The sequence below is a fragment of the Aeromicrobium sp. P2_G6 genome (genome assembly GCF_056403535.1).
The window spans coordinates 163,887-277,938 of record NZ_JBFUFH010000004.1 but is presented as its reverse complement, the minus strand read 5'-3'; the positions used below and the strand labels follow the sequence as shown (position 1 = coordinate 277,938).

At 67.4% G+C, this 114,052-nt stretch carries 110 protein-coding genes and 4 tRNA genes (1 of these 114 running past the window's edge); 83 read left to right on the top strand and 31 right to left on the bottom strand.

Going from position 1 to position 114,052, the window contains the following annotated elements; translation table 11 throughout:
- Positions 1-38: 38 nt before the first annotated feature.
- Entirely contained in the window at positions 39-446 is a 408-nt protein-coding gene (gene msrB / locus AC1DVU_RS14770; protein WP_476923205.1) for a peptide-methionine (R)-S-oxide reductase MsrB, read from the bottom strand.
- Between the two features lie 27 nt (positions 447-473).
- The gene (locus AC1DVU_RS14765) at positions 474-965 is read right to left on the bottom strand and encodes a hypothetical protein (protein ID WP_476923204.1); all 492 of its coding nucleotides are present in this window, start codon (positions 963-965) and stop codon (positions 474-476) included.
- An 84-nt stretch (positions 966-1,049) separates the two neighbouring features.
- Here AC1DVU_RS14765 and AC1DVU_RS14760 point away from each other — a divergent pair, with 84 nt between their 5' ends.
- Positions 1,050-1,889 (top strand): PPK2 family polyphosphate kinase, encoded by an 840-nt coding sequence (locus AC1DVU_RS14760; RefSeq protein ID WP_476923203.1) that lies wholly within the window; start codon positions 1,050-1,052, stop codon positions 1,887-1,889.
- 56 nt (positions 1,890-1,945) lie between these two features.
- On the opposite strand, the gene AC1DVU_RS14755 is transcribed toward AC1DVU_RS14760, so the two are convergent.
- The 5 genes from AC1DVU_RS14755 to AC1DVU_RS14735 all read right to left on the bottom strand — a co-directional run bounded on the left by AC1DVU_RS14755 (position 1,946) and on the right by AC1DVU_RS14735 (position 7,170).
- Positions 1,946-2,704 carry a sirohydrochlorin chelatase gene (locus tag AC1DVU_RS14755; protein ID WP_476923202.1) on the bottom strand — a complete coding sequence of 253 codons (759 nt, stop codon included), beginning with the start codon at positions 2,702-2,704 and terminating at the stop codon, positions 1,946-1,948.
- Positions 2,701-2,901, bottom strand: a complete 201-nt coding sequence (locus tag AC1DVU_RS14750) for a hypothetical protein (RefSeq protein WP_476923201.1) — start codon at positions 2,899-2,901, stop codon at positions 2,701-2,703. The genes AC1DVU_RS14755 and AC1DVU_RS14750 overlap by 4 nt, the downstream gene beginning before the upstream one ends.
- The gene (locus tag AC1DVU_RS14745) at positions 2,898-4,583 is read right to left on the bottom strand and encodes a nitrite/sulfite reductase (protein WP_476923200.1); all 1,686 of its coding nucleotides are present in this window, start codon (positions 4,581-4,583) and stop codon (positions 2,898-2,900) included. Before AC1DVU_RS14745 ends, AC1DVU_RS14750 begins: the two co-directional genes overlap by 4 nt.
- A 313-nt stretch (positions 4,584-4,896) precedes the next feature.
- On the bottom strand, positions 4,897-5,520 hold the full coding sequence (locus AC1DVU_RS14740; RefSeq protein ID WP_476923199.1) for a hypothetical protein: 624 nt from the start codon (positions 5,518-5,520) through the stop codon (positions 4,897-4,899).
- Complete coding sequence (locus AC1DVU_RS14735; protein WP_476923198.1) at positions 5,521-7,170, bottom strand: acyl-CoA dehydrogenase family protein; 1,650 nt, start codon at positions 7,168-7,170, stop codon at positions 5,521-5,523.
- A 17-nt stretch (positions 7,171-7,187) separates the two neighbouring features.
- Between AC1DVU_RS14735 and AC1DVU_RS14730 the strand changes: the two genes are divergently transcribed.
- On the top strand, positions 7,188-8,105 hold the full coding sequence (locus AC1DVU_RS14730) for a YihY/virulence factor BrkB family protein (protein WP_476923197.1): 918 nt from the start codon (positions 7,188-7,190) through the stop codon (positions 8,103-8,105).
- A gap of 21 nt (positions 8,106-8,126) precedes the next feature.
- Here AC1DVU_RS14730 and AC1DVU_RS14725 read toward each other — a convergent pair whose 3' ends face one another.
- Positions 8,127-8,984, bottom strand: a complete 858-nt coding sequence (locus AC1DVU_RS14725) for a hypothetical protein (RefSeq protein ID WP_476923196.1) — start codon at positions 8,982-8,984, stop codon at positions 8,127-8,129.
- A gap of 61 nt (positions 8,985-9,045) precedes the next feature.
- Entirely contained in the window at positions 9,046-10,092 is a 1,047-nt protein-coding gene (locus tag AC1DVU_RS14720; RefSeq protein WP_476923195.1) for a LacI family DNA-binding transcriptional regulator, read from the bottom strand.
- 127 nt (positions 10,093-10,219) lie between these two features.
- Between AC1DVU_RS14720 and AC1DVU_RS14715 the strand changes: the two genes are divergently transcribed.
- The 4 genes from AC1DVU_RS14715 (at position 10,220) to AC1DVU_RS14700 (ending at position 15,294) form a co-directional block, all read left to right on the top strand.
- Positions 10,220-11,143 (top strand): carbohydrate ABC transporter permease, encoded by a 924-nt coding sequence (locus AC1DVU_RS14715; RefSeq protein ID WP_476923194.1) that lies wholly within the window; start codon positions 10,220-10,222, stop codon positions 11,141-11,143.
- Position 11,144: 1 nt separating this feature from the next.
- Positions 11,145-12,056 (top strand): carbohydrate ABC transporter permease, encoded by a 912-nt coding sequence (locus AC1DVU_RS14710; RefSeq protein WP_476923193.1) that lies wholly within the window; start codon positions 11,145-11,147, stop codon positions 12,054-12,056.
- 44 nt (positions 12,057-12,100) lie between these two features.
- Positions 12,101-13,438, top strand: coding sequence for an ABC transporter substrate-binding protein (locus AC1DVU_RS14705; protein ID WP_476923192.1), 1,338 nt, complete (start codon positions 12,101-12,103; stop codon positions 13,436-13,438).
- Positions 13,439-13,536: 98 nt separating this feature from the next.
- Positions 13,537-15,294: a glycoside hydrolase family 35 protein gene (locus AC1DVU_RS14700; RefSeq protein WP_476923191.1), complete on the top strand. Its 1,758-nt coding sequence runs from the start codon at positions 13,537-13,539 to the stop codon at positions 15,292-15,294.
- A 2-nt stretch (positions 15,295-15,296) separates the two neighbouring features.
- On the opposite strand, the gene AC1DVU_RS14695 is transcribed toward AC1DVU_RS14700, so the two are convergent.
- Positions 15,297-15,545 carry a hypothetical protein gene (locus AC1DVU_RS14695; protein WP_476923190.1) on the bottom strand — a complete coding sequence of 83 codons (249 nt, stop codon included), beginning with the start codon at positions 15,543-15,545 and terminating at the stop codon, positions 15,297-15,299.
- A 42-nt stretch (positions 15,546-15,587) separates the two neighbouring features.
- Positions 15,588-15,746 carry a hypothetical protein gene (locus AC1DVU_RS14690; RefSeq protein ID WP_476923189.1) on the bottom strand — a complete coding sequence of 53 codons (159 nt, stop codon included), beginning with the start codon at positions 15,744-15,746 and terminating at the stop codon, positions 15,588-15,590.
- A 170-nt stretch (positions 15,747-15,916) separates the two neighbouring features.
- Here AC1DVU_RS14690 and AC1DVU_RS14685 point away from each other — a divergent pair, with 170 nt between their 5' ends.
- The gene (locus AC1DVU_RS14685) at positions 15,917-16,147 is read left to right on the top strand and encodes a hypothetical protein (protein ID WP_476923188.1); all 231 of its coding nucleotides are present in this window, start codon (positions 15,917-15,919) and stop codon (positions 16,145-16,147) included.
- 7 nt (positions 16,148-16,154) lie between these two features.
- Here AC1DVU_RS14685 and AC1DVU_RS14680 read toward each other — a convergent pair whose 3' ends face one another.
- The 6 genes from AC1DVU_RS14680 to AC1DVU_RS14655 form a co-directional block, all read right to left on the bottom strand.
- Complete coding sequence (locus AC1DVU_RS14680) at positions 16,155-16,463, bottom strand: hypothetical protein (protein ID WP_476923187.1); 309 nt, start codon at positions 16,461-16,463, stop codon at positions 16,155-16,157.
- A 150-nt stretch (positions 16,464-16,613) separates the two neighbouring features.
- The gene (locus tag AC1DVU_RS14675; protein ID WP_476923186.1) at positions 16,614-16,919 is read right to left on the bottom strand and encodes a hypothetical protein; all 306 of its coding nucleotides are present in this window, start codon (positions 16,917-16,919) and stop codon (positions 16,614-16,616) included.
- A 199-nt stretch (positions 16,920-17,118) separates the two neighbouring features.
- A complete protein-coding gene (locus AC1DVU_RS14670) occupies positions 17,119-18,600 on the bottom strand; it encodes a peroxidase family protein (protein WP_476923185.1) in 1,482 nt (493 codons plus the stop codon).
- Positions 18,601-18,755: 155 nt separating this feature from the next.
- Positions 18,756-18,829: transfer RNA gene (locus tag AC1DVU_RS14665), tRNA-Val, on the bottom strand.
- Between the two features lie 25 nt (positions 18,830-18,854).
- A tRNA-Cys gene (locus AC1DVU_RS14660) sits at positions 18,855-18,925 on the bottom strand.
- Between the two features lie 27 nt (positions 18,926-18,952).
- Positions 18,953-19,024, bottom strand: a tRNA-Gly gene (locus AC1DVU_RS14655).
- A gap of 81 nt (positions 19,025-19,105) precedes the next feature.
- Between AC1DVU_RS14655 and AC1DVU_RS14650 the strand changes: the two genes are divergently transcribed.
- From AC1DVU_RS14650 to AC1DVU_RS14575, 16 genes are all read left to right on the top strand, one after another.
- Complete coding sequence (locus AC1DVU_RS14650; protein WP_476923184.1) at positions 19,106-19,939, top strand: aminotransferase class IV; 834 nt, start codon at positions 19,106-19,108, stop codon at positions 19,937-19,939.
- Between the two features lie 110 nt (positions 19,940-20,049).
- Complete coding sequence (locus AC1DVU_RS14645; RefSeq protein ID WP_476923183.1) at positions 20,050-21,789, top strand: MFS transporter; 1,740 nt, start codon at positions 20,050-20,052, stop codon at positions 21,787-21,789.
- Positions 21,789-25,304: an AAA family ATPase gene (locus AC1DVU_RS14640; RefSeq protein ID WP_476923182.1), complete on the top strand. Its 3,516-nt coding sequence runs from the start codon at positions 21,789-21,791 to the stop codon at positions 25,302-25,304. The genes AC1DVU_RS14645 and AC1DVU_RS14640 overlap by 1 nt, the downstream gene beginning before the upstream one ends.
- Before the next feature lie 53 nt (positions 25,305-25,357).
- Positions 25,358-25,429: transfer RNA gene (locus AC1DVU_RS14635), tRNA-Val, on the top strand.
- A gap of 1,397 nt (positions 25,430-26,826) precedes the next feature.
- Entirely contained in the window at positions 26,827-27,168 is a 342-nt protein-coding gene (locus tag AC1DVU_RS14630) for an ArsR/SmtB family transcription factor (protein WP_476923181.1), read from the top strand.
- A gap of 14 nt (positions 27,169-27,182) precedes the next feature.
- Positions 27,183-29,051 (top strand): SulP family inorganic anion transporter, encoded by a 1,869-nt coding sequence (locus tag AC1DVU_RS14625; RefSeq protein WP_476923383.1) that lies wholly within the window; start codon positions 27,183-27,185, stop codon positions 29,049-29,051.
- 14 nt (positions 29,052-29,065) lie between these two features.
- On the top strand, positions 29,066-29,338 hold the full coding sequence (locus AC1DVU_RS14620; protein WP_476923180.1) for a hypothetical protein: 273 nt from the start codon (positions 29,066-29,068) through the stop codon (positions 29,336-29,338).
- A gap of 225 nt (positions 29,339-29,563) precedes the next feature.
- Positions 29,564-29,908 (top strand): ArsR/SmtB family transcription factor, encoded by a 345-nt coding sequence (locus AC1DVU_RS14615; protein ID WP_476923179.1) that lies wholly within the window; start codon positions 29,564-29,566, stop codon positions 29,906-29,908.
- Between the two features lie 207 nt (positions 29,909-30,115).
- A complete protein-coding gene (locus tag AC1DVU_RS14610) occupies positions 30,116-31,009 on the top strand; it encodes an ABC transporter ATP-binding protein (protein ID WP_476923178.1) in 894 nt (297 codons plus the stop codon).
- Positions 31,006-32,586 carry an ABC transporter permease gene (locus AC1DVU_RS14605; protein ID WP_476923177.1) on the top strand — a complete coding sequence of 527 codons (1,581 nt, stop codon included), beginning with the start codon at positions 31,006-31,008 and terminating at the stop codon, positions 32,584-32,586. Before AC1DVU_RS14610 ends, AC1DVU_RS14605 begins: the two co-directional genes overlap by 4 nt.
- A gap of 229 nt (positions 32,587-32,815) precedes the next feature.
- On the top strand, positions 32,816-33,892 hold the full coding sequence (locus AC1DVU_RS14600; RefSeq protein WP_476923176.1) for a LacI family DNA-binding transcriptional regulator: 1,077 nt from the start codon (positions 32,816-32,818) through the stop codon (positions 33,890-33,892).
- Complete coding sequence (locus AC1DVU_RS14595) at positions 33,889-35,190, top strand: ABC transporter substrate-binding protein (RefSeq protein ID WP_476923175.1); 1,302 nt, start codon at positions 33,889-33,891, stop codon at positions 35,188-35,190. Before AC1DVU_RS14600 ends, AC1DVU_RS14595 begins: the two co-directional genes overlap by 4 nt.
- Positions 35,191-35,268: 78 nt before the next feature.
- Positions 35,269-36,228, top strand: coding sequence for a carbohydrate ABC transporter permease (locus AC1DVU_RS14590; protein WP_476923174.1), 960 nt, complete (start codon positions 35,269-35,271; stop codon positions 36,226-36,228).
- Positions 36,225-37,121: a carbohydrate ABC transporter permease gene (locus tag AC1DVU_RS14585; protein ID WP_476923173.1), complete on the top strand. Its 897-nt coding sequence runs from the start codon at positions 36,225-36,227 to the stop codon at positions 37,119-37,121. The genes AC1DVU_RS14590 and AC1DVU_RS14585 overlap by 4 nt, the downstream gene beginning before the upstream one ends.
- On the top strand, positions 37,118-39,355 hold the full coding sequence (yicI, locus tag AC1DVU_RS14580; RefSeq protein WP_476923172.1) for an alpha-xylosidase: 2,238 nt from the start codon (positions 37,118-37,120) through the stop codon (positions 39,353-39,355). The genes AC1DVU_RS14585 and yicI overlap by 4 nt, the downstream gene beginning before the upstream one ends.
- A complete protein-coding gene (locus AC1DVU_RS14575; RefSeq protein ID WP_476923171.1) occupies positions 39,352-40,737 on the top strand; it encodes a GH1 family beta-glucosidase in 1,386 nt (461 codons plus the stop codon). The genes yicI and AC1DVU_RS14575 overlap by 4 nt, the downstream gene beginning before the upstream one ends.
- Before the next feature lie 37 nt (positions 40,738-40,774).
- Here AC1DVU_RS14575 and AC1DVU_RS14570 read toward each other — a convergent pair whose 3' ends face one another.
- From AC1DVU_RS14570 to AC1DVU_RS14555, 4 genes are all read right to left on the bottom strand, one after another.
- Positions 40,775-43,762: a glycoside hydrolase family 3 protein gene (locus tag AC1DVU_RS14570; RefSeq protein ID WP_476923170.1), complete on the bottom strand. Its 2,988-nt coding sequence runs from the start codon at positions 43,760-43,762 to the stop codon at positions 40,775-40,777.
- A 225-nt stretch (positions 43,763-43,987) separates the two neighbouring features.
- Positions 43,988-45,154: an ice-binding family protein gene (locus AC1DVU_RS14565; RefSeq protein WP_476923169.1), complete on the bottom strand. Its 1,167-nt coding sequence runs from the start codon at positions 45,152-45,154 to the stop codon at positions 43,988-43,990.
- 362 nt (positions 45,155-45,516) lie between these two features.
- Positions 45,517-46,188, bottom strand: coding sequence for a DUF6766 family protein (locus AC1DVU_RS14560; RefSeq protein ID WP_476923168.1), 672 nt, complete (start codon positions 46,186-46,188; stop codon positions 45,517-45,519).
- A gap of 99 nt (positions 46,189-46,287) precedes the next feature.
- Positions 46,288-46,683 (bottom strand): hypothetical protein, encoded by a 396-nt coding sequence (locus AC1DVU_RS14555; RefSeq protein ID WP_476923167.1) that lies wholly within the window; start codon positions 46,681-46,683, stop codon positions 46,288-46,290.
- A gap of 86 nt (positions 46,684-46,769) precedes the next feature.
- Here AC1DVU_RS14555 and AC1DVU_RS14550 point away from each other — a divergent pair, with 86 nt between their 5' ends.
- Positions 46,770-46,904, top strand: a complete 135-nt coding sequence (locus tag AC1DVU_RS14550) for a hypothetical protein (RefSeq protein WP_476923166.1) — start codon at positions 46,770-46,772, stop codon at positions 46,902-46,904.
- 4 nt (positions 46,905-46,908) lie between these two features.
- On the opposite strand, the gene AC1DVU_RS14545 is transcribed toward AC1DVU_RS14550, so the two are convergent.
- Positions 46,909-47,046, bottom strand: coding sequence for a hypothetical protein (locus AC1DVU_RS14545; RefSeq protein ID WP_476923165.1), 138 nt, complete (start codon positions 47,044-47,046; stop codon positions 46,909-46,911).
- Positions 47,043-47,189 (bottom strand): hypothetical protein, encoded by a 147-nt coding sequence (locus tag AC1DVU_RS14540; RefSeq protein WP_476923164.1) that lies wholly within the window; start codon positions 47,187-47,189, stop codon positions 47,043-47,045. The genes AC1DVU_RS14545 and AC1DVU_RS14540 overlap by 4 nt, the downstream gene beginning before the upstream one ends.
- Positions 47,190-47,386: 197 nt before the next feature.
- Here AC1DVU_RS14540 and AC1DVU_RS14535 point away from each other — a divergent pair, with 197 nt between their 5' ends.
- Positions 47,387-47,725, top strand: coding sequence for a cupin domain-containing protein (locus tag AC1DVU_RS14535; RefSeq protein ID WP_476923163.1), 339 nt, complete (start codon positions 47,387-47,389; stop codon positions 47,723-47,725).
- Between the two features lie 4 nt (positions 47,726-47,729).
- On the opposite strand, the gene AC1DVU_RS14530 is transcribed toward AC1DVU_RS14535, so the two are convergent.
- The 4 genes from AC1DVU_RS14530 to AC1DVU_RS14515 all read right to left on the bottom strand — a co-directional run bounded on the left by AC1DVU_RS14530 (position 47,730) and on the right by AC1DVU_RS14515 (position 52,718).
- The gene (locus tag AC1DVU_RS14530) at positions 47,730-48,104 is read right to left on the bottom strand and encodes a hypothetical protein (RefSeq protein ID WP_476923162.1); all 375 of its coding nucleotides are present in this window, start codon (positions 48,102-48,104) and stop codon (positions 47,730-47,732) included.
- Between the two features lie 19 nt (positions 48,105-48,123).
- Positions 48,124-48,732, bottom strand: a complete 609-nt coding sequence (locus tag AC1DVU_RS14525; protein ID WP_476923161.1) for an acetoacetate decarboxylase family protein — start codon at positions 48,730-48,732, stop codon at positions 48,124-48,126.
- Between the two features lie 73 nt (positions 48,733-48,805).
- Positions 48,806-50,266: a flavin-containing monooxygenase gene (locus AC1DVU_RS14520; protein WP_476923160.1), complete on the bottom strand. Its 1,461-nt coding sequence runs from the start codon at positions 50,264-50,266 to the stop codon at positions 48,806-48,808.
- A 106-nt stretch (positions 50,267-50,372) separates the two neighbouring features.
- Positions 50,373-52,718, bottom strand: coding sequence for a PAS domain S-box protein (locus AC1DVU_RS14515; protein ID WP_476923159.1), 2,346 nt, complete (start codon positions 52,716-52,718; stop codon positions 50,373-50,375).
- A 136-nt stretch (positions 52,719-52,854) separates the two neighbouring features.
- On the opposite strand from AC1DVU_RS14515, the gene thrS reads away from it, so the two are divergent.
- From thrS to AC1DVU_RS14400, 23 genes are all read left to right on the top strand, one after another.
- Positions 52,855-54,831 carry a threonine--tRNA ligase gene (thrS, locus tag AC1DVU_RS14510; protein ID WP_476923158.1) on the top strand — a complete coding sequence of 659 codons (1,977 nt, stop codon included), beginning with the start codon at positions 52,855-52,857 and terminating at the stop codon, positions 54,829-54,831.
- Positions 54,828-55,376, top strand: coding sequence for an HIT family protein (locus AC1DVU_RS14505; protein WP_476923157.1), 549 nt, complete (start codon positions 54,828-54,830; stop codon positions 55,374-55,376). The genes thrS and AC1DVU_RS14505 overlap by 4 nt, the downstream gene beginning before the upstream one ends.
- Before the next feature lie 3 nt (positions 55,377-55,379).
- Positions 55,380-56,018 carry a phosphatidylinositol phosphate synthase gene (gene pgsA, locus AC1DVU_RS14500; RefSeq protein ID WP_476923156.1) on the top strand — a complete coding sequence of 213 codons (639 nt, stop codon included), beginning with the start codon at positions 55,380-55,382 and terminating at the stop codon, positions 56,016-56,018.
- A 127-nt stretch (positions 56,019-56,145) separates the two neighbouring features.
- Positions 56,146-57,786: a sigma-70 family RNA polymerase sigma factor gene (locus tag AC1DVU_RS14495; RefSeq protein WP_476923155.1), complete on the top strand. Its 1,641-nt coding sequence runs from the start codon at positions 56,146-56,148 to the stop codon at positions 57,784-57,786.
- Positions 57,787-57,865: 79 nt separating this feature from the next.
- Positions 57,866-58,468: a sortase domain-containing protein gene (locus AC1DVU_RS14490; protein ID WP_476923154.1), complete on the top strand. Its 603-nt coding sequence runs from the start codon at positions 57,866-57,868 to the stop codon at positions 58,466-58,468.
- A gap of 141 nt (positions 58,469-58,609) precedes the next feature.
- On the top strand, positions 58,610-59,158 hold the full coding sequence (locus tag AC1DVU_RS14485) for a hypothetical protein (RefSeq protein ID WP_476923153.1): 549 nt from the start codon (positions 58,610-58,612) through the stop codon (positions 59,156-59,158).
- Positions 59,159-59,298: 140 nt separating this feature from the next.
- Positions 59,299-60,195, top strand: a complete 897-nt coding sequence (gene pdxS / locus AC1DVU_RS14480) for a pyridoxal 5'-phosphate synthase lyase subunit PdxS (RefSeq protein ID WP_476923152.1) — start codon at positions 59,299-59,301, stop codon at positions 60,193-60,195.
- Positions 60,196-60,626: 431 nt separating this feature from the next.
- Positions 60,627-61,160, top strand: a complete 534-nt coding sequence (locus AC1DVU_RS14475) for an alternate-type signal peptide domain-containing protein (RefSeq protein WP_476923151.1) — start codon at positions 60,627-60,629, stop codon at positions 61,158-61,160.
- Positions 61,161-61,207: 47 nt separating this feature from the next.
- Positions 61,208-61,771: a signal peptidase I gene (locus AC1DVU_RS14470; protein ID WP_476923150.1), complete on the top strand. Its 564-nt coding sequence runs from the start codon at positions 61,208-61,210 to the stop codon at positions 61,769-61,771.
- A complete protein-coding gene (locus tag AC1DVU_RS14465; protein WP_476923149.1) occupies positions 61,758-62,372 on the top strand; it encodes a TasA family protein in 615 nt (204 codons plus the stop codon). The genes AC1DVU_RS14470 and AC1DVU_RS14465 overlap by 14 nt, the downstream gene beginning before the upstream one ends.
- Positions 62,369-63,331: a signal peptidase I gene (locus tag AC1DVU_RS14460; protein WP_476923148.1), complete on the top strand. Its 963-nt coding sequence runs from the start codon at positions 62,369-62,371 to the stop codon at positions 63,329-63,331. Before AC1DVU_RS14465 ends, AC1DVU_RS14460 begins: the two co-directional genes overlap by 4 nt.
- A gap of 71 nt (positions 63,332-63,402) precedes the next feature.
- On the top strand, positions 63,403-63,945 hold the full coding sequence (locus tag AC1DVU_RS14455) for a signal peptidase I (RefSeq protein WP_476923147.1): 543 nt from the start codon (positions 63,403-63,405) through the stop codon (positions 63,943-63,945).
- Positions 63,946-64,226: 281 nt separating this feature from the next.
- Complete coding sequence (gene pdxT, locus AC1DVU_RS14450) at positions 64,227-64,829, top strand: pyridoxal 5'-phosphate synthase glutaminase subunit PdxT (protein ID WP_476923146.1); 603 nt, start codon at positions 64,227-64,229, stop codon at positions 64,827-64,829.
- 30 nt (positions 64,830-64,859) lie between these two features.
- On the top strand, positions 64,860-65,621 hold the full coding sequence (locus tag AC1DVU_RS14445; protein WP_476923145.1) for a YebC/PmpR family DNA-binding transcriptional regulator: 762 nt from the start codon (positions 64,860-64,862) through the stop codon (positions 65,619-65,621).
- 91 nt (positions 65,622-65,712) lie between these two features.
- Entirely contained in the window at positions 65,713-66,228 is a 516-nt protein-coding gene (ruvC, locus tag AC1DVU_RS14440) for a crossover junction endodeoxyribonuclease RuvC (RefSeq protein WP_476923144.1), read from the top strand.
- Positions 66,225-66,815, top strand: a complete 591-nt coding sequence (ruvA, locus tag AC1DVU_RS14435; protein ID WP_476923143.1) for a Holliday junction branch migration protein RuvA — start codon at positions 66,225-66,227, stop codon at positions 66,813-66,815. The genes ruvC and ruvA overlap by 4 nt, the downstream gene beginning before the upstream one ends.
- The gene (ruvB, locus tag AC1DVU_RS14430) at positions 66,815-67,867 is read left to right on the top strand and encodes a Holliday junction branch migration DNA helicase RuvB (protein WP_476923142.1); all 1,053 of its coding nucleotides are present in this window, start codon (positions 66,815-66,817) and stop codon (positions 67,865-67,867) included. The genes ruvA and ruvB overlap by 1 nt, the downstream gene beginning before the upstream one ends.
- A gap of 127 nt (positions 67,868-67,994) precedes the next feature.
- Positions 67,995-68,300 carry a preprotein translocase subunit YajC gene (gene yajC, locus AC1DVU_RS14425; protein ID WP_476923141.1) on the top strand — a complete coding sequence of 102 codons (306 nt, stop codon included), beginning with the start codon at positions 67,995-67,997 and terminating at the stop codon, positions 68,298-68,300.
- A complete protein-coding gene (gene secD / locus AC1DVU_RS14420; protein WP_476923140.1) occupies positions 68,300-69,973 on the top strand; it encodes a protein translocase subunit SecD in 1,674 nt (557 codons plus the stop codon). The genes yajC and secD overlap by 1 nt, the downstream gene beginning before the upstream one ends.
- A complete protein-coding gene (secF, locus tag AC1DVU_RS14415) occupies positions 69,973-71,064 on the top strand; it encodes a protein translocase subunit SecF (RefSeq protein WP_476923139.1) in 1,092 nt (363 codons plus the stop codon). Before secD ends, secF begins: the two co-directional genes overlap by 1 nt.
- 102 nt (positions 71,065-71,166) lie before the next feature.
- Entirely contained in the window at positions 71,167-71,640 is a 474-nt protein-coding gene (locus AC1DVU_RS14410; RefSeq protein WP_476923138.1) for a hypothetical protein, read from the top strand.
- 70 nt (positions 71,641-71,710) lie between these two features.
- Positions 71,711-72,241: an adenine phosphoribosyltransferase gene (locus tag AC1DVU_RS14405; protein ID WP_476923137.1), complete on the top strand. Its 531-nt coding sequence runs from the start codon at positions 71,711-71,713 to the stop codon at positions 72,239-72,241.
- Between the two features lie 241 nt (positions 72,242-72,482).
- Entirely contained in the window at positions 72,483-74,714 is a 2,232-nt protein-coding gene (locus AC1DVU_RS14400; RefSeq protein WP_476923382.1) for a RelA/SpoT family protein, read from the top strand.
- Positions 74,715-74,782: 68 nt separating this feature from the next.
- On the opposite strand, the gene AC1DVU_RS14395 is transcribed toward AC1DVU_RS14400, so the two are convergent.
- Together AC1DVU_RS14395 and AC1DVU_RS14390 are read right to left on the bottom strand one after the other, a co-directional pair.
- Positions 74,783-75,751, bottom strand: coding sequence for a hypothetical protein (locus tag AC1DVU_RS14395; RefSeq protein ID WP_476923136.1), 969 nt, complete (start codon positions 75,749-75,751; stop codon positions 74,783-74,785).
- A 265-nt stretch (positions 75,752-76,016) separates the two neighbouring features.
- Positions 76,017-77,252 (bottom strand): DUF349 domain-containing protein, encoded by a 1,236-nt coding sequence (locus AC1DVU_RS14390; protein WP_476923135.1) that lies wholly within the window; start codon positions 77,250-77,252, stop codon positions 76,017-76,019.
- 64 nt (positions 77,253-77,316) lie between these two features.
- On the opposite strand from AC1DVU_RS14390, the gene AC1DVU_RS14385 reads away from it, so the two are divergent.
- The 17 genes from AC1DVU_RS14385 (at position 77,317) to nusB (ending at position 93,984) form a co-directional block, all read left to right on the top strand.
- A complete protein-coding gene (locus AC1DVU_RS14385; RefSeq protein ID WP_476923134.1) occupies positions 77,317-78,012 on the top strand; it encodes an MBL fold metallo-hydrolase in 696 nt (231 codons plus the stop codon).
- Entirely contained in the window at positions 78,009-79,358 is a 1,350-nt protein-coding gene (hisS, locus tag AC1DVU_RS14380) for a histidine--tRNA ligase (RefSeq protein ID WP_476923133.1), read from the top strand. The genes AC1DVU_RS14385 and hisS overlap by 4 nt, the downstream gene beginning before the upstream one ends.
- Complete coding sequence (gene aspS, locus AC1DVU_RS14375; RefSeq protein WP_476923132.1) at positions 79,355-81,190, top strand: aspartate--tRNA ligase; 1,836 nt, start codon at positions 79,355-79,357, stop codon at positions 81,188-81,190. The genes hisS and aspS overlap by 4 nt, the downstream gene beginning before the upstream one ends.
- A 9-nt stretch (positions 81,191-81,199) precedes the next feature.
- Positions 81,200-82,564 (top strand): replication-associated recombination protein A, encoded by a 1,365-nt coding sequence (locus AC1DVU_RS14370; protein WP_476923131.1) that lies wholly within the window; start codon positions 81,200-81,202, stop codon positions 82,562-82,564.
- Between the two features lie 18 nt (positions 82,565-82,582).
- The gene (locus AC1DVU_RS14365; RefSeq protein ID WP_476923130.1) at positions 82,583-83,041 is read left to right on the top strand and encodes a hypothetical protein; all 459 of its coding nucleotides are present in this window, start codon (positions 82,583-82,585) and stop codon (positions 83,039-83,041) included.
- Between the two features lie 25 nt (positions 83,042-83,066).
- Positions 83,067-83,339, top strand: a complete 273-nt coding sequence (locus AC1DVU_RS14360) for a DUF6167 family protein (RefSeq protein ID WP_476923129.1) — start codon at positions 83,067-83,069, stop codon at positions 83,337-83,339.
- Complete coding sequence (gene alaS / locus AC1DVU_RS14355) at positions 83,339-85,996, top strand: alanine--tRNA ligase (RefSeq protein WP_476923128.1); 2,658 nt, start codon at positions 83,339-83,341, stop codon at positions 85,994-85,996. Before AC1DVU_RS14360 ends, alaS begins: the two co-directional genes overlap by 1 nt.
- A 2-nt stretch (positions 85,997-85,998) precedes the next feature.
- Entirely contained in the window at positions 85,999-86,445 is a 447-nt protein-coding gene (gene ruvX, locus AC1DVU_RS14350) for a Holliday junction resolvase RuvX (protein ID WP_476923381.1), read from the top strand.
- A gap of 7 nt (positions 86,446-86,452) precedes the next feature.
- The gene (gene mltG, locus AC1DVU_RS14345) at positions 86,453-87,598 is read left to right on the top strand and encodes an endolytic transglycosylase MltG (protein ID WP_476923127.1); all 1,146 of its coding nucleotides are present in this window, start codon (positions 86,453-86,455) and stop codon (positions 87,596-87,598) included.
- Complete coding sequence (locus tag AC1DVU_RS14340; protein WP_476923126.1) at positions 87,598-88,401, top strand: shikimate dehydrogenase; 804 nt, start codon at positions 87,598-87,600, stop codon at positions 88,399-88,401. The genes mltG and AC1DVU_RS14340 overlap by 1 nt, the downstream gene beginning before the upstream one ends.
- A 10-nt stretch (positions 88,402-88,411) precedes the next feature.
- Positions 88,412-89,083 (top strand): prepilin peptidase, encoded by a 672-nt coding sequence (locus tag AC1DVU_RS14335; protein WP_476923125.1) that lies wholly within the window; start codon positions 88,412-88,414, stop codon positions 89,081-89,083.
- An 88-nt stretch (positions 89,084-89,171) separates the two neighbouring features.
- Complete coding sequence (aroC, locus tag AC1DVU_RS14330; RefSeq protein ID WP_476923124.1) at positions 89,172-90,350, top strand: chorismate synthase; 1,179 nt, start codon at positions 89,172-89,174, stop codon at positions 90,348-90,350.
- A complete protein-coding gene (locus AC1DVU_RS14325) occupies positions 90,347-90,856 on the top strand; it encodes a shikimate kinase (RefSeq protein ID WP_476923123.1) in 510 nt (169 codons plus the stop codon). The genes aroC and AC1DVU_RS14325 overlap by 4 nt, the downstream gene beginning before the upstream one ends.
- A complete protein-coding gene (aroB, locus tag AC1DVU_RS14320; protein WP_476923122.1) occupies positions 90,853-91,947 on the top strand; it encodes a 3-dehydroquinate synthase in 1,095 nt (364 codons plus the stop codon). The genes AC1DVU_RS14325 and aroB overlap by 4 nt, the downstream gene beginning before the upstream one ends.
- Positions 91,944-93,011: a M24 family metallopeptidase gene (locus tag AC1DVU_RS14315; RefSeq protein ID WP_476923121.1), complete on the top strand. Its 1,068-nt coding sequence runs from the start codon at positions 91,944-91,946 to the stop codon at positions 93,009-93,011. Before aroB ends, AC1DVU_RS14315 begins: the two co-directional genes overlap by 4 nt.
- Positions 93,008-93,574, top strand: a complete 567-nt coding sequence (efp, locus tag AC1DVU_RS14310; protein ID WP_476923380.1) for an elongation factor P — start codon at positions 93,008-93,010, stop codon at positions 93,572-93,574. Before AC1DVU_RS14315 ends, efp begins: the two co-directional genes overlap by 4 nt.
- Entirely contained in the window at positions 93,574-93,984 is a 411-nt protein-coding gene (nusB, locus tag AC1DVU_RS14305) for a transcription antitermination factor NusB (protein ID WP_476923120.1), read from the top strand. Before efp ends, nusB begins: the two co-directional genes overlap by 1 nt.
- Positions 93,985-94,065: 81 nt before the next feature.
- Here nusB and AC1DVU_RS14300 read toward each other — a convergent pair whose 3' ends face one another.
- Entirely contained in the window at positions 94,066-94,266 is a 201-nt protein-coding gene (locus AC1DVU_RS14300; protein ID WP_476923119.1) for a hypothetical protein, read from the bottom strand.
- A 92-nt stretch (positions 94,267-94,358) separates the two neighbouring features.
- Here AC1DVU_RS14300 and AC1DVU_RS14295 point away from each other — a divergent pair, with 92 nt between their 5' ends.
- The 16 genes from AC1DVU_RS14295 (at position 94,359) to AC1DVU_RS14220 (ending at position 111,615) form a co-directional block, all read left to right on the top strand.
- Positions 94,359-94,694 (top strand): hypothetical protein, encoded by a 336-nt coding sequence (locus AC1DVU_RS14295; protein WP_476923118.1) that lies wholly within the window; start codon positions 94,359-94,361, stop codon positions 94,692-94,694.
- A 118-nt stretch (positions 94,695-94,812) separates the two neighbouring features.
- Positions 94,813-95,391: a bifunctional pyr operon transcriptional regulator/uracil phosphoribosyltransferase PyrR gene (pyrR, locus tag AC1DVU_RS14290; protein ID WP_476923117.1), complete on the top strand. Its 579-nt coding sequence runs from the start codon at positions 94,813-94,815 to the stop codon at positions 95,389-95,391.
- A gap of 76 nt (positions 95,392-95,467) precedes the next feature.
- The gene (locus AC1DVU_RS14285) at positions 95,468-96,421 is read left to right on the top strand and encodes an aspartate carbamoyltransferase catalytic subunit (RefSeq protein WP_476923116.1); all 954 of its coding nucleotides are present in this window, start codon (positions 95,468-95,470) and stop codon (positions 96,419-96,421) included.
- Positions 96,418-97,713: a dihydroorotase gene (locus AC1DVU_RS14280; RefSeq protein ID WP_476923115.1), complete on the top strand. Its 1,296-nt coding sequence runs from the start codon at positions 96,418-96,420 to the stop codon at positions 97,711-97,713. Before AC1DVU_RS14285 ends, AC1DVU_RS14280 begins: the two co-directional genes overlap by 4 nt.
- Complete coding sequence (gene carA, locus AC1DVU_RS14275; RefSeq protein ID WP_476923114.1) at positions 97,710-98,822, top strand: glutamine-hydrolyzing carbamoyl-phosphate synthase small subunit; 1,113 nt, start codon at positions 97,710-97,712, stop codon at positions 98,820-98,822. The genes AC1DVU_RS14280 and carA overlap by 4 nt, the downstream gene beginning before the upstream one ends.
- A complete protein-coding gene (gene carB, locus AC1DVU_RS14270) occupies positions 98,822-102,151 on the top strand; it encodes a carbamoyl-phosphate synthase large subunit (RefSeq protein WP_476923113.1) in 3,330 nt (1,109 codons plus the stop codon). The genes carA and carB overlap by 1 nt, the downstream gene beginning before the upstream one ends.
- Positions 102,152-102,230: 79 nt before the next feature.
- Complete coding sequence (gene pyrF, locus AC1DVU_RS14265; RefSeq protein ID WP_476923112.1) at positions 102,231-103,046, top strand: orotidine-5'-phosphate decarboxylase; 816 nt, start codon at positions 102,231-102,233, stop codon at positions 103,044-103,046.
- Positions 103,047-103,081: 35 nt separating this feature from the next.
- A complete protein-coding gene (locus AC1DVU_RS14260; RefSeq protein WP_476923111.1) occupies positions 103,082-103,516 on the top strand; it encodes a hypothetical protein in 435 nt (144 codons plus the stop codon).
- Between the two features lie 31 nt (positions 103,517-103,547).
- Positions 103,548-103,886, top strand: coding sequence for an integration host factor, actinobacterial type (mihF, locus tag AC1DVU_RS14255; protein ID WP_056397000.1), 339 nt, complete (start codon positions 103,548-103,550; stop codon positions 103,884-103,886).
- Positions 103,879-104,481 (top strand): guanylate kinase, encoded by a 603-nt coding sequence (gmk, locus tag AC1DVU_RS14250; protein ID WP_476923110.1) that lies wholly within the window; start codon positions 103,879-103,881, stop codon positions 104,479-104,481. The genes mihF and gmk overlap by 8 nt, the downstream gene beginning before the upstream one ends.
- 19 nt (positions 104,482-104,500) lie before the next feature.
- Positions 104,501-104,791, top strand: a complete 291-nt coding sequence (gene rpoZ / locus AC1DVU_RS14245) for a DNA-directed RNA polymerase subunit omega (protein ID WP_159539242.1) — start codon at positions 104,501-104,503, stop codon at positions 104,789-104,791.
- A 29-nt stretch (positions 104,792-104,820) separates the two neighbouring features.
- Positions 104,821-106,023 carry a bifunctional phosphopantothenoylcysteine decarboxylase/phosphopantothenate--cysteine ligase CoaBC gene (coaBC, locus tag AC1DVU_RS14240; protein WP_476923109.1) on the top strand — a complete coding sequence of 401 codons (1,203 nt, stop codon included), beginning with the start codon at positions 104,821-104,823 and terminating at the stop codon, positions 106,021-106,023.
- A gap of 60 nt (positions 106,024-106,083) precedes the next feature.
- Positions 106,084-107,277: a methionine adenosyltransferase gene (gene metK / locus AC1DVU_RS14235; protein ID WP_476923108.1), complete on the top strand. Its 1,194-nt coding sequence runs from the start codon at positions 106,084-106,086 to the stop codon at positions 107,275-107,277.
- A gap of 98 nt (positions 107,278-107,375) precedes the next feature.
- Positions 107,376-109,367 (top strand): primosomal protein N', encoded by a 1,992-nt coding sequence (locus AC1DVU_RS14230; protein WP_476923379.1) that lies wholly within the window; start codon positions 107,376-107,378, stop codon positions 109,365-109,367.
- Between the two features lie 44 nt (positions 109,368-109,411).
- Entirely contained in the window at positions 109,412-110,335 is a 924-nt protein-coding gene (fmt, locus tag AC1DVU_RS14225; protein WP_476923107.1) for a methionyl-tRNA formyltransferase, read from the top strand.
- The gene (locus AC1DVU_RS14220) at positions 110,332-111,615 is read left to right on the top strand and encodes an RsmB/NOP family class I SAM-dependent RNA methyltransferase (protein WP_476923106.1); all 1,284 of its coding nucleotides are present in this window, start codon (positions 110,332-110,334) and stop codon (positions 111,613-111,615) included. The genes fmt and AC1DVU_RS14220 overlap by 4 nt, the downstream gene beginning before the upstream one ends.
- Here AC1DVU_RS14220 and AC1DVU_RS14215 read toward each other — a convergent pair.
- Entirely contained in the window at positions 111,598-113,022 is a 1,425-nt protein-coding gene (locus AC1DVU_RS14215; protein WP_476923105.1) for an MFS transporter, read from the bottom strand. The two genes, AC1DVU_RS14220 and AC1DVU_RS14215, sit on opposite strands and share 18 nt — an antisense overlap.
- A 113-nt stretch (positions 113,023-113,135) precedes the next feature.
- On the opposite strand from AC1DVU_RS14215, the gene AC1DVU_RS14210 reads away from it, so the two are divergent.
- The gene (locus AC1DVU_RS14210) at positions 113,136-113,753 is read left to right on the top strand and encodes a TetR/AcrR family transcriptional regulator (RefSeq protein ID WP_476923104.1); all 618 of its coding nucleotides are present in this window, start codon (positions 113,136-113,138) and stop codon (positions 113,751-113,753) included.
- Positions 113,754-113,784: 31 nt separating this feature from the next.
- On the top strand, positions 113,785-114,052 hold the beginning of the coding sequence (rpe, locus tag AC1DVU_RS14205) for a ribulose-phosphate 3-epimerase (protein ID WP_476923103.1). The gene runs 395 nt beyond the window's last position; 268 of the gene's 663 nt are visible here — the first part of the coding sequence; it begins with the start codon at positions 113,785-113,787; the stop codon falls past the right edge of the window.

The window sequence follows — 114,052 nt, the reverse complement described above, 5'->3', positions numbered from 1 at the left end:
CCGTCGGAAGCGACCCGAACGTCACTCCAAGCGGGGAATCAGGCGTCAGGTTGAAGCTGAAGGGCCACGCCGTTGATGCAGAATCGCTGATCCGTCGGCGTCGGGAAGCCCTCGCCCTCGAACACGTGCCCGAGGTGCGATCCGCAGCGCGAGCACCGAACCTCGGTGCGTACTCCACCGAACAACGAGCGGTCCTCGATGTACTGCACGCGGTCCTCGGCGAGGGGGGCATAGAACGCCGGCCACCCACAGTGCGCGTCGAACTTGGTCTCGCTGCGGAAGAGCTCGGCGCCGCACGCCCGGCAGGCGTAGACACCGACGGTCGGGTCAGTCTCGTAGGACGAGCTGAAGGGTCGCTCGGTGCCCTGCTTGCGCAGCACCTGGTATTCCTCGGGGCTGAGCTCGGCCTTCCACTCTTCCTCGGACTTTTCCACGTCGTACGTCATGCGTCCAGCGTACGACGGTGGGCCCGATCAGCGCTGGGCGTCGAACGGCACGTGCTCGAGCAGGTGGACGCTCGGCACGTCGAGCTTGCGCTGGGCGCGGGAGGTCCAGTCGATCCGCAGGAACTCCTGCACGATGTGCGGCTCGGTGAGGATGATGGCCTCGGACGATCCGGTGTCCTTGACGAGCTGGACGAGGGCGTCGATCGGGTCGTCCTCGGTGAGCTTGGCCGTGACCTCCTGGCCGCGTGCCCGGATCAGCGCAGCGCTGGCCTCGAGCTCGGACTGACCGGCCTTGACCATCTCCTCCTGCACATCCTCGATCGCGTCCGGCTCGCCGATCGGCACGATCTGGCCCGAGCCGAGGGCGCTCATGGATGACGTCAGGATCGCGTTCGAGCTCTCCACCGGAAGCAGGAGGTGGTAGCGGACGGTGTCGTCGAGCCCCTCGTGCAGCGCGATGATCTGAGCCGCATCGAGGTCGTTGAGCTGGCGCTCGATGAGCAGAGCAACGTCATACATGTGCAAATCCCTTCGTCGCCTTCACCTTACGGTGGGACGTCCCACGCGCCTGCTACTGCATCCATGTTCAGGCATACTTCGGCCATGGCCAAGTCCCTGGATTCGCTGCTGACCGTGACTTCACCCGTCGACCTCTCGGCGTACGACTCACGCGCCACGACAGGATTCGACGGCAAGAAGGCCGATGCGCAGAAACAGCTTGCCGCGATGGGTGAAGAGCTCAGCGACCTGCAGGAAAAGCTGTTCGCCGGTGGCAGGGCGGGCACGAGCCCGGCGCGCGTGCTGGTCGTGCTTCAGGGCATGGACACGTCGGGCAAGGGCGGGATCATCCGCCACGTGGCCGGGCTGGTGGATCCCCAAGGACTGGCGATCACGTCGTTCAAGAAGCCGACGCCAGAAGAGCTTGAGCACGACTTCCTGTGGCGGGTCGAGAGCCGGCTGCCCCAGCCCGGGATGATCGGCGTGTTCGACCGATCCCACTACGAAGACGTGCTGATCGGGAGGGTTCGCCAGCTCGCCGAACCCCACGAGATCGAGCGGCGCTATGGCGCGATCAACGACTTCGAGAAGGCCTTCACCGACTCCGGGGGCGTGCTCATCAAGTGCTTCCTGCACATCACGACTGACGACCAGAAGGAGCGCCTGCTAGCGCGCCTCGACGACCCGACGAAGCACTGGAAGTACAACCCGGGCGACCTCGACGAGCGGATGCTCTGGGACGACTACCAGCGCGCGTACGCCCTGGCGCTCGAGCGCTGCTCGACCGAGCACGCACCGTGGCACCTCGTGCCGAGCGGGCGCAAGTGGTACCGCAACTGGGCCGTCGCCGCCCTGCTCCTGGAGAAGCTGCGGGCGCTCGATCTTCAGTGGCCGGCGGCCGACTACGACGTCGAAGCCGAGAAGGCCCGGCTCGCTGGGATGTGAGAGTCGTTCCTTGAGCTTGTCGAAAGGATCCTTTCGACAAGCTCAAGGAACGAGTGTCAGGCGAACAGTGCCTCGAACGGAACCAGGTCGACAGCACCGACGGCATAACGAGCCAGGATGACCCGAGCCACCTCGACGTCGACGCCGAGCGGCTCGGCGACGGCGACAGCGCCGGCCTCGTATGCCAGCTCGGCCACGCGGTCGGGCAGTACGCCCGGCGCCAGGAAGAGCTGACCGACGGCGATGTGACGCCGACCGTCGGCACGATGCGTGCGAACGGCCTCGCCGGCCGCGGGCGGAACGCTCGAGGCGAACGCTGCGATCGTCGGCAGCTTGTGGTGCGCACCCCAGGCGCGGGCTGCGCGCGAGATCGCTGCGTTGGCGATCGGGTCGGACGAGCCGGCACCGGCGAGGACGAGGGCGTCGAGCTCACGTACGCGGTTCTTCGACAGCGCCTCGCGGAGCCGCTTGTCGAGCACGTGGAAGAAGGCGTTCTCGATGCCGAGGACCTTGGTCGCCTCGATCTTGATGCCGTCGTGACGCGCCAGGGCGCCCTTGATGACCTGCGGCACGTCGACGTTGGCGTGGAACGCCTCGGTCAGCAGCAGCGGGACCACGACGATCTCCTGGAAGCCCTCGGCGACAAGCTGGTCGACGACGCGGTCGAAGTCGGGCTCGGCGAGGTCGAGGAACGCGGGCTCCACCCGGAGATCGGGACGCATGCATGCGACCAACTCCGTAAGGGCTGTGATGGTCTCAGCAGAACGCGGGTCGCGGCTGCCGTGCGCAAGAGCAATGAGTGCTGGTGCGGTCATGATGCATCCTCCTTTCGAGGTGGTGCTGTCGGGTTTTCGTGGGTGGTCAGGTTGGCGGGGGAGAGCTGGCCGATGAAGCCGAGGCGGAACGCCCGGAGACAGGACCGGCACTCCCACTCGCCGTGCGTGTCGCCGTGCGGACGCAGGTCCTCGTCGGCGCAGTAGGGGCAGTGGAACGGGACTGCGCGAGCGGTCATCGCAGGACCTCCTCGTCGGCACGAGCAACCCAGCGGGCGAAGGACTCGGAGTCCTCACGCTGCTCGAGGTACGTCCGCGAAAGCTTCTCGATGTAGTCAGGCAGGTGATCGCCGATGACCTTGTGCGCGCGCAGCTTGCGGCCGAAACCGGCCTCGAGCCCGAGCGCACCACCGAGGTGCACCTGGAAGCCCTCGACCTGGTTGCCGTCCTCGTCCATCACGAGCATGCCCTTGAGGCCGATGTCCGCGGTCTGGATCCGGGCGCACGAGTTGGGGCAGCCGTTGACGTTGACTGTGATCGGCGAGTCGAGCTCGGGCACGCGCTGCTCGAGCTCGTTGATCAGGTCCTTGGCGCGGTCCTTGGTGTTGACGATCGCCAGCTTGCAGTACTCGATGCCGGTGCATGCCATCGTGTTGCGGCGCCACTGCGACGGTCGCGCGTCGAGCCCGATCTCGGCGAGCGCGGCCACAAGCGACTCGACCTTGTCCTCGTCGACGTCGAGCACGAGCAGCTTCTGCATCGGTGTCGTGCGTACGCGATCGCTGCCGTGCGCCTCGACGATGTCGGCGACCTGGTGCAGCAGGGTGCCGGAGATGCGGCCGACGGTGGCCGCGGCGCCGACGTAGAACTTGCCGTCCGTCTGACGGAAGATGCCCACGTGATCAGCTGGGGTCTCCGGCGCCTCGGGCTCATCGAGATCGATCAGCGTACGTCCGAGGTACTCCGTCTCGAGCACCTCGCGGAACTTCTCGACACCCCAGTCGGCGATCAGGAACTTCAGGCGGGCACGCGTGCGCAGACGGCGGTAGCCGTAGTCGCGGAAGATGCTGGTGACGCCCTTCCAGACCTCGGGCACCTCGTCGAGCGGGACCCACACGCCGAGGCGCTGGGCCAGCATGGGGTTGGTCGACAGCCCTCCGCCGACCCACAGGTCGAAGCCTGGACCGTGCTCGGGGTGCACCGCGCCGGCGAACGCGATGTCGTTGATCTGCGGGACGACGTCGTGGCCGGGGTGGCCGCTGATCGCGGTCTTGAACTTGCGCGGGAGGTTCGAGAACTCCTTGTCGCCGATGAACTCGTTCTCGATCCGCTCGATCGCGGACGTGCCGTCGATGATCTCGTCCTCGGAGACTCCGGCGACCGGGCTGCCGAGGATGACGCGCGGGCAGTCGCCGCATGCTTCCTGCGTCGACAGGCCGACAGCCTCGAGCCGGTCCCAGATCGTGGGGACGTCGCGAATGTCGATCCAGTGGTACTGCACGTTCTGGCGGTCCGTGAGGTCCGCGGTGTCGCGGGCATAGTCGACCGACAGGTCGGCGACGGTGCGCAGCTGCTCGAGGTTGAGCTGGCCGCCGTCGATGCGTACGCGCAGCATGAAGTACTTGTCGTCGAGCTCTTCAGGCTCGAGCGTCGCGGTCTTGCCGCCGTCGATGCCGGGCTTGCGTTGCGTGTAGAGGCCCCACCAGCGGAAGCGTCCGCGCATGTCGCCGGGATCGATCGACTCGAATCCGCGCACGGAGTAGATGTTCTGGATGCGGGCGCGGACGTTGAGCGGGTTGTCGTCCTTCTTGGACTGCTCGTTGGCGTTCAGCGGCTCGCGGTAGCCCAACGCCCACTGGCCCTCGCCGCGCTTGGGGCGCGGTCGGCGGGCTGGTGTGTCGGTGCCGGGTGCTGAGGCCATGAACTTCCCTTGGAGGCAGGGCACACGGCGATCAGGACGCTTGCGTCACGATGGTTGTCGCCGCACGCCTGGATTGATCGAAATCAGTGCAGAGGTCGCGCGTTGATCAGCGACACATCATGTTGCGGGCGCGACCGAGGTCGACGTGAAGTCGTCCCACGAGCCAGAGGGTCTGCGCAGCAAGCATGGGAAACAGTCTGCGGGCGCGCCGTTGCTTACGACAAGCACGCGTCTCGGTATGTGGGACGGCCATCCATATTCCGAGACCGCACGCACCCGCCACGCGGGAAATTGGGGGCCACTGTGGGCTGGGTCACTCGTGTGGCACGAGGACCGACACGGCGTAGGCGCCCACCACCGACGCGACGAGCAACGTCCCGGCCGCGACCAGAGCGACATCCCAAGGCACCAGTCCTGCTGTCGCAAGGCCGATCACCGCCGCTGGGTGGAAGACGGTGAGCAGCCCCAAAGGCAGGACAGCTCCGCCGACGATCGCGGGTACGCTCGCCAGTGCTTCGGGCCCGCCTCCGTCGACGCTGAGCGTCGCCCATGCTCCGAGCACGCCGACGAGTGCCGCCCCGACCGCTGCGACGACGAGGCCGGGCTGGGTGAACACCAGTGTGTCGCCGAGCCGGTCGTCCAGCCCCAGTGCAGCGAGTCCGCCGATGACGGCGCCGACCGTGTGGGCCGCGAGCGCCGGCAGGATCGTCGCCCATGGGCGTCGCCCGACGACCGCGAGCGTGAGGACGGATGCCGGGTTGGCGAGCCCGAGGGCAGAGGCCTCATCGTTGGAGTGCAGCTGGGCGTACCAGGTGAACAGGACTGCAACCGCGGCCACTGCGGCGACGGCGATGGTCGCGTCGGCCGCACGGAGAGCCAGGGCGGAGACAAGAGTGAGCAGCGCAGACAGCAGCGCCCCCACGGACAGAAGGCGCATTCAGTTCTCCAGGTGAGGGGTGGCGCGGGCGACGATGCCCGCAAGGTCGAGGCCGCGAGGGAGCGTGCCGAACGTACCGCCCCAGTCACCCGCGAGGCGTGAAGCGCAGAACGCGTCGGCGACGCCGGGGTCGCCATGCTTGAGGAGGACCGTGCCCTGCAACGCGACGGCCATGCGGCCGGCGATGCGCCGGGCGCGCACCTCGACGTCGCTCAGGTCGGCAAGCTCGGTGAGGACCTCGTCGACGACCGCGTCGAGCCGGGCATCCTCGCCGCGTACGGAGCCGACCTCGGTGATCCAGGCGTCGAGGCTCTCGGGCTCGCGGCCCAGCGCGCGCAGGACGTCGAGGGCGTTGACGTTGCCGCTGCCTTCCCAGATCGAGTTGAGCGGCGACTCGCGGAACAACAGCGGCATGCCGGACTCCTCGACATACCCGTTGCCACCGAGGCACTCGAGTGCCTCGGCCACCATGAACGGGGTGCGCTTGCAGACCCAGAACTTCTCCAGCGCCAGCCCGATGCGGCGCAGTGCCTGCTCGTGCGGGTCATTGAGATGGTCGACCGCGCTGGCCAGCCGCAGGGCAACCAGCGTCGCCGCCTCGGACTCGACCGCGAGGTCGGCGAGCACGTTGGTCATCGCGGGCTGGTCGGCCAGCGTGGCGCCGAACGCGGCGCGGTGCGACGAGTGCCAGGCGGCCTCGGCGAGCGCCTTGCGCATGATGCCTGCGGAGCCGAGGATGCAGTCCATCCGTGTCGCGGAGACCATCTCGATGATCGTGCGGATGCCTCGGCCTTCGTCACCGAGTCGTACGGCATGCGCGTCGTTGAACTCGAGCTCGCTCGACGCGTTGGACCGGTTGCCGAGCTTGTCCTTGAGCCGCACGATCGACAGCGCGTTGCGGCTGCCATCGGGGCGTACGCGCGGCACCACGAAACACGTCATGCCTTCGGGCGCCTGGGCGAGGACGAGGAAGACGTCGTTCATCGGCGCCGAGGTGAACCACTTGTGGCCGGTGATGAGGTATTCGCCGTGGGTCGCAGTCGGCACGGCGACCGTCGTGTTGGTGCGCAGGTCCGATCCGCCCTGCTTCTCGGTCATGCCCATTCCGGCAAGCAGGCCGGCCTTCTCCTCTGGTGGCCGGAGCCCGAAGTCGTACGTCCGGGAGGCGAGCCCGGTCGTCCACTGCTTCGCGAGAGCATCGTCCGCGCGCAGGGCGGGCACGACGGCGTACGTCATGGTGATGGGGCACATGTGGCCCTGCTCGGTCTGGCCCCACGCGAAGAATCCGGCAGCTCGCTTGAGGTGCGCGACGGGGCTCTGCGAGACCCACGGCTCGGCGGTCAGGCCGAAGCCGACCCCCTGTGTCATCAGCCAGTGCCACGACGGGTGGAACTCGACTTCGTCGACACGGTTGCCGTAGCGGTCGGCCGTATGCAGGACGGGCTCGTTCTCGTTGGCCAGGTGCCAGTGCTCCCGAGCCTCGGCGGACCCGGCCAGGCTGCCGAGCGGGGTCAGCTCATCGAGGATCTCCGTGCTGTGTTCGCCGCCGAACGCTGCCACGGCATCCATCAGTGCGTTGTCAGCAGTCGCGATGTTGTATCCGACCAGCGGGGTCGCCTGATTCGAAGGTGCGCGCTGCAGGGGATCCATGTCGCTACGGTAGAGCCATGGCGGTTGAACCGGTAGACCGACCGGGGATCCCCGAAGCAGGCAAGAAGCTTGTCGCACGCACGGTCAGCAGCTGCTTCCGCTATCGCGTGACGGGGCTTGCTGCCGAGGCTGCATTCTTCGCGATCCTGTCGCTCCCGCCGCTGGTCTTCGGCCTCGCCGGCACGATCGGGTTCATCGCGGAGCGCTACGAGGTCGCCAAGGTCGAGGTGCTCAAGGACCGGGTCATCGACCTCGCCTCGCAGGCCCTCACGCCCGACACGGTCGACAAGGTCATCACGCCGACACTCAACGACGTGCTCGGCGGAGGGCGCATCGACGTGATCTCGATCGGCTTCGTGCTGGCGCTCTGGTCGGGGTCGAGGGCGCTCAACGTCTTCATCGACACGATCTCGATCATCTACGGGCTCGGTGGCCATCGGGGGATCGTCAAGACCCGCGCGCTGTCGTTCGCGCTCTACATCGTCGCGCTGCTCGTCGGCATCGTCCTCGTGCCGCTCGTGCTGGCCGGTCCGCAGGTCGCCGCCGACATCTTGTCGGATCGGTGGGCGTTCCTGCGCTACGTCTATTGGCCCGCGGTGCTGCTCCTGTCGGTGGGATTCCTGACGACGCTCTATCACCTGGCCGTGCCGGTGCGGAAGCGATGGCGGCACGGCCTGCCCGGCGCCGTCTTCACGCTGCTGTTGTGGATCTTCGGCAGCTACTTCGTCCGGTGGGCGCTGGGATTCTCGACCGGCGGCACGTCGATCTACGGCCCGCTGGCCGCGCCCATCGCCGTTCTGCTGTGGCTGTACGTCCTGTCGATCGCCGTCCTGATCGGCGCGGCCATCAATGCCGCGGTGGAGGAAGGTCTCGAGGAGATGGGTTGGTGGGGACACCGAGGCACGGCGGCGCCACCCGAACCTGAACCAGCATGAAGCCCACACGCAGAAGGCGCCTCAGAGGTGGTCGAGGGGATTGATCGCTGCCCAGGCGACTACCGCCGGGACGATGATCCACACCAGCACCAGCAGGATCGTGGCGATCGTCGCGAACAGCTTGGCGTGGTCGCGGGGAGGATTGCCGGCGTCGCCGATGACCTCCCACAGCGCCTTGAACGACGCGTCGAGGGCGATCCTCGTACGACTGCGGGCGATGCCGGCCGCGCGGAGGATGCACCAGAACATGCCCAGCCCGATGACGAAGAACGCTGCCGCAAACGAGTACTGAGCCCACTGATCGCCGGTCAGGCTGTTCTTGATCACCGACAGGAGTCCCGAGATCGCCGCGCCGCCGACGAGGAACGCCGGCAGGGGGAGCGAGGACTTGTTGAGGTCGTTCATGATCGCGTCGACCTGGATCCGCGCGGTGGCCAGCAGCTGGTAGTCGTCGGAGCCGACCGGGCTGTTGGCCTCTCGCAGGGCATACAGCTGGCGGAGGTCCTTGACGAGGCGTTTCTGGTGGCTGCGCACGATCGCGATGATGAGCAGCTGGACGACCCGGTTGGCGATCGGCTTGATGAGCTTGGGCACCTTGAGCGCCGACGGCGGCTTGGCGCCGTTGCGGTCGAACACCTCGAGGGCTCGCATGGCGCCGCGATGCGCCTCGTCGAACCGCGCGGAGTGGCGCAACGGCGTACGGCTGCTGAGCTCACGCAGCATCTGGTCCTCCACCTTGCCGCTGCTGCCGAACGCCTCGAGCGTCGCCATGGCCTGCGTTTCGTCGCTCTCGCGGAAGAACCGGAGTGAGTCCAGCCGCGAGCTCAACTGGTCGAGCAGCAGGTGCTCCTCCCGCTGCACGGGTTCCTCGATGGCCATATGGCGAACACTAGATCCACGGGAGCCCCGCTGTCCTGGGTTTGCCCTCTCGTTCCGCGGTCTATCGACCCGAAGGTGCCGCGGTGCTCTTGCGTACGACGAGCCGGGTGGGCACGAGAGTCACGCCGGGCTCGCTGGCGCCGTTCTCCACCTGGTCCAGCGCACCGTCGACGCAGAGCCGTCCCACCTCGGCGAAGTCCTGGTGGACCGTCGTGAGCGGTGGAAGGTATGCCGCCGAGTCCGGCAGGTCGTCGAACCCGACGACCGACACATCCTCGGGCACTCGTCGGCCGCCTTCGTGGAGCGCGTTCATCAGGCCGAGCGCCATCTGGTCGTTCGCGACGAACACCGCCGTCACGGACTCCTCCTTCAGAATCTCCAAGCCGGCTGCATAGCCGCTCTCGGCGGACCAGTCGCCACGCAGGACCCGCGGTACGTCCTTGCCCGCCGAGGTCAGGGTCTCGCGCCACGCGGCGAGTCGCCGCTCGCTCGCGAACGATTCCTCGGGTCCGGCGACGTGCCACACGGTCTCGTGGCCGAGCGAGAGCAGGTGCTCCACCGCCAGGCGGCCGCCTGCGGACTGGTCGGTGTCGACGACCGGATAGCGATCGCCCGCGTTCGAGTCGACCACGACGACGGGTGCCCCGGGGGGCAGCCCGACGGTCGCTGCGTCGAGGAGGTGGATCTCCATGATCACGATCACGGCGTCGACCGCCAGCTCCTCGAGGCGGCCGAACGCCCCGATGACCGCGGCCTCGGTCGGCATCGCGACCGGGATCAACGTGATGCCGTACCCGCGAGCCGTGGCTTCCGCGGCGATCCCCTCGAGGGTCTTGCTGTTTCCGACGTTGGCCAGCGAGAAGAGGATGACGCCGATCGTGCGGAAGCTGCCCCACTTCAGGGCCCGGGCGGCGCTGTTGGGCCGGTAGCCCAGCTCCCGCATCGCAGCCTGGACCAGCTCGCGGGTGGCGGGGATGACGCCGGGGTGACCGTTGGAGACGCGGGAGACCGTCTGCGAGGAGACGCCGGCCAGTTTGGCGACGTCCGCCATCGACACACGCCGCTGCTGCCGGGATGCGCCGTTCGAGACGGGTTCTAATTTGCTCACGGGGTCTTGACGTTCCTTTCCAGGGGTGTAACGTAACGCGCGTCACAACGATGTTTACGTAAACATAGGCGGTTTCCCGTCTGATGTGAAGCGCGACAGGCCCACGGGCCAGGAGAGGACCGCACTGATGGTTGCCACGGGATCGGTGGTCGCGCCGGCTGATAAGGCGGCGGCATCCTCCGGTCACTACCGGCGGTCGTGGGCGGGGTGGGGCTTCCTCGCACCCTTCGCCGCGGTCTTCGCGCTCGTCTTCCTCGCCCCGATCGCGTACTCGATCTACCTCAGCGTGTTCCAGGACAGGCTCATTGGTGGCAACAGCTTCGTCGGGCTCGACAACTACAAGCAGGCGCTGTCCGACCCGGCCTTCTGGGAGTCGGTCCGCCGTGTGGGCCTGTTCCTCATCGTCCAGGTCCCGATCATGTTGTTCCTCGCCCTGCTCGCTGCATTGGCGATCGATGGCGGGCGGCTCTACGGAGCGTCGTTGTTCCGCATCTCGATCTTCCTGCCGTACGCCGTCCCGGCCGTCGTGGCGACGCTGATGTGGGGATTCATGTACGGCACGCAGTTCGGGCTGGTGGGGAGCATCAACGACACGTTCGGGATCTCCCTGCCGAACCCGCTGGGGCCCACCTGGGTCCTCGCGTCGATCGGCAACATCGTCACGTGGGAGTTCGTCGGCTACAACATGCTGATCTTCTACGCCGCACTCCGGGTCATTCCGGTCTCGCTCTACGAAGCTGCCGCGATCGATGGCGCCAGCGAGTTCCGCATCATCCGCGCCATCAAGCTTCCTGCGATCAGGGGAGCCCTCGTGATCGCGACGATCTTCTCGATCATCGGCAGCTTCCAGCTCTTCAACGAGCCCAACATCCTGCACTACGTGGCCAAGAACGCCATCAACACCCAGTACACGCCGAACATGTACGCCTACTCGCTGTCGTTCTCCGGTCAGCAGTACAACTACTCGGCCACGATCGCGATCATCATGGGGCTGCTGACGATGGTCATCGCCTACACGGTCCAGCTCCGCGGCATGCGAAAGGCCCTTTGACATGGCGACCATCACGGCGCTGCGACCCACGCAGCGCGCACGCAGCACCAGGTCCAAGCACTCGTTCGCGAAGCCGCGGCGCAGCCCGCTGCTGACGGCGCTGACCGGCCTCATCCTGCTCTACAGCCTGGTGCCGCTCGCCTGGCTCGTGATCAACGCGACCAAGACCCAGGACGACCTGCTCTCGTCGTTCGGCCTGTGGTTCGGCGACGACTTCTCGCTGTTTTCCAACATCAAGGAGACGCTGACGTACGACGACGGCATCTTCCTGCGCTGGCTCGGCAACACGCTGCTCTACGTCGTCGTCGGGGCCGGCGGTGCGACGGTCCTAGCGGTGATGGGCGGGTACGCGCTCGCGAAGTTCGACTTCCCGGGCAAGAAGGGCATCTTCGCCGTGGTCCTGGGCGCGGTGGCGGTGCCCGGCACGGCGCTGGCCGTCCCCACCTTCCTGATGTTCAGCAAGATGGGGCTGACGGACACCCCGTGGGCGGTCATCATCCCGTCGCTCATCTCGCCGTTCGGGCTCTACCTGATGTGGACGTTCGCCACCGATGCGATCCCGACCGAGCTGATGGAAGCGGCCAAGATGGACGGCGCCTCCGAGCTGCGTACGTTCGTGCAGGTCAGCCTGCCCCTGCTGGCACCGGGCATCGTCACGGTGCTGCTGTTCTCGATGGTCGCGACCTGGAACAACTACTTCCTGCCGCTGATCATGCTGAAGGACCCCGACTGGTACCCGCTGACGGTCGGCCTCAACTCGTGGAGCTCCCAGGCGCTGACCGCCGGCGGCGACGTGATCTTCAACCTCGTCATCACCGGCTCGCTCCTGACGATCGTGCCGCTCATCGCGGCCTTCCTGCTCCTGCAGCGCTACTGGCAGTCCGGGCTGTCGGCAGGAAGCGTCAAGGAATGACGCCAACAGGTCTCCACAAGTTTCGAACCAACGAGAGGAAACACATGATCACCACTCAACGACGTCGGCTGCTTCGAGGAGTTGCCGTCTCCGTCGTCGCTGCGCTCGCCCTGTCGGCCTGCGGCGGCTCGGACGGCGACAAGTCGAGCGCGTCCGGGGGAGCGGACGACGTCAAGGCTGCGCTCAAGAAGGGCGGCACGATCACGGTCTGGGCGTGGGAGCCGACACTGAAGGACGTCGTCAAGAACTTCGAGGCCGAGCACAAGAACGTCACGGTCAAGCTCGTCAATGCCGGCACCGGCAACGACCAGTACACCGCGCTCCAGAACGCGGTCAAGGCCGGCAAGGGCGTGCCGGACCTCGCACAGATCGAGTACTACGCGCTGCCGCAGTTCTCCCTCGCCAAGTCCGTCGCCGACATCAGCTCGTACGGTGCGAGCGGCCTCGGGAAGACCTTCACACCCGGCCCCTGGGCATCGGTCCAGCAGTCCGGTGGCATCTACGGTCTGCCGATGGATTCCGGCCCGATGGCGCTGTTCTACAACAAGGACGTCTTCGACAAGGCCGGCGTCGCCGTCCCGAAGACGTGGGATGAGTACGTCGACGCCGCCCGCAAGATCCACAAGGCGGACCCCAAGGCGTACATCGCGAACGACATCGGCGATGCGGGCTTCACGACGAGCATGATCTGGCAGGCCGGCGGACAGCCGTTCAAGGTCGACGGTGAGAAGGTCTCGATCAACCTCGCCGACGCAGGCTCCAAGCGCTTTGCCGACACGTGGCAGAAGCTGCTCGATGAGAAGCTGCTTGCTCCGGTCCCGTCCTGGAGCGACGGCTGGTACAAGGGGCTGGGTGACGGCACGATCGCCACGCTGACGCTCGGAGCCTGGATGCCGGCCAACCTCGAGTCGGGTGTCGCATCCGGCAAGGGCAAGTGGCGCGTCGCGCCGATGCCGCAGTGGGAAGCCGGAGCCAACGCCACCTCGGAGAACGGCGGCAGCTCGCTCGCGATCCCGACGGCCAGCAAGAACAAGGCGCTGGCCTACGCGTTCATGGACTACGCGACGGCGGGCGACGGTGCCCAGACGCGCGTCGACGCAGGTGCTTTCCCGGCGACGACCAAGCAGATCACGTCACCGGAGTTCGTCAACAAGAAGTCCGACTACTTCGGTGGCCAGGAGATCAACAAGGTGCTGGCGGCCTCGGCCGAGGACGTCGTCAAAGGCTGGTCATACCTGCCGTTCCAGGTCTACGCCAACAGCATCTTCAACGACACGGTCGGCAAGGCGTACGTCTCGAAGACGACGCTGCTGCAGGGCCTGGAGGACTGGCAGAAGAAGTCAGTCACGTACGGCGACCAGCAAGGCTTCACGGTCAACTGATCGCCGCACGTGTACGGGCTGTGAGGGCCTCTCGATCAGAGGCCCTCACAGCCCACCCGCATGGAACACATCTGCTCTCACCCCACGAAGGAACCGGCATGACATTCGCGATCGGCGAGCACGACTTCCTGCTGCACGGCGAGCCATTCCGGATCCTGTCCGGCGCGATCCACTACTTCCGCGTCCACCCCGACCACTGGGCTGACCGGATTCGCAAGGCCCGCCAGATGGGCCTGAACACGATCGAGACCTACGTCGCATGGAACGCGCACGCACCCCGGGAAGGCGAGTTCGACCTCTCGGGCAACCTCGACCTCGGGGCGTTCCTCGACGTGGTGGAGGCCGAGGGCATGTACGCGATCGTCCGGCCCGGGCCATACATCTGCGCCGAGTGGAGCAACGGTGGGTTGCCCGCCTGGTTGTTCAACGACGGCACGACCGGCGTACGGCAGGACGAACCCCGCTACATGACGGAGGTCGCTCGCTACCTCGAGCAGCTCGCGCCGGTCCTCGTGCCCCGTCAGATCGATCACGGCGGGCCGATCATCCTGGTGCAGGTCGAGAACGAGTACGGCGCGTACGGCGCCGACAAGACGTACCTGCGCAAGCTCGTCGCCATCAACCGGAGGATCGGCATCACGGTGCCGCTGACGTCGGTCGACCAGCCCGTCGACGACATGCTCGAGCACGGCAGCATCCCGGAGCTGCACCGGACCGGATCGTTCGGCTCGCGGGCGCCCGAACGAGTCGACACGCTTCGCCGGCATCAGCCGACGGGTCCGCTCATGTGCTCGGAGTTCTGGGACGGCTGGTTCGACGACTGGGGGAGCCATCACCACCTGACCTCCGTCGAGGACACCGCCCGCAGCCTCGACGAGCTGTTGGAACGCGGCGCATCGGTCAACATCTACATGTTCCACGGCGGCACGAACTTCGGGTTCAGCAACGGTGCCAACGACAAGGGGACGTACCTCCCGATCGTCACGAGCTATGACTACGACGCCCCGCTAGACGAGGCGGGCAATCCGACGGAGAAGTACTGGGCGCTACGCGACGTCATTGCGAAGTACTCGCCGGTCGGTGACGAGAAGCCGCAACCGGCTCCGGCGCCGCCGGCGTTCACGGCAGAGGTCCGCCGGGTGCTGCCGCTGTGGGACGTACTCGATGTCCTCGGCGATTGGACGTCACACGACGGCCTGCCGACCCTGGACTCGTTGAGTCACTACGAAGGATTTGCGCTGTATCGCACGACGATCGACGTCAGCGGTCCTGCGGTGCTCAGGGTCGAGGAGGTCCGTGACCGTGCGCAGCTCTTCCTCAACCAGGACAGCCTCGGCGTGCTCGCCCGTGATCATCACGACACGACGATCTCGCTGCCGACCGCGGCCAGGGGGACTCTCGACCTCCTCGTCGAGGATCAGGGCCGGGTGGACTACGGCCCGCGGATCGGCGAGGCCAAAGGATTGATCGGTGAAGCGAGCCTCAACGGCGCACCACTGCGCTCGTGGTCAGTGCTTCCGCTCGAGCTCGCCGACATCGCGCCGGTGGCACGCGCGCTGGAGTCGAGCGGCGGCCCGTCGGTCATCGCCGGTCCCGCATTCGTCAGCGTGTCCTTCGACCACCCGGGCTCAGGCGACCTCTACCTCGACACCGCCACGTGGGGCAAAGGTGTCGCGTGGATCAACGGCTTCTGCCTCGGCCGCTACTGGTCGCGCGGACCCCAACGCACGTTGTACGTCCCCGGTCCCGTGCTGCGCCAGACCGGCAACGAGATCGTGATGTTCGAGCTGCAGTCGGCGGCGGGACAGCAGTTGGCGTTCGTCTCGGCGCCCGAGCTCGGTCACACGGAGGCCTGAGCTCACCGGATGTTCGGGGGCGGGTCCTGCCGATTGCTCTCGGCGGCGGCCTTGAAGATCGTGAGCACCCTGGTCGACGCCGCGGCGATGATCGCGATCGGGATCACGGCATACGCCCAGCCCTTCGAGAGCTCGCCCTGATCGACCAGCACGAGCACGACGAGGACCGCAGCCACGATCGCGAAGATGACCGACATGGCGATCCACCAGCTGCCGCGGGTGGTGCCGAGATCGTGCGGTGAGTCGTTCACACAGTGGCCGTACCCATCCGGCCGCTCGCTCACACGTACGGGTCAGGCCTCTTCAGGCTCTAGCGGATGTCCTTCGTCGGTCCAGCCGACGGACTCGAGTCGCTCCTCGAGCTTGCGTCCGGCGCTCGAGCTCATGCGCCATGCCAACTCTTCGTCCGGGATCGGAGAAACATACTCGTTGTTCTTGCGTCGCCGTGCCATGGCCCAACCTCCCCATAACCGTCACATCACAGAGAAATTCTGAGCCGATCGTAGGCCCTGTTCGGACAACTTTTCAAGATGGTGAACGCTCACATCTTCGCAGGTCAGAGGTGGTTCGGCGGTACCGAGGTGGGTATGCCTACTTTCACAGCTACAAGAGGAGAGCTGACATGACTGAATCGCCTGTCCCACCGGCCGATCCGAACTCCACCCCGGAGGATCCAGGTGGCGCGCCGGCACCGAATCCGGGCGAGGATCCTGGGACCACGCACCCGCCGGCCGACCCCTACACGCGGACGGCACCCGATGCCGACGCCGGCCAGGGCGACCCGGTCGATCCCGTCCAGGAAGGGGCGCCGGCGACGGGTCCGGAGGCTCCACAGCCGCCGACGGGTGACTGAGGCCTCCTCAGCTTTCGATCAGCTCGACGTGGAGACGGATCCCCAAGAGCTCAATGCCCCCGCACGTCTTGGTGCCCCACTCGAGCTTCGGATCCCGTCCCGTTGATTCCGGTCGGATCGTGATGTCCGCGGACACGGTCATGCCGTGGGCATCGAAGGCTTCAGCGGTCGAGGCTCGCTTCATCGCCTCGGCGATGACAGCTCGGGCCCACGACTCGTACGTGTGAACGCGGCCCGCTGCCGCGGCCACCAGCTCCGACGAGAACGTCAGGGTGGTTGGTGTTGTTGGTGTGGTTGCTGGCGAAGCTTCTGACATGACTGATCCTCTGCCTCAAGACACGCGGAGGTACGTGTTTCTCCAACGTCACCCCGTGTCGGGTGGCAGTCAATAGCCGTGAGTTGGTACTCACGCAGAAGACCTCCGGAACTCCGGAGGTCTTCTGCTGCAGGGAGGTGATCCCTTGACTTACTCCTCGGCGTTTCCACGGCAGGCGATGCCAGGAGAGGGCACTTCGCTCTTCAGCCCGTGGCTGACGTACTTCCCGTAGCTCTGGACGTGGCCACCGGTGACGGCGTCGTCGTTCAGCTCAGGCAGCGGGTTGTTCTCGATCCGGTCGGGCAGGTCCCGCCCTGAGAACGCGCACGCTGAGCTTGCGTTGTGTGCACCGGGGATCGGGTCGCCGTTACCGTTCGTCTCGCCGGCGGCTGCAGCCCCGGCAGATCCCAGCACAAGACCGAGAGCCAACGCAGATCCACAAACCAACTTCTTCATGCCATTCCACCTTTCTGTGATCCAACAGGCGGCCAGGGCACCGAGACTGACTGCCCCCGATTCCGGCGGGCCGCCCACTCTGCGGAAAATACCTGCGAGATGCCAGTCCCGCACGCCGAAGAGCCGGGCAGAACAGAAGTGGCCCCCGACTCAGCATTCCTGCTGGTCAGGGGCCATCTCTGAGCGGCTTGGTCTGCACCTAGGGGCGCGTGGCCACACCGGCCTCGACCAGGAAGTCGGCCATCGTGAACTGGCCGGTTGCCCGCGCCAGAGGGGGCCGAGGTGTGAACCCCTTGTCGTTGACCAGGTCGAGAACCCTGAGGAACACATCGCCGACGATGCGTGCCCCGACCGGCCCGAGCTTCTCGCCGTCGTACGCGATCTTGGACTCGGCCAGGATGTAGTACCAGAGCGGGGTCTCAGCATCGAATGCACCGCCGAACGCGCCCGGCGTCGTGATCTGCGACGCCGGAATCGGTGTCAGGCCCATCGCGGTGGCGACGGCCTGGCCCGATGCCATGTTGTAGAACTTGGCACGCACCATGTTGCGGAACCCGAGCACGTTCGACCCGCTGGCCTCGGCACCCGGGATGGGCAGGTTGAACAGCGACCTCGAGATCAGGATGTCGATCTTGCGGCTGATGTTGGCCTCGGTCGGGTCGGCGTCAGCTTCCTCGACCGCTGGGAAGAAGTTCCCCCAGTCGATCTCGCGGGTGGCAGGCAGCTGCCGGCCACCGCGGAGGTCGCCCTGCCCATCGGGTCCGGTGTTCGTCGCGTTGAACACCTGGATCTTGTTCTGCGCCGTGCCAGTCGCGCCGACCTTCTCATCGTTGATGACGTAGGCCAACCGGACCTGCGAGTGGCCGAACCGGTACGCGGCGACGGAGAACTCGACCGGGGTCATCGGCGACTTGTCCGAGCCCGGGTTGTAGAGCCGCGGGATCGTTCCGTTGCGAAGCCCGTCGATGACGTCCTGCCCGACGATGTGCGGCAGGAAGTCCCGCAGCACGATCCATCGGTAGTAGTTGATCGTGGTGCGCTGCGCGTAGCCGAAGTCGTACCCGCGGTCGATCAGCTTGTTGTGGAACAGCAGGAACGCTGTGTGGATCTGGCTGATGATCTCGTTCTCGTCGTTGCGTCCCTCGACGAGGATGGCTGAGCCGTCAGGGTTGCGGGGCAGGTCACGCACCCCGTTCGGATTCGGGTTCTGCACCTTGAAGTGCAGCCGATCGGCCTCGTACAGCTGCGGGGATCGGTCGGGTCCGCCGCCGTAGACCGAGTCGAGATCGAACCGGAAGTTGCGGCCGCTGACCAACGTCGTCGGGTCAACCGGGGTCGACGGCTGCGGCAGAAGGTCCTTGGTCAGGTCGTGATCGATGAACTGACCCAGGTAGGTGAACCCTGACGGCAGCGCCGGGTTGTCGGCGTTGCCCGGCAGGGGAGCACTGATGTTCGGGTCCAGCTGGGTCTGGGCCAGGTCGGCGAACTGCTGAACCGACGGGCTCGTGAACCCGGTCAAGCCGGGCAGCATGAATCCAAAGCGGCTGGGCTTGCCAGCCTGCGCCACGTTCGACGCTTCGGCCGTGCCAGGAAGCAGCGAACAAGCAAGTGCAGCTGTTGCGAAGGTCGTCAGGAGGGCGGCAGCCCGCCTGCGTGGGAGTGCCTCGAGGTGGATCTTCACGTGAGGTCCTTTAGTCGGCCCCCCGTAACAACCCCCGTTCGTTCGTGAACCTAGTGGAACAGGGGGTCACGGCCAGGTTGTCCGGTTCTCACGACCCAGGAATGCACGAGGCCCCTGACCGCGTTTCCGCTGGTCAGGGGCCACATGTTGAAGAGTGGGCGATACAGGACTTGAACCTGTGACCTCTTCCGTGTCAGGGAAGCGCGCTACCAGACTGCGCCAATCGCCCGTGCAAAATTCAGTTGTGATGATCGAGGTGGGTACGGGATTTGAACCCGTGTAAACGGATTTGCAGTCCGTTGCCTCGCCTCTCGGCCAACCCACCGCTGGATGGGTATGGAGACCCGCTCCGAGCGGACGACGGGATTCGAACCCGCGACCCTCACCTTGGCAAGGTGATGCTCTACCACTGAGCCACGTCCGCGTTGCCTCAAATTGAGGCGACACGAGACTTTAGCCGATTCGTGCGGCCGAACCCAAACCGGGGTCGGGGTAGCGTGGCGGCATGAAGACATGGCTGAACGGCGACCTCCTGCAATCCCCGGAAGCACCGTCCATCAGCGCCCTCGACCACGGGATCATCGTGGGCGACGGAGTGTTCGAAACCATCAAGATCGAGAGTGGGCAACCGTTCGCGCTGACCCGCCACCTTGACCGCTTGGTGCGCTCAGCCGAGGGCCTGGGGATCGGCAAGCCCGATGTGGGCGCCGTCCGCGAAGGCGTCGCCGCGACGATGGAGGGACAGGACCTGCCGTTCGGTCGCATACGCGTGACCGTGACGTCCGGACCCGGCCCGCTGGGGTCCCCGCGAGGCAGCTCAGGACTGACCCAGGTCGTCATCACGGAGCCCTGCGACCGCCCGCCGTCGGTCAGCGCCATCGCGACCGTGCCGTGGCCCAGGAACGAGCGTGGAGCGCTCGCCGGTCTCAAGACGACGTCGTACGCCGAGAACGCCCTGATGGTGGAGCACGCGCTCGCACGCGGCGCCTCAGAGGCAGTCATGCCCAACACGGCGGGCATGCTGTGCGAGGGGACCGGGTCCAACATCTTCTACGTCATCGGCGACCAGCTCATCACGCCGACACTCGAGGCCGGGCCGCTCGCGGGTGTCACGCGCGCGCTGGTCCTCGAGTGGTGCGCACGCGAGCTCGATGTGGTCGAGCGCGATGCGCCGATCGAGGTGCTCCAGACGGCGGACGAGGTGATCCTCGTCGGCACGACCCGCGATGTGCAGGGCATCTCCCGCGTCGACGACCGCGAGATCGCCGCGCCAGGACTTGTGACACGCAAGGCTCAGGAGATCTGGGCCCGCGAGAGTGCCAAGACGACCGATCCCTGAGCCACGGCTGCGTCGCGGAACGGATCCCGCAGAATTCCTCTCCCGACACTGCGAACTGCCCTATTGTCGAATCCTGAGGGCCATTCTGCGTGGCCCACAGGGAATTCGACATGACGGTCACCGACCCGAGCGACACAGCAGGCGGAGGGGTCACACCTTCGAGGGGCTTCGCTGGAACTGCCCTGTCCTCGTTGCGCGAGACGGGCACGTCGATCGCCTCGGTCTTTCGAAACCCGGGCTTGCGGCGTGTCCAGATCGCCCTGACCGGCTCGATGATCGGCGACTGGGCTTACGCCACCGCAGTCACGGTCTGGGCGTACGGGGTCGGGGGAGTCACCGCTGTCGGCGTCTGGACCGGCATCCGGCTCGGGCTCATGGCATTGACCGCCCCGCTGGGAGCAACGCTCGCCGACAGGATCGCGCGCAAGAAGGTCATGATTCTCGCTGACCTCGTCCGCGCCGCTCTGGTGGCCGCGGCAGTCGGGTGTCTCGTGATCGACACCCCGGCGGCGCCGATCTACATCCTGGCGACCCTGACCTCGTTGATGGGCACACCCTTCCGGTGCGCGCAGCGTGCCCTGATGCCGTCACTGGCCAGGACCCCCGAAGAGCTCACCGCCTCGAACGGCACCTCGAGCACGATCGAAAGCCTCTCGTTCTTCGTGGGTCCGGCGATCGGGGCGCTCCTGATCGCCTCCACGAATGTCCAGACGGTGTTCGCCTTCAACGTCGTCACCTTCTTGTGGTCGACCGCCGCGGTGTTGGGGATACGCGTTCCGGAGAGGCCCGAGGACGCGGAGTCGGATTCGGAGTCCGACGATTCGGAGGATGCCGACGAGCCGGACAAGGAGAGCTTCCTGTCCGAGGTGACGGGCGGGTTCCGCAGCATCGCGGCGAATCGCGACCTCATGGTGGTGGCGTGGCTCATCTGCGCTCAGACCATCGTCGCCGGTGCGTCCGCGGTGTTCTTCGTGGTCATGGCCGTCGACATCCTCGACACCGGGGCGCACGGCGTGGGATATCTCGAGTCGGTGCTCGGTGTCGGCGCCATCGTCGGGGGGCTCTTCGCCATCGCGAGAGCGACGAGGAACCGTCTCGCGCAGGACTTGACGGTCGGAGTCGTGCTCTGGGCACTGCCGCTGCTGCTCGTGACCATCTGGCCGTCCCCGGCCTCGGTGTTCGCTGCCGTGGTTCTGCTTGGCCTGGCGAATCCGTTGGTCGACGTCAACTTCGACACGATCGTGCAACGGGTGACGCCTGACGAGGTGCTGGGTCGGGTGTTCGGCTCGCTCGAGGCCTGCCTTATCGGGTCCATGGCGCTGGGTGCGTTCCTGATGCCGATCTTCATCAACCTCTGGGGATTGAGGACGTCGGTGGCCATCGTGGGAATCGGCGTGACAGCTCTCGCGCTGCCCCTGTTGCCGAGGATGCGGCGCCTCGATGCGCGATTGACCACGCCTCCCGGGCTCGACCTGCTGCGCGCCATCTCGATCTTCAAGCCCCTCAGTGCGGCCACCGTCGAAGGACTGGCCCGCGAGCTGGACACGGTGCCAGTGGCTGCGGGCGAGGTCGTGGTGCGAGAAGGCGAGGAGTCCGACCGCTTCTTCATCATCGAGTCGGGACTCGTCGAGGTCACCCAGGGTGGGGCGGTGCTTCGGCGTGAAGGACCGGGGGAGTTCTTCGGCGAGATCGGCTTGCTCCGTGACATTCCACGCACGGCGACGGTCACCGCAGTCGAGGACACGGTGCTCCAAGGGCTGAGCCGGGAGGACTTCCTGGCCGCTGTGAACGGAGAGCGGGAGTCCTACCTGGCGGCCGATGACATCGTCACACGCAGGCTGACCGTCTGATGGCCGCCATGACGTGCACGTCGTGCGGCACGAACCAGGTCGAGGGTGCCCGGTTCTGCCACGAGTGCGGCTCAGCGCTCGGACCGCCACCGTGTGCTTCCTGCGGTGAGCCGGTCGTCGCCGGCGCAAAGTTCTGCGGCGCGTGCGGAGCCAGCCTGACGGAGGCGTCCGCAGTCGCGCACTCTGCCGCGTACGTCCCACCGTCCGCGGCGCGGCGCGTCACGAGCGTGCTGTTCGGGGACCTGGTCGGCTTCACTTCGTTGTCTGAGTCCCGTGACCAGGAGGACGTACGGGAGCTGTTGTCGCGCTACTTCGAGGAGTCCAGCCTGATAGTCGGGCGGTACGGCGGAACCGTGGAGAAGTTCATCGGCGACGCGGTGATGGCCGTATGGGGTGTGCCGACCGCGCACGAGGACGACGCCGAGCGGGCCGTGAGAGCCGGGCTGGAGCTGGTCAACAAGGTCGCCGCGATCGGTGAGGAGTTGGGGGTGCCCGAGCTCGCCATGCGCGTGGGAATCGTCACCGGTGAGGTGGCCGTGACGATCGGTGCCGACCATCAGGGGATGGTGGCCGGCGACGTCGTCAACACCGCATCGAGGGTCCAGACTGCCGCCGAACCCGGACAGGTCTGGGTGGACGAGACGACACGACTCCTGACCTCGTCGGCGATCACGTACCTCGACGTCGGCAGTCATCAGATGAAGGGCAAGGCCGATCCGATGCCGTTGTGGTCGGTCCGGGCCGTCGTCGCGGCGATGCGCGGCGCCCAGCGTGCCGACGGGCTGGAGGCTCCGCTGGTCGGACGAGATCGGGAGCTGCGTCTGTTCAAGGAGCTGTTCCACTCGGCCGAGGAGGCCAGGAAGCCTGCGCTGCTGGTCATCGACGGCGAACCTGGGGTCGGGAAGTCCCGGCTCGCCTGGGAGTTCGAGAAGTACATCGACGGCCTGTCCTCGACAGTCATGTGGCACAGCGGACGATGTGTGGCGTACGGCGAAGGCGTGGCCTTCTTCGCTCTCGCGGAGGCGATCCGTGGCCGTCTGGGAGCGGTCGGAGAAGACAGCAACGGCGATCCCGGCGCCCTTCTCGAGTCCGGTCTCGAGACCTACGTGCCCGACATGGCGGAGCGATCCTGGCTGCGTCCGCGGCTCGGCGTCCTGCTGGGTATCGGATCCGTCGGGACCTTCCCCCGTGAGGACCTCTTTGCCGCGTGGACGACCTTCCTGGAGCGTGCGGGTCAGGGCGACAAGCCGGTCGTCCTCGTCATCGACGACGCCCAGCACGCCGACGAGGGACTGTTGCTCTTTGTCGAGCATCTTCTGCTCGTGGCGTCGTTCCCTTGTTTTGTGGTCCTGCTGACCAGGCCGGGCCTGCTGGAGAGTCACCCGGCCCTGGCCACCAACCGCAAGGCCACGGTCCTGCACCTGCCCGAGCTGGACGACCGGGACATCTCCGAGCTTCTCGGTGGCCTGGTGGCCGGCCTTCCCGATGACATCCGGGCCGCACTGGTCGAACGATCCGAGGGGGTGCCGCTGTTCGCCGTGGAGACGGTGCGGTCGCTGATCGACCGGGACCTGATCGTGCCGCGCGGTGGCCAGTACGTCGTGGCCGACCCTTCGGCCATCGACCTGGACTCCATCGGTGCTCCAGCATCGCTGCAAGCACTCATTGCTGCACGTCTCGACACCTTGTCGGCGGTCCAACGACGGGTTGTGGACCAAGCAAGCGTTCTGGGAGGTTCGTTCAGGCGGGACGCGATCGCCGGTCTCTGTGAAGACATCGCCGACATCGACGACGTGCTGGCGAGCCTCGTGCGCGTGCAGATCCTGCGCCAGGAGGCGAGCAGGCAGAGTGCCGAGCTCGGGCAGTTCAAGTTCGTGCAGTCTGTCGTGCAGCAGGTCGCCTACGCGACCTTGTCCCGCCGCGACCGCAAGGCGAGTCACCTCGCCGTGATCAGTCAGTTCGAGGCTGAAGGCGCATCCGGGGGCGATCTGGCCCCGATTCTTGCGCAGCACTATCTCGACGCCATCGACGCTGTGCCGTCTGATCCTGATGTCGAGGCCCTCAAGCTGGCTGCCATCGATCTCCTGGCCGAGGCCGCCGGTCGTGCCCAGTTGCTCGGATCGACGAAGGAAGCTGCCGCTCACATGACTGCAGCTCTGGCACTTGCCGGGGACACGGACAACCGTGCTGGTCTCGAACGGGACCTGGCATACGCACTGCTCGACACCGGAGCGTACGAAGAGGCCATCGAGCATGCCATCGAAGCTGCCAGCGCATTCGAGTCTCGAGGAGATGCGGTCAATGCGGGACATGCGGTCGCCGCACAGTCGCTCGCGCTCGGATTCCTCGGCGACAACGCGCAATCCCTGGCGGTCGCCGAACCCCACTGGGCGGCCCTGTCAGGACGTGGAGATGCCGCAGTCGCTCAGCTGGCTCTGACGAGGGCCCTGACCTCCGCGCGTTCCCGCATGGGCCTGGACGTCAGAGAGCTGCTCGAGACACGGATCAAGCTGGCCGAGAAGGTGGGTGACCCCGGGGAGGTGGCGAACTGTTTCACCAGCCTGAGCATTCACTACGGCACCGCGGGCGCCATCTCACTGGCCCGAGTCCTCCTGGAAGCGGCAGCGGAAATGTCCCGGACCCATCATCAGCCGAGCTCTCTCGCGCGAGCACTGCTCAACCTCACCGTGAGCAGGATGCTCGACGATCTCGACAAGGCGGTCGAAGTCGGCAAGGAGGCCGTCTCGGTGGCTACCGAGACCGGTGTGCCGATCTGGATCTCCTACTCCCAGATCAACCTGATCATCGCGCTGTGGACCAGTGGCAGATGGGCAGAGGTCGACGAGATCTTCCGGAGCGGCGCATTGGGCGAGCACCTTGTCATCGTCCCCACCTCAGTAGCAATCAATGGCGCGATGAGCGCAGCGCGCGGCACCTCATGGTCGTCGTCATGGCCCGAGGCTGGTTCGTACGTCAGCGATGACTCTTCTGACCTCGCCTGGAAGGCATTCGCAGACGCGATCGACGCGAAGCAGCGGGATGACCTCGAGTCCGCTGTGCGGCTGGGTGTCTACGCCAACGAGAAGATGTACGAGATCTCCGGAACCTGGGACGACCTCTGTCACATGTGGCCCACCGCCGTCGAGCTGGCGCTCGAGGCCGGCGACGACGTTGCACTCGCGACCCTGCTCGACCTCATCGACGGGCAGTCGAACCGGCCCGTCTCCGCAGGCGTACGGATTCATCGCAAGCGGGTCGCTGGGCTGTTGGCCATCCGGGATGGCGAACCACCCGAGGTTGTCGAGTCCACGCTGCGTGAGGTCATCAGCGAGTTCGGACAATGGGGCGCCGTGCCGTACATGGCACGGACGCAGGCGGAGCTGGGAGCCTGGCTGGTCGATCAGGGGCGGGCCGAGGAAGCCACCCCGCTGCTCGACGCTGCTCGCACCACGTTCGCCGATCTCGGCGCCTCAGCGTGGTTGGAGGAGCTCGAACTGCAGCTCTCGCCGCTTTGACGTGACCCACGACCCGCCCGAAGGAAGCATGGGTTAGTGTTTTCACGCAGCACGGGCGATTGGCGCAGTGGTAGCGCGCTTCGTTCACACCGAAGAGGTCACTGGTTCGAACCCAGTATCGCCCACCCGATTTGCACTGGAATTGCAGTCATTTTCTGAACACAATTCTCCACGAGGAACATACGAGGAACAAGGAGCGGCCAGATCTGGCCGCTCCTGTCCTGTTTAGCGGGTCGCGGTCATTGCGCGGATCAAGCCGCCCCCGGCGTCATTGGACGCGTTGGAAGTAGACGATTTCGTGAGGATCATCTCGCGACGGGGCCGATGTGGCCCCGGTGCCAGGACAGGTCCTCATCGCCAATTGCCGACAGGCCTCGCGTCAATGAATCGCTCGCCGACCCGACGGCAGCAACGAAGGGGCAGGGGAGCCGCGGCGCGCAGCTACTTGTGATGAAGAGGCTCGGCTTGCGGGTCACGGCCGAGCTCGACAACTCGGTCTCGTCGAACGATTCGTGCTTGCCGGTCGCGACTTTCGAACTGAAAAGCCTGGTCGGGTTTGGGCATCAGCAGGAGGTACCAGTAGTCGTTGTCGGCGACTTCCTCTCGCTCACGGATCTCTACGACTCCCCAATGTGCGACGGCCCAGCTTTCGGCCTCCGGGAGTGTCGGAGCTATGTGGAGCAGATTGGCATAGCGGTCATAGACGTACCACGGAAGTTGGGTATCTCCGTCCGGGTCTGGAGATTCGGGTGGGACAGTCACTGACGTCGCCTGCTCGCTCGTTCGAACACGGATTGTGTCCGGTTCCCATGCTGCCACAGTGATGCAGGCCGGTGCGCTTCTTGAGCGACGCTGGTTGAGGCCGTGGGGCAGGCCGCCATTGCGACGGCCTGTGGGGGTTCGTACGGCTTCAACAACGGGGATGCGCATGCTCAGGATCTCTGCGTTTCGTGGTCATGGCTGCCGCGCAGGTCACGGTGAGCTGATGAGACGGGTTCGGTCCGCTCGATTGCGGCGTCTTCACGCGAGATGGTTCGTTGCAGCAGGGGAAATTGTGGCGCTTCGGGAAGCGGCCTCGCTGCTTTCCGGGCCAGCGTCGGGGCGTCGACTTCGGCCCTGTGCACTTCCCACTCAGCTCTGGTGACCGAACTTGTCGTCGGGGGGCATATCGGATGGGACGTATTGCTCAGATATTCGGTGGGCCCGACCCAGCCGCAGCCGCAGCGCGCACGCCACCTCAGCTGTGAGGTGGCCGACAACCCCGCTGTCGGCTTGATGAACAGCTCAGGTCGCCCCTGGTGCCCGGGGGCGTCGGCGGACCAGAACGAAATCTTCATTGCTTCTTCCTGTGTTGGTGCGGTTCTCGTGTCGTGCGCTATCCGCATCGGTTGCCCTTTGACGGTAGTTCGGCCGAATTGCTAACAGAAGGCTTCCTTGAGGTGAAGATCCTCACACCTGCGCAAATGAAAGAATCTGCATATTCTCACGTAGAGTGACGATGATCTCGAAAGAAGGGCCAAGAATGGCGTCCGTGCCCCTCAGCCACGCGAAGGCTGAACTGTTCCGCGCGCTGGGCCACCCGGCTCGTGTGCAGATCCTCGAGCTACTCCACGACGGGCCGAAGACGGTGCGGCAACTTGTCGAGGCTCTCGACGTGGAGCCCGCGAACCTGTCCCAACATCTCGCAATCCTGCGCCGAGCCGCCGTCGTCGCATCGGCGCGTGAGGACGGCTCCGTCATCTACGCGCTGACCACCAGCGACGTGTCGCGACTCCTGGCCGCGGGCCGAGGAATCCTTGAAGCGGTCTGGGGGGAGCAGGAGGGTCTGCTCGCCGAGCTGCGCGCAACGGCCATCACGGCATGAGCTTCTTTCGTGAGATGCAACGCTTGGCGAACCACGGCGGGGCGCGAGCCGTTCATGCGGTGCGTGAACTCGGACCATCGGGGGCGGACTACCGGGCGTTTCGTCGCAATCCCCGCGGTGATGTGCTCGCTGGCCTGACCGTGGCAGTCGTGGCGCTCCCGCTAGCGCTGGCTTTCGGAGTGGCGTCGGGAATGGGTGCCCAGTCGGGTCTGGTCACCGCAGTGATCGCGGGTCTGGTCGCTGCAGTCTTCGGTGGGTCGAATCTCCAGGTGTCCGGTCCCACCGGTGCCATGACGGTCGTCTTGGTGCCGATCGTCCACGAGTTCGGTCGCACCGGCGCTTTGACGGTTGGGCTGATGGCAGGCGTCGTCCTGATCGTCATGGCGGTTGCGAAGGTGGGACGCTACGTGCGGTTTCTGCCGATCTCGCTGGTGGAGGGGTTCACGGCAGGGATCGCGGTCGTGATCTTCCTCCAGCAGGTGCCGGCGGCGCTCGGGATCTCCAATCCTCACGGCGACAAGGTTTGGGCATCAGCAGCGGACGCCGTCAGGCAGTACCTCGCCGATCCGATGATCGCCCCACTGCTGATCGCAGCGGGTGTCGCGGTGCTGATGCTGGCCGGGGCACGATGGCGCCCCGGGCTCCCGTTCTCCCTGATCGGCGTGGCGGTGGCCACTGTTGTGGCGAGGCAGTGGGATCTGGGTCTGCTCACGCTCGGGAAGCTTCCGTCCTCTCTGCCGGCGCCGGCTGCTGGCTTCATCGACCTTGGACTCATTTCCCAACTGGTGCCGGCCTCGCTGGCCATCGCGGCCTTGGCGGCCCTGGAGAGCTTGCTGTGTGCCTCGGTGGCTGACGCGATGAGCGTGGGTGAACGTCATGACCCCGACAGGGAGCTCTTCGGTCAGGGGCTGGCGAACATGCTGGTGCCGTTCTTCGGCGGCGTCCCGGCCACCGCGGCGATCGCCCGCACGGCGGTGAACGTCCGGGCAGGGGCCAGTTCACGCCTCGCGACGATTGTGCACTCGATCGTCCTGCTCGTCGTGGTGTACCTCGGTGCCGCGCTTGTCTCCGACATCCCGCTCGCCGCACTCGCCGGGGTCCTGTTCGCCACCACCATCCGGATGGTGGAAGTGGGCTCACTACTGGCCATCATCCGCGCCACAGGGGCTGATGCTGCGATCGTTCTGTTGACCCTCGTGGTCACCATCGCCTTCGACCTGGTCACGGCCGTGGGCGTCGGCCTGGTCGTAGCCGTGGTCCTCGCCCTCCGTGCAGTAGCCAAGAGCGCACGCCTGGAAGAAGTTGCCCTGGACGTGGGAGACCACAGCAATGAAGAACACGCACTGCTCAGCGAGCACATTGTCGCCTACCGCATCGATGGCCCGCTCTTCTTCGCCGCCGCGCACCGGCTGCTGTTGGAGCTGCCCGACATCACTGACGTCAAGGTCGTCATCTTGCGCATGTCCCGCGTCAGCACTGTTGACGCCACCGGCGCACGAGTCCTGGACGATGCCATCACCAAGCTCGAGCACCGAGGGGTTGTCGTGATGCTGTCCGGGATCGCGCCCACCCATGACGACCTCCTTGAAGGTCTCGGCGTGGCCGAAAAGCTCCGAAGCACCGGCCTGATCTTTCCGGACACGCCGACTGCCATCGCACAAGCACGGAAGATCCTGACGCCCCAACTGGGCGACATCGACCGTCCCCTGCCTCGTGCTTCACGCGCAGAGGTGGACCGGCTCACCAGCCTTCAGACGGCGAACCTGCAGCCATCCATGGCCAACCACCGACTCACGCGAGGAGTGGTGCGCGGAGATCAGGCGCGACAGTTGGCCGAGCGCGTTCAACAACGCAACCCAGGAACGGAGGGCCCATGGCAGTGAAGCAACGTCGAGCAATGACGACCGAGAAGGTGCAACAGTGGATCGTCTCAGCACTCATCTGCGCTGTCGCATCCTTCCCCATCGGGGCACTGATCGTCACCAGCATCTTCAAGAACCGAGCTGGAGACCGACCTGACGCGATCACGCTGTGTGTGATGGCCGGCGCGATCGGCGCTCTGACCATCGGCGCTGGCCGGCTGATGCACCGCCTCAGTCCGCTCTCACCGTTCGTCCTGATCGGTGCACTTCCAGGGCTCATCGCCCTCGTCCTCGTAGCCAAGGTCTAGCCCGCGTCTCACGAACGAGAGCCAGGTCGATCGGCTGGCAGAAGCTGCGGCACGGAGCGCTGTGATGGTCGCGGCCTGTTCGGTGTGTGGAGAGATCGCTGCCCGGTTCGGCCACCAGAAGGCGGCCCAGATTTGGGCATGAACTTCCGAGGAAGTCCGGGGCAGCACGCCGGTGAATTAGACTTTGAAGAATTCTGAACCTGCACATTTACGAATGAGGCCAGCATGGAAGCAGTGCCGATCTACCAGGCAAAAGCCGAGCTCTTCCGCACCCTTGGCCACCCAGTCCGGATCAGAGTCCTGGAGCTACTGCAGGACGGCCCGAAGGTCGTGCGGGAACTGCTGGATGACATCGAGATCGAATCCTCAAGCCTGTCCCAACAACTCGCAGTGCTACGGCGAGCCGGACTTGTTTCTTCCACCAGAAACGGCGGTGCGGTGGTCTACGAACTGAGCACGGCCGACGTTTCCCAGCTGCTCCTCGCGGGCCGGCGGATCCTCGCTGCGGTCTGGACCGGTCAACAAGAACTACTGGCCGAATTGCGAAGCGACATCGTTGAGTCCGCCTGACCCTGCGACTCGCGCGCTGGTGACCCAGACCTTCGCACGCACGTGGAGGTGGCGGTCTCAAACGCTGGCTTGAGCGTTCGCAGAATCGTTGGCCAGATGACGATCGGTCGAGTGTGGGGTGAAGCAGTCTGGCCGAGCATGGCGCGGAGATGGCCAATCGATCTCCACAATGCCCTCGTCACGAATTGTCCGAGTAGCGTTCCGGCCATGGACACTGTCATCGACATCTCCGGGTTGGTGAAGCGGTTCGGGCGCACGACGGCCCTGGACGGTCTCGACCTGCGGGTCCCTGTCGGCGAGGTCCATGGCTTCCTCGGGCCGAACGGGTCGGGCAAGTCGACCACGATTCGGGTGCTGCTGGGTCTGCTCCACGCCGACGCCGGCGAGGTCTTGCTGTTCAACCGGGATCCGTGGCGCGACGCTGCTGAGCTGCACCGCCGACTGGCCTACGTACCGGGTGACGTCAATCTGTGGCCCAATCTGTCCGGCGGCGAGGTCATCGACCTGCTTGGCCGGCTGCGCGGCGGTCTCGACGAGAAGCGCCGGGCCTCGCTGATCGAGCGCTTCGACCTCGACCCCACCAAGAAGTCGAGGGCGTACTCAAAGGGCAACCGTCAGAAGGTCGCACTCGTCGCCGCTCTGTCGGCCGATGTCGAGCTCTTGATCCTCGACGAACCCACGTCGGGCTTGGATCCTCTGATGGAGGCGGTATTCACCGAGTGCATCAATGAGTTCAAGGACGATGGACGGTCCGTGTTGCTGTCGAGCCACATCCTTGCGGAGGTTGAGCGGCTGTGCGACAAGGTCAGCATCATCCGTGCCGGCCGCACGGTCGAGTCGGGAACACTGGCCGATCTGCAGCACCTGACGCGTACCTCAGTCTCGGCGAGTCTGAGTCGCCGCCCCGTCGGCCTCGACCGACTTGCCGGGGTGCACGACCTTGTGGTCGAAGGACATCGAGCGACATTCGAAGTCGACACGGTCGAGCTCGGCTCGGCGTTGGATGCACTCGGGCGGTTCGGAATCCGTACGCTCACCAGCAAACCGCCAACGCTCGAGGAGCTATTCCTGCGTCACTACGGTGAGGACATCACCCCGTGACTGCGGTTACCGGCGCGCTGACCCTTCTGCGGTTTCATCTGCGACGTGACCGCATGATGCTGTTCTGGTGGATCGCGGGCAATGTCGTGCTCTACTACTCGCAAGCGGTCAGCACTGAAGGGCTCTACGCGACCCAGGCTGAGCTCGACAAGGCCGCGGCCCAAATGGCTGACAACCCAGCATTCATCGCGATGGCCGGCCCGCCCCGCGCGCTGGACTCGGTTGGTGGCCAGGTCGCCTGGCAGGCGGCCGCGTTCGGCGCGATTGTTGCCGGGCTGATGAGCATGTTCCTCGTCGGCCGGCACACCCGGGCGGAGGAGGAGAGTGGGCGCGACGAGCTCGTGCGCGCTGGCGCGATCGGACGTCACGCCCCGCTGGTCGCCACGGCGCTGGTGGTCATCCTCGCCAATGTGCTGCTGGGCGTCCTCATCGCCGCCAGTCTGATCAGCTTCGACCTCCCGGCAGCAGGATCGATCGCGCTGGGGATCGGCGCCGGTCTCACGGGTCTGGTCTTCGGTGGGTTTGCGCTGGTCGCGGTTCAGTTGGCGGGGAGCACCCGCGGAGCGTACGGCATCACCGGCGCGGCGATCGGACTCGCGTACGTCCTCCGCGCGGTTGGGGACGTCGGGAACGAAGCGATGTCTTGGCTGTCGCCGATCGGCTGGGGCCAATACCTGCGGCCGTACGCCGACGAGCAGTGGTGGCCCGCGCTGCTTTCGGTCGGCGTCATCTTCGTCCTGGCTGTCTCGGCCAGCTGGCTGTTCGACCGCCGTGACATCGGCTCGGGCGTGTTGCCGCCGCGACCCGGACCCGGCCGCGGCTCGATGGCCACAGCCGGGGCGCTCGCCTGGCGGCTGCAACGGGCCAGTGTGATCGGATGGACCGTTGGGATGTTTCTCGGAGGTCTCGCCTACGGATCGATAGGCGACGACGTCGCCGACCTGATCGGTGACTCGGAGTTCTCGAACGATGTGTTCGGATCATCCGGTGGCTCCTTGGTGGACTCGTTCTACGCCACAGCTGCCTTGATGCTGGCGCTGATCGGTAGCGGGTTCACCATCTCGTCCGTCCAGCGGATGCGTAGCGAGGAGGCGGCGGGCTTCGCAGAGACACTGCTGGCGACGGCGATACCGCGATGGCGTTGGGCGGCCGCGCACTGGGCGGTCACGCTTGCGGGGACGGTGGCTGTCGTGTTCGCGGGGGGCGCCGGAATGGGCATCGGTTTCGGTCTCGTCACCGAAGACTGGTCCGCCGTGCTTCGACTGACAGGAGCGACATTGCCGTACGCCGTGCCGGTCCTGCTGCTCGGGGCGTTGACGTGGCTGGGGTACGGCGTCCAATCTCGGTGGGCCGCCGTGGGCTGGCTCGGTCTGGGGTTCTGTTTCGTGGTGATGATGTTCGGGGAGCTGTTGCAGCTGCCTATGTGGCTCATGGACATCTCGCCCTTCCGGCACGTCCCGCAGATGCCCGCACAAGACTTCCGGATCATGCCGCTCGCTGTGTTGACACTTCTCACTGTTGGACTCGCAGCGCTCGGGATGTTGGCTCTGCGGCGACGAGACGTCGTTGGTGCCTAGCGATCTTGTCTCCCAGCCGGGACCTTGGTCCGCCCAGCTCCGGACCGCTGGCCGTGTTGAAAAGTGCAACGTAGCGACATCCTCCGCGGAAAGTGCCTCTGACCTGCGATTAGCGGCTCGGGTATCAGCAACACCCAATCTGCACTCTTGACGGATGTGTGACTCACGTCATATCTTCATCGAAGCGCTTCGTCGAAGCGCTTCGACAACGGGGTAGCGGAGGTTAGCGATGGCCACGATGAATGACGTCGCCCGGCGTGCAGGGGTCTCTCTGAGCACAGTCTCCTACGTGCTGACGGGCGCACGGCCCATCTCGGATGCGACACGCCAGCGGGTGCTTGCAGCGATGGCCGAGGTCGACTACCACCCGAATGCGATGGCGCGGGGTCTGGCGAGTCGGCGGAGCCGAATCCTCGGCCTCTCCCTGCCGATGGAGCAGCGCGGTCTGGGTGCGACAGAAACCGCATTCGTCACCGGCGCCGCGCACGAGGCCAGCCGTTCCGACCACCACCTGGTGCTCTCGCCCAGCGTGGCGCAGGACCCGAATGGGCTGCGGCGGCTCGTCAGCGAGCGAATGCTTGACGGCGCTCTGCTGATGGAGGTCCGGATGCGTGATGAGCGCGTCCCGATGCTGCAGGAGAGCGGCGTCCCGTTCGTCCTGATCGGCCGCACCGAGGACACCGCCGGATTGTCCTACGTCGACATCGACTTCGACCGCACCATGCGCGACGCTGTCGACCACCTGGTCAGCCTTGGTCACCGGTCGATCGTGTACGTCAACCACTCCGAGGCCGCGATCAGCAGCGGGTACGGGCCGGCGCTTCGTACCCAGCTGGCGTTCGAGGAGATCATGCGCGGACACGGACTGGAGCCGCTGATGATTCCCGCTGGCGACACCGCCGAGGACGGCAGGATCGCCATCCGTGATGCCCTGGCCCGTCAGCCGGACCTGACCGGAGTCATCGCGATGAACGAGAACGCACTGTTCGGCATCCTCGGCGAGCTCGCCAACAGAGGCCTCCACATCCCCGACGACGTCTCCGTCGTCTCGATGGTGACCTCTCCACAGGTTGCCGACCTCGCGACTCCCGCGCTCACCACCCTCACTTCACCGGGCTCCACCCTTGGCCGCCTTGCGGTCGAAACGCTCGTGCGTGCCCTCACCGACAAGACGGGAGAGGTGCACCAGGAGCTGGTGGCCTGCGCCCTCGAGCCGCGCGGAAGCACAGGCCCACCGCCCGCAGCCTCCGCGGCAAGACCAGCCCCGTCCAGCAGCGATCACCACACCGAGGAGACACAACCATGAAGAGAACCCGCAAGCTCGTGGCGGCCGTTGCGCTTGGCGCCCTGGCCGCCACCACACTCGCCGCCTGTAGCGGCGACGGAGGGGGCTCTGGCAGCGACGCCAAGACGCTCACCCTGTGGCATTACGAGAGTGCCAACAGTGCGATGGGCATCGCCTGGGACCGCGCGATCCAGCTCTTCGAGAAGGAGCATCCCGGCGTGAAGGTGAAGTTCTCGCGCAAGGCCTTCGAGCAGATCCAGCAGAACGCAGCGATGATCATCAACTCCGACGAAGGCCCCGACATCATGGAGTACAACAAGGGCAACGCGACCGCGGGCCTGCTGTCCTCCCAGGGTCTGCTCACCGACCTCACCGCCCAGGCCGAGAAGCGCGGCTGGGCCGACGATCTCAGCGAGAGCCTGCAGACCACGGCCCGCTACGACGATCGCGGCGTGATGGGCTCTGGCGACTGGTACGGCGTGCCGAACTACGGCGAGTACGTGATGGTCTACTACAACGCCGACATGTTCAAGAAGAACGGTGTGACCGTGCCCACGACACTCGACGAGATGACCCAGGCGATGGACACGTTCGTCGACAAGGGCATCACGCCGCTGGGCATGGCAGGGGCGGAGTATCCCGCCGGCCAGCTCTGGTATGAGCTGGCACTCTCCCAGGCAGACCGCTCGTTCGTCGACGACTACCAGCTGTACAAGGGTGACGTGGACTTCCACTCCGGCCCTCTGAAGTACGGCGCCGACACCTTCGCCGAGTGGGTCAAGAAGGGTTACGTCGCCAAGGACGCTGCCTCGGTCAAGGCCGAGGACATGGGCACCGCCTTCATCGGCGGCAAGGTCCCGATGATCGTCTCCGGCAGCTGGTGGTACGGCCGATTCAAGGACGAGATCAAGTTCAACTGGGACTCGTTCCTGTTCCCAGGGAACACCTTCAACGCCGGATCCTCGGGCAACCTGTGGGTCGTGCCGAAAACCAGCCAGGCCAAGGACCTCGCCTACGACTTCATCGACATCACGATGCGGCCAGAGATCCAGCAGCTCATCGGCAACAACGGAGGCGTTCCCGTGGCCGCGGACCCCTCGGACATCAAGGATCCGAAGGACAAGAAGCTGATCGAGAACTTCAACACGCTCACTGCCAACGACGGCTTGGCGTTCTACCCGGACTGGCCGGTCCCCGGTTACTACGACGTCCTCGTCTCGGGCTTCCAGGGCTTGATCAACGGTTCCAAGACGCCCGACAAGGTCCTCGACTCGATCGAGAAGCCCTACGAGGACGGCGTCGCGGACATCACCGACTGATCTCCATCCTCCGTCCACCCAGTCTGGCGGGCGGGCCGCTTCCTCCCGGCCCGCCCGCCCTTGGCCAAAGGACCTGTCATGAACCCTCCCGACCCGGCCGTGGCCACCGCCGGCGGCGCAGTGCCACGTCTGCGCCGCCGCCGGTCCCGTCCCGACGCTTCCTACTGGCTCTACCTCGTGCCCGGTGGCGTGCTGTTCGCGCTCATCATCGGCGCCCCGCTTGTCTTCAACGTCTACCTCTCGCTCACCGAGTGGTCAGGCATCGGCGATCCCGAGTGGGTCGGGCTCCAGAACTACCGCGACCTGCTCGGTGACGACGTGTTCTGGATGTCATTCAAGAACACCGTCGCGATGGTCGTCGCGATGGTCGTGGTCCCGACGCTCTTGGGACTGGTCCTCGCCTCCGTGCTTTTCGACGTGATCGGCCGTCGCTTCCACCCCGCGACCTCATCGATCCTGCGGGCGGCGTTCTACATGCCGCAGGTGCTGCCAGTCGTGGTTGCCGGCATCGTGTGGGGCTGGATCCTGCGACCCGACGGCGCGCTCAACTCAATGCTCGGGGCACTCGGGCTCGACGGACTGCGACAAGACTGGCTCGGCGATCCCGGCGTCGCGCTGCCGAGCGTCATGATGGTGATGATCTGGGTGCAGATCGGCTACCCGCTCGTCGTCTTCATGGCTGCTCTGGAGCGCGTGGACCCCGAATTGTTCGAGGCGGCAGAACTCGACGGCGCCGGCTGGTGGCTCCGCCTCCGCGCCATCACCCTGCCGCAGATTCGTCCCGAGACCTTTGTCGTGGCACTGACGTGCACCATCGCGGCCCTCAAGGTCTTCGGCCCGATCTTTGCACTGACCCGTGGCGGCCCGGACAACGCGACGAACGTCCCCTCCTACTACGCGTACTCCTCGTTCTTCAAGAAGCTCGAGGTGGGATACGGCTCGGCGATCGCAACGGTGCTCACCTTGATCATCGTCGTCGTCAGCATGATCTTCATCCGGGCACAACAGCGCAGCGAGCGAGCGGAGGCTTCTCAGTGACCGTGACGATCCAGCCCGACCTGGCCGCGACACCGGCGGCCCCACCAACGAGGCGCCCGCGCGACCGGCACCGCCGCGGCTCCGCGAGGTGGCTGGTGCTTGCACTCGTCACCGCGAGCGCCATTGTGATGTTGGTGCCGCTCGGCTTCATGCTGCTCAACGCTTTCAAGTCGCCCAGCGACTACTCGAACCACGGCCCGCTCAGCTGGCCAAGCGGCTTCTACACCAAGGGCCTCGAGACCTACTGGCACGAGTCCGACTATCCCCGGAAGCTGTGGAACTCGATCCTCATCTCCGGTTCCGTCGCGGTATTCGGAGTCCTGGTCTCAGTGCTCAACGCCTACGCGCTCGGCATCGGTCGAGTGCGGGGACGGCTGTGGATAGTGGGGCTGTTCCTGCTCGCCAACATGTTGCCGCAGGAATCGCTGGTCTACCCGCTCTACTACTTCGCCAAGGAGGTCGGGCTCTACAACACTCGCCTCTCGGTGATCATCATCTTCATCGTCATCCAGAGCGCCTTCGGCACGTACCTGCTCGCGTCCGTGCTGAGCACCTTCCCGCGCGCTCTGCTCGAGGCGGCGAGGATCGACGGCGCCGGCAAGTGGACCATTCTGTGGAGGATCGTGTTTCCCAACCTCCGGCCCACGCTCGCGGTGCTGCTGATCTTCTTCTTCATCTGGACCTGGAACGAGTTCCTGATCCCGCTGGTGATGCTCGTCGACAACAGCACCCAGACCATCCCGGTCGCCCTCGCGTCGTTGCAGGGTGACCGGCTCATGGACGCGCCGACCACCAACGCCGGGTCGCTCATCAGCCTGCTGCCGGCGATCATCTTCTTCCTCATCTTCCAGCGCACCCTCACGCGCGGCATCACCGTAGGAGCAGAGAAGTGAAGTTCACCGACGGCTATTGGCAGCTCCGACCGGGTGTCGGCGTGCTCCGGCCCCGGAGCGTCGACTCGGTCGAGCCGGACGAACGCGGCTTCACGGTGTTCGCTCCGACGGGGAACATCACCGGCCGCGGCGACACCCTCAACATGCCCATCGTCACGGTGGAGTTCTTCACTCCCGCGGAGGGCGTCCTGGGTGTGACCATCGGCCACCACTCCGGAGGACTTCCTCAGGAGCCACGGTTTGCCGTTGCCTCGACCGAGGACCACCCGGTATCCGTCCGGATCACCGCGGACCAGGCCTCGCTCACGACCGGTGGACTGACCGCACGGGTGTGCCTGGGCGGCCCTTGGCGCGTCGACTTCTGCCGAGGCGATGAGGTGGTCACGTCATCAACCGACCGCAGCATCGGCATCGTCACCGACGGTGACGGACGCCGCTTCGTCCACGAACGGCTTGCGCTTGGAGTTGGGGAGACGGTCTACGGCCTCGGCGAACGGTTCGGCGCGTTCGTCAAGAACGGACAGACCGTCGACATCTGGAACGCCGACGGCGGCACCGCCAGCGAGCAGGCGTACAAGAACGTCCCGTTCTTCATGAGCAGCGCCGGGTACGGGGTCTTCGTCGACCATCCCGAGCACGTCTCCTTCGAGATCGGTTCGGAGGTGGTCTCGCAGACGCAGTTCAGCGTGGCGGGGGAGTCGCTCACCTACTACCTGATCGACGGCCCCACGCAGAAGGACGTACTCCGGCGCTACACCGCCCTGACGGGCCGGCCCGCCAGGGTGCCGGCGTGGTCCTACGGCCTGTGGCTGTCGACCTCCTTCACCACCTCCTACGACGAGGCGACGGTGACCGAGTTCATCGACGGCATGGCCGAGCGCGACCTGCCACTGTCGGTGTTTCACTTCGACTGCTTCTGGATGCGGCAGTTCCACTGGGTCGACCTCATCTGGGACCCCGCAGCCTTTCCCGATCCCGAGGGGATGTTGCGCCGGTTGCACGAGCGAGGGCTCAAGGTCTGCGTGTGGATCAACCCCTACATCGCCCAGCGCAGCTACCTGTTCGAGGAGGGCCGCGACGCCGGCTACCTCGTCAAGAATCGCGACGGGTCGGTCTGGCAGTGGGACAAATGGCAGGCCGGCATGGCTCTGGTCGACTTCACCAACCCCGAGGCCGTTGCCTGGTTCTCCAGCAAGCTCAAGGCGCTGCTCGACATGGGCGTCGACTGCTTCAAGACCGACTTCGGCGAGCGGATCCCCACCGAGGTGGCCTGGCACGACGGGTCCGACCCGCAACGCATGCACAATTACTACGCGTTGCTGTACAACCGTGCCGTCTTCGAGCTGCTGGAGAAGGAACGGGGTGTCGGCGAGGCAGTCGTCTTCGCCAGGTCGGCGACCGCAGGCGGCCAGCAGTACCCCGTGCACTGGGGTGGCGACAGCGAGTCCACGTTCGTCGCGATGGCCGAATCGCTCCACGGCGGGCTGTCGTTGGCGTTGTCCGGTTTCGGTTACTGGAGCCACGACATCGGTGGATTCGAGGGCACCCCGGATGCGGCCGTGTTCAAGCGCTGGATCGCCTTCGGGCTGCTGTCCTCACACTCCCGGCTGCACGGGTCCGGCTCGTACCGCGTTCCGTGGGCGTACGACGACGAGGCGGTCGAGGTGCTCCGGCACTTCACCCGGCTCAAGATGTCGCTGATGCCCTATCTGGCTGCGGCATCGGAGGAGGCGCACCGTGACGGGATCCCGATCATGCGGCCGATGATCCTGGAGTTCCCCGATGACCCGACGGCGGCGTACCTGGACCGTCAGTACATGCTCGGCCCGGACGTTCTCGTCGCCCCCGTGATGCACGAGCAGGAGGTGACGTTCTACGTGCCGGCGGGCACCTGGACCCACCTGGTCACTGGCGAGCAGCTGACCGGGCCAGGCTGGTTCAGCCAGGTGCACGGGTTCGACAGTCTTCCCGTTCTCGCCCGGCCGGGCGCGGTGATCCCGTTCGGGGCCGTGAACGACCGCCCGGACTACGACTGGGCCGACGGAGTGGAGCTTCGGGTCTACGCTCCGGCCGACGGGCAGCGGACGCACGTCCGAGTACCCGACCCCGACGGTGCGGTGGCCGCCGAGTTCGAGGTGACTGTCGACGCGGGGCGCGCCACCGCCACGCTCGTGTCCGGGAGCTCCAGCTCCTTCCGGTGCATGATCGCCGGCCGCCCACCCGCCGACCGTTGAGCTTCCCGCCCGGGTTCCTGTGGGGCGCCGGGACGGCGGCGTACCAGATCGAGGGCGCCGCCTTCGAGGACGGCCGCGGTCCCTCCATCTGGGACACCTACAGCCACACGCCCGGCCGCACCGTCAGCGGAGAGACCGGCGATGTCGCCGTCGACCACTATCACCGCTGGCGCCAGGACCTGGACCACGTGGAAGCCCTCGGGCTCGACGCTTACCGGTTCTCCGTCGCGTGGCCGCGTGTCCAGCCGTCCGGAGCGGGCCCGGTCAACCGCGCGGGTCTGGACTTCTACTCCAGGCTTGTCGACGGATTGCTTGAACGTGGCGTCAAACCGGTCGCGACGCTCTACCACTGGGACCTCCCGCAGCCGCTGGAGGACGCCGGCGGCTGGCCCGTGAGGGACACCGCGCTCCGGTTCGCCGACTACGCGGCGACCGTCGTCGACGCGCTCGGCGATCGAGTTCACCTCTGGACAACGCTCAACGAGCCGTGGTGCAGCGCCTTCCTCGGCTACGCCTCGGGCGTACACGCGCCCGGCCGGACGGAGCCTGCGGCCGCCCTGGCCGCTGTCCACCACCTGAACCTCGCGCACGGGCTCGCCGGACGGGTCATCCGGGACCTGGCCCCGGCGGCGTCGCTGTCGGTGGCACTGAACTTCCACGTGCTGCGTTCCGCCTCGGACAGTGACGCGGATCGCGATGCCCTGCGCCGGATCGACGCGCTGGCCAACCGGGCCTTCGTCGGACCGATGCTCGACGGTGCCTACCCCGCCGACCTGCTTCGCGACACCGCCGGCGTGACCGACTGGTCATTCGTCAAAGAGGGCGACGAGGCCACCATCGCGGTGCCGCTTGATGTCCTGGGAGTCAACTACTACGCCAGCACCCTGGTCCGCGCGTGGGACGGCAACGAGCCCCGGGTCGAGGTCGACGGCCACGGGTCCTCCGTCCACTCGCCGTGGGTCGGATCGGAGGCGGTGGAGTTCCTTCCCCAGCCTGGGCCAGCAACGGCCATGGGCTGGAACATCGATCCCGACGGACTTACCGACCTCCTCCTGAGGCTGCACCGCGAGTACCCCGGACAGCCCCTCATGGTCACCGAGAACGGTGCCGCGTTCCCCGACGAGGTGGAGCCCGACGGCACTGTCAAGGACGTTGATCGGGTCGCCTACCTGCGACGGCACGTGGACGCGATCGCGACCGCGACCGCACAGGGCGTCGACGTGCGGGGCTACTTCGTGTGGTCGCTGCTGGACAACTTCGAGTGGTCGTGGGGCTACGACCGTCGCTTCGGGATCGTGCACGTCGACTACGCGACGCTTCGGCGCAGCTGGAAGAGCAGTGCGCACTGGTATCGCGACCACATCCGGGGCCAGCGCCGTTGACCCGAAGGCGTCGAATGACGCCCTCGGGTCAACGGGATCAGGAGAGCGTGAAGTCGGCGAGCCTGACCCCGGGGCCGAGGACGAGGTACAGATCCTGCACCCCGCCGGGTGCGTGGACGTCCGCGGTCACGTCTCGGTAGGAGTAGCGGTCCCCGGTGCTGGGCACCGTCACCTTGCCGACCACCGGGCCGGTGGGGGAACCGACCCGAACCTCGAGCGTCCCGGCGTCGCCCGCTGACCTGGCGACCGAGGCCGACAGCTTCATGGCGCGGGTCGTCCTCGAGCTGGCGTACTTCACCCAGCCTGAGGACTTGTCAGTGGCGACGGAGGTGCCGGTCTCCCTGGTGGTCGGGACGAGATCAATCCCCTTGTAGTCGTCGAAGTTCTCCGCTTGCGTGGGTCGCGACAGGTTCCGAGGCGGGATCGTCTCTCCGTTGACCTTGATCGCGGCCCGTAGGCGGATGTCGTCCGAAGCCGACCCGACCATCAGGTCGTACGTGGAGGTCTCGACCACCCACCGGTCGCGGGTGACGTCCCAGTGGGCGAGTTCGGCCGCGGGCACGCGGAACGTGACGGTCTTGGTCTGTCCGAGCGACAGCGTGACCTTGCGGAACGCCTCGAGCTCGCGCAGCGGCTGCTTGTCGCGCGAGGTGCGCTGATGGCTGTAGAGCTGCACGACCTCGCTGCCGGCCCGGCCGCCGCTGTTGGTGACGTCCACGCTGACCCGCACAGTGCCCTTGCTTCCCATCGCGGTCCGGTCGGGTCGGAGACGGGAGTAGTCGAACGACGTGTAGGACAAGCCGTGGCCGAACGCGTAGAGCGGGTCGCCGCGGAAGTACAGGTAGGTCTGGTCGGTCTTGGCGATGTCGTACTCGTACAGGTCCGGCGGCAGGTCGGACTCGGAGCCGTACCAGGTCTGGGTGAGTCGGCCTGACGGGTCGTGGTCGCCGAAGATGGTCGCCGCGACCGCATTGCCGGTCTCGGAGCCGGCGTGGGTGGTCCAGAGCAGCGAGTCCGGTTGCTCCGCCATCGTCGTGGGATAGCTGCTCTCCAGCACCACGATCGTGTTCGGGTTGGCACGCCGCACCTGCTTGATCAGCTCCTGCTGGCTCGCCCCCAGTGCCATGCTCGTCCGGTCGTGGTTCTCTCTTCCGTAGACGAACGGGTTGCTGCCGACGACGACCACTGCCGCATCGGAGCTCGCGGCAGCTGCAGCCGCGGCGTCGGAACCGTCGCTGGTGACCTTGCGTTCGAAGTGCGCGGCCTGAGCCTTTGTCCCGGTGCCGACTGCGCCGTCAGCTGCGACCGTGACATAGTCCCCGAGCGACCACCAGCTCTCGTTGGTCTCGTAGCCGACGTACCGGAGCAGGACCGTTCCGTCCGCCTGCGGCTCGAACCGGAACTGCTGCTGCACGTACCAGCCGCTCGGAGTGGTGGCGGAGGTGTTGTAGGGCCCGAAGCTTCCCGTCAGGTATCGGCCGTTGTCGGCGTTCCGCAGCGTCGAGACGTCACCCATCCAGTCGTTCACGTCCCACTGCGCGGCGTCGGAAGACGTGTCGGTCGCGGTGGCCGTGACCATGTCGATCGTGTTCGTTCCGGTGGCGGCCAGGTAGCGGCCGGTCGTCGAGTCCTTCAGCGCCACGCGATCCAGAGCCTCGACGCCGGACACGTTGGCGGCGTCGCCCAATCGCTTTCGAATGCCTTCGAGCGGGGTCACCGCATACGGCAGGGTGCTGCCGTACCAGTCGCTGAAGAGCGTGTCGGACAATGGCCCGACCACGGCGACCTTGTGGGTGGCCCCTGGGTCGAGCGGCAGCTTCTTGTTGCGCAGCAGGACCATTGCGTCCTCGGCCGCCTCGCGGTTCAGCTTGCGATGGGCGGGGCTGTCGAGCACGTCCTGTGACGTCCCGCCGAACGGTCCGCCATCCGGATCGAACTGACCCAGGCGCGTGCGGATGGTCAGGACGTGTCGGACCGCCTTGTCGATGTCGGACACGGTGAGAAGCCCCCGGGCGAGTGCGTCCTTCAGCGTCGCGATCATCGGTTCCGGATTGCTGTCGTCGACCGTGAAACCGTCCAGGCCTGCCTTGAGCACGCTCGCGTAGGCCTGCGTCTCGTCGTCGTAGAAGTGCTGCGACTGCGTCACGGCGTGCGGACCCCAGGCGTCACTGACGTTGTAGAGAGTCTGGTCGGTCCACGAACGGACCTGATCGTTCAGGTCACGGTCGACATGGGTCGGCCGACCGTTGACCTCGTTGTAGGAGGCCATCACTCCAGTTGCGGCGTTCGCCTCGATCGCGGGGCGAAATGCCCGGAGGTCGTACTCGTTCTTGATGCGGGGTGGGACGTTCGACGAGCTGCCATTTCGATTTGTCTCGTTGTTGTAGGCGTAGAAGTGCTTGAGAATGGGCGCCGTCTTCAGGTACTTCGGGTCGTTGCCCGACAGCCCCCGGCCGTACCGCGTCGACATGACGCCCGTGAGCTGCGGGTCCTCGGAGTAGCCCTCCTCGTTGCGGCCCCAGCGCGGGTCGCGCAGGAGGTTTACGACCGGTGCCCACAGCTGCAAGCCCCACAGGCTCGGGTTGATCTCGTTGTAGGCCCGGGCTTCGTCGCCCACCGCAGACCCCACGCGCTCCATCAGGTCGGGGTCCCACGTGCTCGCCAGACCAACCGCTTGGGGGAAGACCGTGGCGCGGTCTGCGAAGACCTGCTGCCACCCGTTGTCGATGTCGTTGGACCACGCCACTCCGTGCAATGCCTCGGTGCCGGACTTGAAGTAGGGGATGCCCAAGCGTGGGATCGCCTTCTGTGACTGGTGCAGCAGACCGAGCTTCTCATCGAGCGTGAGTCGGCCAAGCAGGTCGTTCACGCGCGCAGCGACGGACAGTGACGGGTCCTGGAACGGATGCGCGGGGCCGGAAGCGGCAGCCGGCCGTGCCGGCGCCCCGCCGGGCGCCGCGAGGACCATGAGAAGCACGACAACGAGGACAGTGAGTGGTAGGCGAAGAGGGAAGCGACGGGCCACAGCGGACTCCTAAGGACGAACGAAGTCCGGCGCTCCGAGCGGCGCCGGACGCTCAATCATCGAAGCGCTTCGACGATCAACCTGAGTTGAAATCTACGGAAGGCCAGCGGGGTGTGTCAACGGTCACATTCAGGTTGGGTGCGTCGAAGGCCCCTGACCAGCAGTTTCGCGGTCAGGGGCCGTTCTCTCTCCCGCGCCCGCCCATGTCGTGACGGGACGGCTCGGTCAGCTGCTGCGGTTCCTGCGGGCCGCGCTGGCGATCAGGACCACGCCGCCGGCTGCCGCCAACAGTCCGATCAGCAGGGGCAACAGTCCCGGTCCGCCGGTGTCTGGCAGGTCTGTCGTCGAGTCCGCGCCGGTCGCCGAGTCGGTGTCGGTACCGCTGTCCGTGCTCGAGCCGATCTGACTGTCTGTTGCGCTGTCGACGTCCGCACCTGTGCTCGTACCGGCGACAGATTCGGCGCCTGCCCCGGTCGTTGAGTCGGTGTCGGTACCGGAGTCGGGCGTGGTGCCTGCGGTGTCGGTGCCACCTTCTGTCGAGTCTGTTTCGGTGCCGGCGTCGGGCGTGGTGCCTGCCGTTTCGGTACCAGTGTCGGTGGCCGTGCCTTCCGTGTCGGTGCCGCCACCTGGGCCGGTTTCACAGCCTGGAGCCTTGATGGTGTTGGAGTCCAACGTCACCGCACCGAAGTTGGCGAGCAGACGACCCTCGAACGTCGCACCGGTGTTGGCGGTGATCGACGTGTAGGCGAGGACGTTGCCGACGAACGCCGTGTTGGTTCCGAAGGTCGCCGAGCTGCCGACCTGCCAGTAGACGTTGCACGGCTGTGCGCCGTTGGTGAAGTTCACGACCGAGTTGGACATGGTGGTGAGGGTCGATGACGGAGCCTGGAAGATGAACACGCCGTCGTTGCTTCCGCCGCCGTCCAATGTCATGGAACCGGTCAACAGCAGGCTGCTGCTGGCGCGATAGATGCCGGGCAGATAGGGGTCGTTCCTCGTCAGCTCCTGCGGGACCGCAATGGGTGGCTGGGCGCCGGCCACCGCGTTGTACGACTGAAGCAGGTCCTTCTTGGCTTGTTTGGTGACGCCGTCGCCGGCATGGTTCGATCCCGTTCCGGTGAATACGAATGGTGTGTCGGTCGTGATGGTCGGCGTCTCGTGGGAGCCGATGTTGCCCTGGAGCTTGGTGACGCCGGTGTTGGTCACGCCGGAACCGGCCAGCACCGAGAACGACTTCGCGGTGCCGAGGTCCTCCGCGCCGGCAGCATGGGCGGTGTTCGCTGCGGAGATCAGGATGGGAGCCAGGGCGGCCAGGCCCAGGCCCGCTGCAAGACGGACGACTCGGCGGCTGCGTGTGGGGGAGGTGGTGGTGCGTGCATGGAGCAAGGACATGGCGTTCTCTCTGCCACGGCCTGGGAATAGAGAGGGGCCGCGCCCCTCGTTGTCCGTGCCCGACCGGTGAGGTCACCGGAGCTGACGGACCGTTCGAAGCGGCGAGCCTTGGGAGTGAGGTCAGCAGGCGCCGCTCAATCGGTGAGAGCCACGCACCCCTCCGGTGTCGCGTCCCACTAAGAAGTCCTGACGCCCAGCTCACCCTGGTGACCCATATGCGTCAGACTCACACCTTTAGAGTCGCACGAAAATCCTCATCTCGCAGGGAAAATGCCACAGGCTGACACCTCGCTGAGCGGGGGGCACGCTCAGAAGTTAGTGACAGGATTTCGGAGAGTTGCGTCCCGAAATGGGTCAAACCCTCATCCGGCACTGACGGCAGTGGATTCGTGCGGCTCGCCGACCGGCTTGCTCTCCGCGCTTCCGCGCTGGCGCAGATAGATCGCCAGGACGGCCATCGACCCGACCGCAAGGAATTCGGACTGCCAGTTCTGGAGCGTGCGGGCCCAGAAGTCGGGATTGCCGACGTATGACCCCCACGAGATCGGATCGAGCCGCTCCTCGAGACGGGTCTCGTTGAACGACGCCCACCCGGCGATCGACTGCGCGAGCCAGGAGACGACGAAGATCGCCGCCATCACGATCGTCAGCGACCAGGAGAAGATCGAAGTGCGTACGCCTCCGGCCTTCGCCCAGGCAGGCGAGTCGTCCACGGTGTGGCGGCCGAGCTTCTGCTCGTTGTCGTCACCCATGCCCGTGTGTGATGGAGACTCCGGCGAGCCCTTCTGGAAGAAGAACACGGTCGCGAGGATGTAGAGCAGGAACTGCAGGTACTCGCTCTGCCAGTTCTCGGTGACGTCGACCGCGAAGTCGGAGGACGTCAGGTAGCGGCCGAAGCCGATCTCGGCCATGCCCGACGCCATCTGCTGGTCGTTGAACTGCGCCCAGCCAGCGAAGGCCTGGCCGGTGAGCGCAGCGAGGAAGATGACGAGGAAGAACACGCTGAGCGAGTTGTTCCGGATGAACGTACGCATCGTCGCCTCCTAGGCGTGGATCAGTCCGGTCGTCAGGAAATAGGCCAGCCCGACCCAGATGATCAGCAGGTACACCACGAACATGACGCGCATCGAGCCTCAGCCTCCTTGGACCTGGCAGTCGTACGGGGCGCCGGCCTTGGGTGAGCAGCCCGCGGCCGTCACCTTCCACCCGTCGGGGAACTCGCCGAGGAACACGACGTCCTCGTCATAGCGGACCTGCGCCGCGGTGCCATAGACCTTGACCTCCATGACCCGGCCGGAGTCAGGCAGCCCGGCTTCCATGACGGCGGCCTCGCAGGACGGGCCGTCCGAGTCGGCCAGCTCCTCCTGCACGTCCTCGCTGAGCAGTTCGCAGGCGGCGGATCCGTCCTCGGCGCGGAGACTCGCATGGAGCCGTTCGGCGACCCGGGTGGCTGCGTCGTCATTTCCGGAAGAACACCCGGTGAGAGAGACGACGGCGACCGAGACGGCCGCAACGATCAGTGATCTCACCTGACGGTGATACCCCGAACAGGCTGTTTCTATCGCTTGGCCAGCGGGTGCACGGGTACGTACGCCACCCAGAGAGAGGATTCGCCATGACGACTGCACCTCAGGACGAGCCGGATCAGACCCCCAGTGAGGAGGACCCGGAAGAGCCGGGCATCGGCGCCCAGGATCGACCGGTGAGCGAGCCGGACGTCGTGGCGCCCGACCCGGTCGAGGACGCGTAGCTAGTCAGTCGTCGCGATCGGCAGGCGCCGGTCCCGCACCTTCGGGCGCGTTCTCCTCGACGTCGTGCTCCGGATCAGGCGCGAGCCCCGGGTCGACGTCGGGCTCCTGACGGCGAACCGGGTCGCTCGGGTCGACCGTCACCGGTCGGCGTCCGGATTCGTCACGCTCGGCTGAGCCGGGATGACAGTGGAACCGCCGTCAGGTTTCGACGAGGGCGTGATCTCGGGATCCTCGGTGGGCCTGGCTTCGGGGTCTGCCCCCGGCTCGATGGGTGACTCGCTCATGGTGACCTCCGGTTCGTCTCCGGCTCACGATGTGATCGGCGGGCTGGAGAGTCTGCGTAAGCCTCCAGCCCGCCCGATCTCTCGACTGCCGGTCGAGGACCGCGGTATACCCCGAAGGTTCGACTTCAAACCTCAAAACTGTACGAATTCTTTGAGGCTTCTTGACCCGCTCTGGCCTGCGGGAACACACTCGACGGATGTCTGACCCCGTCGAGTCCAACCCGTCGCTCTACAAGGTCGTGTTCGAGAACGAGCGCGTCCGGGTGCTGGAGTACCACGACAGGCCAGGAGACCGGACCACGCCGCACACGCATCCGGACAGTGTCATGGTGACGCTGAGCGGGTTCGACCGCAGGCTCAGCGTCGGTGATCAGGTCCGCGAGGTGTCGCTCGTGCCGGGCCAGGCTGCGTGGCTGCCAGCACAGACCCATGCCGGTGAGAACATCGGCAGCTCGGAGACACACGTCATGTTCATCGAGCTCAAGGAGCCGGGACCGGCAGACGGGGAAGCGGCCCTCGGGCCGCAGAGCGCCTGAGCGGCTACTCGCCCGTGCAGGCGGCGTATGCCTTGCCGTACTCCGGCGTGTCCTGCATCGGCGCGACCCTGGGCTTGCTGATGAGTCCGCCCGTGATCGCGAAGTATGCATCCGAGAAGGCCACGAGCTTGGTGCCGTCCTCGCACTCGGTGACGTCCTGGGCCCCGACGGCGCCCTTGTCGACGCACGTCGTGTAGTCCTCCGGCAAGGTCGCCCCGGCCTTCCAGATTCCGGCGCAGTCGGGACCCTTGGGTGCTGCGGTGGTCTTGGTGGGTGTTGGTTTCGACGAGTCCTTGTCGTCGTCGCCCTTACCGTCGGACGACGTGCAGCCGGCGAGCAGGAGCAGGGCTGTCGCGGTCAGGATCACGAGGCGAGGCATGACCTGACCCTAACCGGCCTCAGCGCCGCCCCGCGCGCCCGAAGAGCAGGTGGAACGGGCGACAGGCGATCGTCAGCAGCGGTCGGTGTCCATTGAGGAAGCCCAGCGGCCCATCGCCGGCCAGCGACCACCGGGCGGTGGCGAGGCCGAATCGGATGCGCCCGGTGACGGGAGAGACAAGCAGCGTCCCGGACTGGTCCTGCGCGATGCGAAAGCCCAACGGCAGCCGCCACGGCAGTCGTCGTACGCGACGGACCGCGAGCGAGCCGATGCCCTGAGCGGCGTACGAGGAGTGCTGCGCCACGTCGAAGTCAGCGAGGTCCTTGGGTATCGCCCAGAGCTGACGACCACCGTCGCGTGAGGCGACGCTGTTGACCCAGATGTGGGTGATCGAGACCCGCGGTCGCCACCCTTCGCGTACGAGCACGGTCGCCATGATCTCGTCGTACGTGAGCGGGCTGGGCTCCTCGTAGACGAAGAACGCGGCACACACGATCGCCCGGCCGAAGATCGCCACGGTCCTGGTCGCCGGCGCGCTCGGCTCGGGGGCGAGACCGCGAGGCAGCAGCCAGATGCCGACGTAGGCGTGACCGTGCAGGTCCCAGGGCTCCGCGGGGTAGTCAGTCATGCCGTCACCCCCGAGAAGAAGGCACGATACGGGCGCGACGGCATGACATTCACATGTTCGCTCGCAAGCTCGCTCATGCCCACCGGAAGGCGCCCGGCTCGAGGACCTTGGTCGCCTTGGCGAACGGCCGCGTCGCCCCTGGCCAGTTGGAGGTGATGCGGCCGGAGCGGTGGCGATACCAGTTGTCGCAGTGCGCCCACGCGGAGTGCTCGAGCTTCTCGGACAGCTCCAGGTCGTACGCCATCTCGGCGTCTTCGGTCACCTCGACCGTCGTGTAGTCGCCGGCCACCAGTCGGTCGAGCGCCTGCCGCATGTGCCGGGCCTGCGCCTCCAGCATGAAGATGATCGACCCGCCGCCGAGGTTGGTGTTGGGCCCGTAGGTGACGAACAGGTTGGGGAAGTTCGGGACGTACATGCCAAGGTAGGCATGCGCGCCATCGGCCCACTGCGTCGCCAGCTTCTGTCCGCCGGTGCCGGTGATGTCGATCGACTGCAGGAAGTCCTGCGAGTCGAAGCCGGTGGCATAGACGATCGCGTCGACCTCGTACTCGGTGCCCTCGGAGTCCACGACGCCATTCGGCGTGATCGATGTGACCGCGTGGGTCACCACGTCGACATTGTCCTGCGCCAGCGCCGGGTAGAACTCGTTGGAGAACAGGATGCGCTTGCAGCCGATGGGGTAGTCGGGCGTCAGCTTGGCCCGCAGCTCGGGGTCCTTGACCTGCTTGCGGAGGTGCCACATGGCGACCGCCTTGTTGATCCGGCCGACCCTCGACTCGTCATCGAGGCCGCGGGAGAACTGCTCCGTGAACGTCCACACCCCGGCGCGCTCGAGGCGCTGGCTGATCGGAGCCGTTTCGAACAGCCTCTTGTGGAACGCCTTGTAGGGCTTGTCGGGCTTGGGCAGCAGGTAGTTGGGGGAGCGTTGGAACACCACGAGCCTGCGCGCGTCGCGGGCCATGTGCGGGATGAGCTGCACGGCGCTGGCGCCCGAGCCGACGACCGCGATCGACTTGCCGGTTGGGTCGAACGAGTGGTCCCACTGTGCGGAGTGGAACGACGTGCCGGTGAACGAGTCGATGCCGGGGATGTGGGGGAGTGTCGGGCGCGAGAGCTGGCCGACCGCGCTGACGAGGATGTCGACGGTCTCTTCCTTGGTCCCTGAGCCTGTCGAAGGGTCGCCGAATGTCACGGTCCAGTTCGAGGATGCCTGGTTCCACGTCGCCGCGACCACCTCGTGGCCAAAGTGTACGAGCGGGGCGATGCCGTGCTTGTCGGCGACCGTGCGGATGTACGCGTGGATCTCGTCCTGCAACGCGTAGCGGCGGCTCCAGTGCGGATTGGGCTCGAAGGAGAACGAGTAGAGCGGGGACGGCACGTCGCAGCCGGCCCCCGGATAGGTGTTGTCGCGCCACACCCCGCCGAGATCGTCGGAACGCTCCCACAGCCGCAGGTCGGTGTGTCCCGCGCGCTTGAGCTCGATCGCCACCGCCAGCGCACCGAATCCCGAACCGATGATTCCGACAGAGGTCATGCGCACTCCTTCACAGGTCCGGCCGTGTGGAGCCGACCGTGACACACATAGTGTCACGGTCGTACGCCTGTGGCACCTGTCTTTTTCGGGTGCCGCGCGTCGACCCTCAGGCGAGCGGAGCGGTGACGACGAACGTGCCGGCCGGCCGTTCGTCCGTGCTGGGTTCGTAGTACGCGTCTCCGCCGGACGCGCGGGCGAGCTCCCGGACGATGAACAGGCCCAGACCCGTGCCGCGGACGTTGTCGGCGGTCACGAAGCGCTCGAACAACCGTGGCAGGACGGCTGGATCGACCCCGTCGCCGGAGTCGCTGACGCGGATCTGCGCCATGCCCTCGTTGACGACGGCGTTCAGGGTCACGGGTGGAGCGCCATGTGCCAGACCGTTTCCGACGAGGTTGTCGATCGCCTGGCCGAAGCGGCTGGGATCGACCATGACCTCGGCCTGAGGAAGCTCGCCGACCTGGATGTCGACGCCGGTCCTCGCAGCGCGGGCGTTGTCGGCTGCGGTTTCGACGAGCGCGGCGACGGACGTGCGTACGGGGCGCAGGTTCAACGCGTTGGCGTCCAGCTTGGATGCCGTGAGCAGGTCGTTCAGCAGGCGGCCGAGCCGATCGGCGCTCGATGTCATTCCGGCCAGGAGGCCGGACCGTTCGTGGTCGCCCAGGTCCGCCCAGTGGCGAGAGAGCGTGTCGGCCGATCCTCGAAGCACGGCACCGGGCGTGCGCAGCTCGTGGGCGGTGACGGCGAGGAACTGTGACTGGTCGGACGCCGCCTGCTGGAGGCGCTCGTTGAGCGCCGCGAGCGCGGCATTCGTCTGCTCCCGCTCCTGCTCCGCGTTCCATTGCTCGGTACGGTCCCGCGTCACCTTGGCGAACCCGATGTGCTCACCGATGTCGTTGTAGACCGCGGTGATCACCACATTCGCCCAGTAGCGTGATCCGTCCTTGCGGACCCGCCAGCCCTCTTCCTCGTAGCGCCCCTCGCGCGTGGCGATCTCGAGCTCGTCCTCAGGGTGTTCGTCGGCCTGGCTCTCGGGTGGGTAGAAGACGCGGAAGTGCTGACCGATGATCTCCCTGCTGGCGTATCCGGTGACGCGCTGCGCGCCGGTGTTCCAGCTGACGACCCGACCACCCGGATCGAGCATGAAGATCGCGTAGTCGCTGACGGCCTCCACCAGCAACCGGAACCGTTCCTCGCTCTGCCGCAGGGCCTCTTCGGCCTCCCGGTTGGAGCTGATGTCGCGAGTCACCTTGGCGAAGCCGATGTGCTGCCCGGCGTCGTCGAACACCGCGGTGATGAGCACGTGCGCCCAGAACCGCGATCCGTCCTTGCGGATCCGCCACCCTTCCTCGGAGTAGTGGCCGTCGTTGAGTGCGCGCTCAAGCTCGTACTCGGGGTGCCGCGCGTCCTGCTGCGCGCGCGGGTAGAAATTGCGGAAGTGCCTGCCGATGATCTCGTCGGCGCGATAACCCTTGCTGCGTTGCGCGCCGGAGTTCCAGCTCACCACGATGCCTTCGGGGGACAGCATGAAGATCGCGTACTCCTCGACTGCGTCGACCAGCAGCCGGAAGCGCTCTTCGCTGAGGCGGAGCTCCTCCTCGGCTTCCCGCTGCGCGGTGACGTCCTGGACCTGCAGGAAGAGGTAGAGCGGTTGCCCTGCAGCGTCCCGGATGGCTGCGATCGACGCCCGTACGTGCCGCGAGTCCGGGGCGCCGGTGACCTTGTGCTCCAGGTGCACCAGATCCGCCGCGCCGTGCTGGATCTCGCTCAGTGCTGCGGACAGTAGGTCGCCGTCTCCCGCGGTGAGCGCGGCATAGTCGACGCCGACGAGATCCCGGTGCTTGCGCAGCAGGATCTCACCAAGAGCGCGGTTGGCCCGCACGACGCTGCCGGTCAGGGTCATCGTCGCCATGCCGATCGCGGCCTGCTCGAAGACTTCCCGGAACCGCTCGAGGTGCTCATCCAGCACGCTCTGGTCGTCGTGGTCGTGCTCGTGAGCGGCGCGTTCGACCTCGTCGAGCTCGTGCCGGTGGTCAGGTACGGCCGCCAGTGTCCCGCGCTGAGGTGGCGTCCTGGCCTTGTTGAAGATGTCCACCAGCGTGGGCGCGACTCGCTCGATGGGGACGGACTTCTCGAGGAACGCGGTCGCGCCGAGCTCGAGCGCGCGCTCGGCGAGCCCGTTGCTCTCGAATCCCGTGTAGATGACGACGCAAGTCCTGGGGGAGACCGTCAGGATGCCGTGCAGCGCGTCGAGACCGTCCATGGACGGCATCGAGAGGTCGAGAAGCAGCAGGTCCGGATGGTGCCGGTGAGCCAGCCCGATCGCCTCGATCCCGTCCGATCCGTCTGCGACGACCGTCAGGAGACGAGACAGCCTGAACTGGGTCTTGAGGAGCTCCCGCACTTCGGCAGAGTCGTCGACGAGGACGACCGTCGGAGTGTTGTTCCCCATGGTCGCCACTATGGCCCCGCGAGCGGCATTTGGCGACTGGAACGGGCACCTCATCGGGCCGTCCACCGCTCATCTAGGGTGGAGACAAGCAGAACGCGCCATCCGTAGGGCGCGTCATACCGAACAGAGGTCACGCATGTCCGACATCCAGATCGTTCTGAACTCAGAGTCACGAGCTGTCGAGAAGGGCACGAAGGCGTGGCAGCTGTTCGCCGACTCGCCCGACATCATCGCCGCCCGTGTCGGTGGTGAGCTCAAGGACCTCGCGTACGAGCTGGCCGACGGTGACGGGGTCGAAGGAGTCGCGATCGACTCCCCGGACGGCCGCGACATCCTGCGCCACTCGACCGCCCACGTCATGGCTCAGGCCGTGCAGGAGCTGTTCCCCGAGGCCAAGCTCGGCATCGGCCCGCCGATCACCGACGGCTTCTACTACGACTTCGACGTGCCCGAGCCGTTCGTGCCCGAGGACCTCGACAAGATCGAGTCGCGCATGCGCAAGATCGTCAAGGAGGGGCAGAAGTTCGACCGTCGCGAGATCTCCGACGACGACGCGCGCTCCGAGCTCGCCGACGAGCCCTACAAGCTCGAGCTGATCGGCCTCAAGTCCACCGCCGGCGACGCTGCCGAGGGTGCCAGCGTCGAGGTGGGCGCGGGCGGCCTCACGATCTACGACAACCTCAAGCGCGATGGCTCGCTGGCCTGGAAGGACCTGTGCCGCGGCCCGCACCTGCCGACCACCAAGCGCATTCCCGCCTTCAAGCTCATGCGCAGTGCCGCCGCCTACTGGCGGGGCGACGAGAAGAACAAGCAGCTGCAGCGCATCTATGGCACCGCCTGGGAGACCAAGGAGGCGCTCGACGAGCACTTGCACCGCATCGAGGAGGCGCAGCGCCGCGATCACCGCCGGCTGGGCACCGAGCTCGACCTCTACAGCTTCCCCGACGAGATCGGCTCCGGCCTGCCGGTGTTTCACCCCAAGGGCGGTGTGATCAAGCGCGAGATGGAGGACTACGTCCGCCGGCGCCACATCGAAGAGGGCTTCGAGTACGTCGGCACCCCGCACATCGCCAAGGAAGAGCTCTTCTACACCTCGGGCCACCTGCCGTACTACGGCGAGGGCATGTTCCCGGCGCTGGACGTCGACGGCAATCCGTACCGGCTCAAGGCGATGAACTGCCCCATGCACAACCTGATCTTCCGCTCGCGCGGTCGGTCATACCGTGAGCTGCCGCTCCGGCTCTTCGAGTTCGGTCACGTCTATCGCAACGAGAAGTCCGGCGTCATCCACGGCCTGACCCGCGTGCGCGGGTTCGCGCAGGACGACTCGCACTCGTACGTCACCCCGGAGCAGGCTCCGGACGAGATCCGGCACCTGCTCAACTTCGTGCTGAGCCTGCTGCGTGACTTCGGCATGGATGACTTCTATCTCGAGCTGTCGACGCGGGACGACTCCAAGCCGGACAAGTTCATCGGCTCCGACGAGGACTGGGCCGTCGCGACCAAGGTGCTCGAGGACGTGTGCGTCGAGACCGGCCTCGAGCTCGTGCCCGACCCGGGCGGCGCCGCCTACTACGGCCCCAAGGTCTCGGTGCAGGCCCGTGACGCCATCGGCCGTACGTGGCAGATGTCGACGATCCAGTACGACTTCAACATGCCGTCCGCGGAGCGCTTCGACCTCGAGTACGTCGCGGCCGACGGCACCCGGCAGAAGCCGGTCATGATCCACTCGGCGAAGTTCGGCTCGATCGAGCGGTTCATGGGCGTCCTCGTCGAGCACTACGCCGGCGCCTTCCCGCCCTGGCTCGCACCCGTGCAGGTCGTCGGCATCCCGGTCGCCGAGCGTCACGCCGACTACCTCTACGAGCTCGCGACCCGGCTCAAGGCCCAGGGCATACGCGTCGAGGTTGACCACTCCGACGAGCGCATGCAGAAGAAGATCCGCAACGCGCAGACCCAGAAGGTCCCGTTCATGGTGATCGCCGGCGACAACGACATCGAGGCCGGTGCCGTGTCGTTCCGCTATCGCAGCGGTGAGCAGGAGAACGGCATCGCGCTCGACGACGCCATCGCCCGCATCGTCCAGGCGGTCGAGACACGAGTGCAGGTATGACCGACAGCGACACGGGTCAGCAGGACGGCGTGGGGGAGCCGGACGCGTTCGAGCGTCTCTGGACCCCGCACCGCATCGTCTACATCAAGGGTGAGGGCAAGCCGGCGACTGGCGACGAGGCGGACTGCCCGTTCTGCCGCATCCCGCAGATGGACGATGTCGAAGGGCTCATCGTGCACCGGGGCGAGTCCGCATACGCCGTGCTCAATCTCTATCCCTACAACGCCGGCCACCTGCTCGTGTGTCCCTACCGGCATGTCGCCGACTACACCGATCTGACCGATGAGGAGACCCTCGAGGTCGCCGAGCTGACCAAGACCGCGATGCGGACGATGCGCGAGGTGACGAGCCCGCACGGGTTCAACCTCGGGATGAACCAGGGCAACATCGCCGGAGCCGGCATCGCCGCGCACCTGCATCAGCACATCGTGCCCAGGTGGGGCGGCGACTCGAACTTCCTGCCGGTCATCGGACAGACCAAGACCATGCCGCAACTGCTGGGCGACACCCGCGACATGCTCGCGGCCGCCTGGCCCAAGGAGTAACTCATGCTCGAACGCTTCCGACAGTTCTGGTCCAACGTCTGGGCGCCACTCGGCGACCTGCTGCTGAAGCTCGGCGTCAAACCGGACTGGGTCACCTGGGTCGGGACGATCGGCGTCAGCGCCGGTGCGCTGATCTTCTTCCCGCGGGGAGAGTTCCTCATCGGCGTCCTGGTGATCACGGCTTTCGTCTTCAGCGACATCATCGACGGCTACATGGCCCGCAAGGCAGGGCTGTCGTCCAAGTGGGGCGCCTTCCTCGACTCGACGCTCGACCGGGTCGGCGACGCCGCGGTGTTCGGCGGCCTGCTGCTCTACTACACGACCTCCGACGCGGAGGCCGACCTCGGCGACCCGAAGATCTACCTCTACCTGAGCCTGGCGTGCCTCGTGCTCGGATCGTTGACCTCGTACGCCCGCGCGCGCGCCGAGAGCCTCGGCATGACGGCCAAGGGCGGCATCGCTGAGCGTTCAGACCGATTGGTCGCGATCTTGTGCATGACGGGCTTCTCGGGCATGTTCGACGCACCGTTCCTGCGCGAGATCACGTTGTGGGCCCTGGCCGTGGCCAGCACGATCACGGTGGCCCAGCGGATGCTGATGGTGCACAAGCAGGCTGTGGCGTCGCCCGGCCTCGACAGCTGATCGGGAAAAACTTGTAAGACTTCGACCGTCCCGCGACTCCTACGGGTGAGACCACCGCCAGGAGAAGAGAGATGACCGATGTCGTGCGTTGCCGGACAGTCGCCGCATTCCTCCCTAGGATGCCTGCGTGACCGACGAGACCGGACGCACGGACGCCGAACTCGTCGCGGGGGTGCTGGCAGCAGACCGCGACGCGTTCGCCGCGGTCTACGACCGCTACGGCGACAAGCTCTACGACTTCGCATACTCGATGCTGCGGCACCGCGAGGATGCGGCGGACGCCGTCGCGGACTCGTTCGTGATCGTCGCCGAGCGACTCAGTCAGCTCCGCGAGCCGGAGCGGCTCCGGCCGTGGCTGTACGCCATCGTGCGCAGCGAGTGCCTGCGCAAGCTGCGAGCGCGCAAACGCGTCGCATTCGGCGGCGAGGAGCAGCTGGTTCAGATGGCTGACGACGCGCCGACTCCTGACCAGGAGGCCGAGCGGGCGGCGATGCAGAAGATCGTGTGGGACGCGTCGGCCGGACTCGCCGACCGCGATCGCGCCCTCCTCGACCTGCACCTCAGGCACGGCCTCGAGGGTGCCGAGCTCGGCGAGGCGATGGGCGTCTCGGCCTCCAACGCGTACGTCATGATCAACCGCCTCAAGGCTCAGGTCGATCGCTCGCTCGGCGCGCTGCTGATCGCCCGGCTCGGCCGGGACGACTGCGACGAGCTCGACGCCGTGCTGGCCGACTGGGACGGCACGTTCTCGCCGCTGGTCAGGAAGCGGGTCTCCCGCCACGTCGACGACTGCGATGTCTGCTCGAAGCGGCGCAAGAAGATCCTCAGCCCGTGGATGCTGCTCGCCTCGGTGCCGCTGTTCGCAGCGCCGCTCACACTGCGCGACCGCGTGGTCGGGGACACGCAGCTCGTGGCCTACACGACGCCAGCGGGGGAGCCGCTGACCCCGGTGGCCGCATTGACGCCGCGGCGCCGGCCACGCGCAGCCGTCACCGCTGCGGCCGCAGCGGTCGTGATCATCCTGTCGGGCGTCGCCGCGCTGTTCTGGGCCGGAAACGACGACGACGCGTCTCCCAAGGGCGATGTCGTGACGACGCCGACCGCGCTCCCGTCGCCGACGCCGACGGCCGACGGCAAGGCCTCCACGACACCGACACCCACACCGACCCCGTCCGAGACGACGAAGGCGCCGGGCGTCCTCGTCGTGTCCACGAAGTCGATCTCGCTCGGCCGCAGCGGCAGCACCTCGACGATCACCCTCTCGAACACCGGCGGCCTCCCCGTCGACTACCGGCTGACCTCGAGCACCGCCTGGCTTTCGGCATCGCCGTCGACCGGCCGGGTCGAGGCCGGCACGTCGTTGCAGGTGGCCCTACGAGCTGATCGCGGCGATGTCCGCGAAGGGTCGTCCTCCGGCACGATCGGCATCTCGTGGGTCTCGGGCAGCGCAGAGGTCAAGGTCTCGCTGGTCGAGGAGCACAACCCGGTCGTCGGGCAGCCCAGCGCCGGCGCCACATCAACCTGCACGAGCAATCCGGTCAGCGTGAGCGTCTCGGACGAGAGCGGTCTGGCCTCGGTGGTCCTGCGCTGGAGCGGTGCCGGCTCCGGCAGCGCCACCATGCGGTCGCGTGGGTCGCTCTGGGTCGCCGACATGGGGCAGTTCGCGAACGGCGGGCGAGTCACGATGCGGGTGACCGCGACCGACTCGCGTGGCAACACCGCGACCGGGCCATCCCGCACGGTCAACATCGACCCCTGCCCCCAATAGCGGCTGGCAATAGTTGTAAGGACTGAGCCGTCTTGGTGCTCCCACTCGTGTAGGTACACGAGACCCGGAGGCACCAGGCATGAACCGCATCGTCCGCACGACCATCGCCGCCGCCACAACCTGGGCGGCGCTGTCCGGGCTCACCGGCAGCGTCACGGCGCCTGAGACCCCGGCGCCCGCCCCGGTGGCCACCCACGCACCACCGCCACCACCGCCGGTGACGATCACCCACAAGGTCCGACCAGTGGGCAAGCCGACCCGGTTGTCGATTCCCGCCATCAAGGTCAGCGAACGGCTGCACGGCGTGGGGCTCAAGTCGGACGGTGCCATGCAGACTCCTGACTTCGGTGACGCCGGCTGGTACGACCTGGGGCCCCGGCCCGGTGCGCCCGGCCCCGCGGTCCTCGTCGCGCATGTCCACGGGCCGGCGGGCGACGACGTGTTCGCCCGGCTGCACGATCTCGAACCGGGGGACACCGTCACGGTCAGGCGGACTGATGGCAGCTCGACGTTCGTCGTCGAGGCCGTTGAGCGAGCCGCCAAGGACGCGCTTCCGTACGAGCGGATCTGGAGTGACACCGACGCCCCGGTTCTGCGCCTGATCACCTGCGGCGGCAAGCCGGATCCCGCGACCCGCACGTACCCGGACAACACGATCGTCTACGCCCGACTGGCGCCCTGACCTGCGGTTTTGGACTTCGTGAGACGTCCCCAGAAAAACCTGCCGAAAAGTTGCAAGGACTCCAAGGGGGTCGTGCTCCTACAACCGACAAGCCACTGACACCACCACAGCAGCAACGCCAACCCAACAGGAGAACATGACATGAACACCACGATCCGCAACCTGATGATCGCCGCACCTCTGGCCACCGCCGCCCTCACGATGGTTCCCGCCGCCGCCATGGCGTCCGAGCCGGGCCCGGTCGTCATCGTTCAGCCGCACACGGACCCGCAGCCCGACCTCGACATCGTCGCCGCGCCGGAATCCGTCAAGCCGAAGGGCCCCCAGGACAAGGCGCCGCTGCCCATGCCCGAGGCTCCCGACGACAAGGTCGGCCCCGCGCCCAAGCCGACGCAGCCCGATGGACCCGACGTCATCACCAACCCGCAGCCCTGCCCGACGCACGGCGTGGACTGCCCGCCGGACAAGGACGAGCCCACGGATGGCGACGAGCCGAACGGCGGTGAGTCGAAGAGCTCCGTCGACGACGTCGTCGACACCCTCCAGCTCCCGAACCGCGTTGACGCGGGTCTCGCCGCCGCGCAGCAGGACGAGGGCTTGGACATCGCCTGGCTGTTCGCCGGCGGCCTCGCCGTGACAGCTTCTGGTGTCGCGTTCGCGGTCCGCAAGCGTACGGGCGCCAAGGCCTGATCCGAGCAAACCGAGGGGCCTCGCACCGTCCAGGGGTGCGGGGTCCTTCGCTGCGTCCCGGCGACCGGTCCTGCCCGTGGAGGAAACCCCTGCGCGAGTAGACTGGAATCGATCATCTGGGCACATCAAAGGACACAGCAGTGAGCAACGAAGCAACCACGGTCGGTACGTCGCGGGTCAAGCGCGGCATGGCAGAGATGCTCAAGGGCGGCGTGATCATGGACGTCGTCAACGCCGAGCAGGCCAAGATCGCCGAGGACGCCGGCGCAGTCGCCGTGATGGCGCTGGAGCGCGTACCTGCAGACATCCGATCGCAGGGCGGCGTCGCCCGCATGTCTGACCCCGACCTGATCGACGGCATCATTGAGGCCGTCTCGATCCCGGTGATGGCCAAGGCCCGCATCGGTCACTTCGTCGAGGCCCAGGTCCTGCAGTCGCTCGGTGTGGACTACATCGACGAGTCCGAGGTGCTGACCCCGGCCGACTACGCCAACCACATCGACAAGTGGCAGTTCACCGTCCCGTTCGTGTGTGGCGCGACCAACCTGGGTGAGGCGCTGCGGCGGCTGACCGAGGGCGCGGCGATGATCCGCTCCAAGGGCGAGGCCGGCACCGGTGACGTGTCCAACGCGACGACGCACATGCGCCAGATTCGTGCGCAGATCCGTCGCCTCGGCTCACTGTCCGAGGACGAGCTCTATGTCGCGGCCAAGGAGCTGCAGGCACCGTACGAGCTGGTCAAGGAAGTCGCCGAGAACGGCAAACTGCCGGTCGTCCTGTTCACCGCCGGTGGCATCGCCACCCCTGCGGACGCAGCGATGATGATGCAGCTGGGTGCAGAGGGCGTGTTCGTCGGCTCGGGCATCTTCAAGTCCGGCAACCCGGCCCAGCGCGCCGAGGCCATCGTCAAGGCCACGACGTTCTTCGACGACCCCGACGTGATCGCCAAGGTCTCGCGCGGTCTGGGCGAGGCGATGGTCGGCATCAACGTCGACGACATCCCCGAGCCCCACCGGCTGGCGGAAAGAGGCTGGTAGGCCGTACGGCTCGCAAGCTCGCCGTTCCCGCGACTTCGTCGCGGCCAGGCTTCGCCTGGACGGCTGCCTCGCTGCGCTCGGCCCATGGTAGGGCGTGAGCTGCTCGTACCTCGCAGCTCCTTCGCGGCTCGTGCCTCGCCGCTGTCCGGCTTCGCCGGAACGCCCTCTCCTCGCTTCGCTCGTCGTTATGGCTGAGTAGCCTCGCTGCGCTCGGCCGATGGTCGGGTTCGCTACGGCCGAACCGCATCACGCGGGGCGGCCTCGTTGGGGCGCGCGATGTGGTTCGTCGGCATGTGACGCGTGGTTCGAATGGGCCATCTTTCGCATAATCGAAACAGGTCGTCTTTTTTCGCGTCAGGATTGCCCTGGGAGTACGTCACAACTGCATGACCATCGGGGTCGTCTGGGGAGACGTCAAAGGGAGTAAGAACATGAAGAAGTCAACGAAGGGCGCCCTGGCGGCATCGGCTGCCGGGATCCTGCTGCTCGGTGGGGCCGGCTCGCTCGCGTTCTGGAATGCCAACGTCAGCGTCCCGGGCGGCAGCATCGCCAGCGGCGAGCTCAAGCTGTCGACGCCGGACTGTGGCGCCGGCTGGCTGCTCGACGACGGCGAAGCCACCGCGAACGATCCGTACGCTCCCGGCGATCAAGTTGTCCCGGGTGACGTGATCACCAAGGTCTGCACGTTCGACATCACAGCACTCGGCGACCATCTGCGCGCGACGCTCGGCGTCACCGGCGGAGGGTTCGCCGCGGCCAACGCGCTGACCGCCGATCTCGACATCGATGCGACGTACCAGATCGACGGGGTCGACATACCGGCTGAGATCACCAAGGACAATGACGGCGACACCGTCACGGCGACGATCGCGGTGACATTCGACGCGGCGTCACTCAACGGTACGCAGGACCTGACCGCAACGCTCAACGCGGTCACGATCGCCGCCCAGCAGGTCCACAGCTGATCTGATCCGGTCCGCCGCCTCGGGGGCGGACCGGCTCGGGGGCCACGATGTCGTCACATCGCCTTTCACGTCACCCTGCGCGAAGCTGGCTGATCCAGGCAGTTTCGTGGTTCGTCATGTCCGCGATCCTGCTGGTGCTCGTCGTGTCGGTGCTGATCCCTCGGCTCGTCGGAGCGACGCCGTACACGATCCTCACGGGCTCGATGAAGCCTGGCATGCCGCCGGGGACACTGGTCGTCGTCAAGCCGGTCGATGCGTCGGACATCGCCGTCGGCGCCGTCATCACGTACCAGCTGACGTCAGGCGAGCGCGCGGTCGTCACACACCGGGTCGTCGCGATCGGATTCGATGGCGACGGCAATCGGGTGTTCCGCACCCAAGGGGACGCCAACGCCACGCCGGACCCAGAGCCCGTGATGCCGGTGCAGATCAAGGGACAGCGGTGGTACGCGATCCCGCGCCTCGGCTTCGTCTCGAACGCCCTCACCGCGGCGCAACGACAGACCGCGGTCGTGGTCGTCGCGTTCGGACTGCTCGTCTATGCCGCAGGCATGTTCACCGCCGCTGCGCGAAGCCGCGGCCGGAAGGAGAATTCCCGTGTCGAGTCATAGGAACACCACCCGTCGCCGGTTCACGTCATCGGTGCGCGTCCGCGCACTGCTGAGCCTGGGCGTTGCGTTCGGCATCGGTTCGGTCGGCACGTTCGCCTCGTGGACGGATGACGTCACCATCACCGGAACGACCTTCACCGCCGGCACGCTCGACCTGCAGGTCAACAACGTCGACTCGTACGCCACCACGACGCTGAGCATGTCGGCCATGGTGCCGGGCAACACCTCGGCCGAAGTGCTGACGGTCAAGAACAACGGGACGGCGCCGGCGAAGTACACCCTGACCGGGGGGCTGACCGGGACCAATGCGGCCGACTACAACACCGCAGCGGCGAACGGCTTGCTGCTCACGATCCGCCAGGGCGGCACCAAGTCCGGTGCGACGTGCACCGGCGGCACGGCACTCGTCACGGATCAGCCGTTGACCAGCACGACCACGACCACGATCCTCGCGAGACGGCCCTCCGCGGCGCTGACGGCGAGCGGCGGCACCGAGAGCCTCTGCTTCCAGGTCAAGCTGGCCGACACCGCCCCGAGCAGCTTGCAGGCCAAGGCCGCGACAGCGACGTTCACCGCGACCGGGACCTCGGACGTCTCATGACGCGGCGCACGATGTTGCATGGCACCCGGGAGGTCCTCCTCACCGGGGGAGCGGTCCTCGGTCTCGCGTGCATCCTTGCGACCGTCGCCGGCTACGCCTTCGGAATCACGCCGCTGGTGTTCCGGTCCGGATCGATGTCGCCCGCCATTCACACCGGCGACCTCGCCGTCGCGCGTACGGTCGACGCCTCCGCACTGGAGACCGGAGACGTCGTCTCGGTGGTCAACGCCGACGGGAACCGGGTGACCCACCGGCTGCGCGAGATCTCGGGACAGGGTGATGCTCGGCGGTTGACGCTCCAGGGCGACGCCAACAGGGCACCCGATGCCGAGACGTACACCGCGAGCCGCGTAGAGCGGGTGCTCTTCGACATCCCCAAGGCCGGATACGTCGTCGACGCAGCTTCGGGACCCGGTGGACTGTTCGTATTGGGCGCGTATGTCACCGGGATGCTGGTGCTGGCGTTCCGCCGCCCTCCGCCGGGCGGGACGGATACGCCGGTGCGCCCGCGGCGCGGGGGAGCGCGAAAGGCAGCGCGGGGGTCGCGGGTGGCTGCGCGCACGGTCGCGCTCGCGGCCGTCGGAACCACACTCGCAGTGGCGTCCCCTGCTTCGGCTGCGTTCTGGACGAATGACGCACCGGCGACCGGGACCAACCTGACAGCGAGCACGCTGGCGGCGCCCGTCGTCTCCTGCGGAAGCACTGGAATCGGCAGCGTCACGATCAACTGGACCGCTGTCAGCGGAGCCACGGGCTACGTGCTCCACTTCGGATCCGGCGGAAACACGTCCCAGAATGTGTCGGCCGGCACGCTCAGCAAGTCGTTCAGCGGAGTCGCGACGTCAGGCACGTTCACCGTGCAGACGCAACGCAACTACGGATCAGTCACCTGGACCTCGGCGGCGTCCAACTCGAAGAACTATTCGGTGGTGCTCTTCGTGCTGGGCTCCTGCAGTTGACGGTGGTGACCGCTCAGCCGTCAAGCTGACGCTAGAGTCTTCGCCGGGTGGGAGACCCGAACAAGGAATCGATGCCGCACGTGGGACAACGCAAGGCCAGGTCCGGCCCGCGCACCGGTGGCTTCTGGCGTACGACCCTGCTCAACGTGGGAGCGGCGCTTGGCGTCGTCTGCCTGTTGGCGGCGGGTCTGGGAGCCGTGTTCGGCGTCGCACCCATCGTGCTCAGATCCGATTCGATGGCGCCGGCGATCTCTCCCGGCGACCTGGCACTCGCGAGGACCGTCTCGGCCGGTGACGTCGGCGACGGCGACATCGTCAGAGTGACCAGCCGGCAAGGCATCCGCGTGACCCATCGGGTCGTCGAGGTCCAGCCCTACGGGAGCCGCATTCGGCTGACGTTGCAGGCCGACGCGAACGCCGTGCCGGACGTCGAGACGTACGACGTCACCAAGGTCGATCGGGTCTTTCTGACGATCCCTCTGCTGGGGTACGCGTTCTGGCCCGCGCAGGGGCTCGTCGCGATCGGCATCGGGGGCGTGTTCGTGGCCTGCCTCGCAGTCGTGCTGTTCGTCCCGCGCCGGAGACGCCGGGGCACGCGGCGCTCTACTCCGTGACACGAATCGAGGGATCGCACTTCTCATTGGCGGCAGAGTATGATTTCGGTCATCACCGCGTCGAAGTATGGGAGTGCTTCACACGCGTGGTGGTGAACAGAGGGAGCACGACCCCGACGTACTGCGTCTCAGAAGTGCTTGCCTCCGTCGACCCGATCGGGAGGGATATCCGAGAGGGAGCGACGGCGGCGGCGTATCCCCTGGAGATTCGTCTCCCACGCCGCCGCCGTTGTCCGACGGACGGCGCGATCTCTCGCGGGCCGCGACGCCGCTAGGCTCGTGTGGTGGCTTCCCCATCGATCGGCGTCTTCGCCCTGCAGGGTGACGTACGCGAGCATCTCCGCGTGCTCGCCGACCTCGGCGTGCCTGCGTTCACGGTCCGTCGGCCCGAGGAGCTCGCGCGCTGCGACGCCCTGGTCCTGCCGGGTGGCGAGTCGACCACGATGTACAAGCTGGCCCGTTCGTTCGAGCTGTTCGATCCGCTGGTCGACCGCATCCGAGGGGGCATGCCGGCCTTCGGCACATGCGCCGGCATGATCATGCTGGCCGACCGCATCGAGGACGGCATCGTCGGCCAGGAGACGCTCGGGGGCCTGGACATCACGGTGCGGCGCAACGCATTCGGTCGACAGGTCGAGTCGTTCGAGGGTGACATCGCGTTCGACGGATTCGGTGAGCCGGTGCACGCCGTGTTCATCCGCGCGCCGTGGGTCGAGACGCTCGGTCCCGAGGTCATGCCCCTCGCGACGATCCCGTCGGGCGAAGCCGCCGGTAGAATTGTCGCCGTTCGGCAGGGCAACCTGATGGCGACCTCGTTCCACCCCGAAGTCGGGAGCGACGATCGCGTCCACCGTTACTTCGTCGACCTCGTCAAGCAGTCGTAGAACGACAGCGCTTCAAGAAAGGATGTGCTCATGTCAGGCCACTCCAAGTGGGCGACGACCAAGCACAAGAAGGCCATCGTCGACGCCAAGCGCGGCAAGATGTTCGCCAAGATGGTCAAGAACATCGAGGTCGCCGCGCGGGTCGGCGGACCGGACCCCGACGGCAACCCCACGCTCTACGACGCGATCCAGAAGGCCAAGAAGTCTTCGGTACCCAAGGACCACATCGACCGGGCCGTCAAGCGCGGCGGTGGCGTCGGTGACGACGCGGTCGACTACATCACGATCATGTACGAGGGCTATGCCCCCGGCGGCGTCGCGCTGCTCGTCGAGTGCCTCACCGACAACCGCAACCGGGCCGCGATGGAGGTCCGCACCGCGATGACCCGCAACGGCGGCACGATGGCCGACCCCGGCTCGGTCTCGTACATGTTCCACCGCAAGGGCGTCATCATGGTGCCGGCCGAGCAGGAAGGCGGCCAGACCAACGAGGACGACGTGCTGATGGCGGTGCTCGACGCGGGAGCCGAGGACGTCAACGATCTCGACGGGACATTCGAGGTCATCTGCGAGCCGACCGACCTGGTGGCCGTACGCACGGCTCTGCAGGAGGCCGGGCTCGACTATGACTCGGCCGACGCGTCGTTCGTGCCCACGGTGACGGTCGAGGTCGACGTCGACGCCGCGACCAAGGTCATGCGCCTGATCGATGCGCTCGAGGACAGCGACGACGTGCAGGCGGTGTTCGCCAACTTCGACGCCTCCGACGAGGTCATGGCCCAGGTCCAGTAGCGAGTCCCGAGCCCCGGCGCGTCGTCTTCGGCGTGACAGTCATCGCGACTAGGCTGTCGAACATGCGTTCGGTATGCACGGTGGTCGGCCGATGAGGGTCCTCGGAATCGACCCAGGTCTCACGCGCTGCGGCGTCGGAGTCGTGGACGGCTCGGTCGGCAAAGCCTTGACGATGGTGCACGTCGGCGTGTTCCGCACGCCGCCGGACCTCGACATCGCCCGTCGACTGCATCAGCTGGAGCAGCAGGTCGAAGCGAGCATCCTCGAGCACCGCCCCGATGTCGTCGCGGTCGAGCGCGTCTTCAGCCAGCACAACGTCCGCACCGTCATGGGCACCGCGCAGGCCAGCGGCATCGCGATGGTCGTCGCTGCCCGGCACGGCATACCCGTGCAGCTCCACACGCCCAGCGAGGTCAAGGCCGCCGTGACCGGCAGCGGGCGAGCCGACAAGGCGCAGGTGACGCAGATGGTCACCCGCCTGCTGCGACTGACCTCCGCTCCGACACCCGCGGATGCCGCGGATGCCCTCGCGCTGGCGATCTGCCACATTTGGCGCGGGGGAGCGCAGACCCGGCTCCAGGCGGCAATCGAGAAGGCGGCCCGATGATCGCCCACGTACGCGGCCCCGTCGCCGCGGTGACCCTGACCTCCGCCGTCATCGACGTCGGGGGAGTCGGCATGCAGGTCATGTGCACGCCGAGCACGATCGCCTCGCTGCGCATCGGCAAAGAGGTGCAGCTCTCGACGTCGATGGTGGTCCGCGAGGACTCGTTGACGATCTTCGGCTTCGCCAGCACCGATGAACGCGACATGTTCGAGCTCGTGCAGACCGCGAGTGGTGTCGGCCCCAAGGTCGCTCAGGCGATGCTGGCGGTGCTCAACCCCGATCGGCTGCGCCAAGCGATCGGCCAGGGAGACCTTGCGACGCTCACCTCGGTGCCCGGCATCGGGCGCAAGGGCGCCGAGCGCATCGTCGTCGAGCTCAAGGACCGTGTCGGGGTGGCGACGCTCGCCGCGACCGGTGCACCCGCGTGGCGCGACCAGGTGCACGAGGCGCTGCTCGGGCTCGGCTGGTCGGCCCGCGACGCCGACGCCGCACTCGAACGTGTCGCCGCCGAGATCGAACCCGGCGCGACCCCTGACGTGTCCACCGTGCTGCGTGACGCGCTCCGCACCCTCTCGAAGGCCCGCTGATGCACGACGACGAACGCGAGGAGTTCGAGGCAATCGTCGCCGAGGCCGGTCCCGAGGACCGAGCCTTCGAAGCGGCCCTGCGCCCACGCACCCTCGACGAGCTGATCGGCCAGGAGCGCGTACGCGAACAGCTCTCGCTGATGCTCGAGGCGGCCGTGGCTCGTGGGCGTACGCCCGACCACGTGCTGCTGTCCGGGCCGCCCGGACTCGGCAAGACCACGATCGCGATGATCATCGCCCATCAGCTGGCCGCACCGCTGCGCATCACCAGCGGGCCCGCGATCCAGCACGCCGGTGACCTCGCGGCGATCCTGTCGGGCGTCAACGAGGGCGACGTCCTGTTCATCGACGAGATCCACCGCATGTCGCGTCCAGCCGAAGAGCTCCTCTACATGGCGATGGAGGACTTCCGCGTCGACGTCATCGTCGGCAAGGGCCCTGGTGCGACGGCGATCCCGCTCGAGATCCCGCCCTTCACCGTCGTCGGGGCGACGACTCGTGCCGGCCTGCTGCCGAGCCCGTTGCGCGACCGGTTCGGGTTCACGGCGCAGCTCGACTACTACGCCGCTGCCGAGCTGCACCGCATCGTCGATCGGTCAGCCGGCCTCCTGGACCTCGAGGTGACCGACGACGGCGGACGCGAGATCGCCTCCAGGTCGCGCGGCACGCCACGCATCGCCAACCGCCTGCTGCGGCGGGTCCGCGACTTCGCCGAGGTGCGCGCCGGGGGAGTCGTCGACCACACCGTGGCGCGCGATGCACTGGCGCTCTACGAGGTCGACGAGCTCGGCCTCGACCGCCTCGACCGCGCCGTCCTCGATGCGCTGTGCCGCAGCTTCGGCGGCGGGCCGGTCGGGGTCTCGACGCTTGCGGTGGCCGTCGGTGAGGAGCGCGAGACCGTCGAGGAGCTCGCCGAGCCCTTCCTCGTACGCCTGGGATTCCTGGCCCGCACGCCTCGCGGTCGGGTCGCCACTCCGGGCGCCTGGCGGCATTTGGGACTCCCTGTCCCGGCCTCGCTCGACCAATTGCCGCTCGACGACGACCCTCGCTGACCGCCCGGGCACCAGCTTGGGCATGAGCCAGGTCACGATGCTGGCGTGGAGGGGCTAAACTTCCCGATGGCCTCCGGTCATGCCTGCCCATCGGCGGCGACCTCATACTCATTCGGGAGCATCAACCGTGGAAAACCTGGGCGTACTCCTGCCCCTCATCCTCATCGTTCTGGCGTTCTTCTTCCTGGTGCTTCGCCCGGCGCGGGCGCGCCAGCGGGAGTTCCTCAAGGTGCAGAGCGAGCTGACTCCCGGCGCACGCGTCATGATCGCGAGCGGCATCTTCGGCGAGATCGTGTCCGTTGGCGACGACACGATCGAGCTGCGCGTCGCGGCCAACACGGTCCTCACCGTCAAGCGTCAGGCCGTGGCACAGGTCATCCCCGCCGCGACACCTGAGACACCTGAGACACCCGAAACGAGCACTGACGACTGATGGCGACCAATCCCAAGAGCCGGGGCATCAAGGCAGCCAGCAACCTGCCCCGCCCCAGGCGCACTCTCGTCCTGTTCCTCGCGGCGATCATCGCGTTGTACGGCCTGGTCGCGCTGATCGACCTCAACAACAAGAAGGGCGACGACAGTGCCTGGCAGCCCAGGCTCGGTCTCGACCTCGAGGGCGGCACCCGGATCACGCTCAAGGCGAGCTCCAAGGACGGCAAGGTCACCACACCGAAGCTCGAACAGGCCCGCGACATCATCGACCAGCGTGTCAACGCCACCGGCGTGAGCGAGGCCGAGGTCACCACGCAGGGCAGCAACCAGGTCATCATCGAGATCCCCGGCGAGCGCCGGGCCGGCATCGTCGACGAGGTCGGCAAGACCGCGCAGCTCCGGTTCCGGCTCGTGTGGGCCGGTGGACTCGCCGGTGCCACCACGCCGACCGACACCGCCAAGCAGCAGGCGATCATCGACAAGGTCGACTGGAGCAAGCTCACGCTCGACCAGATGATCAAGGCCGAGACGACCGGTCTCCAGAGCCTGCCCAAGGACTACCAAGCAGGCATCGCTGCTCTTCAGGAGCAGGCCAAGGGCTTCCAGTGCGTCAAGAAGGGCCTCAAGGTCGACGACGTGGCGAGCAAACCACTCGTGACCTGCGACCAGTCGACCGGCGAGGTGCAGGTCCTCAGCCCGACGATCATCGAGGGCACCGACGTCAAGAGCGCCAACGCTGAGCTGCCGCAGCAGCAGACCAACTGGGTCGTCGCGATCGCGATCAAGGGTCAGGGCAAGAAGACGTTCGACACCGTGACGAATGCGCTCTACCAGCAGCAGCAGGCGGGCAACGATCAGGCGAGCAAGTTCGCGATCGTGCTGGACGGCGAGATCCTCAGCTCGCCGACCACCAATGGACACTTCACGAACGGCAAGTCGCAGATCTCGGGCAACTTCACCGCGAACTCGTCCAAGACGCTCGCCAACCAGCTCAAGTACGGCGCCCTGCCCCTGACGTTCGGGGTCAACGGCAGCGAGGAGATCGGACCGTCGTTGGCCGGCACCCAGCTCCATGCCGGCCTGCTCGCCGGCGTCATCGGCCTGATCCTGGTCGTGGTCTACTGCCTCCTCTACTACCGCGGTCTCGGGCTTGTCATCATCGGCTCGCTGCTCGTGGCAACAGCCCTCACGTTCGCGATGGTCCTGCTGCTCGGCAAGGGGATGGGCTTCACGCTGACGTTGCCCGGCATCGCCGGCCTCATCGTGGCGATCGGCATCACGGCCGACTCGTTCATCGTGTTCTTCGAGCGCATACGCGACGAGGTGCGTGACGGCAAGTCACTTCGGCTCGCGGTCGAGGCGGGTTGGGTCCGTGCGCGGAGCACGATCCTGGCCGCCGACGCGGTGTCGATCCTCGCCGCCCTCACGCTGTTCATCTTCGCGATCGGCGTGGTCCGCGGCTTCGCGTTCGCGCTCGGTCTCACGACGCTGATCGACGTGTTCGTGGTCTTCCTGTTCACCAAGCCGCTGGTGTCACTGCTCGCGCGCACGAAGTTCTTCGGGCAGGGCCACAAGCTGTCGGGCCTTGACGCCGCTCACCTGGGCATCACCGGCCGCAATGTCTCGCAGATTGCCCGCTCGGCCGAAGTCCGCACCACTGGAGAGGTCAACTGATGGGCCGCATCAGCACATTCGGACAGCACCTCTACGAGGGACGCGTCTCGTTCGACTTCGTCGGACGTCGCAAGCTCTGGTACTCGATCTCAGCGATGATCGTGCTCGTCGCGGCCCTGGCATTCGTGCTGCGAGGGTTCAACTACGGCGTGGAGTTCAAGGGCGGCGTCGAGTTCACCGCCAAGGTCCAGACCGCCAACTCGGCGACGTCTGACGACCTGGTCCAGGCGGTCGAGGACGCCAACGTGCCAGAGGCCGGCGACCCGACGGTGCAGACCTCCGGTGCCAACCTCATCCGGATCCAGACCCGGGCGCTCTCGCAGGACGAGGCGACCAAGATCACCGAGTCCTTGACCAAGGCCGGGGCTACCGAGGTCAGCCAGAACCTCATCGGCCCGACCTACGGCAAACAGGTGGCCACCAAGGCGCTGACCGGTCTGATCGTCTTCCTGGTCCTCGTCGTGATCTTCATCTGGGCCTACTTCCGCGAGTGGCGTATGTCGCTGGGAGCGATCGTCGCGCTGGCGCACGACGTGCTGATCACCGGCGGTGTCTATGCGCTGTCCGGCTTCGAAGTCACGCCGGCGACTGTGACCGGCCTGCTCACGATCCTCGGATTCTCGCTCTACGACACCGTGGTGGTGTTCGACAAGGTGCGCGAGAACACCAAGGGCATCCTCAAGTCGACGTCCAAGACGTACGCCGAGCAGGCCAACCTCGCGCTCAACCAGACGCTGGTCCGGTCGATCAACACCTCGATCACGGCACTGCTGCCGGTCGGCGCGCTGCTGATTGCCGGCGCGGGAGTCCTGGGCACTGGACCGCTCAAGGACCTCGCTCTCGCGCTGTTCGTCGGCATGCTCGCCGGCACCTACTCCTCGATCTTCATCGCGACGCCGTTCGTGTCGCAGCTCAAGGAGCGCGAGCCGGCCATCAAGGCCCACGCCGGGCGGGTGATGGCCAAGCGCGCCAAGCAGGGCAGCGAGCCCGTCGCCGTTGCCTCCGCGCCGGTCCACCGCCCCGTGGCCGCGTCGGGAGCCTCGAAGCGTACGCAACCGTCTCGCCAGCCGCGGTCCAAGCGCGGCAAGTGAAGCTCATAGGCTCGACCACGACGTCCGTGCCCGTGCGATGCTGTACGCATTGATCGGCGGCGGGCAACAGTCCCGGCGATGCCGCACTCTGGAGGAGAACAGATGAAGATTCCCATGGCCCTGGCCAGCGCAGTTCTGCTCGCCAGCTCCCTTGGCGCCTGTGGCGGCGGCGACGGTGGCGGCAGTGGTGGCTCGAGCAGCGACTACTGCAAGGACCTCAAGAAGGCCAAGGCATCGTTCGGCGATCTCTCGTCCGGCAACCTCGGCGACCTGGACGCGGCGTTCAAGACGTTCCACAAGCTGGCCGACGAGGCTCCCAGCGACATCGACGAGGACTGGAAGAAGCTCGACGGCGCAATCGCGACGGTGGAGAAGGCGCTCAAGGATGCCGGCCTGACCTTCGCGGACCTGGCCAAGATCCAGCAGGGTGAGATGCCCGAGGGCGTCGACACGTCGAAGCTCCAGGGTCTGGCGAGCGAGATGTCCAAGCTCAGCAGCGCCGACTACGAGAAGGCGTCGAAGGCGATCGAGACGCACGCGAAGAAGACCTGCAAGGTCGACCTCAACGCGTCATAGTCATGCAGGCAGCAGGTCTCGTAGGCGTACGCCTGCGGGGCCTGCTGTCATTCGGTAGAGAAAGGGACACATGAGCGACCTGAACGAGATGATCGATCGCCTGGTCCGCCCGATCGAGGACTGGCCAGAGCCTGGCGTGACGTTCCGCGACATCACCCCGCTGCTCGCTGACCCGGCGGCGCTGTCGGCCGTCATCGACGGGCTCGTCGAGCTGGCCCAGCAGGCCGGCCCGATCGACGCCGTGCTCGGCATCGAGGCACGCGGGTTCTTGTTCGGTCCCAGCATCGCGTTGGGTCTGGGTGCCGGCTTCGTGCCGGTGCGCAAGGCCGGCAAGCTGCCGTCTGCGTCCCTGTCGACCTCGTACGACCTGGAGTACGGCTCGGCCGTGCTCGAGATGCACGTCGATGCGCTGCAGTCCGGCGCGCGGGTGCTGGTCGTCGACGACGTCCTCGCCACGGGCGGCACGATGCTCGCCGCCGCGGATCTGGTGCGGCAAGCCGGCGCGATGGTCGCCGGCAACCTCGTGATGATCGAGCTGCTCGCCCTCGGCGGCCAGGAGCGCCTCGCACCGGTGGGCTGCGCCAGCCTGCGTACGTACTGAGCCCTCATCCCAGAATCGAGAACCATGAACCCCCACCAGGTCCGCATCGTCGCCCTCATCCTCGTCGCCGTGCTCGTGCTCGCTGCGGCTGCCACCCTCGTCGACGGCCTCCTGACCTGACCCTGAGCGTGACCCGCTGACATACCATTGAAAGACACAGTGAGGAACGTGAGTGGCTGAACGCACCGAGGCACCGCCGACCGAGTCCAAGAACCCCGACTCGGCGCCTGCTTCTGCGCGCGTGCGCAACCGCTTGGCGCGGATCGGCGGCAAGTCCGGATCCTCGGACGCGGTGCTCGACCCGCTGATCAAGGTCTACCGCGCGACCCACCCCAAGGGTGACGTCTCGTCGATCCACAAGGCGTACGAGATCGCCGAGCGGATGCACGAAGGGCAGACCCGCAAGAGCGGCGATCCCTACATCACGCACCCCCTCGCGGTGGCCACGATCCTCGCCGAGCTGGGCATGACCGCGCCGACGCTGTGCGCGGCGCTGCTGCACGACACCGTCGAGGACACCGACTACACGCTCGATCAGCTGCGCGCCGACTTCGGTGACGAGGTCAGGCAGCTCGTCGACGGTGTCACCAAGCTCGACAAGGTCAAGTACGGCGACTCGGCGCAGTCCGAGACGATCCGCAAGATGGTCGTCGCGATGAGCCGCGACATCCGGGTGCTGGTCATCAAGCTTGCGGACCGCCTGCACAACATGCGTACGCTCCGCTACCTCCGGCAGGACAAGCAGGAGCGCATCGCCCGCGAGACGATCGAGATCTTCGCGCCACTGGCACACCGCCTCGGCATGAACACGATCAAGTGGGAGCTCGAGGACCTCGCCTTCGCGACGCTGCACCCCAAGGTCTACGACGAGATCGTGCGGCTGGTTGCCGACCGGGCGCCGTCGCGTGAACAGTTCCTCGAGCGCGTCGTGAGCGACGTCGAGTCCGACCTGCGGCACGTCAAGCTCAAGGCCAAGGTCTCCAGCCGGCCCAAGCACTACTACTCGATCTACCAGAAGATGCTGGTGGGCGGTCGTGAGTTCTCCGACATCTTCGACCTGGTGGGCGTACGCATCCTCGTCGACACCGTCGCCGACTGCTACGGCGTCCTCGGCGTTCTGCACGCCCGCTGGAACCCGATTCCTGGGCGGTTCAAGGACTACATCTCGGTCCCGAAGTTCAACATGTACCAGTCGCTGCACACGACCGTGATCGGGCCGCAGGGCAAGCCAGTCGAGCTGCAGATCCGTACGTTCGCGATGCACCGTCGGGCCGAGTACGGTGTCGCGGCGCACTGGAAGTACAAGGAAGACGCCACGGCGGGCAAGTCCGGCAAGGGTCCCGAGAAGGACGACATGCTGTGGCTGCGTGAGCTGCTGGACTGGCAGTCCGAGACGTCGGACTCCGTCGACTTCCTCGACTCGTTGCGGTTCGAGATCAACAATGCCGGCGTCTACGCGTACACGCCGCGCGGCGACCTGATCCAGCTGCCGGCCAAGGCCACGCCGGTCGACTTCGCGTACGCCGTGCACACCGAGGTTGGCCACGCCTGCATCGGAGCGCGGGTCAACGGCCGGCTCGTGTCGCTCGAGTCCGAGCTCGAGAGTGGCGACGTGGTGGAGATCTTCACGTCGAAGTCACCCGATGCCGGCCCGAGCCGCGACTGGCTCGAGTTCGTCGCCAGCCCGCGAGCCCGCAACAAGATCCGCCAGTGGTTCACCAAGGAGCGCCGCGACGAGGCGATCGAGCGCGGCAAGGACCTCATTGCCAAGCAGATGCGCAAGGAGGGCCTGCCGCTGCACCGTCTGTTCCGGCACGAGACCCTCGACACCGTCGCCAAGGAGCTGCACCTCGCCGACGTGTCGACGCTCTATGCGTCGGTGGGTGAGGGCAATGTCGGTGCGCAGAACGTCGTCGAGCGCGTCATCGACCTGGCCGGTGGCCGCGAGGGTGCCGAGGAGGACCTTGCCGAGGCGACCTTGCTGCCGGGCGTGGGGACCCGCAAGCCGCGCACCGAGAACCGCGATGCCGGTGTCGTGGTCGAGGGCCTCGACGGCGACATCATGATCAAGCTGGCACGGTGTTGCACCCCCGTGCCCGGTGATGCGATCGACGGGTTCGTCACCCGCACCGCGGGGGTCTCGGTCCACCGCTCCGACTGCGTCAACCTGCTGTCGCTGCGTAGTCAGCCCGAGCGGCTGGTGTCGGTGCACTGGGCGCCGACCGGCAAGAGCACGTTCCTGGTCGCGGTGCAGGTCGAAGGGCTCGACCGCCCACGGCTGCTGAGCGACATCACGCGGGTCATTTCCGACCAGCACGTCAACATCTTGTCGGCGTCGCTGACGACCGGCCGCGACCGAGTCGCCAAGTCGAAGTTCACGTTCGAGATGGCCGATCCCAAGCACCTGGGCCATGTTCTGTCGGCCGTACGCACCGTCGAAGGCGTCTTCGACGTCTACCGCCTCACCCAATAACCCTCCGCTGAGGAGTACCCCCACGAGCTCTGCGAGTCGGGGGCGGGTTACGCCCGCTGACGCGTGGGTTACGCCCGCTGAGGCGTGGGTTGCGCCCGCTGAGGCGTGGGTTGCGCCAGGGTTCCCCACCATCGAGACAGAGGCTTGATGCCCAACAGCTCGCCGAGCTCGTCTTCGAACGCTGTGTCGGGGCCAAAGATCCGCGAGCGAGTGCCGATGACCCACCTCCACCCGTACAGCTCCGAGAGGTAGTCGCGCCGCTCACGATCGTGAGCCTGGTGGAGGTCATCGGAATGGAACTCCTTGCCGTCGTACTCCGATCCGATCAGCAGCTCGGGATAGGGCAGGTCGATGAAGTACGTCCGTCCGAAGTCATCAACGATCTCGAACTGGGGCTCCGGTGGAGGAAATCCGGCGTCGAGCATTCTCAACCGTTGCCAGGATTCGCCGGGGGACTGGGTTCTGGGCTCGATCATCGCGGCCAGACTGCGCGCCTGAACGATCCCGCGGTATCCCTTGAGCCGCGCGACGTACTCGTTGACATGGTCGACCTCGATCAGACCGGCGTGGGCGAATGCGTCTGCTGCAGCGAGTGCGTACGGGCGGTACATCTTTCTGAGCAGGTCCGAGACGGTGCGCACAGGTGTCGTGACGTGCACGCCGTCTACGTACTCGATGTCCTCCGAGGAAATGATCGCCTGTCGACCACGAGAACCGGGATGCACGATGTGCGCGCCGCCGTGGCGTACAAGCAGGGCCGGTTCGAGCAGGTGGCGAGCGCCGGGCGAATGCACGTCGAGCCCATGCAACCAGGCCGCCGTCTCGTCGCACACCACGGCGTTGGGCGGGGTCACGAGAGTGACCGCCCGGAGTCTCCCGCGGCGCGAGTCAGGCACGCGAGCGTCGACGTAGACGCTGCGAAACTGCCGGCGTAGCAGTCCCTGGCTGCACATCTGCCGGAGCGCTCGGGGCTCGAATCCGAGGTCGCGACCTTGGGTCACCGTGAACGGGTATCCGTCGTTGATCAATTCAGGCACATGCCGGATCAAACGACGGCGGTCGCCGGTCTGTCGATCACCTCGTCCACAGGCTTGGGCGCAACCCACGCGTCAGCGGGCGCAACCCACGCGTCAGCGGGCGTAACCCACGCGTCAGCGGGCGCAACCCACGCGTCGGCGGGCGCAACCCACGCGTCGGCGGGCGCAACGCACGCGTCAGCGGGCGTAACCCACGCGTCAGCGGGCGTAACCCGCCCCCTACTCGCAGAGCTCGTGGGGGTACCCCCAGCGTCAGCGGGGGTGGTCAGGAGTAGTCGGCTTGGGCCTTCTTGGCCATGTCGAGGAAGGCTTCCTTGGAGGCCTTGTCGGCCTCGAGGTCCTTGACCTTCTTCTTGTCGCCCTTGGCCTCGGCGGCCGCGATCTTCTCGCCGACCTCGTCGATCGCTCGCTGGAGCTTGCCGATCATGTCATCGGCACGAGCGGACTTCTCCGGATCCGTCTTCTTCCACTTGCTCTCGGTCGCATCGCGTACGGCCTGCTCGACCTTGCGGATGCGCGCCTCGAACTCACTGATCTTGGCGCGTGGCACCTTGCCGGCGGCCTCCCAGCGATCGGCGATGTCGAGCCACGCCTTGCGGGCGGCGTCGATGTCGGTGATCGGGAGGAGCTTCTCGGCCTCGGCGAGGATCTCGAGCTTCTTCTCGGCGTTGACCTCGTACTCGGCGTCGAGCTTGGCATTGGCCTCGTCGCGCGCCGTGAAGAACGCATCCTGCGCCGCCCGGAACCGCTTCCAGAGCTTGTCCTCGACGTTGCGCGGGGCGGAGCCGGCCTTCTTCCACTCCGACATCAGGTCGCGGTACTTGCCGGCGGTCGGCCCCCACTCGGTCGACGACGAGAGCGCCTCCGCCTCGACGATCAGCTTCTCCTTGATCGTCTTGGCCTGCTCTCGGAGTGTCGACTGCTCGCCGAAGTGGGTCTTGCGCCGCCGCGTGTATGCCGTGCGGGCCGTGCTGAAGCGGTGCCAGAGCTCGTCGTCGGCGGACTTGCTGAGCCGGGGGAGCGCCTTCCACTCGTCGAGCAGGGCGCGGAGCTTGTCAGCGCCGGCCTTCCAGTCGTTGCCGGCGGCGATCTTCTCGGCCTCCTCGGCGATGCGCGCCTTCTCGGTCTGCGCCTCCGCGACCTTGGCGGCGCGTTCGACCTTGCGCACCTCGCGCTGCTTGTCGATCGCCGGCTGCAGGGCGTCGAGCCGCTTGAGCAGCGAGTCGAGGTCACCCAGCGCCTGGGCATCAACGATCTGTGCGCGCACCTTGGTGACGGCCTTGGCAGCGTCGTCGGGGGAGAGCGCGCCACCCTCGAGGCGCTTCTCGAGCAGGTCGACCTCGACCTCGAGTCCTTCGTAGCGTCGCACGTACAACGACATCGCCTCAGCGGGGTCACCGCCGGGCCACTGGCCGATCAGTCGTTCACCGTCAGTGGTCTTGACGTAGACATTGCCTTCGTCGTCGACACGACCCCAAGGGTTCGTGGGCGCAGAACTCATAGCCGACAGTGTAGGCATCGGCCGGGCTCGGGGTGGTCAGTGCGTCTCGCGTACCCTGTCGCACGTGCTTCTCACGTCATTTCCGGCCGGTCCTCTGCAGGCGAACTGCTACTTCGTCTCGCGTGGTCCCGGCACCGGCTGCGCGATCGTCGACCCCGGGATGGATGCCATGGAAGGCGTTCATGCGGTCGTCGCCGAGCACAACCTGACGCCGGCCGCGGTGCTCATCACCCACGGTCACTTCGACCACATGTGGTGCGCCCAGGACGTCGCGCGCGAGTACGACTGCCCGGTCTGGATCCACCCGGCCGACAAGCACCTGCTCGCCGACCCGATGGCCGCGATCTCCAACGAGTCCGCCGCGATGCTCCGCTCCCAGCTCGGCATGACCGACATCCCTGAGTTCGCCGAGCCCGCTGACGTACGCGAAGCCGTCGACGGCGCGCGGATCGAGGTGGACGGCCTGACGTTCCTCGTTGATCACGTGCCCGGCCACACACCCGGCACGGTGTTCTATCGCGTGGACTACGACGGCCCCGAGGACGTCTCGCAGGTCATGTTCTCCGGCGACTTCCTGTTCGCCGGCTCGATCGGCCGGACCGACCTCAACGGCGGGTCGCACCCGCAGATGCAGGACAGCCTGCGCGACCGGGTGCTGCCGCTCGAGGACGACATCGTCGTGCTGCCCGGCCACGGCGGGCAGACGTCGATCGGCCGCGAACGCGCGACCAACCCGTTCCTCGCGGAGCTGATCCAATGAGCGGCAAGGGCGGCAAGCTGAGCGGGTTCCCCGAGTTCCTGCCGGCCGAGCGCAACGTCGAGCTGATCGTGCTCGACCACCTGCGCACGGTCTTCGAGCTGCACGGTTTCGCGTCGGTCGAGACGCGCGCGGTCGAGACCATGGACCAGCTGCTCCGCAAGGGTGAGATCGACAAAGAGGTGTATGCCGTCAGGCGCCTCCATGCGACCGAGGAACAGGGCTCGGATGTTCTTGCTCTGCACTTCGACCTGACGGTGCCGTTCGCCCGGTACGTCCTGGAGAACGCCGGCAAGCTCGAGTTCCCGTTCCGTCGCTACCAGATCCAGAAGGTGTGGCGCGGTGAACGACCCCAGCAGGGCCGCTTCCGCGAGTTCACCCAGGCCGACATCGACATCGTCGCCAAGGACGAGCTGCCATTCCACTTCGACGTCGAGGTCGCCCAGGTCATGGCCGAGGCTCTGTCGGGCCTTCCCGTGCCGCAGCTGACGCTGCAGGTCAGCAACCGCAAGGTGCTCGAGGGGTTCTACCTCGGTCTCGGCATCGCCGAGCCCACCGCGGTCATGCCGATAGTGGACAAGCTCGACAAGGTGCCCGCCGAGAAGATCGCCGAGCAGCTGCAGACCGACGCCGGACTGACCGCCGAGCAGGCGGCGCAGTGCCTGGCACTGGCGGACGTATGCTCGACGGACGAGTCGTTCGTCGACGCCGTACGCGCGCTCGGGGTCAGCCACCCGCTGCTCGACACGGGCCTCGAAGAGCTCGCGCAGGTCGTCACCGGGTCATCGGGTGCGCCGGGCGTGACGGTCGTCGCCGATCTCCGCATCGCACGAGGGCTCGACTACTACACCGGCACGGTGTTCGAGACCCGCATGGCCGGCTACGAGCACCTCGGCTCGATCTGCTCGGGCGGTCGCTACGACCAGCTCGCCAGCGACGGCAAGAGCACCTATCCCGGCGTGGGCATCTCGCTCGGCGTCTCCCGCCTGCTGGTGCCGCTCATCGCGGACGGCCTCACCGCTGACCGTTCGGTGCCCAGCACGGTTCTCGTGGCGCTCATCGACGAGGAGTCACGCCCGGCCAGTGCCGAGGTCGCCTCCGCGCTGCGGGCCCGTGGCATCCCCACCGAAGTGGCAGTGAGCGCGCAGAAGTTCGGCAAGCAGATTCGCTACGCCGAACGCCGGGGCATACCGTTTGTGTGGTTCCCCGCGAACGGCGACGAGCCGCACAAGGTCAGGGACATCCGTGTCGGCGACCAGACGGACGCCGATCCGGCGACCTGGGCGCCGCCGGCTGAAGACCTCAAGCCTCACATCCTGAGAACACCTAGCAAGGAGCAGAACACGTGATCCGCACCCACGACGCCGGAAGCCTGCGCGCCGAACACATCGGCCAGCAGGTCACCCTCGCCGGATGGGTGGCGCGGCGTCGAGATCACGGCGGCGTGGCGTTCATCGACCTCCGTGACGGCAGCGGAGTCTCGCAGGTCGTCATCCGCGAGGAGGAGGTCGCCCGGCCCCTGCGCAGTGAGTTCTGCCTCAAGATCATCGGCACCGTCGAGAAACGCCCTGAAGGCAACGACAACCCCAACCTGCCCTCGGGCGAGATCGAGGTCGTCGCCGAGACGGTCGAGATCCTCAGCGAAGCAGCGCCGCTGCCGTTCCCGATCGAGGAGTTCAACGCCTCGCAGATCAACGAGGAGACGCGTCTTCGCTACCGCTACCTCGACCTGCGTCGCAGCGAGATGGCGCAGAACCTCCGCACGCGCGCCCGCGTTACCCAGATCATCCGCGAGGTCATGGCCGAGCGGGGCTTCCTGGAGTTCGAGACGCCCTACCTGACCGCCTCGACGCCTGAGGGTGCCCGCGACTTCCTCGTCCCCGCTCGCACGAAGCCCGGCAGCTGGTACGCCCTGCCGCAGTCGCCCCAGCTGTTCAAGCAGCTGTTGATGGTCGCAGGTATGGAGCGCTACTACCAGATCGCGCGCTGCTTCCGCGACGAGGACAGCCGCTCCGACCGCCAGCCGGAGTTCACCCAGCTCGACATCGAGATGAGCTTCCTGGAGGAGGAGGACGTCTACGCGCTGACCGAGGAAGTCCTCGTCCGCATCTGGCGCGACGTCGTCGGCCACGAGATCACGACCCCGATCCCTCGCATGACATTCGCCGAGGCCGTACGCCGCTTCGGCATCGACCGCCCCGACCTGCGCTTCGACTGCGAGCTGGTCGACTTCACCGACTACTTCGCCGAGACACCGTTCCGCGTCTTCGCGCCCAAGGGTCGTCAGTGGCACGTCGGTGCCGTGGTGATGCCCGGAGGTGCTGACCAGCCCCGCCGTACGCTCGACGCATGGCAGGAGTTCGCCAAGGCCCGCGGCGCGAAGGGCCTGGCGTACGTGCTGGTGCAGGAGGACGGGACGCTGGGCGGCCCGGTCGCCAAGAACCTCTCGGATGCCGAGCGCGAGGGCCTCGTCGCCCACGCCGGCGCCAAGCCCGGCGACTGCATCTTCTTCGCCGCCGACGAGTACAACGACGCCAAGGCGCTCCTGGCTGCCGTACGCATCGAGGTCGGCGAGCGTTGCGGCCTGATCGACCACGACCGGTGGGAGTTCCTCTGGGTCAACGACGCCCCGATGTTCGAGTACATCGGCGAAGGCGGTGAGGATGCCTGGACGTCGATCCACCACCCGTTCACGGCTCCCGCGCCGGAGTCCGCCGACACGTTCCACACCGACCCGGGCTCGGCGCTCAGCCAGGCGTACGACATCACGCTCAACGGCAACGAGCTCGGTGGAGGGTCGATTCGTATCCACCGCTCCGACATGCAGGCGCGGGTCTTCGACGTCCTCGGGCTCACCGAGGAGCAGGCGCAGGGCCAGTTCGGCTTCCTGCTCGAGGCGTTCGCCTACGGTCCGCCACCCCACGGCGGCATCGCGCTCGGCATCGACCGCGTCGTGGCGCTCCTGACGGGCGCTGACTCGATCCGCGACGTCATCGCGTTCCCCAAGACCGCCTCCGGCGCCGATCCGCTGACCGGCGCGCCGACGCCGATCACGGCTGCTCAGCGCAAGGAGACCGGCGTGGACACGGTGCCGAAGGCGCCCGACGGCGGAGTGCCGGGGTCGGAGCCGGCGAAGGTCGAGGGCGCGGACCAGAAAGCCGACGTCACCGCCGGCAACTAGGCTCACAGCATGAGCGACGACGGGCTGTTCGACCTGCCTGAAGCACCCCCGTCGACCGGCACCGGCGGCGGCAGCCTCTCGGGCAACACGCATGCCTCGGCCCCCTTGGCCGTACGCATGCGGCCGCGGTCGCTCGACGAGCTCGTCGGCCAGGAGCACCTGCTGGCGCCGGGCTCGCCGCTGCGGCAGATGATCGAGGGCAACCAGCCGCTCACGATCCTGTTGTGGGGACCGCCGGGCACCGGCAAGACCACGATCGCCAGCCTGCTCAGCGCTCATACGCATCGCCGTTTCGTCGAGGTCTCCGCCGTCTCGGCGGGCGTCAAGGAGGTCCGCGAGACGATCGCCGGTGCCCGTCGCGCCCTGGCGCAGAGCGGGGTCGAGACGGTCCTGTTCGTCGACGAGGTCCACCGCTTCAGCAAGTCCCAGCAGGACGCGCTGCTCCCCGGCGTCGAGAACCGTTGGGTGTCCCTCGTCGCCGCGACGACTGAGAACCCGCACTTCAGCGTCATCTCGCCGCTGCTGTCGCGCTCACTGCTCCTGACGCTCGAGTCGCTGACCGACGACGGCATCGGCGTCCTCGTCGACCGCGCGCTCACCGACGAGCGCGGGCTGGCCGGCACGGTCACGCTGACCGATGAGGCCAAGAGCCACCTCGTACGCCTGGCCGGCGGCGACGGCCGTCGTGTGCTGACCTATCTCGAGGCCGCCGCCGGAGCCGCGAAGAGCCAGGGCAAGACCGAGATCGACGTCGAGGATGCCGCGCTCGCAGTCGACAAGGCCGCGGTGCGATACGACAGGCAGGGCGACCAGCACTACGACGTCATCAGTGCGTTCATCAAGTCGATCCGCGGGTCGGACGTCGACGCCGCCCTGCACTACCTGGCACGGATGATCGAGGCGGGGGAGGACCCGCGCTTCATCGCCCGCCGACTCATGATCCTCGCCAGCGAGGACATCGGCCTGGCCGACCCCACGGCGTTGACGACCGCCGTTGCGGCTGCCCAGGCGGTCGCGATGATCGGCTTCCCCGAGGCGCGCATCACGCTGTCGCAGGCCGTCATCGCGCTCGCGACAGCGCCCAAGTCCAACGCGGCCTACCTCGCGATCGACGCCGCCATCGCGGATGTACGCGCCGGCAAGGTCGGGGCGGTGCCGCCCGCGCTGCGCGACGCCCACTACGCCGGTGCCAAGAAGCTCGGCCACGGGCACGACTATCTCTACGCCCACAGCGATCCACGCGGCGTCGTCGGCCAGCAGTACGCGCCGGATGACGTCGACGGCGCGACCTACTACCAGCCGGGCGAACACGGCGCCGAGGCCGCGATCGCCGAGCGCCTGGCCCGCATCCGGGCGATTCTGCGCGACCGTTGAGACGATAGGCTCGTGGGCATGTCGGCGGAGCTCTGGATCCTCGTCGCGACCGCAGTTCTCGCGGTCGTGGCGATCACCGCTGCCCTCATCGCCGTACGCGCCGCGCGCCGTGTCTCACAGACTCCGCAGGCGCCGGCCGACACCGTGGCGGCCCGGCCGTCCACCGAGCTCGCTGTGCTCGACCCGGCTCCTCAGGTCGACCACCCTGACCTCGCGCCCCGCCTCGTCGAGGGCCGTCTCGTCGTGCCCCCGTCGCAGCAGCAGGTCGTCAACACCGCGCTCGGGCGGCCCGGCGTACGCCTCTCGATCTTCGCCCACGGCCTCGCACACGCCCTGCGGGCCGAGAGCCGAGACCGCATCAGCGCAATGATGCGCCGCGAATACCGCCGCCGGCGGCGCGAACGCCTGCAAGCCGGCCGCCGGGCCGTCCGCGCCGGACGCCCCACACCGCCGTCCGACCAGTGGCTCGGCTCATGAGGTCGCGCACGTGGGAGGTGTCGGCATGAGGTCGCGCATCGTGTGGTTCGCAGCCGGCTCCGCGGCCGGCCTCTACGCCTCGGTCAAGGCGCGTCGAGCCGCCTACCGGCTCTCCACGCCGGGTCTCGTCGACCAGGCCGCAGCCCTCGGGCTCGGCTGGCGGGCGTTCAGCTCAGAGCTGCGAGACGGCATGGAGACTTGCCAGCGCGACATCGCGCGCGAGCTGTCCGGCGACCCCACTGACCACACCGACCTGCTCCGCCTCGAGGCCGAGCACACCGACAAGGACCAGACCTGATGCAGACCGCGGAGATCCGCCGCCGATTCCTCGCACACTTCGAGAACGCCGGCCACACCGTCGTGCCCTCGGCACCGTTGCTGTTCGACGACCCCAACCTGCTGTTCGTCAACGCCGGCATGGTGCCGTTCAAGCCCTATTTCCTCGGCCAGGAGACCCCGCCGTGGAACACCGCCACGAGCGTCCAGAAGTGCGTACGCACGCAGGACATCGAGGAGGTCGGCAAGACCACCCGGCACGGCACGTTCTTCCAGATGAACGGCAACTTCTCGTTCGGCGACTACTTCAAGGCCGGTGCGATCACCCACGCCTGGGGCCTCATCACGAGCTCGGTCGAGGACGGCGGGCTCGGCTTCGACCCCGACACGATCTGGGTGACCGTCCTGCACTCGGACGACGAGGCTCGCACGCTCTGGAAGGAGATCGCCGGCCTGCCCGACGAGCGCATCCAGAGCCGCGGCCTGCTCGACAACTACTGGCACATGGGCGTGGCCGGCCCGGGCGGCCCGGCCAGCGAGATCTACGTCGATCGCGGCCCTGAGTTCGGCCCCGACGGAGGCCCGGTCGTCGACGAGGACCGCTTCCTGGAGATCTGGAACCTCGTGTTCATGCAGGAGGAGATCACCAACGTCCGCGCCAAGGACCAGTTCGACGTGCTGGGCGACCTGCCCAACAAGAACATCGACACCGGCATGGGCCTCGAGCGCGTCGCCTACCTGCTGCAGGGCAAGGGCAACCTCTACGAGATCGACGAGGTCTATCCGGTCATCGAGCGTGCCTCGGAGATCTCCGGCCGCACCTACGGCAAGGACCACACCGACGACGTACGCTTCCGCGTCGTCGCCGACCACGTCCGCAGCGGGCTGATGCTGATGGGCGACGGCGTCACGCCGGGCAACGAGGCGCGGGGCTACGTCCTGCGCCGGCTGCTGCGCCGTGCCGTGCGCTCGATGCGCTTGCTCGGCTACGACGACCCGGCACTGCCGGAGCTGCTCCCGGTGAGCCTCGACCGCATGAAGGCGTCCTACCCCGAGCTGGAGGCCGACTTCCCGCGCATCTCCCAGATCGCGTATGCCGAGGAGGACGCGTTCCGCCAGACCCTCGGCAAGGGCACGCAGATCTTCGAGAGCGCCGCCATCGCGGTCAAGGACGGCGGCGGCACGACGCTGCCGGGCGAGCAGGCGTTCGCGCTCCACGACACCTACGGCTTCCCGATCGACCTGACGCTCGAGATGGCGTCCGAGCAGGGACTCGCGGTCGACGAGGAGGGCTTCCGGGCGCTCATGGCCGAGCAGCGCTCGCGAGCCAAGGCCGATGCCAAGTCCAAGAAGGGCGCGCACGCCGACACCACGGTCTACCGCGCGGCGCTCGACGCCAACGGTCCGACCGACTGGCTGGCATACACCGACCTGACGACCGAGTCGCGGGTCATCGCACTGATCGCCGGCGGCGACAGCGTCCCGGCGATCTCGGCCGGCTCGATCGGTGAGGTCGTGCTCGACCGCACGCCGTTCTACGCCGAGTCCGGTGGTCAGCACGCTGACGCCGGCGTCCTGACCTGGGACGGCGGCCGCGCCGAGGTGCTCGACGTGCAGCGCCCCGTCCGTGGCCTCGTCGTGCACCAGGTCCGCGTGCTCGAGGGTGAGCTGACGCTCGACCGGCAGCTCGAGGCCGCCGTGGATCCCGAGTGGCGCCTTGGCGCACGCCAGGCCCACTCCGGCACCCACGTCGTCCACGCAGCCCTGCGCGAGGTGCTCGGTCCCACGGCGCTGCAGTCCGGCTCCTACAACCGGCCTGGCTACCTCCGGCTCGACTTCGGCTGGAACGGTGCGCTCTCGCCCGACCAGCTCCACCAGGTCGAGGAGGCGTCCAACCGCGCCCTGCGGGCTGACCTCCCGGTCCGGGCACAGATCATGTCGCTGCCCGAGGCTCGTGACTTCGGCGCACTCGCGCTGTTCGGCGAGACGTACGGCGAGGACGTCCGCGTCGTCGAGATCGGCGGACCGTGGTCACGCGAGCTGTGCGGTGGCACCCACGTCGAGCGGTCGTCGCAGATCGGCACGCTCGTCATCACGTCCGACGGATCGGTGGGCGCGGGCAACCGGCGCATCGAGGCACTGACCGGCATCGAGGGCTTCGAGTACCTCGCCCGGGAGCGCGACGTCGTCCGCCAGCTCACCGAGATCCTCAAGACCCAGCCCGACGAGGTTCCCGGGCGCGTCAAGGACCTGCTCGAGCGGCTCAAGAACGCCGAGAAGGTTGCCGAGCGCATGAAGGCCGCGCAGCTCGTCGGTGCGGCCGGAGACGTGGCGGCCAATGCCAAGGACCTCAACGGGGTCGCCTACGTCGGTCACCACGCAGCCGGCGCGGGTGGGGGAGACGTACGCGCACTGGCCCTCGACATCCGCGGCCGCCTCAAGGGTCGGCCCGCCGTGGTGGTCGTGATCGGCGACGCCGGCGACAAGCCGGCGGCGGTCGTCGCGCTCAACGAGGCTGCACAGGAACGCGGTCTCTCGGCCAACCAGCTCATCGGCGTCGTCGGCGACAAGATCGGCGGTCGGGGCGGCGGCAAGGCCGATGTGGCTCAGGGCGGTGGCACGGACGTCTCGGCGATCCCGGCAGCGCTCGCAGCGGTCGAGGCGGCACTGTCAGCGTGACGATGCGCCGCGGCCGGAGGATCGGCGTCGATGTCGGAGACGTACGCATCGGGGTTGCGGTGAGCGATCCTGACGGCATCCTTGCGACGCCCGTCGAGACGGTTCCAGCCGGTCCCGACGCGATCGCCAGGATCGCCGAGCTCGTCCGCGAGTACGACGTGCTCGAGTGCGTCGTCGGGCTGCCCGTCGGCCTGTCGGGCCGCGAAGGCCCGGCCGCAGCCAAGGTGCGTACGTTCTGCGCCGAGCTGCTGACCGCGATCGATCCGGTGCCGATCAGGCTGTTCGACGAGCGGATGTCCACCATGACGGCCGAGGGCCAGCTGCGACTCAGCGGCAAGTCCGGAGCGGCCAGGAGGACCGTGATCGACCAGGCTGCCGCTACCGTGATCCTGCAGACGGCACTGGACACAGAGCGGACCCGCGGGTCTGCCCCCGGAGAGAGCTTGTGAGGGACCGATGACTGACAGCGGACTGGACCTGGTGACAGGTGGATCCTCGGGCCCCGGGCGCCGGCGCGCAGACACGCCTCCCAGCAAGCCATGGGGACGTCGGATCGTGACCCTGCTGGTCGTCGTCGCGCTGGTGTTCGGCGCGTGGTTCGTGTGGGGCAAGGTGTCGAGCTTCATCAGCGGGCCCGCCGACTACTCCGGCAGCGGCACCGGCAGCGTCGTCGTCGAGATCCCGCGCAACTCCAATGGCCAGCAGATCGCCAACGTCCTGGCCAAGAACGACGTCGTCAAGAGTGCCGACGCGTTCTACCAGCTGGCCCTCAAGGACTCGCGGTTCCAGTCGATCCAGGCCGGCTTCTACAAGGTCAAGAAGCAGATGTCCGCCGAGGCCGCGATGAAGGCGCTCGTCGACAAGTCCAACATCGTCGGTGCTCCCGGCGAGTCACGGGTGACGATCCCCGAGGGCTCCCGCGTCAAGAGCATCACCAAGATCATCGCGGCCAAGACCAAGATCTCCGCCGCGGACGTCAAGAAGGCGCTAGAGGACCCCGACGCGATCGGCTTGCCCGCCGTGGCCAAGGGCAACCCCGAGGGCTACCTGTTCCCGGCGACGTACTCCGTCGGCGCCAAGACCACTGCGACCCAGCTGCTCAAGCAGATGGTGTCCAAGACGCTGGCGGTGGCCAAGGAGCTCGACATCGGCACCCGCGCCCGGGCCCTCGGTCTCGACGGCGAGCAGGTGCTGACGGTGGCCAGCATCCTGGAGTTCGAGGCCAAGAAGGACTCGGACTACCCCAAGGTCGCGCGGGTCCTCTACAACCGCCTCAACGACGGCATGCTGCTGCAGCTGGACTCCACCGTCTCGTACGCCAGCGGTCGTGAGGGTGACGTGTTCACCACGCCGTCCGAGCGCGACTCCGACTCGCCCTACAACACCTACAAGGCGGCCGGCCTCCCGCCGGGCCCCATAGGCTCTCCCGGCGAGAAGACGATCGAGGCAGCCCTCAACCCGGCGCAGGGCGACTGGCTCTACTTCGTGGCCGTCAACCTCGAGACCGGCGAGACGGTGTTCTCCAACACCAAGGCTGAGCACGACGCGGCGGTCACGAAGCTCGAAGAGTACTGCCGGGCCGCGGACGACAAGATCTGCTGATGCGCTGCGCCGTCCTGGGCTCGCCGATCGCCCACTCACTGTCACCGGCCATGCACCGAGCCGCCTATGCCGAGCTCGGCCTCGACTGGACGTACGACGCCGTCGAGCTCGAGGAGGATGGGCTCGAGCTCTTCCTGTCGTCCCTGGGCGACGACGTGCGGGGATTCTCCGTGACCGCACCGCTCAAGCGGCGTGTCGCCGCCCTGGTCCCCGAGGCGAGCGAGATCGTCGGCCGCCTCGGCGTGGCCAACACGATCCTCGTCGAGGAGACCGGCCTGCGGTCCGACAACACTGACGTACCCGGCGCCGTGGCGGCGTTGCTCGAGCGGGGAGTCGAACAGGCCCGTTCGGCGCGCATCCTCGGGGGAGGAGCGACCGCAGCCTCCATGGCCTACGCCGTGTCGACGATGGGCGCCGAACGCGTGGAGTTCGTCGTACGCGAGCCGGCTCGCGCGACCGAGGCGGCGCAGGCCGCCAAGGCAGCCGGCCTCTCGGTGACGATCCACACGATCGACGAGCCGCTGATCGACAAGCTCGACCTGCTGATCTCGACCGTGCCCGGCGACGTCGTCGGGTCACGGTCGCACGAGCTCGTCGACTCGTCGCGCGCGGTGTTCGACGTGGTCTACGACCCGTGGCCGACTCCGCTGGCCAAGGCCGCCGAACAGGCCGGCGTACGCATCGTGTCCGGCCTCGACCTGCTGGCGCACCAGGCCGCACTCCAGGTCGAGCTGATGACGGGAAGCGACGTTTCTCCACAGCTGCTGCGCCGAGCCGCGCTGGCTGAGCTCTCGACCCGCTAGGTTCGCACGCGTGACCATCGCCCTCGCCGCTGTTGCGGCGGCTCTTCTCGGTGCCGCGGGACCATTCGTGATGCGGCGCATGCCCGAGCCGGACGAGCCCGACGCAGATAAAGTGACCTACGCGGCGCTCGCCGAGACCAAGGGCCTGACGATCGGACTGGCACTCGGTGCCGCGTTGATGGCCGGCGTCGTCGCCTGGCGCATCGACCACGTCGAGCTGCTGCCCGTGTGGGTCCTCGTCTCGGGCGTGGGGTCGTGGCTGTGCTTCATCGACTGGCGCACGCGGTTGCTGCCGTACGTCGTGGTGGCACCGACCTATCTCGCCACCCTCGCGCTGGTCGGCCTCGGTGCGCTGCTGCTGCGCGACGTGCACGTCTTCGTCGACGCGTTGGTGGCCAACATCGTCGTCTACGTGATCTTCCGCGTCCTCCACTGGATCGCCAGAGGCGCCTTCGGTTTCGGCGACGTGCGCCTGTCGGGTGTGCTCGCGCTGGCGCTGGGCGCACTGGGCGCCAGCGAGGTCATGGTCGGCATGTATGCAGGGTTCCTCCTCGGGGCGGTTTTCGGCCTGCTGCTCTCGCGCCTCAAGATCGTCGATCCCAAGGCGTACGCTTTCGGGCCCTACATGGTCGTCGGCGCCGTCATCGGTGCGGCCTGGGGCCCCGCGGTCTACGGCGGCTGATCGGGGTCGGGCATCGCTCCCGCCCGGTTTGCCCGGTCGGGACGGACGCCGTCCCGAGTGAGGCGTGGGGCGTGGGAGAATTGCTTCCATGCTTCGTTGGTTGACCGCAGGTGAGTCGCACGGCCCCGCTCTTGTCGCCGTGCTCGAGGGATTGCCCGCCGGAGTGCAGGTGACCAGCAAGGACATCCAGGCCGCGCTGGCGCGCCGCCGCCTCGGCTACGGCCGTGGCGCCCGCATGGCGTTCGAGCAGGACGAGCTCGAGATCGTCGGTGGCCTGCGTCATGGATCGTCGATGGGCAGCCCGATCGCGCTGCGCATCGGCAACAGCGAGTGGCCCAAGTGGGAGCAGGTCATGGCGGCAGACCCGGTCGACGCCGAGATCCTCGAAGGGCTCAAGCGCAACGCGCCGTTGACCCGTCCGCGACCCGGCCACGCAGACCTCGCCGGCATGCAGAAGTACGGCTTCGACGAGGCGCGCCCGATCCTGGAGCGTGCGAGTGCCCGCGAGACCGCGGCCCGCGTCGCACTGGGTGAGATCGCCGCGCAGTTCATCCAGCAGACGACCGGCGCCACGATCGTGTCGCACGTCGTCGAGCTCGGCACCGTCCGCGCACCTGCGGGCGTGATCCCCAGCCACAGCGACGTCGAGGCGCTCGACGCCGACCCCGTGCGCTGCTTCGATCCCGAGACCAGTGCCGCGATGGTCGCCGAGATCGACCAGGCCCACAAGGACGGCGACACGCTCGGCGGCGTCGTCGAGGTCGTCGTCGAGGGTCTGCCCCCGGGTCTTGGCTCGCACACGCACTGGGACAAGCGGCTCGACGGCCGCCTCGCTGCTGCGCTGATGGGCATCCAGGCCATCAAGGGTGTCGAGCTGGGTGATGGTTTCGAGCTCGCGCGCACGCGCGGTTCGTTGGCGCACGACGAGATCGTGCCGACCGCCGACGGCATCCGTCGCGTCTCCGGCCGCGCGGGTGGCACCGAGGGTGGCATGACGACGGGCGAGCTCCTGCGCGTACGCGCGGCGATGAAGCCCATCGCCACCGTCCCGCGTGCCTTGCGCACGGTCGACGTCGAGACCGGCGAGGAGGCTCGGGCGCACCACCAGCGGTCCGACGTCTGCGCCGTGCCCGCTGCCGGCATCGTCGCCGAGGCCATGGTCGCGCTGGTCGTGGCCGACGCGATCCTCGAGAAGTTCGCCGGTGACGCGGTCGAGGAGACCCGTCGCAACGTCGAGGGCTACCTCGCCAACCTGAGGCACCGTTGAGTCCGGTCGTCGTCCTCGTCGGCCCGCCCGGCGCGGGCAAGACGACCGTGGCGCACGCGCTGGCCGACAGGCTGGGAGTGTCGTTCCGCGACACCGACCAGGACATCGAGGCGCGTGAGGGCACGTCGGTCCAGGACATCTTCGTCGATCACGGTGAAGCGCACTTCCGCACGCTCGAGGAGAAGGCTGTCGCCGCTGCACTCAGCGACCACGACGGCGTCCTGGCCCTGGGTGGTGGCGCTGTGCTCAGCGCGGCGACGCGCGAACAGCTCGGCCAGCACCGGGTGATCTTCCTCGATGTCAGCCTGCCGGCTGCCGTGGCGCGCGTCGGGATGAACGCCAACCGACCCCTGCTGCTGGGCAACGTCCGGGCACAGATGAAGAACCTGATGGACCAACGCCGTCCGCTCTACGACGAGGTTGCGCGGTTCACGATCGTCACCGACGATCTCGACGCCGCCCAGGTCACCGACCGAGCCATGACATTGATTGAGGAGGACCGATGACCACGCGCCTGACGGTGCCGACCGATCGCCCGTACGACGTGGTGATCGGCAATGGCGTGCACGAACAGCTGCGCGGGCTCATCGGATTCGGCCTTGGTGTGCTGCGGGTGGCGATCATCCACTCGCCGACGATGGCCAAGCAGGCAGAGCTTCTGCGCGAGCCCCTCGTGTCGGACGCGCTCGAGGTGCACCTGATCGAGGTCCCCGACGGCGAGCAGGCCAAGTCCTCCGACGTGCTGGCCTTCTGCTGGAAGGTGCTCGGCGAGACCGGGTTCACCCGGTCCGACGTCATCGTCGGCCTCGGTGGCGGCTCCACGACCGACCTCGCGGGATTCGTCGCGGCCAGCTGGCTGCGCGGTGTCCGGTTCGTCAACGTCCCCACCACCGTGCTCGGCATGGTCGACGCGGCCGTCGGCGGCAAGACCGGGATCAACACGGCCGAGGGCAAGAACCTCGTCGGCGCGTTCCACGAACCCGTCGGGGTGCTCTGCGACCTCGATGTGCTGCAGAGCCTGCCCGCCGCCGAGCTGCGCAGCGGCCTCGCTGAGGTCGCCAAGTGCGGGTTCATCGCGGACCCCACGATCCTCGACCTGATCGAGGCGGCCCCCGAGTCGCTCACCGACGCATCGTCGCCGATCGTTGCGGAGCTGATCGCCAAGGGCATCACCGTCAAGGCACGTGCCGTCGCGGGTGACCTGCGAGAGACCGGCGATGACGGGCAGATCGGCCGTGAGGCGCTCAACTACGGGCATACGTTCGGTCACGCCGTCGAGCGGTTCGAGCACTACCGCATCCGCCACGGCGAGGCGATCTCGATCGGCATGGTCTACGTTGCCGAGATCGCTCATCGTGCCGGCCGGATCGACCGCGAGCTGCTGGACCGGCATCGTTCGATCCTCGGCATTCTCGGGCTCCCCATGACATACCGGCCGGGCATCTGGGAGGCACTGTCCTCCACGATGCGGCTCGACAAGAAGACCCGCGGTGACCAGCTCCGGTTCGTCATCCTCGAGGGCCTGGCCAAGCCGGTGATCCTCGCCGGACCTGACGAGCAGCTGATCCTCGACGCCTACCGGGCCATCTCGTCGTGACAGCGGCCGCGCGCCGTGACCGACTCACCGCGGAGCTGGCCGAGCGCGATCTCGACGGTGTCGTCGTCACGACACTCGTCAACGTCCGCTACCTGACCGGGTTCACGGGATCCAACGGGGCGCTGGTCGTGCCGCGCGAGGGCGCTCCGGTGTTCCTGACCGACGGCCGCTACCGGGACCAGGCGGCCGAGGAGCTGCCGGACGTCGAGCACCAGATCGGTCGCGACCTGTTGGGCGCCGCCGCTGAGCACATGTCCGGCGGGACGTGGGCCGCAGAGACGCACGCGCTCAGCGTCGACGCCCACGCGCGACTCAGCGAGCTGGCTCCCGGGACGTCGCTCGTACCGGCCGATCGGGTCGTGGAGTCGCTGCGCGTGGTCAAGGACGACGCCGAGATCGATGCGCTGCGGCGTGCCTGTGACATCTCGACGAGCGCGCTGGAGTCGCTGCTGCAAGGTCCGTTCGTCGGGCGCACCGAACGGGCCGTTGCCCGCGACCTCGAGAACCGGATGCTCGACCTCGGCGCCGAGGCAATCGGGTTCGAGACGATCCTCGCCGCAGGGGAGAACTCCGCGATCCCGCATCACAGCCCGACCGACCGCGTGCTCGCCGACGGTGACCTGGTCAAGATCGACTTAGGTGCGCGCGTCGATGGCTACCACGCTGACTGCACGCGTACGTTCGTGCTGGGCAAGGCAGATGACTGGCAGCGGGAGATCCACGCAGCGGTCAAGGAGTCGCAGGCGGCCGGTCTCGCGACGCTGCTCGAGGGCACCGTGGTCGCCGATTCTTACGCTGCGGCGACCTCCTCGCTGGAGGCTGCCGGATGGCTCCACGCCTTCACGACGGGCCTCGGGCACGGCGTCGGGCTCGAGATCCATGAGGACCCGTTCATCGGGCCCTCGCAGACAGGTAAACTGGCTAGTCGCACTGTCCTGACGATGGAGCCGGGCATCTATGTCCCGGGTCGCGGGGGAGTGCGTATCGAAGACACCGTCCTCGTGACAACGGGCGCCCCCGAGGTGCTCACCACGATGACCAAAGACCTCCTGGAGATTGGCTGATGGCCACCACGAACGACATCAAGAACGGCATGGTCCTCGACCTCGACGGACAGCTCTGGTCCGTCGTGTGGTTCCAGCACCACAAGCCCGGCAAGGGCGGGGCGATGGTCAAGACGACCCTCAAGAACGTCATGAGTGGAAAGACCGTCGACAAGACCTTCAACGCCGGCCTCAAGATCGAGACCGCCAACGTCGACAAGCGCGACTTCCAGTACCTCTACCACGACGGCGACTCGTACGTCTTCATGGACAAGACGACGTACGACCAGGTCAACATCTCCGAGGCCGTCGTCGGCGACGCCAAGGACTACATGCTCGACAACCAGGACGCGATGGTCGCGATGCACGAGGGTGTGCCGCTCTACATCGAGCTCCCGGCGTCGGTCGAGCTGCTCGTCGAGTACACCGAGCCGGGCCTGCAGGGCGACCGCTCGAGCGGCGGAACCAAGCCGGCGCGCCTCGAGACCGGCAAGGAGATCCAGGTCCCGCTGTTCATCGTCAACGGCGAGAAGATCAAGGTCGACACCCGCGACGGCAGCTATCTCGGTCGCGTGCAGGGCTGATGTCGGCACGTACGAAGTCCCGCAAGCGCGCCCTCGACATCCTCTTCGAGTCCGAGGCGCAGAGCCTCCCGCCCGGAGGCACCCTCGCCGATCGTCGGGCCGACACCGAGTATCCCGTCAACGACTATGCCGTGCTGCTCATCGAGGGCGTCGTCACGCATCGTGATCGCCTCGACGAGATCATCACCGAGAACGCCAAGGACTGGACGCTCGACCGGATGCCGGCCGTCGACCGCAACCTGCTGCGCATCGGCGCGTACGAGATCCTCTACGTCGACGACGTCCCGGACGCCGTCGCGGTCAGCGAAGCGGTGAGCCTCGCGAGCGACCTGTCGACCGACGAGTCGCCGTCGTTCGTCAACGGTCTGCTGAGCAAGATCGTCGAGCTCAAGCCGACGCTGGCGGTCTGACTCGCCGCAGACCCTCGCGATTTGTGAGGTTACAGGCGCTTCGTCGCCTCGATGACGCCTCCAACTTCACATATCGCGGGGCTACTTCGAAGGTTCGGGTGTCTCGCAGTCGATCTTCGGATTGACGCCCAGGTAGTTGAGCGGCCCGGCGATCACGGTGAGGACCGTGTCACCGACCTTGGCGCAGCTGGCATCGCCCGATGACGTGAAGTAGTCGCGCTGCGCTGCTGCGACGACGCCGATGATGAGCCAGATGAGTACGACGACAGAACCGATTCGCATGTTGCCTCCTGATCCCCGGAAGTACCCAGAGCGGCGCTTCGCAATCGAAGCCCGGCCACGGCCCGGAACCGCGGGCCGGCGACACTGATGGCATGACATCCGAGGGGAATTGGTCGGTCCGTGCCAACTACTGGCGAGGGTGGCGTGCGCTGGGGGGACATCTGCGGGTGTCGGACGGGGTGCTCACGTTCGCACCGCATGGCCTCGAGCGCGCCCTTGGCGGCAACACGCCATTCACGGCCGCGCTGTGCGAGATCGTGCGCGTGGGTCGGGCGCGGCGATCCTTCCTGGTGCCGCGCCGCCGGCTGGTGGTCGCGACACGTTCGGGTGATCAAGCGCTCTTCTTGGTCCCCAAGCTGGACACCGTCATCCGAAGGCTCAGCGAGGCCATCCAAGCCGCGGGTGGTCGCCCTGACATCGCGAGCTGACCAGCCCGTTCGCCCTCGCCGAGCCGCCTCCGGAAACCGCCTGACGCGCTGCTAGGCTGACCGTCGAACATCGACATCCTTTAACGGCCGTCCCGAGAGGCGGAGAAGGAGGTCAGACATGGTCGCGTCTGATGACGCCCCCCGTGCTGACGCTACGCACGCACCCGCTCGAACCGTCCTGGACGACAAGGACATCTCCCGCGCGTTGACGCGCATCACCCACGAGATTCTCGAGCGCAACCGCGACGCCTCCGACGTCGTCCTGCTCGGCATCCCGACTCGCGGGGTTCACCTGGCTCGTCGCATCGCGAAGCGGATGTCCGAGGTCGAAGGCCGAGTCATCACGGCCGGCGCGCTCGACATCACGATGTATCGCGACGACCTGAGGCTCAAGCCGGCGAGGGCGCTGGAGCACACCGAGATCCCCGACGACATCGACGGCAAGATCGTCGTGCTGGTCGACGACGTGCTGTTCTCCGGCCGTACGATCCGTGCCGCGCTCGACGCGCTCAACGAGCTGGGCCGGCCCAAGGCCGTCCAGCTCGCCGTCCTGATCGACCGCGGCCACCGTGAGCTGCCGATCCGCGCGGACTTCGTGGGCAAGAACCTCCCGACGTCGCTGGTCGAGAAGGTCAAGGTCGCGTTGTCGGAGTCCGACGAGCGCGACGCCGTCGACATCCAGGGGGGAGCGGCATGAGCGAGCGCCAGCGAGCGAACAATGAGGCGGTCATGCCGGTCGTCCCTCATGCTCTTTTCTCCGAGGGGGGAGCGGCATGACGTTTTCGCACCTGCTCAGCGCGGGCGATCTCGACCGTACGGACGCGATCCGCATCCTCGACACCGCCGAGGAGCTCCTCGGGGTCGCGAGCCGGCCGATCAAGAAGCTGCCGACGCTGCGCGGTCGCACGGTCGTCAACCTGTTCTTCGAGGACTCGACCCGCACCCGCATCTCGTTCGAGGCGGCGGCCAAGCGACTCAGCGCCGACGTCATCAACTTCTCGGCCAAGGGCTCGAGCGTGTCCAAGGGCGAGAGCCTCAAGGACACCGCCCTGACCCTGCAGGCGATGGGCGCCGACGCTGTCGTCATCCGCCACCAGCACTCCGGCGCGCCGCACCGCCTGGCCAACGCCAAGTGGACCAACGGCGCGGTCATCAACGCGGGCGACGGCACGCACGAGCACCCGACACAGGCCCTGCTCGACGCGTTCACGATGCGCAGGCACCTGGGCGATCTCGAGGGCAAGAACATCACGATCGTCGGTGACGTCCTGCACAGTCGGGTGGCTCGCTCCAATGCGCTGCTGCTCGACACCCTCGGCGCCAACGTCACGCTCGTCGCACCCCCGACGCTGCTGCCGGTCGGCATCGAGAAGTGGCCGGTCGAGACGTCGTACGACCTCGACAGCTCGCTCGAGAAGGCTGACGCCGTCATGATGCTGCGGGTGCAGCAGGAGCGCATGAACGCCGCGTTCTTCCCCAGCGCCCGCGAGTACAGCCGGCGCTACGGACTCGACACCCCGCGGCTCAACCGGCTGCCCGAGCACGCGATCGTCATGCACCCCGGCCCGATGAACCGCGGCATGGAGATCACCGCCGACGTCGCCGACCACGTCCGTTCGGTCATTGTCGAGCAGGTCACCAACGGCGTGGCCGTACGCATGGCCGTCCTCTACCTCCTCCTCGGCGGCGCGGCCGGGGAACCCACCAGCGAAGAAGGCACTGAATGACCTCGTACGTCATCCGGGGAGCGAACATCCTCGGCGAGACCGTCAACGACATCGCGATCGAGGACGGCGTCATCACCGCGATCGGCACCGGACTCGATGGCGATGAGTCGATCGACGCGACCGGCCTGGTCGCGCTGCCCGGACTCGTCGACCTGCACACGCACGTACGCGAGCCCGGCCGTGAGGACGCCGAGACCGTCCTCACCGGGTCCAAGGCCGCAGCGCGCGGCGGGTTCACCTGCGTGCACGCGATGGCCAACACCGATCCGGTCGCCGACACTGCCGGGGTCGTCGAGCAGGTCTGGCGGCTCGGCCGTGAGGGCGGCTACTGCGACGTGCAGCCCGTCGGTGCCGTGACGATCGGCCTCGGCGGCGAGCGGCTCGCTGAGCTCGGCGCGATGGCCGACTCGGCCGCCGCTGTGCGGGTGTTCTCCGACGACGGCAAGTGCGTCTCGGACGCCGTGATCATGCGCAGGGCGCTGGAGTACGTCAAGGCGTTCGACGGCGTCATCGCGCAGCACGCGCAGGAGCCCCGCCTGACCGAGGGCGCGCAGATGAACGAGGGACCGCTGTCCGGCGAGCTCGGCCTCACCGGTTGGCCCGCCGTTGCCGAAGAGGCGATCATCGCCCGCGACGTCCTGCTCGCCGAGCACGTCGGCTCACGCCTGCACGTGTGCCACCTGTCGACCCGGGGCTCGGTCGAGATCATCCGCTGGGCCAAGGGCCGCGGCATCGATGTCACCGCCGAGGTCACGCCCCACCACCTGCTGCTCAGCGACGACCTGGTGCGCAGCTACGACCCGATCTACAAGGTCAACCCGCCGCTGCGCTCCAACGACGACGTCGCCGCCGTGCGCGAAGGGCTGGCCGACGGCGCGATCGACATCGTGGCCACAGATCATGCTCCTCACCCGATGGAGGACAAGGAGTGCGAGTGGTCGGCTGCCGCGTTCGGCATGCTCGGCCTCGAGACCGCGCTGTCGGTCGTGCAGCAGACCATGGTCGACACCGGCCTGCTGACCTGGGCCCAGGTCGCCGAGAAAATGTCGGCCAAGCCGGCCGAGATCGGCCGCGTCAGCAACCAGGGTCGCCCGCTCGAGGTGGGCGAGCCGGCCAACATCGTGCTCGTCGACCCGGCCGCGACCCGGCTCATCGACGCGCGTGACACGGCTTCGCTGTCGCGCAACAACCCGTACGCCGGGCTGACGCTGCCCGGTGAGGTCGTCGCGACGTTCCTGCGCGGCAGACCGACCGTCCGCGACCGTGCGCTCGTGGAAGGTGTGACGGTATGACCACCGAAGCGATACTCGTGCTCGAGGACGGCCGGGTGTTCCGGGGCGAGTCGTTCGGAGCCGTCGGCGAGACGATCGGCGAGATCGTGTTCTCGACCGGCATGACGGGCTACCAGGAGACGCTGACCGACCCGTCCTACAAGGGCCAGATCGTGGCGATGACCGCACCGCACATCGGCAACACCGGGATCAACGACGAGGACTTCGAGTCCCGGCGCATCTGGGTCGACGGCTACATCGTCCGCGACCCCGCTCGCGTGCGCAGCAACTGGCGCTCCAACCGCTCACTCGACGACGAGCTGGCGGCACAGGACGTCGTGGGCATCTCGGGCATCGACACGCGGGCGCTCACCCGGCACCTGCGTGAGCGCGGCGCGATGCGCGGCGGCATCAGCTCGGCATCGACCGACGTCGCCGCTCTGCTCGCCAAGGTCACAGCGGCTCCGGGCATGAAGGGCGCCAACTTCCTCGCCGACGTGACGACCGATGAAACGTACGTCGTGCCTGCCGTCGGCGACAAGCGCCTGACGGTCGCCGCGATCGACCTCGGCATCAAGGGCATGACGCCGCGGCGCATGGCCGAGCGTGGCATCGAGGTGCACGTCATGCCGGCCACCACGACGTACGAGGAGATCACCGCGATCAACCCCGACGGCGTGTTCATGTCCAACGGACCCGGCGACCCGGCGACCACGGACCACGTCACCGCCGTGCTCAAGCAGGTGCTCGAGGCCCGCATCCCCTACTTCGGGATCTGCCTTGGCAACCAGGTCTTCGGTCGTGCCCTCGACCGCGGCACCTACAAGCTGGTCTACGGGCACCGCGGCATCAACCAGCCGGTCCAGGACCGCACGACCGGCAAGGTCGAGATCACGGCGCACAACCACGGCTTCGCGGTCGACGCCCCGATCGAGGGCACGTTCGAGACGCCGTACGGACCGGGGCGCGTCACCCACGTGTGCCTCAACGACAACGTCGTCGAAGGTCTCGCGCTGCTCGATCAGCCGGCCTTCAGCGTCCAGTACCACCCAGAGGCCGCGGCCGGACCGCACGATGCGGCCTATCTCTTCGATCGTTTCGTGAACCTCATGACCGGAGTGAACGCGTAATGCCCAAGCGCACGGACATTCAGAGCATCCTCGTCATCGGCTCCGGCCCGATCGTGATCGGCCAGGCCTGCGAGTTCGACTACTCGGGCACCCAGGCCTGCCGCGTCCTCCGTGAGGAGGGCATCCGCGTCATCCTGATCAACTCCAACCCGGCGACGATCATGACCGACCCGGAGTTCGCCGACGCGACCTACATCGAACCCATCACGCCGGAGTTCGTCGAGAAGGTCATTGCCCAGGAGCGCCCCGACGCCCTGCTCGCGACACTCGGCGGCCAGACCGCCCTCAACGCCGCGATCCAGATGCACGAGGCCGGCGTCCTCGAGAAGTACAACGTCGAGCTCATCGGCGCGTCGATCGACGCGATCCAGAAGGGCGAGAACCGCGAGTCCTTCAAGGCCGTCGTCGAGACGTTGCCCAAGGAGTGGGGCGCCGAGTCGGCCAAGTCCGTCATCTGCCACACGATGCAGGAGTGCCTCGACGGCGTCGAAGGACTCGGCGGCTATCCCGTCGTCGTACGCCCGTCGTTCACGATGGGCGGCTCAGGCTCCGGCCTGGCGTACGACGAGGCCGACCTGCACCGGATCGCCGGCTCCGGCCTGGCGCTCAGCCCGACCACCGAGGTGCTCCTCGAGGAGTCGATCCTCGGCTGGAAGGAGTACGAGCTCGAGGTCATGCGTGACACCGCCGACAACGTCGTGATCGTGTGCTCGATCGAGAACCTCGACCCCATGGGCGTGCACACCGGCGACTCGATCACGGTCGCCCCGGCGATGACGCTGACCGACGTCGAGTACCAACGGCTCCGCGACATCTCGATCGGGATCATACGCGAGGTCGGCGTCGACACCGGCGGCTGCAACATCCAGTTCGCGGTCAACCCCGAGGACGGCCGCATCATCGTCATCGARATGAACCCGCGCGTKTCSCGYTCGTCGGCYCTGGCCTCCAAGGCSACSGGCTTCCCGATCGCCAAGATCGCYGCSAAGSTSKCGRTCGGCTACACGCTCGAYGARATSYCCAACGACATCACGCAGGAGACGCCGGCCTCGTTCGAGCCGWCSCTCGACTACGTGGTCRYCAAGGTGCCGCGYTTCGCSTTCGAGAAGTTCCCCGCGGCTGACGCGACCCTCACGACCCACATGAAGTCGGTCGGCGAGGCCATGGCGATCGGCCGCAACTTCACCGAGGCTCTGCAGAAGGCGCTGCGCTCCCTGGAGCGGCCCGACGCGGCGTTCGACTGGCACAAGGAGTGGGTCGACCTCGACAAGGACGCCCTGCTGCAGGAGATCAGCGTCCCGCACGACGGCCGGCTCAAGAAGGTCATGGACGCGATCCGCGCCGGGGCCACGCCGGAGGAGATCTTCGACGCGACCAAGATCGACCCGTGGTTCGTCGACCAGCTCGCGCTGATCAACGAGATCGCCGTCGACCTCACCGGCGCGAAAGAGCTGTCGCCGGCCCTGCTGCGCCGCGCCAAGCGGCACGGCTTCTCGGACTCGCAGATCGGCAAGATCCGCGGGCTGAGCGAGGACGTCGTCAGGGGAGTGCGCCACGCCCTCGGCGTACGCCCGGTCTACAAGACCGTCGACACGTGCGCTGCGGAGTTCTCCGCCAAGACGCCCTACCACTACTCGTCGTACGACGAGGAGACCGAGGTCGAGCCGCGCACGAAGCCTGCGGTCCTGATCCTCGGCAGTGGTCCCAACCGCATCGGSCAGGGCATCGAGTTCGACTACTCGTGCGTCCACGCGGCTCTGGCGCTGTCGGAGGTCGGCTACGAGACGATCATGGTCAACTGCAACCCCGAGACCGTCTCGACCGACTACGACACCTCCGACCGGCTCTACTTCGAGCCGCTGACGCTCGAGGACGTGCTCGAGATCGTTCACGCCGAGCAGCAGGCGGGTCCTGTCGTGGGTGTCATCGTGCAGCTCGGCGGTCAGACCCCGCTCGGACTGGCGGCCGGCCTCGAGGCTGCTGACGTGCCCATCGTCGGCACGCAGCCTTCGGCGATCGAGCTCGCCGAGGAGCGAGGTGCGTTCGCGAGGGTGCTGGCCGAGGCCGATCTGCCCGCGCCCAAGCACGGCATGGCGACGTCGTTCAACCGCGCCCGTGAGATCGCCGACGAGATCGGCTATCCCGTGCTGGTGCGCCCGTCGTACGTCCTGGGCGGCCGCGGCATGGAGATCGTCTATGACGAGGGCACGCTCAAGGACTACATCGGCCGGGCCACCGAGATCTCGTCGGAGCGTCCGGTCCTGGTCGACCGCTTCCTCGACGACGCGATCGAGATTGACGTCGACGCGCTCTATGACGGCACCGAGCTGTTCCTCGGCGGTGTCATGGAGCACATCGAGGAGGCCGGCGTGCACTCGGGCGACTCGGCGTGCGCGCTGCCGCCGATCACGCTCGGTGAGGCCGAGGTCGAGCGCATCCGCCAGTCGACCGAGGCGATCGCCAAGGGCGTCGGGGTGCGCGGGCTCATCAACATCCAGTTCGCGCTGTCGTCGGACATCCTCTACGTCATCGAGGCCAACCCGCGCGCGTCCCGCACGGTCCCGTTCGTCTCCAAGGCCACCGCGACACCGCTCGCCAAGGCGGCCGCCCGGCTCATGCTGGGGGAGTCGATCGCCGAGCTGCGCGCGGCCGGGGTCCTGCCGGCGACGGGTGACGGCGGCAAGCTGCCCGACAACGCGCCGATCGCGGTCAAGGAGGCGGTCATGCCCTTCAACCGCTTCCGTACGTACGAAGGCCGCTACGTCGACACGCTGCTGGGTCCGGAGATGCGCTCGACCGGTGAGGTCATGGGCTTCGACTCCGGCTTCGGCACGGCGTTCGCCAAGTCCCAGGCCGGTGCCCAGAACGGGCTGCCGACATCGGGCAAGGTCTTCGTGTCGGTCGCGAACCGCGACAAGCGGCACATGATCTTCCCGGTCAAGCGGCTCGCGGACCTCGGCTTCGAGATCCTTGCCACGAGCGGCACCGCGGTCGTGCTGGCCCGCAACGGCGTGAAGTCGACGGTCATCCGCAAGCTCAACGAGGAGCCGCTGCCCGGCCAGGCGCGCAGCACGATCGTGGACAAGATCCACGACCAGGACGTCCAGCTCATCATCAACACGCCCCACGGCGTGACGTCTGGCGGCAGCCCCCGCATCGACGGCTACGAGATCCGCACTGCGGCGGTCGCCGAAGGCATCCCGTGCATCACGACGGTCCAGGGCCTGGCGGCAGCAGTCCAGGGCATCGAGGCGCTGATCGAGGGCAAGATCGGCGTCAAGTCGCTGCAAGATTGGGGCCGTATCGTCACCGAGGCGCGGCCATCATGAGCGAGCGCCAGCGAGCGAATCATGAGGCAGCAATCATGCCGCGATCTTTGTACCGTGGTTTTCTGACGAAGGTTGCGGCATGAGCTTTGGGTCACGGGCTCGGGCGGCGATGGCGGCGTACGGGCCGGCGTGCGTGGGCATCGACCCGCATGCGTCGTTGCTCGCCGAGTGGGGGCTGCCCGACAACGTCGAGGGACTCGACCGCTTCGCCACGACCTGCGTCGAGGCGTTCGCCGGCAAGGTCGCCTTCGTCAAGCCGCAGTCGGCGTTCTTCGAGCGCTTCGGTGCCCGTGGCGTCGTGGTCCTCGAGCGTACGATCCAGGACCTGCGCCACACCGGCTCGCTCGTGATCCTCGACGTCAAGCGCGGTGACATCGGCTCAACGGCCGCTGCGTACGCCGACGCCTATCTCGACGAGGACGCTCCGATGGCCGCCGACGCGATCACGGTCAGTCCGTTCCTCGGCTTCGGGTCGCTGCAGCCGTTCTTCGACGTCGCCGCCAAGAACGACGCCGGCGTGTTCGTCCTGGCCCTGACCTCCAACCCGGAGGGTCCGGAGGTGCAGCACGCCCTCAACGGCGACACGACGGTCGCCGGCGGCATCCTGGCGAAGCTCGCCGAGCTCAACGCCGGCCAGCACCTGATGGGATCGTTCGGTGCCGTTGTCGGCGCGACGATCGGTGACGCCGCTGAGGACCTGGCGATCAACGGCCCGCTGCTGGTGCCGGGGTTCGGCGCACAGGGCGGGACGGTCGACGACATACGCCGGCTTTTCGGCTCGGTCATCGACAACGTGATCCCCTCGACGTCGCGCGGTGTGCTGTCGGCCGGGCCGGATGTCCAGGCGCTCCGCGATTCGGTCGCCCGGGTCAACGCCGAACTTGTAGGGTCATAGCGTTCAGGGTTGCCCGTGTCCCGAGGAGTCGATGCATGAAGAGAACCGCCGCTGTCCTGATCACGACGATCGTCGGGATCACGACGCTGTCGGGTTGCGGCGGAGGCGGGGACCCCTACTGCGATGCGGTCGAGAAGAACAAGAGCACCCTCAACACGTTCGGCCAGAAGCGCACCAACGCGGCCTATGCCAAGTACGCCAAGGTGTTCGCCGACGTCGGCAAGGACGCACCCGCCTCGATCCAGAAGGACTGGACGACGTTGTCAACCGTCACGAAGGGCATCCTGGAGGCGCAGGCCAAGGCAGGTCTCAAGCTCGAGGACATGACCGACACCGCCAAGGTCAAGAAGCTCAACGGCGCGCAGCTCAAGGAGCTCAACACCGCCTACAAGACGTTCAACGGGACGACCAAGCAGCGCAACGCCGTGGTCAAGAACGTCAAGCAGAAGTGCAAGATCAATCTCAAGTAGAACCGTCCGTCCAACAGATGAGGTGAGGCAAGTGGCACTCCCGATATTGACGCCGGAGCAGCGCAAGGCTGCACTCGAAAAGGCAGCTGCCGCGCGGCAGCTGCGAGCCGAGGTCAAGAACCGCCTCAAGAACTCACGCGCGAGCCTGACCGAAGTCATCCAGGAGTCGCGCGCCAACGAGGTCATCGCCAAGCTGAAGGTCATCGACCTCCTGCAGTCGATGCCCGGCGTCGGCAAGGTGCGCGCCCAGGAGATCATGCAGCGCATCGGCATCGCCGACAGCCGCAGGCTCAGGGGTCTGGGCGCCAACCAGATCAAGGCCCTGATCGCCGAGTTCGCGGATAGAACAGGCCGCTCTGGCCGTGCCTGACGGGTCATCAGAACCCGTCACACGTCCCTCGCGGCTCGTCGTCCTGGCCGGCCCCACCGCGGTCGGCAAGGGGACGGTCGCGGCCTGCGTACGAGAGGCCCATCCGGAGATCTGGATCTCGGTGTCCGTCACGACCCGGCCGGCGAGACCGGACGAGGTCGACGGTGTGCACTATCACTTCATCTCCGACGAGGAGTTCGACCGCCTGATTGCCGAGGACGGGCTGCTGGAATGGGCGGTGGTCCACCGTGCCGCCCGCTACGRCACGCCCCGCGCCCCGGTGGAGCAACGTCTCGCCGCCGGCACGCCGGCCCTTCTCGAGATCGATTTGCAGGGCGCGCGCCAGGTGCGCGAGCGCATGCCCGAGGCGCTGATGTGCTTCCTGGCGCCCCCGAGCTGGGAGGAGCTGGAGCGGCGCCTGGTCGGCCGGGGGACCGAAGGACCCGAGGAGCGCGAGCGTCGCCTCGCGACGGCCCACACCGAGCTGGCGGCCGAGCCGGAGTTCGACGTGACGATCGTCAACACCGATGTCGAGACCGCTTGCCAAGAATTGGTAGACTTGTTCAGATCCGGCACGAGCCGGGTGCATTCCTAATCTTTCTGTGAGGCTCTCTGTGTCCACGACACGCTCGACTGCCATCGGCATCACCAACCCGCCGCTGGACGATCTTCTGGAGAAGGCGGACAGCAAGTACAAGCTCGTCCTCTACTCCGCCAAGCGTGCACGCCAGATCAACGCCTACTACTCGCAGCTCGGCGAGGGTCTCCTCGAGTACGTCGGACCGCTCCTCGAGACCGGCGTGCAGGAGAAGCCCCTGTCGATCGCGCTGCGCGAGATCAACGCCGACCTGCTGACCGTCGAGGACATCGACCCCGAGGCTGAAGCCGCGGCCGGCAAGGCCTGATCCACGCTCTCCAACGTGAGGCGGTGCGTATGACCGAGATAGTCCTCGGCGTGTCCGGCGGCATCGCGTCCTACAAGGCCGCGGAGCTGCTGCGACTGTTCACCGAGTCGGGCCACAGCGTCCGGGTCGTCCCGACGGAGTCCTCGCTGCACTTCGTCGGCACCGCGACCTGGGAGGCCCTCAGCGGCAAGCCCGTCCAGTCCGGCGTCTTCGAGCACGTCGACGAGGTCGCCCACGTCCGCATCGGGCAGGGTGCCGACCTGGTGCTCGTGGCGCCGGCCACGGCCAACATCCTGGCCAAGGCGGCGCACGGCCTCGCGGACGACCTGCTGACCAACACGCTCCTGACGGCACGTTGTCCGGTCATGTTCGCTCCGGCGATGCACACCGAGATGTGGAATCACCCCGCCACCCAGGCCAATGTTGCGTTGCTCCGGGAGCGGGGTTTCGTGGTGCTTGAACCTGCGGTTGGCCGGCTGACCGGCGTCGACACCGGCAAGGGCCGGCTGCCGGACCCTGCGGCGATCTACGCCGCGGCGCTGCAGGTCCTCGAAGGCCGCCCGCAGGACCTCGCCGGCAAGCATGTCGTCGTCTCCGCTGGTGGCACTCGCGAATACCTCGATCCGGTCCGCTATCTCGGCAACCGCTCGTCCGGTCGTCAGGGATACGCGCTGGCTGAGGCCGCTGTCGCCCGCGGCGCTCGTGTCACCGTCGTTGCCGCCAATGTTGCGCTCCCTGACCCGGCCGGGGTCGAGATCGTCCGCGTCGTCAGCACCGAGGACCTGCGCCAGCAGATGCACCTCGCTGCGGCCGACGCAGACGCCGTCGTGATGGCCGCCGCGCCGGCGGACTTCCGACCCGCGGAGTTCGTCGAGGCCAAGATCAAGAAGTCCGGCGACGGTGTCGCCCCTGACATCCACCTCGTCGAGAACCCCGACATCCTGCTCGAGCTGGTCGCCGCGCGGACGAGCAAACGGCCCGTCATCGTGGGCTTTGCCGCGGAGACCGGCGACGCCCACGCCAGCGTCATCGAGCACGCCCGCGCCAAGCTCGCGCGCAAGGGGTGTGACCTGCTCGTCGTCAACGACGTGAGCGCCGGCAAGGTCTTCGGCCAGGACGACAACGAGGCCATCATCCTCGGAGCCGACGAAACCGTCGAGGAAATCCCGCACGGTCCCAAGATCCGGCTGGCGCACGCGATCTGGGACTCCGTGATCCAACGCTTGGACTAGCGAAACTACGGGTCATCTCGCTCGTTAGAATGCTGTACAGCCATCAACCCAGGAGAAAAAGTGAGCCGCTTCTTCACGTCCGAGTCCGTGACCGAAGGTCACCCGGACAAGATCGCCGACCAGATCAGCGACAGCGTCCTCGACGCCCTGCTGGCCCAGGACCCCAAGAGCCGCGTGGCCTGTGAGACGTTCATCACGACCGGTCTGATCGTCGTCGGGGGCGAGGTGACGACCGAGGCATACGCCGACATCGCCAAGATCGCACGCGACCGCGTCCTGGACATCGGCTACGACTCGTCCGTCAAGGGCTTCGACGGCGCCTCCTGCGGTGTCCAGATCACTCTCGACGCCCAGTCGCCCGACATCGCCCAGGGCGTCAACACGGCGTTCGAGGGCCGCACCCAGGGCTCGGCCGACCCGCTCGACCTCCAGGGCGCCGGCGACCAGGGCCTGATGTTCGGCTTCGCATGTGACGAGACACCCGAGCTCATGCCGCTGCCGATCACGATCGCGCACCGGCTCGCGGAGCAGCTGACCGCAGTCCGCAAGGACGGCACGCTGCCCTACCTGCGTCCTGACGGCAAGACCCAGGTCACGGTTGAGTACGACGACAACGACAAGCCCGTACGCGTCGACACCGTCGTCCTGTCGACGCAGCACGAGGACGGCATCGACCTCGACACCCAGCTCACGGTCGACATCAAGAAGCACGTCGTCGACGTGATCCTTGCCGACTTCGACATCGACACCTCCGACTACCGCCTGCTGGTCAACCCGACCGGCAAGTTCGTCATCGGCGGCCCGATGGGTGACGTCGGCCTGACCGGCCGCAAGATCATCGTCGACACCTACGGCGGCTACGCCCGCCACGGTGGCGGGGCGTTCTCSGGCAAGGACCCGASCAAGGTCGACCGCTCGGCCGCCTACGCGATGCGCTGGGTTGCCAAGAACATCGTCGCCGCGGGCCTGGCCACCAAGGTCGAGGTCCAGGTCGCCTACGCGATCGGCAAGGCTCACCCGGTCGGCTTCTACGTCGAGGCGTTCGGCACCGAGACGGTTCCGGTCGACAAGATCCGCGCCGCCGTCCTCGAGGTCTTCGACCTGCGCCCGGCCGCGATCATCCGCGACCTCGACCTGCTCAAGCCCATCTACGCGCAGACCGCGGCATACGGCCACTTCGGCCGTGAGCTGCCCGGTGTGGTCTGGGAGACGACGGACCGTGCCGACGCGCTCAAGGCCCACGTCAACGCCTGAGCGTCACTGCTGACAGAACGGCCCCCGCCTCGGCGGGGGCCGTTCTGCGTCCGCACGATGAGGCCGGTGTGGGTGGCGGCTGATAGAACAGCACCGTGATGACAGACGAGGGTCCGGAGCAGCTGGCGCTGGTCCCTCCCACGCCCGCGGCACGGACGCGCAAGGCGGCGGCCAAGCCGGTGCCCGAGGCCGCGGTCATCCGGCCCGTTGCCAGGGTCGTGGTCGACAGCGGTCTGGCCCACCTCGACCGGCTGTTCGACTACCTCGTGCCGACCACCCTGGATGCCAAGACCATCGCGGGCTGCCGGGTCAAGGTCCGCTTCGCCGGTCGACTGGTCGACGGGTTCGTGGTCGAACGGGTCGACGCCACCGAACACGGAGGCCGGCTCGCATTCCTCGCCAAGGTCGTCTCCTCCGAGCCGGTGCTGCACCCCGAGGTGCTCGCCCTGGCCCGCGCCGTTGCCGACCGCTATGCCGGCACGCTCGGCGACGTGCTGCGGCTGGCGATCCCGCCTCGGCACGCCCGCGCCGAGGCGACCCGTGCGGCGCCGGCCGAAACAGCCCTGCCGGTGGGCAGCGCTGCCGGCTGGCAGACGTACGCCCACGGGCTCGGCTTCGTCGCTGCCCTGCGCGCGGGGGAGCGCCCACGGGCTTGGTGGACTGCGATCCCCGGGCAGGACCCGGCGGAATTGGTCGCCGAAGCCGTGCTGGCGACGCTCGGATCGGGTCGGGGCTCGGTCGTCTGCGTGCCCGACAACCGCGATGTCGCGCGGTGGGACGCGGTGTTCACCGAGGTGCTCGGCGATGGCAGGCACGTCACGCTCACTGCGGCGGACGAGCCGGCCGATCGTTACCAGGCGTTCCTCGCGGCTTCGCGTGGTGACGTGCAGGTCGTGCTCGGCACGCGAGCCGCGGCGTTCGCCCCGGTCAAGGACCTGGGGCTGGTCGCGATGTGGGACGACGGCGACGACTTGTTCGCCGAGCCCCGCTCGCCCTACCCCCACGCCCGCGAGGTGCTCCTGCTGCGGGCATCGACCCAGGAGACCGCCTTGTTGATCGGCGGCCATGCGCGTACGGCCGAGGGGCAGTCGCTGATCGACAGCGGATGGTGTGTCGAACTCGCTGCCGACCAGCGGGAGCGACGCCGGGCCTGGCCACGCCTCACGGTCACGGACGGGTCGACAGCCGGCTCGGCGCCGGTCCGGCTCCCGCAGGAAGCCTTCCGCGCCATCCGCGGTGCCAAGGGCGCCGTGCTGGTCCAGGTTCCCAGGCGGGGCTATCGCGAGTCGCTGTCATGCCAGACCTGCCGCCAGCCGGCCCGATGCGCTGAGTGTCAGGGCCCGCTCGGCCAGCCGTCAGCCTCAGCGCCCATTGCGTGCCGCTGGTGTGGACGCGAGGCGTCTCCGTGGACCTGCCCCCACTGCCAGGGCACCGAGCTGCGGTCGCCGGTCGTGGGTGCGTTGCGCACGGCCGAGGAGTTCGCCCGGGCGTTCCCCGACCTGGAGGTGGTGACCTCGGGTGGCCAGACGATCCTCGACGAGGTCGGGCCGGGTCGCAGGCTGGTGCTCGCGACACCGGGGGCCGAGCCGCACGTCGCGGGCGGCTATGACGTCGTGATCCTGCTCGACACGTGGCTCATGCTGGCTCGCGAGGATGTCCGCGTCGAGGAGGAGTCCCATCGTCGTTGGTTCAACGCCCTCGCGCTGGCGGGCCCTGGCGCAACCGCGGTGGCAGTCGGTGACGCCCATACGCTGCAGGCCCTGGTGCGCGCCGACCCTGCGGGGTTCGCCGCCCGCGAGCTCGCGAGCCGCGCCGAGACCCACCTTCCGCCCACTGCCCGGCTCGCCACCGTCGCCGGTCCCGACGAGGTGCTCGCCGAGCTCGCGACGCGCACCTGGACGCCGCACACCGAGATCCTCGGGCCGGTCCCGGTCGACCTGCGCTCGGCGGATGCCGGCGAGCGGCTGATCCTGCGTGCTCCGCGCCGCGAGGGTGCCGAGCTCGCTGCTGCGCTTGCGGCGCTCGCTGCCGAGCGAAGCGCCGCCAAGCTCCCGGGGCTCCGCATCCAGGTCGATCCGCTGTCCCTCTGACCGCGGCCTCGGGGCACAGCGCGCGCCCGCCTAGACTCGACGCCGTGAGAGTCGTCTTCGCAGGTACGCCCGAGACCGCCCTCCCATCCCTCGAGGCGCTCGTCGCGAGCCGCCACGAGGTCGCCGCCGTGCTGACCCGCCCCGACGCACCGTCCGGCCGCGGTCGTACGCTCCGGCCCTCACCCGTTGCCGAGGCCGCCGCCGAGCACGGCATCGAGGTGCTCAAGCCCGCGAAGCCCTCGGATCCGGAGTTCATGGCCAGGCTGCGGGAGATCGCTCCCGACTGCATCCCGATCGTCGCGTATGGGGCGTTGATCCGCCGGGAGGCGCTGGACATCCCGCAGTTCGGCTGGATCAACCTGCACTTCTCAGTGCTGCCGTCCTGGCGGGGCGCAGCACCGGTCCAGCGAGCCATCATGGCCGGCGACGAGGTCACCGGTGCGACGGTGTTCAGCCTGGTCGAGGAGCTCGACGCCGGACCGGTCCTCGGCTCGATCACCGAGCGCATCCGCGAGGACGACACGACCGCAGAGCTGCTCGCCCGGCTGGCCGACTGGGGGAGCAAGCTGCTCGTCGACGTCGTCGACCACATCGAGGACGGTGATATCGCCGCGGTCCCGCAGCCCGAGGACAACATCTCGTACGCCCCGAAGCTCACGACCGACGAGGCACGGATCGACTGGCACCGCCCCGCCTTCGCGATCGACCGGCACATCCGGGGCTGCACACCTGCGCCCGGAGCATGGACCCTCCTCGGCGACGAACGAGTCAAGATCGGGCCAGCGACGATCGCGGACGATCGCACGCTGCTGCCCGGCCAGCTGTCGATCGGCAAGCAGGAGGTGCGAGTCGGCACGACGACGACCGACCTCGTGCTCGGCGACGTCCAGGCATTCGGCAAGAAGCGCATGCGCGCGGCCGACTGGGCGCGTGGCACGTCCTTCCCCGACGGCGCGGCGTTCGCATGACGGACCCGAGCCGGGCGGTCGCGTTCCACGTCCTGCGGGCCGTGGCGGAGCGCGATGCGTACGTCAACCTGGTCCTTCCGGCGATGCTCGCGGAGCACCAGATCGAGGGCCGTGACGCCGCATTCGCCACCGAGCTCGTGCACGGCACGGTTCGTCGGCAGGGCACCTACGACGCCATCATCGGTCAGGTCGCCAGCAAGGGGCTCGGCTCGATCGATCCTCCGGTGCTGGACGCGCTGCGACTCGGTACGCACCAGCTGCTCAACATGCGCGTGCCGGCGCACGCTGCGGTCTCGGAGACGGTCGACCTCGTCCGGCGGGAGATCGGGCACAAGCCGGTGCACTTCGCCAACGCGTTGCTGCGCAAGATCGGCCAGAAGGACCTCGAAGGTTGGCTCGAGGTCATCACCGCCGGACTCGAGGGTGACGCTGCGCGGTCCGTACGCACGTCCCACCCGGTGTGGATCGTGACCGCGTTGCGCGAGGCCCTCGGTGGCCACGCAGCGCAGATCGACAAGTTGCTGGCGGCTGACAACGCCCCTCCGCGCGTCACGCTCGTGGCTCGCCCCGGCCTCTGCGATCCGGAGGCGCTGCCCGGCACTCCTGGCAAGTTCTCGCCGTACGCCCGCATCCTCGACGAGGGCGGCGACCCCGGTGCGATACCGCAGGTCCGCGACGGCCGCGCCGGCGTGCAGGACGAGGGATCCCAGCTGGTGGCGATCACCCTTGCGGAGGCGCAGGTCGACGGGGACGACGCTCGCTGGCTCGACCTTTGTGCGGGTCCTGGCGGCAAGGCGGCGCTCCTCGGCGCGCTGGCCAGGCAACGTGGGGCCGACCTCGTCGCCAACGAGGTGCTGGAGCACCGCGCTGACCTGGTCCGCCAAGGCGTACGCCTGCTCGACAACGTCGACGTGACGACGGCCGACGGACGGCACGGCCCGTGGGAGCCCGGGTCCTTCGACCGGGTCCTGGTCGACGCGCCGTGCACCGGTCTCGGTGCGCTCCGGCGCCGGCCGGAGTCGCGGTGGCGGCGTTCGGAGGCCGATCTCGATGACCTCGTCCCGCTGCAGGAAGCGTTGCTGACGCGAGCACTGGAGCTCGTACGCCCTGGGGGAGTCGTGGCCTATGCGACCTGTTCCCCGCACCTTCGCGAGACGCGCGGCGTGATCGACGCCGTCACCGCCGGACGCGACGACGTCGATGTGGAGACCACCCACCAGTGGTGGCCCCACATCGACGGCACCGACGCGATGTTCTGCGCGCTACTCCGCCGCAGCTGACACGAGCTCGGGCGAGGTTGCGGCCCGACGGACACTGGCGGTGGCGACCCCAGCGACGATCAGGGCGATCAGCGCCAGGATCGAGCCGGTGTCCATCGCCTCCCGCAGCCCGGGCGTGAACTCGCCTGGCACGGAGTTGGAGGCGTACACCGAGACGATCACCGCAAGGCCAAGCGCGCCACCGATCTGCTGCGTCGTCTGGAGCAGGCCGGACGCGGTGCCGGCGTGCCGCGGCTCGACGCCTGACAGCACGACGACGGTGAGCGGCATGAACAGCAGCCCGACTCCGACACCGTTGATCACCAGGGGCCCGGCGAGATCGGCCCAGTACGTGCTCGCCTCGGTCAGCTCCCGCAGCCAGACCAGGCTGACGAGGGCCAGGCCCGCACCGGTCGTGATGAGCGGCCAGGTGCCGAACCGCGCGACGAGGCGAGGTGTGACACGGGAGATCGCGAAGATCGCCAGGCTCAGCGGCAGGAAGGCGACGCCCGACTCGAATGCTCCGAAGCCGAGCGTGCGCTGCATGAACTGGACGAGCAGGAAGAACAGCGAGAACTGCGCGCCGATGACCAGCGTCATCGTCACCAGTGCAGCGACGCGCGGCCGCGAGCGGAGCATCGAAGGCTCGAGCAGCGGCTGCCTGGCTCGACGCTCGACGCCGGCGAACGATCCGAGGAGGACCGCCGCTGCGACGAACGCCGCGATCGTGCCCGAGGAGGACCAGCCGTGGTCCGCGGCGTTGATGAAGCCGTACACGAGGGCGACCGAGCCCGCCGTCGCGGTGATCGCACCCAGTACGTCGAACTGCCCCCGCTCACGAGTGGTCTCCGGGACGAAGCGGCGCACGAGCACGACGGCCATGATGCCGATGGGCACGTTGATGAACAGGGCCCACCGCCAGGAGGCGAAGCCGGTCAGGGCACCGCCGAGGATCAGCCCGATCGAGGCGCCCGCCGACGACACCGCGCTGAACAGGGCGAGGCCGCGATTGCGGCTGGATTCGTCCGGTGCACCCGCAGTGATCAGCGCCAGCACGCTGGGCGCGGCGATCGCGGCGCCGACGCCCTGGAGGGCACGTGAGGCGATCAGCATGCCGGGATCTTGCGCGAGTCCGCCGAGCAGCGAGGCGAAGGTGAAGATGCCGAGACCGATCTCGAAGGCCCGCAGGCGTCCGATCACGTCACCCAGCCGGCCGCCGAACAGCAGCAGGCCGCCGAAGGCCAGCGAATAGGCGTTGAGGACCCACGAGAGGTTGGCCGGGCTGAAGCCGAGGTCGACTCGCAAGAGGGGGAGCGCGACGTTCACGACGGCCGCGTCGAGGATCAGCATGAGTTGTGCGGTCAGCACGAGAGCGAGCCCGTACGCAGCGCGGCGCTGCGCCGGTGGTGCGTCGGTGATGGAGGTCATGATGAGGATTCCTGTCCCAAGAAGTGGAGTGTCGTACACTGGAACGGAGAAGGACTCCGGTTCTTCTGAGGACTATACGGAGACTGTCTCCGGTTAGCAAGGGAGGTTGCGTCGTGGCGTCCATCACGCCTGCGGACGTGGAGAGCACTGACGAGATCGTCAAGCCGCTTCGAGCCGATGCCCAGCGCAACTACGACAAGCTCGTCGCCGCCGCACGCGAAGTGTTCGCCGAGCGCGGCGCCGAGGGCTCACTCGACGAGATCGCCAAGCGTGCGGGGGTGGGACCGGGCACGCTCTACCGTCACTTCCCGACTCGCGATGACCTGATCGATGCCCTGATGCGGGACTGGTCCGCGCGGGTTCACTCCGACAGCGTGGCTGCGGTCGAGGCGGGTCTTCCCGCCCGCGAGACGCTCGAACGCTGGTTCGCCGACCTCATCAAGCACCTGACGCTGCACCGCGGTGCCGCTGCCAAGCTCAGCGCGGCAATGGACGATCCGTCGTCGCCGATCTATCGCAAGTGCCAGATGCTCGCGGACGCCAACGAGCGCGTGGTCAGCCATCTGACCGAGACCCACGCCCTGCGGGACAAGGTCGAGTCACGACAGGTCATGCGCCTCGTCAGTGGCGTCGCGACCGTCGTGGACCAGGCGGGTCTCGACGCTGAGGAGGCCACGCCGATGCTCGGCATTGTGATCGACGGCATCCTGCGCGACTCCGCCACCTCCTGAGCGGCCCACCCGTCACCACTACGCTGGCGCCATGGGCATCCAGATCACCCCGAGCATGCTGGCGTCGGACTTTGCGAACCTCGAGGCCGAGGCGGCTCGCATCTCGAGCGCCGACTGGCTGCACATGGACGTGATGGACAACCACTTCGTCCCCAACCTGACGTTGGGTGCACCGGTCATCGAGGCTCTGGCCAAGGTGGCCGTGCAGCCGATCGACGCGCACCTGATGATCGAGGATCCCGACCGCTGGGCGCCCAGCTACGTCGAGGCCGGCGCGGAGAGCGTCACGTTCCACGTCG

Bases quoted from the DNA above. Each gene is read 5' to 3' on its own strand.
- AC1DVU_RS14640 (WP_476923182.1), top strand. From the start codon at position 21,789: ATGGCCGCCATGACGTGCACGTCGTGCGGCACGAACCAGGTCGAGGGT.
- AC1DVU_RS14365 (WP_476923130.1), top strand. From the start codon at position 82,583: ATGTCGGCGGAGCTCTGGATCCTCGTCGCGACCGCAGTTCTCGCGGTC.
- AC1DVU_RS14540 (WP_476923164.1), bottom strand. From the start codon at position 47,189: ATGAGCGAGTCACCCATCGAGCCGGGGGCAGACCCCGAAGCCAGGCCC.
- secD (WP_476923140.1), top strand. From the start codon at position 68,300: ATGGCGACCAATCCCAAGAGCCGGGGCATCAAGGCAGCCAGCAACCTG.
- AC1DVU_RS14360 (WP_476923129.1), top strand. From the start codon at position 83,067: ATGAGGTCGCGCATCGTGTGGTTCGCAGCCGGCTCCGCGGCCGGCCTC.
- AC1DVU_RS14535 (WP_476923163.1), top strand. From the start codon at position 47,387: ATGTCTGACCCCGTCGAGTCCAACCCGTCGCTCTACAAGGTCGTGTTC.
- AC1DVU_RS14505 (WP_476923157.1), top strand. From the start codon at position 54,828: ATGACCGACAGCGACACGGGTCAGCAGGACGGCGTGGGGGAGCCGGAC.
- AC1DVU_RS14285 (WP_476923116.1), top strand. From the start codon at position 95,468: ATGACGTTTTCGCACCTGCTCAGCGCGGGCGATCTCGACCGTACGGAC.
- AC1DVU_RS14390 (WP_476923135.1), bottom strand. From the start codon at position 77,252: ATGAGTTCTGCGCCCACGAACCCTTGGGGTCGTGTCGACGACGAAGGC.
- alaS (WP_476923128.1), top strand. From the start codon at position 83,339: ATGCAGACCGCGGAGATCCGCCGCCGATTCCTCGCACACTTCGAGAAC.
- AC1DVU_RS14455 (WP_476923147.1), top strand. From the start codon at position 63,403: ATGCCGCACGTGGGACAACGCAAGGCCAGGTCCGGCCCGCGCACCGGT.
- AC1DVU_RS14745 (WP_476923200.1), bottom strand. From the start codon at position 4,583: ATGGCCTCAGCACCCGGCACCGACACACCAGCCCGCCGACCGCGCCCC.
- pyrR (WP_476923117.1), top strand. From the start codon at position 94,813: ATGGTCGCGTCTGATGACGCCCCCCGTGCTGACGCTACGCACGCACCC.
- AC1DVU_RS14565 (WP_476923169.1), bottom strand. From the start codon at position 45,154: ATGTCCTTGCTCCATGCACGCACCACCACCTCCCCCACACGCAGCCGC.
- secF (WP_476923139.1), top strand. From the start codon at position 69,973: ATGGGCCGCATCAGCACATTCGGACAGCACCTCTACGAGGGACGCGTC.
- hisS (WP_476923133.1), top strand. From the start codon at position 78,009: ATGAGCGGCAAGGGCGGCAAGCTGAGCGGGTTCCCCGAGTTCCTGCCG.
- aroC (WP_476923124.1), top strand. From the start codon at position 89,172: ATGCTTCGTTGGTTGACCGCAGGTGAGTCGCACGGCCCCGCTCTTGTC.
- pgsA (WP_476923156.1), top strand. From the start codon at position 55,380: ATGCTCGAACGCTTCCGACAGTTCTGGTCCAACGTCTGGGCGCCACTC.
- AC1DVU_RS14475 (WP_476923151.1), top strand. From the start codon at position 60,627: ATGAAGAAGTCAACGAAGGGCGCCCTGGCGGCATCGGCTGCCGGGATC.
- msrB (WP_476923205.1), bottom strand. From the start codon at position 446: ATGACGTACGACGTGGAAAAGTCCGAGGAAGAGTGGAAGGCCGAGCTC.
- AC1DVU_RS14220 (WP_476923106.1), top strand. From the start codon at position 110,332: ATGACGGACCCGAGCCGGGCGGTCGCGTTCCACGTCCTGCGGGCCGTG.
- AC1DVU_RS14590 (WP_476923174.1), top strand. From the start codon at position 35,269: ATGAACCCTCCCGACCCGGCCGTGGCCACCGCCGGCGGCGCAGTGCCA.
- AC1DVU_RS14460 (WP_476923148.1), top strand. From the start codon at position 62,369: ATGACGCGGCGCACGATGTTGCATGGCACCCGGGAGGTCCTCCTCACC.
- AC1DVU_RS14485 (WP_476923153.1), top strand. From the start codon at position 58,610: ATGAACACCACGATCCGCAACCTGATGATCGCCGCACCTCTGGCCACC.
- AC1DVU_RS14705 (WP_476923192.1), top strand. From the start codon at position 12,101: ATGATCACCACTCAACGACGTCGGCTGCTTCGAGGAGTTGCCGTCTCC.
- AC1DVU_RS14595 (WP_476923175.1), top strand. From the start codon at position 33,889: ATGAAGAGAACCCGCAAGCTCGTGGCGGCCGTTGCGCTTGGCGCCCTG.
- AC1DVU_RS14750 (WP_476923201.1), bottom strand. From the start codon at position 2,901: ATGACCGCTCGCGCAGTCCCGTTCCACTGCCCCTACTGCGCCGACGAG.
- AC1DVU_RS14525 (WP_476923161.1), bottom strand. From the start codon at position 48,732: ATGACTGACTACCCCGCGGAGCCCTGGGACCTGCACGGTCACGCCTAC.
- AC1DVU_RS14625 (WP_476923383.1), top strand. From the start codon at position 27,183: ATGCAACGCTTGGCGAACCACGGCGGGGCGCGAGCCGTTCATGCGGTG.
- AC1DVU_RS14445 (WP_476923145.1), top strand. From the start codon at position 64,860: ATGTCAGGCCACTCCAAGTGGGCGACGACCAAGCACAAGAAGGCCATC.
- AC1DVU_RS14280 (WP_476923115.1), top strand. From the start codon at position 96,418: ATGACCTCGTACGTCATCCGGGGAGCGAACATCCTCGGCGAGACCGTC.
- mltG (WP_476923127.1), top strand. From the start codon at position 86,453: ATGACTGACAGCGGACTGGACCTGGTGACAGGTGGATCCTCGGGCCCC.
- AC1DVU_RS14630 (WP_476923181.1), top strand. From the start codon at position 26,827: ATGGCGTCCGTGCCCCTCAGCCACGCGAAGGCTGAACTGTTCCGCGCG.
- ruvA (WP_476923143.1), top strand. From the start codon at position 66,225: ATGATCGCCCACGTACGCGGCCCCGTCGCCGCGGTGACCCTGACCTCC.
- AC1DVU_RS14300 (WP_476923119.1), bottom strand. From the start codon at position 94,266: ATGCGAATCGGTTCTGTCGTCGTACTCATCTGGCTCATCATCGGCGTC.
- thrS (WP_476923158.1), top strand. From the start codon at position 52,855: ATGTCCGACATCCAGATCGTTCTGAACTCAGAGTCACGAGCTGTCGAG.
- AC1DVU_RS14600 (WP_476923176.1), top strand. From the start codon at position 32,816: ATGGCCACGATGAATGACGTCGCCCGGCGTGCAGGGGTCTCTCTGAGC.
- AC1DVU_RS14230 (WP_476923379.1), top strand. From the start codon at position 107,376: ATGACAGACGAGGGTCCGGAGCAGCTGGCGCTGGTCCCTCCCACGCCC.
- AC1DVU_RS14740 (WP_476923199.1), bottom strand. From the start codon at position 5,520: ATGCGCCTTCTGTCCGTGGGGGCGCTGCTGTCTGCGCTGCTCACTCTT.
- AC1DVU_RS14520 (WP_476923160.1), bottom strand. From the start codon at position 50,266: ATGACCTCTGTCGGAATCATCGGTTCGGGATTCGGTGCGCTGGCGGTG.
- nusB (WP_476923120.1), top strand. From the start codon at position 93,574: ATGTCGGCACGTACGAAGTCCCGCAAGCGCGCCCTCGACATCCTCTTC.
- AC1DVU_RS14610 (WP_476923178.1), top strand. From the start codon at position 30,116: ATGGACACTGTCATCGACATCTCCGGGTTGGTGAAGCGGTTCGGGCGC.
- ruvX (WP_476923381.1), top strand. From the start codon at position 85,999: ATGCGCCGCGGCCGGAGGATCGGCGTCGATGTCGGAGACGTACGCATC.
- AC1DVU_RS14710 (WP_476923193.1), top strand. From the start codon at position 11,145: ATGGCGACCATCACGGCGCTGCGACCCACGCAGCGCGCACGCAGCACC.
- AC1DVU_RS14370 (WP_476923131.1), top strand. From the start codon at position 81,200: ATGAGCGACGACGGGCTGTTCGACCTGCCTGAAGCACCCCCGTCGACC.
- AC1DVU_RS14560 (WP_476923168.1), bottom strand. From the start codon at position 46,188: ATGCGTACGTTCATCCGGAACAACTCGCTCAGCGTGTTCTTCCTCGTC.
- AC1DVU_RS14515 (WP_476923159.1), bottom strand. From the start codon at position 52,718: ATGGGGAACAACACTCCGACGGTCGTCCTCGTCGACGACTCTGCCGAA.
- AC1DVU_RS14615 (WP_476923179.1), top strand. From the start codon at position 29,564: ATGGAAGCAGTGCCGATCTACCAGGCAAAAGCCGAGCTCTTCCGCACC.
- carA (WP_476923114.1), top strand. From the start codon at position 97,710: ATGACCACCGAAGCGATACTCGTGCTCGAGGACGGCCGGGTGTTCCGG.
- AC1DVU_RS14735 (WP_476923198.1), bottom strand. From the start codon at position 7,170: ATGGATCCCCTGCAGCGCGCACCTTCGAATCAGGCGACCCCGCTGGTC.
- AC1DVU_RS14650 (WP_476923184.1), top strand. From the start codon at position 19,106: ATGAAGACATGGCTGAACGGCGACCTCCTGCAATCCCCGGAAGCACCG.
- coaBC (WP_476923109.1), top strand. From the start codon at position 104,821: ATGACCGAGATAGTCCTCGGCGTGTCCGGCGGCATCGCGTCCTACAAG.
- AC1DVU_RS14620 (WP_476923180.1), top strand. From the start codon at position 29,066: ATGACGACCGAGAAGGTGCAACAGTGGATCGTCTCAGCACTCATCTGC.
- AC1DVU_RS14690 (WP_476923189.1), bottom strand. From the start codon at position 15,746: ATGGCACGGCGACGCAAGAACAACGAGTATGTTTCTCCGATCCCGGAC.
- AC1DVU_RS14755 (WP_476923202.1), bottom strand. From the start codon at position 2,704: ATGACCGCACCAGCACTCATTGCTCTTGCGCACGGCAGCCGCGACCCG.
- AC1DVU_RS14340 (WP_476923126.1), top strand. From the start codon at position 87,598: ATGCGCTGCGCCGTCCTGGGCTCGCCGATCGCCCACTCACTGTCACCG.
- AC1DVU_RS14725 (WP_476923196.1), bottom strand. From the start codon at position 8,984: ATGGCCATCGAGGAACCCGTGCAGCGGGAGGAGCACCTGCTGCTCGAC.
- aroB (WP_476923122.1), top strand. From the start codon at position 90,853: ATGACCACGCGCCTGACGGTGCCGACCGATCGCCCGTACGACGTGGTG.
- AC1DVU_RS14715 (WP_476923194.1), top strand. From the start codon at position 10,220: ATGGTTGCCACGGGATCGGTGGTCGCGCCGGCTGATAAGGCGGCGGCA.
- AC1DVU_RS14470 (WP_476923150.1), top strand. From the start codon at position 61,208: ATGTCGTCACATCGCCTTTCACGTCACCCTGCGCGAAGCTGGCTGATC.
- AC1DVU_RS14680 (WP_476923187.1), bottom strand. From the start codon at position 16,463: ATGTCAGAAGCTTCGCCAGCAACCACACCAACAACACCAACCACCCTG.
- AC1DVU_RS14295 (WP_476923118.1), top strand. From the start codon at position 94,359: ATGACATCCGAGGGGAATTGGTCGGTCCGTGCCAACTACTGGCGAGGG.
- AC1DVU_RS14215 (WP_476923105.1), bottom strand. From the start codon at position 113,022: ATGACCTCCATCACCGACGCACCACCGGCGCAGCGCCGCGCTGCGTAC.
- ruvC (WP_476923144.1), top strand. From the start codon at position 65,713: ATGAGGGTCCTCGGAATCGACCCAGGTCTCACGCGCTGCGGCGTCGGA.
- AC1DVU_RS14685 (WP_476923188.1), top strand. From the start codon at position 15,917: ATGACTGAATCGCCTGTCCCACCGGCCGATCCGAACTCCACCCCGGAG.
- pyrF (WP_476923112.1), top strand. From the start codon at position 102,231: ATGAGCTTTGGGTCACGGGCTCGGGCGGCGATGGCGGCGTACGGGCCG.
- AC1DVU_RS14765 (WP_476923204.1), bottom strand. From the start codon at position 965: ATGTATGACGTTGCTCTGCTCATCGAGCGCCAGCTCAACGACCTCGAT.
- AC1DVU_RS14490 (WP_476923154.1), top strand. From the start codon at position 57,866: ATGAACCGCATCGTCCGCACGACCATCGCCGCCGCCACAACCTGGGCG.
- AC1DVU_RS14405 (WP_476923137.1), top strand. From the start codon at position 71,711: ATGAGCGACCTGAACGAGATGATCGATCGCCTGGTCCGCCCGATCGAG.
- AC1DVU_RS14530 (WP_476923162.1), bottom strand. From the start codon at position 48,104: ATGCCTCGCCTCGTGATCCTGACCGCGACAGCCCTGCTCCTGCTCGCC.
- AC1DVU_RS14260 (WP_476923111.1), top strand. From the start codon at position 103,082: ATGAAGAGAACCGCCGCTGTCCTGATCACGACGATCGTCGGGATCACG.
- AC1DVU_RS14700 (WP_476923191.1), top strand. From the start codon at position 13,537: ATGACATTCGCGATCGGCGAGCACGACTTCCTGCTGCACGGCGAGCCA.
- AC1DVU_RS14550 (WP_476923166.1), top strand. From the start codon at position 46,770: ATGACGACTGCACCTCAGGACGAGCCGGATCAGACCCCCAGTGAGGAG.
- AC1DVU_RS14760 (WP_476923203.1), top strand. From the start codon at position 1,050: ATGGCCAAGTCCCTGGATTCGCTGCTGACCGTGACTTCACCCGTCGAC.
- AC1DVU_RS14730 (WP_476923197.1), top strand. From the start codon at position 7,188: ATGGCGGTTGAACCGGTAGACCGACCGGGGATCCCCGAAGCAGGCAAG.
- ruvB (WP_476923142.1), top strand. From the start codon at position 66,815: ATGCACGACGACGAACGCGAGGAGTTCGAGGCAATCGTCGCCGAGGCC.
- AC1DVU_RS14645 (WP_476923183.1), top strand. From the start codon at position 20,050: ATGACGGTCACCGACCCGAGCGACACAGCAGGCGGAGGGGTCACACCT.
- AC1DVU_RS14410 (WP_476923138.1), top strand. From the start codon at position 71,167: ATGAAGATTCCCATGGCCCTGGCCAGCGCAGTTCTGCTCGCCAGCTCC.
- AC1DVU_RS14675 (WP_476923186.1), bottom strand. From the start codon at position 16,919: ATGAAGAAGTTGGTTTGTGGATCTGCGTTGGCTCTCGGTCTTGTGCTG.